This window comes from Enterococcus sp. 1001283B150225_161107_E12 (assembly GCF_015556925.1).
GTDB lineage: Bacteria > Bacillota > Bacilli > Lactobacillales > Enterococcaceae > Enterococcus_B > Enterococcus_B mundtii.
Window position 1 is genome coordinate 1 of sequence record NZ_JADNNI010000003.1, and the last position, 115343, is coordinate 115343.

The 115343-nt window shown below is 38.9% G+C and carries 112 protein-coding genes, 3 tRNA genes and 1 pseudogene (1 of these 116 running past the window's edge); 100 read left to right on the top strand and 16 right to left on the bottom strand.

Annotation, left to right across the window (positions count from 1 at the left end):
* A pseudogene (locus I2F89_RS15740) lies at positions 1-354 on the bottom strand (hypothetical protein); the annotation flags it as partial.
* Positions 355-435: 81 nt separating this feature from the next.
* Positions 436-1248 (bottom strand): lipoate--protein ligase family protein, encoded by an 813-nt coding sequence (locus tag I2F89_RS03115; protein WP_086334984.1) that lies wholly within the window; start codon positions 1246-1248, stop codon positions 436-438.
* A gap of 207 nt (positions 1249-1455) precedes the next feature.
* Between I2F89_RS03115 and I2F89_RS03120 the strand changes: the two genes are divergently transcribed.
* From I2F89_RS03120 to I2F89_RS03135, 4 genes are all read left to right on the top strand, one after another.
* Complete coding sequence (locus tag I2F89_RS03120) at positions 1456-1887, top strand: DUF1934 domain-containing protein (protein WP_071866725.1); 432 nt, start codon at positions 1456-1458, stop codon at positions 1885-1887.
* Between the two features lie 75 nt (positions 1888-1962).
* Positions 1963-2577 carry a DNA-directed RNA polymerase subunit delta gene (gene rpoE, locus I2F89_RS03125; RefSeq protein WP_071866726.1) on the top strand — a complete coding sequence of 205 codons (615 nt, stop codon included), beginning with the start codon at positions 1963-1965 and terminating at the stop codon, positions 2575-2577.
* 283 nt (positions 2578-2860) lie between these two features.
* Positions 2861-3259 carry a hypothetical protein gene (locus I2F89_RS03130; RefSeq protein ID WP_081367424.1) on the top strand — a complete coding sequence of 133 codons (399 nt, stop codon included), beginning with the start codon at positions 2861-2863 and terminating at the stop codon, positions 3257-3259.
* A gap of 304 nt (positions 3260-3563) precedes the next feature.
* A complete protein-coding gene (locus tag I2F89_RS03135; protein WP_195513471.1) occupies positions 3564-4193 on the top strand; it encodes a hypothetical protein in 630 nt (209 codons plus the stop codon).
* Between the two features lie 108 nt (positions 4194-4301).
* Here I2F89_RS03135 and I2F89_RS03140 read toward each other — a convergent pair.
* Positions 4302-4373: transfer RNA gene (locus I2F89_RS03140), tRNA-Arg, on the bottom strand.
* 59 nt (positions 4374-4432) lie between these two features.
* Here I2F89_RS03140 and rpoN point away from each other — a divergent pair.
* From rpoN to I2F89_RS03185, 9 genes are all read left to right on the top strand, one after another.
* On the top strand, positions 4433-5761 hold the full coding sequence (gene rpoN / locus I2F89_RS03145; RefSeq protein ID WP_142433277.1) for an RNA polymerase factor sigma-54: 1329 nt from the start codon (positions 4433-4435) through the stop codon (positions 5759-5761).
* A gap of 152 nt (positions 5762-5913) precedes the next feature.
* Positions 5914-7005, top strand: coding sequence for a sugar-binding transcriptional regulator (locus I2F89_RS03150; protein ID WP_171844984.1), 1092 nt, complete (start codon positions 5914-5916; stop codon positions 7003-7005).
* Positions 7006-7045: 40 nt separating this feature from the next.
* Complete coding sequence (gene gap, locus I2F89_RS03155) at positions 7046-8047, top strand: type I glyceraldehyde-3-phosphate dehydrogenase (RefSeq protein ID WP_010734862.1); 1002 nt, start codon at positions 7046-7048, stop codon at positions 8045-8047.
* A gap of 105 nt (positions 8048-8152) precedes the next feature.
* A complete protein-coding gene (locus I2F89_RS03160; protein WP_115358060.1) occupies positions 8153-9343 on the top strand; it encodes a phosphoglycerate kinase in 1191 nt (396 codons plus the stop codon).
* A gap of 94 nt (positions 9344-9437) precedes the next feature.
* The gene (gene tpiA, locus I2F89_RS03165; protein ID WP_019723102.1) at positions 9438-10193 is read left to right on the top strand and encodes a triose-phosphate isomerase; all 756 of its coding nucleotides are present in this window, start codon (positions 9438-9440) and stop codon (positions 10191-10193) included.
* Between the two features lie 116 nt (positions 10194-10309).
* Positions 10310-11608, top strand: a complete 1299-nt coding sequence (gene eno / locus I2F89_RS03170; protein ID WP_010734865.1) for a phosphopyruvate hydratase — start codon at positions 10310-10312, stop codon at positions 11606-11608.
* A gap of 802 nt (positions 11609-12410) precedes the next feature.
* Entirely contained in the window at positions 12411-12905 is a 495-nt protein-coding gene (locus I2F89_RS03175; protein ID WP_074799575.1) for a hypothetical protein, read from the top strand.
* Positions 12906-13447: 542 nt separating this feature from the next.
* Positions 13448-14911, top strand: a complete 1464-nt coding sequence (locus tag I2F89_RS03180; RefSeq protein ID WP_161641854.1) for a helix-turn-helix domain-containing protein — start codon at positions 13448-13450, stop codon at positions 14909-14911.
* 206 nt (positions 14912-15117) lie between these two features.
* Positions 15118-16185: a WxL protein peptidoglycan domain-containing protein gene (locus tag I2F89_RS03185; RefSeq protein WP_195513473.1), complete on the top strand. Its 1068-nt coding sequence runs from the start codon at positions 15118-15120 to the stop codon at positions 16183-16185.
* Between the two features lie 46 nt (positions 16186-16231).
* On the opposite strand, the gene I2F89_RS03190 is transcribed toward I2F89_RS03185, so the two are convergent.
* Positions 16232-16639, bottom strand: coding sequence for a hypothetical protein (locus I2F89_RS03190; protein ID WP_071866731.1), 408 nt, complete (start codon positions 16637-16639; stop codon positions 16232-16234).
* Positions 16640-16848: 209 nt separating this feature from the next.
* Complete coding sequence (locus tag I2F89_RS03195) at positions 16849-17025, bottom strand: hypothetical protein (RefSeq protein WP_169823217.1); 177 nt, start codon at positions 17023-17025, stop codon at positions 16849-16851.
* 443 nt (positions 17026-17468) lie between these two features.
* Between I2F89_RS03195 and I2F89_RS03200 the strand changes: the two genes are divergently transcribed.
* From I2F89_RS03200 to I2F89_RS03235, 8 genes are all read left to right on the top strand, one after another.
* Positions 17469-18371: a PBECR4 domain-containing protein gene (locus tag I2F89_RS03200; RefSeq protein WP_195513475.1), complete on the top strand. Its 903-nt coding sequence runs from the start codon at positions 17469-17471 to the stop codon at positions 18369-18371.
* A gap of 478 nt (positions 18372-18849) precedes the next feature.
* Positions 18850-19173 carry a hypothetical protein gene (locus I2F89_RS03205; RefSeq protein ID WP_115358055.1) on the top strand — a complete coding sequence of 108 codons (324 nt, stop codon included), beginning with the start codon at positions 18850-18852 and terminating at the stop codon, positions 19171-19173.
* 149 nt (positions 19174-19322) lie between these two features.
* The gene (locus I2F89_RS03210) at positions 19323-19715 is read left to right on the top strand and encodes a hypothetical protein (protein ID WP_229078039.1); all 393 of its coding nucleotides are present in this window, start codon (positions 19323-19325) and stop codon (positions 19713-19715) included.
* Positions 19716-20050: 335 nt separating this feature from the next.
* Positions 20051-20368: a hypothetical protein gene (locus I2F89_RS03215; protein ID WP_019723972.1), complete on the top strand. Its 318-nt coding sequence runs from the start codon at positions 20051-20053 to the stop codon at positions 20366-20368.
* A complete protein-coding gene (locus tag I2F89_RS03220; RefSeq protein ID WP_195513479.1) occupies positions 20361-21935 on the top strand; it encodes a cutinase family protein in 1575 nt (524 codons plus the stop codon). Before I2F89_RS03215 ends, I2F89_RS03220 begins: the two co-directional genes overlap by 8 nt.
* Positions 21936-21948: 13 nt before the next feature.
* Positions 21949-22242, top strand: a complete 294-nt coding sequence (locus I2F89_RS03225) for a hypothetical protein (RefSeq protein WP_074799568.1) — start codon at positions 21949-21951, stop codon at positions 22240-22242.
* A 3-nt stretch (positions 22243-22245) separates the two neighbouring features.
* Positions 22246-22572 (top strand): hypothetical protein, encoded by a 327-nt coding sequence (locus I2F89_RS03230; protein ID WP_074799567.1) that lies wholly within the window; start codon positions 22246-22248, stop codon positions 22570-22572.
* Between the two features lie 99 nt (positions 22573-22671).
* On the top strand, positions 22672-23292 hold the full coding sequence (locus tag I2F89_RS03235) for a sugar O-acetyltransferase (protein ID WP_010734876.1): 621 nt from the start codon (positions 22672-22674) through the stop codon (positions 23290-23292).
* Positions 23293-23456: 164 nt separating this feature from the next.
* On the opposite strand, the gene I2F89_RS03240 is transcribed toward I2F89_RS03235, so the two are convergent.
* Both I2F89_RS03240 and I2F89_RS03245 read right to left on the bottom strand, forming a co-directional pair.
* Complete coding sequence (locus I2F89_RS03240; protein WP_074799566.1) at positions 23457-24035, bottom strand: ECF transporter S component; 579 nt, start codon at positions 24033-24035, stop codon at positions 23457-23459.
* A gap of 6 nt (positions 24036-24041) precedes the next feature.
* Positions 24042-25016: a nucleoside hydrolase gene (locus I2F89_RS03245; RefSeq protein WP_074799565.1), complete on the bottom strand. Its 975-nt coding sequence runs from the start codon at positions 25014-25016 to the stop codon at positions 24042-24044.
* Between the two features lie 359 nt (positions 25017-25375).
* Here I2F89_RS03245 and I2F89_RS03250 point away from each other — a divergent pair, with 359 nt between their 5' ends.
* The 24 genes from I2F89_RS03250 to I2F89_RS03365 all read left to right on the top strand — a co-directional run bounded on the left by I2F89_RS03250 (position 25376) and on the right by I2F89_RS03365 (position 42866).
* Entirely contained in the window at positions 25376-26341 is a 966-nt protein-coding gene (locus I2F89_RS03250; RefSeq protein WP_177187660.1) for an alpha/beta hydrolase, read from the top strand.
* 90 nt (positions 26342-26431) lie between these two features.
* Positions 26432-26707 carry a GNAT family N-acetyltransferase gene (locus I2F89_RS03255; RefSeq protein WP_019724263.1) on the top strand — a complete coding sequence of 92 codons (276 nt, stop codon included), beginning with the start codon at positions 26432-26434 and terminating at the stop codon, positions 26705-26707.
* Between the two features lie 200 nt (positions 26708-26907).
* Positions 26908-27144: a preprotein translocase subunit SecG gene (secG, locus tag I2F89_RS03260; RefSeq protein WP_010734881.1), complete on the top strand. Its 237-nt coding sequence runs from the start codon at positions 26908-26910 to the stop codon at positions 27142-27144.
* 202 nt (positions 27145-27346) lie between these two features.
* Positions 27347-28093, top strand: coding sequence for an alpha/beta hydrolase (locus I2F89_RS03265; protein WP_086334968.1), 747 nt, complete (start codon positions 27347-27349; stop codon positions 28091-28093).
* A 2-nt stretch (positions 28094-28095) separates the two neighbouring features.
* Positions 28096-30459, top strand: a complete 2364-nt coding sequence (rnr, locus tag I2F89_RS03270) for a ribonuclease R (RefSeq protein WP_195513482.1) — start codon at positions 28096-28098, stop codon at positions 30457-30459.
* A gap of 33 nt (positions 30460-30492) precedes the next feature.
* A complete protein-coding gene (gene smpB / locus I2F89_RS03275; protein WP_071866745.1) occupies positions 30493-30957 on the top strand; it encodes an SsrA-binding protein SmpB in 465 nt (154 codons plus the stop codon).
* A gap of 301 nt (positions 30958-31258) precedes the next feature.
* The gene (gene atpB / locus I2F89_RS03280; protein WP_010734885.1) at positions 31259-31978 is read left to right on the top strand and encodes a F0F1 ATP synthase subunit A; all 720 of its coding nucleotides are present in this window, start codon (positions 31259-31261) and stop codon (positions 31976-31978) included.
* Between the two features lie 49 nt (positions 31979-32027).
* On the top strand, positions 32028-32243 hold the full coding sequence (gene atpE, locus I2F89_RS03285; RefSeq protein WP_010734886.1) for an ATP synthase F0 subunit C: 216 nt from the start codon (positions 32028-32030) through the stop codon (positions 32241-32243).
* Between the two features lie 91 nt (positions 32244-32334).
* Positions 32335-32859, top strand: coding sequence for a F0F1 ATP synthase subunit B (gene atpF, locus I2F89_RS03290; RefSeq protein WP_010734887.1), 525 nt, complete (start codon positions 32335-32337; stop codon positions 32857-32859).
* Positions 32846-33388, top strand: coding sequence for an ATP synthase F1 subunit delta (gene atpH, locus I2F89_RS03295; RefSeq protein WP_086334967.1), 543 nt, complete (start codon positions 32846-32848; stop codon positions 33386-33388). Before atpF ends, atpH begins: the two co-directional genes overlap by 14 nt.
* A gap of 22 nt (positions 33389-33410) precedes the next feature.
* Entirely contained in the window at positions 33411-34967 is a 1557-nt protein-coding gene (gene atpA / locus I2F89_RS03300; RefSeq protein ID WP_010734889.1) for a F0F1 ATP synthase subunit alpha, read from the top strand.
* A 13-nt stretch (positions 34968-34980) separates the two neighbouring features.
* Positions 34981-35883 (top strand): F0F1 ATP synthase subunit gamma, encoded by a 903-nt coding sequence (locus I2F89_RS03305; protein WP_010734890.1) that lies wholly within the window; start codon positions 34981-34983, stop codon positions 35881-35883.
* Positions 35884-35905: 22 nt separating this feature from the next.
* Positions 35906-37312, top strand: coding sequence for a F0F1 ATP synthase subunit beta (gene atpD / locus I2F89_RS03310; protein ID WP_010734891.1), 1407 nt, complete (start codon positions 35906-35908; stop codon positions 37310-37312).
* A gap of 13 nt (positions 37313-37325) precedes the next feature.
* Entirely contained in the window at positions 37326-37748 is a 423-nt protein-coding gene (locus tag I2F89_RS03315) for a F0F1 ATP synthase subunit epsilon (RefSeq protein ID WP_010734892.1), read from the top strand.
* A 536-nt stretch (positions 37749-38284) separates the two neighbouring features.
* Positions 38285-38515 carry a DUF1146 family protein gene (locus I2F89_RS03320; RefSeq protein ID WP_029594144.1) on the top strand — a complete coding sequence of 77 codons (231 nt, stop codon included), beginning with the start codon at positions 38285-38287 and terminating at the stop codon, positions 38513-38515.
* A gap of 95 nt (positions 38516-38610) precedes the next feature.
* Complete coding sequence (murA, locus tag I2F89_RS03325; RefSeq protein WP_010734894.1) at positions 38611-39912, top strand: UDP-N-acetylglucosamine 1-carboxyvinyltransferase; 1302 nt, start codon at positions 38611-38613, stop codon at positions 39910-39912.
* A 14-nt stretch (positions 39913-39926) separates the two neighbouring features.
* The gene (locus I2F89_RS03330) at positions 39927-40103 is read left to right on the top strand and encodes a DNA-directed RNA polymerase subunit beta (protein ID WP_161641869.1); all 177 of its coding nucleotides are present in this window, start codon (positions 39927-39929) and stop codon (positions 40101-40103) included.
* Between the two features lie 213 nt (positions 40104-40316).
* Positions 40317-40592, top strand: a complete 276-nt coding sequence (yidD, locus tag I2F89_RS03335) for a membrane protein insertion efficiency factor YidD (RefSeq protein WP_071866746.1) — start codon at positions 40317-40319, stop codon at positions 40590-40592.
* A 32-nt stretch (positions 40593-40624) separates the two neighbouring features.
* Positions 40625-41074, top strand: a complete 450-nt coding sequence (locus tag I2F89_RS03340) for a GNAT family N-acetyltransferase (protein ID WP_071866747.1) — start codon at positions 40625-40627, stop codon at positions 41072-41074.
* Between the two features lie 65 nt (positions 41075-41139).
* Complete coding sequence (locus I2F89_RS03345) at positions 41140-42024, top strand: ROK family protein (protein WP_071866748.1); 885 nt, start codon at positions 41140-41142, stop codon at positions 42022-42024.
* 74 nt (positions 42025-42098) lie between these two features.
* Complete coding sequence (locus tag I2F89_RS03350; RefSeq protein ID WP_071866749.1) at positions 42099-42332, top strand: DUF2969 domain-containing protein; 234 nt, start codon at positions 42099-42101, stop codon at positions 42330-42332.
* A gap of 87 nt (positions 42333-42419) precedes the next feature.
* A tRNA-Tyr gene (locus tag I2F89_RS03355) sits at positions 42420-42500 on the top strand.
* Positions 42501-42506: 6 nt separating this feature from the next.
* A tRNA-Gln gene (locus I2F89_RS03360) sits at positions 42507-42578 on the top strand.
* Positions 42579-42695: 117 nt separating this feature from the next.
* Positions 42696-42866 (top strand): hypothetical protein, encoded by a 171-nt coding sequence (locus I2F89_RS03365; protein ID WP_010734900.1) that lies wholly within the window; start codon positions 42696-42698, stop codon positions 42864-42866.
* A gap of 52 nt (positions 42867-42918) precedes the next feature.
* Here I2F89_RS03365 and I2F89_RS03370 read toward each other — a convergent pair whose 3' ends face one another.
* On the bottom strand, positions 42919-43527 hold the full coding sequence (locus I2F89_RS03370; RefSeq protein ID WP_081355916.1) for a TetR/AcrR family transcriptional regulator: 609 nt from the start codon (positions 43525-43527) through the stop codon (positions 42919-42921).
* A gap of 173 nt (positions 43528-43700) precedes the next feature.
* Here I2F89_RS03370 and I2F89_RS03375 point away from each other — a divergent pair, with 173 nt between their 5' ends.
* Both I2F89_RS03375 and I2F89_RS03380 read left to right on the top strand, forming a co-directional pair.
* Positions 43701-47930: a 2-hydroxyacyl-CoA dehydratase gene (locus I2F89_RS03375; RefSeq protein WP_195513484.1), complete on the top strand. Its 4230-nt coding sequence runs from the start codon at positions 43701-43703 to the stop codon at positions 47928-47930.
* A 238-nt stretch (positions 47931-48168) separates the two neighbouring features.
* Positions 48169-48876 carry a GntR family transcriptional regulator gene (locus tag I2F89_RS03380; protein WP_010734905.1) on the top strand — a complete coding sequence of 236 codons (708 nt, stop codon included), beginning with the start codon at positions 48169-48171 and terminating at the stop codon, positions 48874-48876.
* 83 nt (positions 48877-48959) lie between these two features.
* Here the strand turns inward: I2F89_RS03380 and I2F89_RS03385 are convergent, their stop codons facing one another.
* Positions 48960-49604: a YigZ family protein gene (locus I2F89_RS03385; RefSeq protein ID WP_071866783.1), complete on the bottom strand. Its 645-nt coding sequence runs from the start codon at positions 49602-49604 to the stop codon at positions 48960-48962.
* A 131-nt stretch (positions 49605-49735) separates the two neighbouring features.
* Here I2F89_RS03385 and I2F89_RS03390 point away from each other — a divergent pair, with 131 nt between their 5' ends.
* The 27 genes from I2F89_RS03390 (at position 49736) to I2F89_RS03520 (ending at position 76313) form a co-directional block, all read left to right on the top strand.
* Positions 49736-50026, top strand: coding sequence for a DUF7662 domain-containing protein (locus tag I2F89_RS03390; protein WP_010734907.1), 291 nt, complete (start codon positions 49736-49738; stop codon positions 50024-50026).
* Between the two features lie 263 nt (positions 50027-50289).
* Positions 50290-51615, top strand: a complete 1326-nt coding sequence (locus I2F89_RS03395) for a DEAD/DEAH box helicase (protein WP_195513486.1) — start codon at positions 50290-50292, stop codon at positions 51613-51615.
* Positions 51596-52297: a ComF family protein gene (locus tag I2F89_RS03400; RefSeq protein ID WP_071866754.1), complete on the top strand. Its 702-nt coding sequence runs from the start codon at positions 51596-51598 to the stop codon at positions 52295-52297. Before I2F89_RS03395 ends, I2F89_RS03400 begins: the two co-directional genes overlap by 20 nt.
* Before the next feature lie 136 nt (positions 52298-52433).
* Positions 52434-52985 (top strand): ribosome hibernation-promoting factor, HPF/YfiA family, encoded by a 552-nt coding sequence (gene hpf / locus I2F89_RS03405; protein WP_010734910.1) that lies wholly within the window; start codon positions 52434-52436, stop codon positions 52983-52985.
* 216 nt (positions 52986-53201) lie between these two features.
* A complete protein-coding gene (gene secA, locus I2F89_RS03410) occupies positions 53202-55736 on the top strand; it encodes a preprotein translocase subunit SecA (protein ID WP_086334961.1) in 2535 nt (844 codons plus the stop codon).
* A 386-nt stretch (positions 55737-56122) separates the two neighbouring features.
* Positions 56123-57221 (top strand): peptide chain release factor 2 gene (prfB, locus tag I2F89_RS03415; protein WP_181880069.1). Its coding sequence is split into 2 segments (ribosomal slippage): positions 56123-56194 and positions 56196-57221, totalling 1098 coding nucleotides; the frame shifts between segments, so codons are not numbered across the junction.
* A 110-nt stretch (positions 57222-57331) separates the two neighbouring features.
* On the top strand, positions 57332-58018 hold the full coding sequence (gene ftsE / locus I2F89_RS03420) for a cell division ATP-binding protein FtsE (protein WP_071866757.1): 687 nt from the start codon (positions 57332-57334) through the stop codon (positions 58016-58018).
* Positions 58011-58895, top strand: a complete 885-nt coding sequence (gene ftsX / locus I2F89_RS03425) for a permease-like cell division protein FtsX (protein ID WP_303393833.1) — start codon at positions 58011-58013, stop codon at positions 58893-58895. The genes ftsE and ftsX overlap by 8 nt, the downstream gene beginning before the upstream one ends.
* Before the next feature lie 224 nt (positions 58896-59119).
* The gene (gene cls / locus I2F89_RS03430; RefSeq protein ID WP_195513488.1) at positions 59120-60568 is read left to right on the top strand and encodes a cardiolipin synthase; all 1449 of its coding nucleotides are present in this window, start codon (positions 59120-59122) and stop codon (positions 60566-60568) included.
* Positions 60569-60915: 347 nt separating this feature from the next.
* Positions 60916-61770, top strand: coding sequence for a phosphate ABC transporter substrate-binding protein PstS (locus I2F89_RS03435; protein WP_071866760.1), 855 nt, complete (start codon positions 60916-60918; stop codon positions 61768-61770).
* 115 nt (positions 61771-61885) lie between these two features.
* Positions 61886-62806 (top strand): phosphate ABC transporter permease subunit PstC, encoded by a 921-nt coding sequence (gene pstC / locus I2F89_RS03440; RefSeq protein ID WP_034687410.1) that lies wholly within the window; start codon positions 61886-61888, stop codon positions 62804-62806.
* The gene (gene pstA / locus I2F89_RS03445) at positions 62806-63690 is read left to right on the top strand and encodes a phosphate ABC transporter permease PstA (protein WP_071866761.1); all 885 of its coding nucleotides are present in this window, start codon (positions 62806-62808) and stop codon (positions 63688-63690) included. Before pstC ends, pstA begins: the two co-directional genes overlap by 1 nt.
* 14 nt (positions 63691-63704) lie before the next feature.
* Positions 63705-64511 (top strand): phosphate ABC transporter ATP-binding protein PstB, encoded by an 807-nt coding sequence (gene pstB, locus I2F89_RS03450; protein WP_074799553.1) that lies wholly within the window; start codon positions 63705-63707, stop codon positions 64509-64511.
* 15 nt (positions 64512-64526) lie between these two features.
* Positions 64527-65285 carry a phosphate ABC transporter ATP-binding protein PstB gene (gene pstB / locus I2F89_RS03455; RefSeq protein ID WP_010734920.1) on the top strand — a complete coding sequence of 253 codons (759 nt, stop codon included), beginning with the start codon at positions 64527-64529 and terminating at the stop codon, positions 65283-65285.
* Positions 65286-65297: 12 nt separating this feature from the next.
* Entirely contained in the window at positions 65298-65984 is a 687-nt protein-coding gene (gene phoU, locus I2F89_RS03460) for a phosphate signaling complex protein PhoU (protein WP_074799552.1), read from the top strand.
* A 344-nt stretch (positions 65985-66328) separates the two neighbouring features.
* Positions 66329-67375 (top strand): YibE/F family protein, encoded by a 1047-nt coding sequence (locus I2F89_RS03465; protein WP_195513491.1) that lies wholly within the window; start codon positions 66329-66331, stop codon positions 67373-67375.
* Entirely contained in the window at positions 67375-68133 is a 759-nt protein-coding gene (locus I2F89_RS03470) for a YibE/F family protein (protein WP_086334956.1), read from the top strand. Before I2F89_RS03465 ends, I2F89_RS03470 begins: the two co-directional genes overlap by 1 nt.
* A gap of 111 nt (positions 68134-68244) precedes the next feature.
* Entirely contained in the window at positions 68245-69816 is a 1572-nt protein-coding gene (gene liaX, locus I2F89_RS03475) for a daptomycin-sensing surface protein LiaX (RefSeq protein WP_071866765.1), read from the top strand.
* Between the two features lie 153 nt (positions 69817-69969).
* On the top strand, positions 69970-70275 hold the full coding sequence (locus tag I2F89_RS03480; RefSeq protein ID WP_010734926.1) for a PspC domain-containing protein: 306 nt from the start codon (positions 69970-69972) through the stop codon (positions 70273-70275).
* The gene (locus tag I2F89_RS03485; RefSeq protein ID WP_010734927.1) at positions 70275-70631 is read left to right on the top strand and encodes a phage holin family protein; all 357 of its coding nucleotides are present in this window, start codon (positions 70275-70277) and stop codon (positions 70629-70631) included. Before I2F89_RS03480 ends, I2F89_RS03485 begins: the two co-directional genes overlap by 1 nt.
* A gap of 229 nt (positions 70632-70860) precedes the next feature.
* Positions 70861-71799 carry an HPr(Ser) kinase/phosphatase gene (gene hprK, locus I2F89_RS03490; protein ID WP_010734928.1) on the top strand — a complete coding sequence of 313 codons (939 nt, stop codon included), beginning with the start codon at positions 70861-70863 and terminating at the stop codon, positions 71797-71799.
* 14 nt (positions 71800-71813) lie between these two features.
* Entirely contained in the window at positions 71814-72644 is an 831-nt protein-coding gene (gene lgt / locus I2F89_RS03495) for a prolipoprotein diacylglyceryl transferase (RefSeq protein WP_086334954.1), read from the top strand.
* Between the two features lie 43 nt (positions 72645-72687).
* The gene (locus I2F89_RS03500; RefSeq protein WP_086334953.1) at positions 72688-73701 is read left to right on the top strand and encodes an NAD(P)H-dependent glycerol-3-phosphate dehydrogenase; all 1014 of its coding nucleotides are present in this window, start codon (positions 72688-72690) and stop codon (positions 73699-73701) included.
* A gap of 22 nt (positions 73702-73723) precedes the next feature.
* Complete coding sequence (gene galU / locus I2F89_RS03505) at positions 73724-74656, top strand: UTP--glucose-1-phosphate uridylyltransferase GalU (RefSeq protein WP_010734931.1); 933 nt, start codon at positions 73724-73726, stop codon at positions 74654-74656.
* A 124-nt stretch (positions 74657-74780) separates the two neighbouring features.
* On the top strand, positions 74781-75224 hold the full coding sequence (locus I2F89_RS03510; protein ID WP_071866768.1) for a DUF948 domain-containing protein: 444 nt from the start codon (positions 74781-74783) through the stop codon (positions 75222-75224).
* A 2-nt stretch (positions 75225-75226) separates the two neighbouring features.
* Positions 75227-75790 (top strand): YtxH domain-containing protein, encoded by a 564-nt coding sequence (locus I2F89_RS03515; RefSeq protein WP_195513492.1) that lies wholly within the window; start codon positions 75227-75229, stop codon positions 75788-75790.
* Positions 75791-75884: 94 nt separating this feature from the next.
* On the top strand, positions 75885-76313 hold the full coding sequence (locus I2F89_RS03520; RefSeq protein ID WP_071866769.1) for a GNAT family N-acetyltransferase: 429 nt from the start codon (positions 75885-75887) through the stop codon (positions 76311-76313).
* Between the two features lie 356 nt (positions 76314-76669).
* On the opposite strand, the gene I2F89_RS03525 is transcribed toward I2F89_RS03520, so the two are convergent.
* Positions 76670-77773 carry an aminopeptidase P family protein gene (locus tag I2F89_RS03525; protein WP_195513589.1) on the bottom strand — a complete coding sequence of 368 codons (1104 nt, stop codon included), beginning with the start codon at positions 77771-77773 and terminating at the stop codon, positions 76670-76672.
* Positions 77774-77986: 213 nt separating this feature from the next.
* On the opposite strand from I2F89_RS03525, the gene ccpA reads away from it, so the two are divergent.
* Positions 77987-78988, top strand: coding sequence for a catabolite control protein A (gene ccpA, locus I2F89_RS03530; protein WP_023520019.1), 1002 nt, complete (start codon positions 77987-77989; stop codon positions 78986-78988).
* A 223-nt stretch (positions 78989-79211) separates the two neighbouring features.
* Here the strand turns inward: ccpA and I2F89_RS03535 are convergent, their stop codons facing one another.
* Positions 79212-81557, bottom strand: coding sequence for a transglycosylase domain-containing protein (locus I2F89_RS03535; protein WP_074799543.1), 2346 nt, complete (start codon positions 81555-81557; stop codon positions 79212-79214).
* Positions 81558-81818: 261 nt separating this feature from the next.
* Between I2F89_RS03535 and I2F89_RS03540 the strand changes: the two genes are divergently transcribed.
* The gene (locus I2F89_RS03540; RefSeq protein ID WP_019723118.1) at positions 81819-82718 is read left to right on the top strand and encodes a deoxyribonuclease IV; all 900 of its coding nucleotides are present in this window, start codon (positions 81819-81821) and stop codon (positions 82716-82718) included.
* Positions 82719-82824: 106 nt separating this feature from the next.
* Here the strand turns inward: I2F89_RS03540 and I2F89_RS03545 are convergent, their stop codons facing one another.
* A complete protein-coding gene (locus tag I2F89_RS03545) occupies positions 82825-84387 on the bottom strand; it encodes an Nramp family divalent metal transporter (protein ID WP_023520012.1) in 1563 nt (520 codons plus the stop codon).
* A 244-nt stretch (positions 84388-84631) separates the two neighbouring features.
* Between I2F89_RS03545 and I2F89_RS03550 the strand changes: the two genes are divergently transcribed.
* The 5 genes from I2F89_RS03550 to I2F89_RS03570 all read left to right on the top strand — a co-directional run bounded on the left by I2F89_RS03550 (position 84632) and on the right by I2F89_RS03570 (position 91881).
* Positions 84632-84856: a YneF family protein gene (locus I2F89_RS03550; protein WP_010734944.1), complete on the top strand. Its 225-nt coding sequence runs from the start codon at positions 84632-84634 to the stop codon at positions 84854-84856.
* 214 nt (positions 84857-85070) lie between these two features.
* Positions 85071-86822 (top strand): ABC transporter ATP-binding protein, encoded by a 1752-nt coding sequence (locus tag I2F89_RS03555; RefSeq protein ID WP_071866770.1) that lies wholly within the window; start codon positions 85071-85073, stop codon positions 86820-86822.
* Positions 86822-88600: an ABC transporter ATP-binding protein gene (locus I2F89_RS03560; protein ID WP_071866771.1), complete on the top strand. Its 1779-nt coding sequence runs from the start codon at positions 86822-86824 to the stop codon at positions 88598-88600. The genes I2F89_RS03555 and I2F89_RS03560 overlap by 1 nt, the downstream gene beginning before the upstream one ends.
* A gap of 446 nt (positions 88601-89046) precedes the next feature.
* Positions 89047-89904 (top strand): BglG family transcription antiterminator LicT, encoded by an 858-nt coding sequence (licT, locus tag I2F89_RS03565; RefSeq protein WP_019723114.1) that lies wholly within the window; start codon positions 89047-89049, stop codon positions 89902-89904.
* Positions 89905-89994: 90 nt separating this feature from the next.
* Positions 89995-91881: a beta-glucoside-specific PTS transporter subunit IIABC gene (locus I2F89_RS03570; RefSeq protein WP_071866772.1), complete on the top strand. Its 1887-nt coding sequence runs from the start codon at positions 89995-89997 to the stop codon at positions 91879-91881.
* A 246-nt stretch (positions 91882-92127) separates the two neighbouring features.
* Here I2F89_RS03570 and I2F89_RS03575 read toward each other — a convergent pair whose 3' ends face one another.
* Positions 92128-93033 carry a MurR/RpiR family transcriptional regulator gene (locus tag I2F89_RS03575; RefSeq protein WP_195513494.1) on the bottom strand — a complete coding sequence of 302 codons (906 nt, stop codon included), beginning with the start codon at positions 93031-93033 and terminating at the stop codon, positions 92128-92130.
* A gap of 305 nt (positions 93034-93338) precedes the next feature.
* Here I2F89_RS03575 and I2F89_RS03580 point away from each other — a divergent pair, with 305 nt between their 5' ends.
* The 5 genes from I2F89_RS03580 (at position 93339) to I2F89_RS03600 (ending at position 99475) form a co-directional block, all read left to right on the top strand.
* Entirely contained in the window at positions 93339-94739 is a 1401-nt protein-coding gene (locus tag I2F89_RS03580; protein WP_074799540.1) for a 6-phospho-beta-glucosidase, read from the top strand.
* 5 nt (positions 94740-94744) lie between these two features.
* Positions 94745-96178: a 6-phospho-beta-glucosidase gene (locus I2F89_RS03585; RefSeq protein WP_019724140.1), complete on the top strand. Its 1434-nt coding sequence runs from the start codon at positions 94745-94747 to the stop codon at positions 96176-96178.
* A gap of 143 nt (positions 96179-96321) precedes the next feature.
* Positions 96322-97257: a thioredoxin-disulfide reductase gene (gene trxB / locus I2F89_RS03590; RefSeq protein WP_074799539.1), complete on the top strand. Its 936-nt coding sequence runs from the start codon at positions 96322-96324 to the stop codon at positions 97255-97257.
* A 125-nt stretch (positions 97258-97382) separates the two neighbouring features.
* Positions 97383-99110: a phospho-sugar mutase gene (locus tag I2F89_RS03595; RefSeq protein ID WP_195513496.1), complete on the top strand. Its 1728-nt coding sequence runs from the start codon at positions 97383-97385 to the stop codon at positions 99108-99110.
* A 65-nt stretch (positions 99111-99175) separates the two neighbouring features.
* The gene (locus I2F89_RS03600; protein WP_065095735.1) at positions 99176-99475 is read left to right on the top strand and encodes an ArsR/SmtB family transcription factor; all 300 of its coding nucleotides are present in this window, start codon (positions 99176-99178) and stop codon (positions 99473-99475) included.
* Between the two features lie 83 nt (positions 99476-99558).
* Here the strand turns inward: I2F89_RS03600 and I2F89_RS03605 are convergent, their stop codons facing one another.
* Positions 99559-100416 (bottom strand): pyruvate, water dikinase regulatory protein, encoded by an 858-nt coding sequence (locus I2F89_RS03605; RefSeq protein WP_010734955.1) that lies wholly within the window; start codon positions 100414-100416, stop codon positions 99559-99561.
* Positions 100417-100507: 91 nt separating this feature from the next.
* Between I2F89_RS03605 and I2F89_RS03610 the strand changes: the two genes are divergently transcribed.
* From I2F89_RS03610 to glyS, 11 genes are all read left to right on the top strand, one after another.
* Positions 100508-100936, top strand: a complete 429-nt coding sequence (locus I2F89_RS03610; protein WP_010734956.1) for a Fur family transcriptional regulator — start codon at positions 100508-100510, stop codon at positions 100934-100936.
* A 164-nt stretch (positions 100937-101100) separates the two neighbouring features.
* Positions 101101-101277, top strand: a complete 177-nt coding sequence (gene rpsU, locus I2F89_RS03615) for a 30S ribosomal protein S21 (protein WP_002356740.1) — start codon at positions 101101-101103, stop codon at positions 101275-101277.
* Positions 101278-101303: 26 nt separating this feature from the next.
* Positions 101304-101750: a GatB/YqeY domain-containing protein gene (locus tag I2F89_RS03620; RefSeq protein WP_010734957.1), complete on the top strand. Its 447-nt coding sequence runs from the start codon at positions 101304-101306 to the stop codon at positions 101748-101750.
* A 333-nt stretch (positions 101751-102083) separates the two neighbouring features.
* Complete coding sequence (locus tag I2F89_RS03625) at positions 102084-103055, top strand: PhoH family protein (RefSeq protein WP_010734958.1); 972 nt, start codon at positions 102084-102086, stop codon at positions 103053-103055.
* A 21-nt stretch (positions 103056-103076) separates the two neighbouring features.
* Complete coding sequence (locus I2F89_RS03630; protein ID WP_074799537.1) at positions 103077-105266, top strand: HD family phosphohydrolase; 2190 nt, start codon at positions 103077-103079, stop codon at positions 105264-105266.
* Positions 105267-105286: 20 nt separating this feature from the next.
* On the top strand, positions 105287-105763 hold the full coding sequence (ybeY, locus tag I2F89_RS03635) for an rRNA maturation RNase YbeY (RefSeq protein WP_010734960.1): 477 nt from the start codon (positions 105287-105289) through the stop codon (positions 105761-105763).
* A complete protein-coding gene (locus I2F89_RS03640; RefSeq protein WP_029594236.1) occupies positions 105747-106154 on the top strand; it encodes a diacylglycerol kinase family protein in 408 nt (135 codons plus the stop codon). The genes ybeY and I2F89_RS03640 overlap by 17 nt, the downstream gene beginning before the upstream one ends.
* Positions 106155-106167: 13 nt before the next feature.
* The gene (era, locus tag I2F89_RS03645) at positions 106168-107067 is read left to right on the top strand and encodes a GTPase Era (protein ID WP_010734962.1); all 900 of its coding nucleotides are present in this window, start codon (positions 106168-106170) and stop codon (positions 107065-107067) included.
* A gap of 283 nt (positions 107068-107350) precedes the next feature.
* Positions 107351-108154 carry a DNA repair protein RecO gene (gene recO, locus I2F89_RS03650; RefSeq protein ID WP_086334945.1) on the top strand — a complete coding sequence of 268 codons (804 nt, stop codon included), beginning with the start codon at positions 107351-107353 and terminating at the stop codon, positions 108152-108154.
* 375 nt (positions 108155-108529) lie between these two features.
* Entirely contained in the window at positions 108530-109447 is a 918-nt protein-coding gene (glyQ, locus tag I2F89_RS03655) for a glycine--tRNA ligase subunit alpha (protein WP_010734964.1), read from the top strand.
* A 1-nt stretch (position 109448) separates the two neighbouring features.
* Positions 109449-111518, top strand: coding sequence for a glycine--tRNA ligase subunit beta (gene glyS / locus I2F89_RS03660; RefSeq protein WP_071866778.1), 2070 nt, complete (start codon positions 109449-109451; stop codon positions 111516-111518).
* Between the two features lie 60 nt (positions 111519-111578).
* Here the strand turns inward: glyS and yidC are convergent, their stop codons facing one another.
* Together yidC and I2F89_RS03670 are read right to left on the bottom strand one after the other, a co-directional pair.
* On the bottom strand, positions 111579-112517 hold the full coding sequence (gene yidC, locus I2F89_RS03665) for a membrane protein insertase YidC (RefSeq protein ID WP_019723692.1): 939 nt from the start codon (positions 112515-112517) through the stop codon (positions 111579-111581).
* A gap of 218 nt (positions 112518-112735) precedes the next feature.
* Positions 112736-113011, bottom strand: coding sequence for an acylphosphatase (locus I2F89_RS03670; protein ID WP_034687338.1), 276 nt, complete (start codon positions 113009-113011; stop codon positions 112736-112738).
* Positions 113012-113119: 108 nt separating this feature from the next.
* Here I2F89_RS03670 and I2F89_RS03675 point away from each other — a divergent pair, with 108 nt between their 5' ends.
* From I2F89_RS03675 to I2F89_RS03685, 3 genes are all read left to right on the top strand, one after another.
* Positions 113120-113881: a TrmH family RNA methyltransferase gene (locus tag I2F89_RS03675; protein WP_071866779.1), complete on the top strand. Its 762-nt coding sequence runs from the start codon at positions 113120-113122 to the stop codon at positions 113879-113881.
* A 123-nt stretch (positions 113882-114004) separates the two neighbouring features.
* Positions 114005-114508 (top strand): HD domain-containing protein, encoded by a 504-nt coding sequence (locus tag I2F89_RS03680; protein WP_071866780.1) that lies wholly within the window; start codon positions 114005-114007, stop codon positions 114506-114508.
* A 281-nt stretch (positions 114509-114789) separates the two neighbouring features.
* Positions 114790-115343: the 5' portion of a FusB/FusC family EF-G-binding protein gene (locus tag I2F89_RS03685; RefSeq protein ID WP_195513498.1), read on the top strand. It continues 103 nt past the right edge of the window; the window shows 554 of its 657 coding nt (coding positions 1-554); its start codon is at positions 114790-114792; its stop codon lies beyond the right edge, outside the window.

The following is a 115343-nucleotide window of genomic DNA, read 5'->3' on the forward strand; positions in this document are numbered from 1 at the left end:
GTAGTTCCATAAATACGGAAACTAAAAACGTGAATGATTGAAATTAAATCTTCAACTAATTCCTGTTGTGGCTATAAATCTAGGTTATTCCATAAAATAATCGTTGGAGTGAACTTTGAGCATGATTTCTTAAAAACTCCACTTGATTGTTCAAGTCATCTTTTTGTCCGACACTAGACAATTGAGCGTAAGCAATGTTCTTTTTGCCACTTGTTTTATCGCCTTTGATGTAAGTTAAATTATACTATCTTCGAATTTTTGGTGTCCGATGTACTTTGAACGTGCCATCGTTAGCCAACGTTGTAGCGTTCGCACAGAAAAACCTAATCTTTTTGCTATATTCTTTAGGTTCATCGGGATTTCTCATCTCATGGAAACCATTGCACGTATAACTACTTTTATATATATTTGTGTGTAAAAATCACTGATGTTTAGTTAGTCCTTTAGTGCATTTCGTTGAGTCATACGTTCAATTTGTCCGTGCCATTCATTTGGAGAAACATTCGCTTCTTGCCAAATGTCAGACCCCATAGAAATACTTGTTGGATAAGATGTAGTGAACGCTTGGATAAATGAATCTTTTACTTGAGCAACGGTCAACGGTGTATCGAATAACTTTTCTAGTGTCGCCATGCTTGTGGGTGTCACCGCAGGATAGCCGTTTGTACCGAATTGTTCTTTCAATGCTTGTTGATAAAATTGCCGCATCAGTTCGCCTCGTTTTTCTTGATCCCCGTTCACGCTCAGATACATCATCACAGAGATTCCATTTTTGATCCGACGTTGGGCGATTCCGGCAAATTTTTTGCCATTGATACTGAGATCGTAGGTACCAGGACAATAAGAATCTTTGATTTCATAGGCTTCTATTTTGTCTGCATAAACAGGAAAAGCCTGACGTGTCAGAGCGAGCATCTTTTCATATCCTTGATCGATCGAGATTTTGTTCTCATCTTCTTGTGGGAAGATCAACGAGATATTCAAAATCCCTTGGTCTGAAACGATCCCAAGCCCACCGGCATTGCGAATCACCGGTGCAAATCCCGCATCTTGGATGACTTTGATCCCTTCAGATAAAAAAGGGGTTCGGGTATCCTTCATACCGAGGATGATCGTCTGTTCATATTGCCAAAAATGTAGAAAAGTTTGTTGATTTTTTTTGGCATACTCTGTTAAAATATCCGTTAAAGCAAACGGAGAAAAATCATTTGTTTGGTAGACTTCTTGATCCAAAATGATGGACGTCATGCACTCAACTCCTATTTAAATCTGCTTGAGCAGTGATTGTCACAACCTCAACTCATTCTAATATACAGGAGTATCACTCCTTCTTTCTTCATTATACTCCAAAATAAGAAAGAAGAGATGAAAAAAGTTATCTGTTCTCTATACCTGTCGGTTGACAAATCAGTGGAAAGTGGGAACAATGTAGCTATGAGAAAAGGAGAATGTCAAATGGAACGATCTGGATTACCGATTTCGATACAATTACGTACAAAAGTGAAACAACAAGGAGAGCAACAAGATTTTTATTTTGATCTGAAAGGACAGATGGTCAAAATTGGCGATACCTTATACATACGCTATAAAGAGATCCAAGAAGGACAAGAAGAAATTCCTGTCACAATCAAGATCATGCCAGATGGTCACGTGCAATTGATCCGTGCTGGTGAAATGCGTATGCGTCTAAAATTTGCCTATCGGGAGCGTCTAGAAACCCATTACCGCACGCCTTATGGAATGATCCAAGTCGACACATTCACAAAAGAACTACATGTTAGTCTAAAAGATCGTCCAACGGCTGGCAAAGTCATGATCGATTACGATTTGTTCATGGGTGTCGAAAAAATAGGCGAATATGAGATGGTCTTAGATTTTACTGCATAAATAGCAAAGAAACGTTTGATTTTTTACCTGTGATTTTGTATGATAAGGAGTAGACTGTGAAAGGACGTGTCCTGATTGGAAATTAGTGTATTTGAAGGTGCAAACAAAAACGAATTATCAATGATCGAAGTCGCACACGCGATCTTAGAGCAGCGTGGTGATGTGATGGACTTTTCTGATTTAGCAAATGAGATTCAAACATATCTTGGCAAATCAGATAGTGACATTCGTGATTCACTCGCACAATTTTATACTGACTTAAATATCGACGGTAGCTTTATTTCATTAGGCGACAATCGTTGGGGCTTGCGTTCATGGTATGCCATCGATTCGATCGATGAAGAAGTCAACCATGGAATCGACGAAGAAGACGAGGATACACCACGTCGTCGTAAACGCAAAAAAGTCAATGCCTTTATCAATGATGACGAAGATGCCATCGATTATAACGATGATGACCCAGAAGATACTGATCTGTCTGACGAAGACGATGATGATCTTTTTGAAGATGAAGATGACGATGATGAAGAAATCGCTGCATACAATTCAGACTTACAAGAAATTGGTGCAGATACTGGAGACGACGAAGAAGAAATCCCAGGAAACATCGAAGAAGATCTAAGCATTATCGAAGACGATGACGAAGAAGAAGACGAAGAATTTGAAGACGAAGATTTCCCAGAAGAATAAGTAAGAGAAATCACATAGAACTGCAAGTTACTTGTAAAAGTAGCCTTGCAGTTTTTTTTGTCTTCGAACAAAAGAAAAAAGTTCTAGAGAGTAAGGCAGAACGTCAACTAGAAAACCAAAAGTGTTTCTCCTTAAGGACGAAGGCATATTTTTGTGGCTTATAGAAATGCTTCAGAGAAAAGCATTAGGGATGTCAGCGAATCTTTTTTCATTTGTTCTAAAAAAGAGTATGATGAAAGTGAAACTGAGACATGACAATCAAATATAAAAGGAGACGATCGATATGTTAGATGATCAATTAAAATGTCCCAATTGTCAGACCAAATTCTATTATAATGAAGTACGTCACATTGTGAAGCATCGAGAAAAAGAAATGCCGATCCGCTGTCCTGAATGCAATGAAGTAGTCGAACGGAAACTCTCTCATGGCTATTTCGTGTCATACAAAGAAACAGATTTTTCAAAGTTGGATCAGGAAGTGGAGGAAACACCGAAGCAATACAAGAGCTTGAAAACCGGTGCGGTGATCAGTGCAGATGAATACCGGGAAATGATTGAACGTCATGATTTATCTTTAAACGGACCAATGAGTTCGGAATTGATGGGCGGTATGAACTATTTTATTGAAAATGAAGCATTGAATAACGAAGAAAGTTACGAAGATTATGTTCCTTATGATTGATAAAAAAATGAAAAAGAATGGGACTTGAGTCCTCTTACACCACCTAAAATCGAATAAACGGCGGAAACAGAAGTAAACTCTTCGAAAAATAAGACGCCATCCACCAAAATTTGAAAAATAATTTTCGTGGATGGCGCCTTAATTTTTGAGGCTAAACACTACTGTAGTGACTTCTTGAGGAAACAGGTTATAGAATCAAGTTTGAAAATAAAAAACGGTTGTTTTTTATAAAAACTCTTTGCTTCATTGGCTATTTCCGATTATGATTATAGACAGAAGAATAACAAATAAATAGGAGTAATCAATGAAAAAGTCAATACGAATAAAAGTAATCGGTTTTCTTGTGATTTTATTTGGGGTGTTTCTCTTAGTCCATTCATCACCAAAAGATCAAACCTCTTTAAATCTTTCAACGAAAAATGAAGAAAATACATATCGCACCATGTCCAGTAAGTTGGACTTTCAGCAACTGCTTCGTGTCATTTCGAGAGAATATCAACTAACCGAAGAAGAAGCTAAAAAACAGCTCGGCTATACTGAGCAAATGGTGCAAGGCGCAATACATAATGGGGCAATCTACCGTATCTTTTCTCAAAACATAACAGTCAATAGAGTATACCAACCAACTTTATTGCTATACTGTGAAACGAGTGAAAGTGGAAATTTCCGAGCAATCAAGTCGATTTTATCCGTTCAGTTGAAATCCGCTGATCAAGGATTGGAAAAACATTTTACAGGGGATGTATTTGCTTATTTAGAGGACCCTAACCGAATATTTTATCTCATCAATGGTGATTTTTATGATCAAAAAACAGCCACTTTAAGAAACGGTTTAACGCTTCGTCAAGGGGATGGTGTGACAGAGCGCTATAATCATGGACCTTTAACGAATCATTTCTACTATAGTTACATTGAAGATCGGTTTACTTTTTAAAATTCCATGAAAAAATCAAAAAAAGCAGTTTTCCTAGATAGGAAAACCGCTTTTTTTCTTAGAAATTTGAAAGCAAAATCTTCACAAATATGCTAAGATAACAATAGACGCGTCCTGAGGGAATCGAACCCCCGTCTCAAGAACCGGAATCTTACGTGATATCCACTACACTAAGGACGCAAGCACTGCAACAATTGTATCGAAATCAAAAATAAATTACAAGGGGAATGGACAAAAAAATGAAATTTGAACAAAATTTTTCACAAAAACAACAACAAACACAAAAACTTGCCATGACACAACAGCTCCAACAGTCCATCCAAGTCTTGCAGTATAACAGCGAAGAGCTACTGGCTTTTGTTGAAAATCAGGCGTTGGAAAACCCCTTAGTAGAAGTGATCGAACCGGATTGGCAACCCGATTACCAAAAACGTAATGCCAGTTATGAGGGAGAAGAGACGAGCTACTTGAATCAAATTCCTGATACAACAGGCTCACTTTTTGAATCATTGATCGAACAAGTCCATTTGAATTACCGAGATACTTTCTTACGTAAATTGATTTTATATTTGATCGAATATATCGACCTGAATGGTTTTTTGACTATTTCTTTAGAAGACGCCATCCAACAAACGAATGCGACGCCGATCCAAATGCTTGACGCATTGACACTGATCCAGCAGTTAGAGCCAGCAGGTGTAGGGGCGCGAAGTTTACAAGAATGTTTGATGTTACAAACTGAAAGAGACGACTATGCGCCCGAATTGGCTTACATCGTCTTGGAAGAATGGTTTGATCAATTAGTCGAACGCAAATGGAAAGAGATCGCCCAACATTTTGCGATTCCATTAAGCGACGTACAACGAATCTTTGATTATATCCAAACCCTTAGCCCAAGTCCTGGACGAGTCTTTGACAATAGTAGCGGTTTGTATATCATCCCCGATGTCAAAGTTGTCGTAACAGGTGAAGAAGTCCAAGTCATCTCAAATCGAGGCAACCAGCCGAATGTACGTTTTCAAGAAGCTTATTTTCAACAGATGCAAAAAAAAGCAGATAAAGAGACTCAAGCCTATTTGAAAGAACGAAAACAAGAATTTGAATGGCTGCAAAAAACGATTTTGCAACGTGGTGATACGATCATGCGCGTGGCGCAAATCATTGTTTCTCGGCAAAAAGAATTCTTTACAAATGTCGCACGACCGATCCGCCCATTGACCTTAAAAGAAGTCGCAGAAGAAATCGACGTCCACGAATCAACGGTCAGTCGAGCAGTCAATGGCAAGTATCTTGAAACCGATTTTGGTGTCTTCGAATTGAAAAAGTTCTTTACGACGAGACTCCAACCTACAAATGCAGAGAGTACTGAAGATCTATCAGCAGATACCGCAAAGAAAAAAGTCCAAGAACTAGTAGATGCGGAAGATAAAAGCAAACCATTATCTGATCAAAAATTAGTAGAACTACTGAAAAATGACAAAATTTCGATTTCTCGACGAACAGTTGCCAAATATCGTGACTTGTTAGGAATCCCTAGTTCATCGAAAAGAAAACGGTATGATAAATAATTGAATGGAAGACTGGAAGAATCTTAAACATTTTTCTAGTCTTTTTTTGTTGATAAATACGGACAAAACTGTTAGACTATGTCATGTGAGGTTGAGATTTTCCTAGTAGAAAACGTGCAAGTTGGAAAGTCCGATTTATTTTTTTAGATCACATGGGTCGTTTTGAGTCTACATTGGACGAAAAATGTCCAACTAAGGAGATCGCTATGTTAGATGAATTGAAACTGATTGAAGCTGTTGCGCCAGACATCATGGATGTTTTGCAAGAACGCTATAAGATTTTGCGCAATATTTACTGGATGCAGCCAATTGGTCGTCGTAGTTTATCGGAAAGCATGGGCATGACCGAACGTGTCTTACGAACAGAAACGGATCTGCTCAAACAACTTGAACTGATCAACGCCTCTAAAAGTGGTATGACGCTGACGAAAAAAGGAGAGGAAGTCTATCAAAGCCTCGAAGGTTTTATGGACCAACTTTTAGGAATGCATCAGATTGAAATGAAACTATCTGAGTATTTTGGAAACCAGCGCTGTATCGTTGTTTCTGGAAACAGTGAACAACAACCAAAAGTAGCAGATGCTTTTGGCGAAGCCTTAGACGAGTCACTGAATCTACTACTTCCGGAAGGCGATAATATCATCGCAGTCATGGGAGGAACGACGATGGCGATCGTTGCAGAGCAACTGACTAGCTTAGAAAATAGCAAGCGCCATAACTTGTTTGTTCCTGCGCGAGGTGGGATCGGCGAGGCGATTACTGTACAAGCGAACTCAGTCAGTGCTAGAATGGCTACAAAGGCAAATGGAAAACACCGAGCATTATATGTGCCGGAACAATTAAGCTTGGCTACTTACAATTCATTACTCAATGAGCCGTCTATACAAGAAGTTTTAAACTTGATAAGTCAGGCGAATTGTGTTATTCATAGTATTGGACGGGCGTTGCATATGGCAGCGCGACGAAAGATGAATGAAGAAGAATTGCTGATGTTGAAACAAGCCAATGCCGTTGCGGAATCTTTTGGCTATTTCTTCAATGAAAAAGGAGAAGTCGTTTATAAAGTCCCACGAATCGGCATCGAATTAAAAGACTTAGCTAAGGTCCCGATCATTCTTGCAGTTGCAGGGGGGAAAGCCAAAGCCAAAGCAATTCGAGCGTATATGAATAATGCACCAAAACAAACGTGGCTCATCACAGATGAAGCCGCTGCTAATGAGATTTTAAAAGGGGTATCCCTTTAAAATAAATATTTTTTTGATTTTCATAAGGAGGAAATCTTAAATGACAGTTAAAGTAGGTATTAATGGTTTTGGACGTATTGGACGTCTAGCGTTCCGTCGTATCCAAGATGTAGATGGAATCGAAGTAGTAGCAATCAACGATTTGACAGATGCTAAAATGTTGGCACACTTGTTAAAATACGATACAACTCAAGGACGTTTCAACGGAACAGTTGAAGTTCACGAAGGTTCATTCAACGTAAACGGAAAAGAAGTTAAAGTATTAGCTAACCGTAACCCTGAAGAATTACCTTGGGGCGAACTAGGCGTAGACATCGTTCTAGAATGTACTGGTTTCTTCACTTCAAAATCAGCTGCTGAAAAACATTTAACAGCTGGTGCTAAACGTGTTGTTATCTCAGCTCCTGGTGGAGACGATGTACCAACAATCGTTTACAACACAAACCATGAAACATTAACTGGTAAAGAAACAGTTATCTCTGGTGCTTCATGTACAACTAACTGTTTAGCTCCTATGGCTAAAACATTGAACGACAAATTTGGTGTTGTTGAAGGATTAATGACAACTATCCACGCTTACACAGGTGACCAAATGACTCTTGACGGACCTCATCCTAAAGGTGACTTCCGCCGTGCACGCGCTGCTGCTGCAAACATCGTTCCTAACTCAACAGGTGCTGCTAAAGCAATCGGTTTAGTAATCCCTGAATTGAACGGTAAATTAGACGGAGCTGCTCAACGTGTACCAATCGCAACTGGTTCATTAACAGAATTAGTTACAGTTCTTGATAAAAACGTAACAGTTGATGAAGTAAATGCTGCAATGGAAGAAGCAGCTAACGAATCTTACGGTTACAACACAGACGAAATCGTTTCTTCAGATATCGTTGGTATGACTTACGGTTCATTATTTGATGCTACTCAAACAAAAGTAATGACTGTTGGCGACAAACAATTAGTTAAAACTGTTGCTTGGTACGACAACGAAATGTCATACACTGCACAATTAGTACGTACTTTAGAATACTTCGCTAACTTATAAGATAAATCGTACAAGTGTAACCTATATCCATGTACACTTAAAAGCGGGGAAGCAATCGCGCTTCTCCGCTTTTTTTGATAAGATGTTTATTTAGGAGGAAATCAAATGGCTAAGAAAACAGTCAAAGATATTGATTTAAAAGATAAAAAAGTCCTTGTCCGTGTTGACTTCAACGTTCCTTTGAAAGACGGCGTCATCACTGATGATACACGTATCAAAGCTGCGTTACCAACAATCAATTATGTGTTGGAGCAAGGCGGAAAAGCGATTCTTTTCTCTCACCTTGGACGTGTGAAAACAGAAGAAGACAAAGAAGGAAAATCTTTGGCACCAGTTGCAAAACGTTTAGGCGAATTGCTAGGTAAAGAAGTAACTTTCGTTCCTGAAACTCGTGGCTCAGAATTAGAAACAGCAATTGCTGACATGAAAGACGGAGACGTAGTTGTTTTTGAAAACACTCGTTTTGAAGACATCGACGGCAAAAAAGAAAGCAAAAATGATACTGAATTAGGTAAATACTGGGCTTCTTTAGGTGATGTATTTGTCAATGATGCGTTTGGTACAGCTCACCGTGCGCATGCTTCAAACGTAGGGATTGCTTCAACAGGTATCCCAACAGTTGCTGGATTCTTGATGGATAAAGAAATCAAGTTCATCGGCGAAGCTGTTGAAGAACCTAAACGTCCGATGATCGCGATCTTAGGTGGAGCGAAAGTTTCAGATAAAATCGGTGTCATCGAAAACTTGATTCCTAAAGCAGACAAAATCTTGATCGGCGGCGGAATGACTTATACATTCTACGAAGCAAAAGGCATCAAGATCGGTAACTCTTTAGTTGAAGCAGATAAAGTAGCTTTAGCAAAAGAATTGATCGAAAAAGCTGGTGACAAATTAGTTTTACCAATTGACAATGTTTGTGCCCCTGAATTTTCAAATGATGTAGAAACACAAGTCATCGAAGGAGATATTCCTGAAGGCTTGATGGCATTAGACATCGGCCCTGCTTCAGTTGAATTATTTGCTGATACATTGCAAGGTGCGAAAACAGTTGTATGGAACGGACCAATGGGTGTATTCGAAATGAGTAACTTCGCTAAAGGTACGATCGGTGTTTGTGAAGCAATCGCTAACCTTGAAGATGCAACAACGATCATCGGTGGCGGTGACTCTGCTGCTGCTGCGGAACAATTAGGTTTTGCAGACAAATTCACTCACATCTCAACAGGTGGCGGTGCAAGCTTAGAGTTGCTTGAAGGGAAAGAATTACCTGGACTAGCTGCAATCAACGACAAATAAGCATAAAATCAACGAATAAATAAAATGGTGAGAGGATCATCTACAGATTGCTCAAATCTGTAGTCCTCTTACATTCTGAATAGGAGTGCATATCATGCGTAAACCAATTATCGCTGGTAACTGGAAAATGAACAAAACTGCATCTGAAGCAAAAGATTTTGCAGAAGCAGTAAAAAACAAGATCCCTTCAAATGATAAAGTAGATTCAGTGATTGGATCTCCTGCATTATTCTTACAAGAATTAATGGCTTCAGCTGAAGGTACAGAATTGAAAATCGCTGCACAAAACTCTTACTGGGAAAACTCAGGTGCTTTCACTGGTGAAACATCACCTGCAGCTTTAGCTGATCTAGGTGTACAATATGTGATCATCGGTCACTCTGAGCGTCGTGAATACTTCCACGAAACTGACGAAGATATCAACAAAAAAGCGAAAGCAATCTTCGCAAACGGTATGATCCCAATTCTTTGCTGTGGTGAGTCATTAGAAACATATGAAGCAGGCAAAACAGCTGAGTGGATCGAAGGACAAATCACTGCTGGTCTTGAAGGCTTAACAGAAGGTCAAGTAAGTAATCTAGTTATTGCTTACGAACCAATCTGGGCAATCGGTACAGGTAAATCAGCAGATGCTGAAATCGCTGACGAAATCTGTGGCGTGGTACGTCAAACAGTTGAAAAACTTTACGGCAAAGAAGTATCAGAAGCAGTTCGTATCCAATACGGTGGTTCTGTAAAACCTGAGAACATTGCTGAATATATGGCAAAAGAAAATGTGGATGGCGCATTAGTTGGTGGAGCTAGTTTAGAAGCGGATTCATTCTTAGCATTACTTGATGCTGTAAAATAATTATTGAAAATTTGTGAAAAATGCAAGAAATGTTTGCACAAAGACACAAAATTAACTAAAATCGTATATGAGGGAAATCCCTTAGGAAAAAACCAAACTCAAAGGAGAGACAAAACATGTCAATTATTACTGATGTTTACGCTCGCGAGATTCTAGACTCACGCGGTAACCCAACAATCGAAGTAGAAGTATACACAGAAAGCGGTGCTTTCGGCCGTGGAATGGTTCCTTCAGGTGCTTCAACTGGTGAATACGAAGCAGTTGAATTACGTGACGGAGACAAATCTCGTTATGGCGGTAAAGGTGTAATCAAAGCTGTTGACAACGTAAACAACATCATTGCTGAAGCAATCATTGGCTACGATGTACGTGACCAAATGGCTATCGACAAAGCAATGATCGCTTTAGACGGAACTCCTAACAAAGGTAAATTAGGTGCGAACGCTATTCTTGGTGTTTCAATCGCTGTTGCTCGTGCAGCTGCTGACTACCTAGAAGTACCTTTATACCACTACCTAGGCGGATTCAACACAAAAGTATTACCAACTCCAATGATGAACATCATCAACGGTGGATCACATGCGGATAACTCAATTGACTTCCAAGAATTCATGATCATGCCTGTTGGCGCGCCAACATTCAAAGAAGCACTACGTATGGGTGCGGAAGTATTCCATGCATTAGCTGCAATCTTGAAATCTCGTGGATTAGCAACTTCAGTTGGTGACGAAGGTGGATTCGCTCCTAACCTTGGTTCAAACGAAGAAGGTTTCGAAGTAATCATCGAAGCAATCGAAAAAGCTGGCTATGTTCCTGGTAAAGACGTTGTTCTTGCAATGGACGCTGCTTCTTCAGAATTCTACGACAAAGAAAAAGGTGTTTACGTATTAGCTGATTCAGGCGAAGGCGAAAAAACAACTGATGAAATGATCAAATTCTACGAAGAATTAGTATCTAAATACCCAATCATCTCTATTGAAGATGGATTAGACGAAAACGACTGGGATGGATTCAAGAAATTGACAGAAGTTCTAGGCGACAAAGTTCAATTAGTGGGTGACGACTTGTTCGTAACAAACACTGAAAAACTTGCTGAAGGTATCGAAAAAGGAATTGCTAACTCAATCCTTATCAAAGTTAACCAAATCGGTACTTTGACAGAAACTTTCGAAGCAATCGAAATGGCTAAAGAAGCTGGTTACACTGCAGTAGTTTCTCACCGTTCTGGTGAAACAGAAGATTCAACAATCTCTGATATCGCAGTTGCAACAAACGCTGGCCAAATCAAAACAGGTTCTCTATCACGTACTGACCGTGTTGCGAAATACAACCAATTATTACGTATCGAAGACCAACTTGGTGAAGTTGCAGAGTACAAAGGTTTGAAATCTTTCTACAACTTAAAAAACAAATAATTAAATGAATGTAAAAATGCCCTTCTTATGTCAATGACATGAGAAGGGTATTTTTTTAGGCAGACGATTAGTCAGAAAAAAATATTTTTAGTATTTAAACGAATGAATGATAGGAACAAATCATAGATTCACAAGACTATAAATAAAGATCATCCTTCCCCATATTTTGTTAAGCACAGAATCGATGAATTAGCTTTAACCAAGCTGTTCTTTATTCAACACGTCTTTATCATGGATGATGAAAACGAGACGATTAAGAACAAGAATGTACCTCCTAGAAACTTGAAGATCGACAACTATGTGGGCTTTCTTTTTATTATATAGTGTGTTATAGTCTATTGATTATCTAAACGACGAACGATTCTGAAGAATTTCTTCTTTATCATCTGCTTCTCTTACTTCCTCAACCTAGCCACTAACTCTTTTGACGTCATCATCATATGTTGCCATATAAAAAAAACTGCATAGTGTCCGGTTCCAATATAAATAAGTTGATTTTTGCTAAATGTAAGAGAATAAGTTCTCGTGGAAATTTCTTTGATAACCGAACACGGATTTGTTCGAAATAGCACGCCTAAAAGGTCTAATGACTCTGATCAAAGGACATATAGGTAGCTTTTATAGAAGTAAGGAGTGATCCTAGTTCATCTCTCCTGACAAGTTTCTATCATGTAGCAAAGAACATTGTGAAAGATTATCCTGTTTTTAAAAAAAGAGTTCAATGTTCGGATAAACCCTACGAGGGAATTTAATGTAAACTGATTTTGTGAAAAAAATATTAAATTCCGGAGGCTATCCAACAATGAAAAAAAAGGTATCCACAACAGTTCTGCTATCAACTTTGTTGTTAGTAGGTAGTAATCCACGCTTAGTAAACGCATCCGAGGTAACCAGTGAAAAACAAATCCCTATTGAAGTCGAAGATGGAAAACTAGATATCACTTTCAATGAAGGAACAACGAACAAAGTCGATTTTAAATTGTCTGATTTTGACTTAAACTCAGATATGCGTAAACAAACGAAGGTCTTGAAAGCGACAGCTACAGTAAATAATACAAAATCTAAAGATGTTTTTGTGAATATTTTTGCAAAACTTGACCAATATGGAAATGGACTAGACATTCAACCGTCAAACCCACATCTTCAAGCACAACAGGTAATGCGAATGAGTTCCGTACAGATCGAAAAAGATTTCGATGTCATTTTAGATGCAAATGATTACGTATGGAGATCAAATAGAGATGATAGCGCCAAAATCATCTTGACAGCACAAGAAGTAAATAATCCTTGGGAATAATACCTCCCGATTAAAAAATAGTTATTTTCAGTTGTGAAAGGCTTGCCAGATAAAAAGAGTTAAGTGTACGAAGATTGACAGAATATGATGGATCATAATATAGAATACGTAGATCTATCCATCTGTCCTATAGAATATTCAAAGAAGAAATGCTGATCCAATCAATGAAAACTACTCTTGTTGATTGCCTGGTCAGTGTTCCTTCTTTTATTCTTTCGTGTAGTTGTAAGCTTCTGCTATAGCTAGTTGGTCCATCAGGTTAATAAGTCTAGTAACGCAAATAGACAAAATTTTATTCAATGGAATTTATTAGAAATAAGTGAAAGTGTTTAGATAATAATTTAGTAGAAAGACAAATATACATGATCAAAGCTTCACTACCTTAGTAATTAAGTCAAAATGTACAGGCAAGACTAATACAACAGCCATGCGAGTGAACTAGGAGACATCGATAGAGTTCACTGAAAATAAAAAATAAAACATTCTGACTAAATGAATTCTTCTTAGTATAGAATCCTCTAAAATGAAGGTTGGTAGAAGAAATGGAATATATAATGGATACGTTCAGTAGCCGTTACTTAACAAAAAAACAAAACGAGATGTTGCAACTGTTTACGGTTCTAGTGACAGAAAAATATTTGTCATTAAATAAATTAAGTGAGCGATTGAACCTAACGATGTATCAAACGAAAATATTACTGGTTGAACTCGAAGAAAACTTCGAACAATTGAATTTCACATTTTCATCTTTCTTTTTACTAGAAAAGGGGACGATTGGTTTAGTCGAAGGCTTTAATCAGGAACTGTTGCTTCAAGTATTTGTTAATTTGAAAAAAAAGTTTTTTAATGAATCACCTTATTTCCAATTATTGATCTATCTCTTGAAACACCGAAAAACTCGGGTAGTCGATATTTCCGAAAAGTTGATGTTTAGTAAGTCTTATAGCTACAAATTGATCAGCCGACTGAAAGATATCTTTCATTATCAAAAAATACCAATAACTATTAATAGTAATTTTGAATCCATTTCTTTGGAAGGTAATGAGATGTCTATCAGAACGTACCATTACTTAGTACAAATCATGGCCTATAATGTTTTCGCTGATAGCCAAACAAGAGTGAATATTGAACTAGTAGGTGGACAGTATGAGAGGTTGAAAACGACGAAAGTAAAGCATGACATTCTATTCTCGATACTTGAAAATGCTGTGTCACGTGGGTATATCATACAAGATTTGGACAAAACAGCGACAGAACTATTCGCTGATATGAAAGAACTGTATGAAGAGGACTCGCTAACAAAGTTGATACCAACGCGAAACATAGAAGATAGAGAAAAAGAAGTTGCATTCTTTTATTTTTGTAGACAACTTCTCATCCCTGAAACGACAAGCAGACAAGACAAGATAGTCTTAGGCAAAAAATTCAAAGAACATAGAAATAATGAAATTGTTGATTTTTCTATGAATGTCGTCGAAATATTATCAGAAAAATATAAGATAAATTCTGATGTGGAACATGTGATTTTATATGAAAGTGTCATCAATAGTTGGGCATACAAAAATATTTACTTCGAGAATTTAAAGGGAGTGGCTAATCAAAATAGTCCAAATAGTAGAATCCATGAAGTGAAGCAGCTACTATTGGAAATAGTCAAAAACAGGAATTTTCAAGTTGGTGATAGTCAAATATTTGCGAACAAGTTAGCACATATTCTTTCGTATTATTTGCCTATACAAAACAATGAAAGAGTGACAATTGCTATTTCGATGTTGCATCATCCGGAATATGTACCAGTTATCGAAAGTAAATTACTAACGATATTTAATAAAAAAATCATTCATTTCACTTCTGACTTAACTGATGCAGATATTTTGGTGTCTGATGGGATTGTGTACCACGAAGAGTCCCAAGATTTTGCTTTTTTTAGAGACATTCACAATAAGGATCATTGGGACAATTTAAACGCAATTGTCCAAGCAAGAATTATCTTAAAGTTAGAGTAATAAATTTAATAAATATAAATAATAAAAAAATTTCGAAGGAAACTTATTCTTTTCAATTTGATCAGGGAAAAGTGAAACATTCTGATGAATCAAAATACAAAGTATGATGATAGGATAAATACTGTTGTAAAAAAGAGGAATAAGAATGATCAAGAACAAAATATAGAGATTCAAGATACTTGATAGGTAAATGAATAGGAGAAATAATGACAAAAAATAGCCAAGCCAAAAAATACAAGTTAGTTGACTTCTGTTCGCTTATTTTCGTTTTATTGATGGGATGTTTTTTTTACATACAACCAGTAGAGGCATCCGAGGAAGATACTGCATCGATCCTAGTGGATGTGCAACCCAAAGAATATGAGATCAGAGATAGCTATCTGCAGTATACTCCAGAACTTAATAAGAACTATGAGTTCACTGCTACGATTACAAATATAGGTGACAAGGACTTAGATGTTACTGTCTATCCATCGGTTGCTATATCAACGATGGGAAGTGTCACTTATGTTGAAAATACAGAAAATCTTTTAGATGAAAAGTATGACTTTAGTAAATACGTGAAGATAACTAATGCTGATGGCGAACTAGAAGACGGGAAAATCAAAGTTGAAGCGAAACAAAGTGAAACGATAGCAATTTTGATCAATGTGACTGAGGAACTTGATGGAGAAGTTTTAGGTGGGGTGAATTTCTCTCAAACATTAAGTGAAGAAAGTCATGAAGATGCTGTAGATATCGTTCATGTCTATGAGAAAGTAATTCTATTTCATCTCAAGATGGATGAACTAGAGGCTGAAAAAGAACAAACTTATGATGAGTTTGAGTTTGTGAGCTCACAGGATGCGATAAGGCTTGATTACTATATAGCCAATAATGATCCTACAGTAACTTTTGCGGAAAGCGGCTCATACAAAGTAATCAATCCAAACGGGGATATCATTTCTGAAGGAGAAATTGAAGAAAGCTCAATTGCATTGACTCCAATGACTAAAACAAAGCTAAATCTACCGTTAGTTAGTGATGCAGAATTGATGTTTGGGGAATATCAGTTTATCCTAACTGTTGATGGCAAAGAAAAAGTAACTAAATTTAATTATACAAAAGAAGAGCTGGCAGGGTTGATAGAGGAAACAGGTGGTTCAAACAAGATTATCGTCAATCAAGGCAGTAATATCTGGGTGATCGGTTTGTTGCTTGTTTTTTCTGCTCTGTTGATCATCACAAGTGTAATACTTTATATTAAATATAAGAAAACGAGAATCGACAGCTAAGGCTTCGATTCTCGTTTTTCATTTCAGCCAGATGATCTTTGAAAAATTATGTGGTTTCTTTATTAGGTAAAAGTCCGAATGTATGAATGATTAACAATGTCAGGAAAGAAATTCCAGTACCAACAAAGCCAAAACACATATCAATAAGATCAGGTGTGTTTATGAACCCTAAGACAGTTTCACAGAGCGCATTTACTACGAGTAAGAGTAAAGAAAAGATGACTACATAATTGAATTTTACACCCATCAATAACCAAAAATATGGAATCAAACCTAAAATCAAACTAATTGAAAAGTTTGAGATATGAAGATAAAAATCAGGATAGATAGAGGTGAAAATCGTAACATTCCAATACTTTGATAAATACATGAATGAGCCAATAGCAATCACCACAAGATATAAAATAGAAGTCCATAACTTGGGTAAAAATTTAAAAGCGAGTTGGTTTTTCATGATAGGTCACCTCCGAATGATGTTTGAGTAATGAATATAGTGAGTTTTAATATGTATACACAGGCTTTTTATTGTTAAAAAAGAGGTGGTCAACTTCATTATAGCCTATTTACTTTATTATGTAATACATCAAACAGTAAAGGACACATCCATATCAAAAAAGACAATACCAAGACATGTCTGGTATCGTCCACAAAACAAACAATGCTTTATTCTTTTTGATTTTCCCAAATAAACAGAGGCTCTTCTGACCGATCATAATACTTTGGGTTTAATTTGATATCTCCATTGGCGTTGTTTTTCTGAACGACCGATAATAGCATCGGACTAAAACCTAAAATTGATAGAACAATAGAACCAACTACTAGTCTTGTTTTTCTTAGCATAATTATCCTCCCCAAGTAGAATGGGTTAACGCAAGTTTTACTAACTACAGGAGAATAATATTTAGTTGATTGTAGTTTGTCAAATTATTGATATATGTGCTGATTGAAAATGATAAAGTAAAAGCATTGATCTAGGTTCATATTTATTTAGTATTTGTTTTAAGGTAAATTATAGCATCATATTTATTCGGTTTAGTATGGACGTACCCGACTAATATTACAACTCATTTGTAGAGGCGATTAAATTGTGGTATTATATTTTTGAAAGAAGTCGAGAATTCATGGGCTTGATTGGAATTCTTGAAGAATGTATTTTCTTGCCTGAAAGGGTATCAGTTATCTGACGTGATGAAAGAGCCATTCATCAAAATCTTACTTTCAAAGTCAATGGGTGCTGACTTAAATGTAATCCTTATTTTGTAGCGAAGGTAATCTTGTTACGAATGAATGAAGTGTTTACTTACGATATCACGTATTTAAACATAGGCTTAGGAGAAGCCTTGATACAAAGTTATCAAAAACAAGCACCCTTAAAAGAGAACTGGAAAAGCGAATGTGCAGTCTGCATGTTCGCTTTTTTTACTAATTACAAATTAAATAGAAAAGAAAGAGAGGTTACAATGGAATATTCAAAAAAATTTGTGAAAACCTATCAATTATCTAAGTTATTCACCGAGAGTAATGAATTTCATTTGTTTTGCCAGACAATGATTTCTTTACTTACAGTTTTTCAAGAGGAATTTGTACATCGAAAAATAGATTACTTTTTTAAAGCGGGAGCAAAAGAGAGACAGCAAAAAATCTCTTTATGCGTACCTAAAGAAAGTATTATGCATTTATTTGGAATTAATTATTATGCATTGAACGAGAGACATACTGTACATTTATATAATCAGCCCAGTTTTGCTTTAAATTTTTATCGTGATTTTGAATCGAATAAACTGGACTTTTCAAAATGCTGGGTTGAAAGTTTAGCTAAAGTAAAAGATAAAATGTCAGTTCTTAAATATATCAAAGACATTAAAACTGACAATGTTAGAGTTGGAAAATATGGAATACTTAGAACTATACCCATGACCAACACATTAAGTATACATAAAATATTTTTGGGACTAGGACTATATCATGATAATCCTGAATTTTCAGTACCTCGCACTTGTCTTAATTTAAAAAAAGATAATGAAGCACAAAATAATACCTCCTTTAGAAATGTATATAGATGTTCAAAAATCATTGAGTACGAAAGATTACCCAATGGAGAATGGAAGAAAATAAGGCATGATGACTATTCAAAGTATCTCCAAGCGGAAAGGTCATTGAGAAAGAAAAAGAAAAAAAGAAAATAACTCTTTAATCAAAAGACTCATAAACTTATTTATTATTTTTGACTATCTTGCTATTTAGGTAGAAGCAAGATAACCGTTTCAGTATACATATTTTTCAAATAAAATTAACTAGAAAATGAAGCCAAGACTGTATCAGTCTCTGACTTCATTTTTTTATAGTTATTTATTGATATATGACATATTTCGTAGATAATCTGTTGACTCTAAAAATTAAGTAACATAATCTATCTAATCAGGTTTTTATCCAAGGATAGATTATAGTTTGTTATAATGTTTATGAAAGCGTTATAATGGATAGTCAAATAAGGGCATAAATAAAAGTAGCTAACATAGATTGCGTACATATATAGAAAGAGCGATTCGATTTTTGAGGTGAGTGAAAGTAGTGGTTAGGAGAGTAAATAGTGAGAAAAAAATCATTGTGGTTTGAATAATTACGTTTTTAACATTATTGAGTATTTTAGGAATAAGAAACATATTGGAACCTACAGAAAAAGAAAAACATATTACTTTTTTAAAAGCACATGAAAAGGGAATGATGAAGTATATAAAAAGTTATAGTTCTCAAGATGGGAAAATTACATTTGATTGGGAGACAACAGCAGTAAAAACAGATATTTCATTTTCTAAACCTGCATTGATTATTAAGTTTGATATTAGCGACAGTTCAAAATCAGAGTATAACAATTGGGGTTATGTACTTAGGGTAAAAACTGATGTAAAAAAATTAAATAAAATAAGTGAATTGATAGTCTTAAATGATCCTATCTATTCTAATATTCAGGATGACAGAGATGGCTGATTTTGAAGAGAATTTTAATCTATCTGTTGATATAGTGAAATGTGCGCTTGTAGGATGCCCAAAAAGATTTACATATGGATCAATTTAAAAAAGTAATGTACGCAAAAGATCTTATAAATTGAAGGAACAAAGAACGAGGGGATAATCGATTGGGAAAGATAAAATGGTTGATTCCATTAAGTTTAGGTATATTATTCATGCTTGTCGCAACGATAGAAGTGAAGAAGATGAGCAAGCCAACAGAAAGAGAAAAACAAGTAGCTTTTTTAAGGGCACATGAAGCAGAAATGACAGAGTATGTGAAATCTCAAAATGCAAAGATTCAAAGTGTTGAGTATGAATGGGATAGTGTAAGAGTTGATGATATAGGAAATGGGACACCTATGGGCGCTGGAAAATTATTTACCATTAATGGGAGATTCAATGATATCGAAGAGTCAAACTTCATTCTAAGTTTTGGAGTTGATGATAAAAAAATGCCTGAACTTGATACTATAAGACTTTTAAGCTCTTTATATGTAGAGGGGAGAATTTATGAGTAAATTAGAGAATTCTGACAAGATTTCTCTAAAAACAGTAAAAGAATATGAAACAATACGATATCGAAAGTAAAGAAAGATATGAAATGTAAAGCTATGTAAAAATACATATAAAAATGAATCTAGCATAAAAATATTGCTAAAATCAAAAACGCTGTTTTGTAAAAAAAATCCCTGATACACGTGAAAGTATTGATAGAATGCCTGAACATATACAAAAAATCCAAAATTTGGAAGATCGAGGAAGGGGGAATAATCAATTGGGAAAGAAGCGATGGTTGATTTCAGTAAGTATAGGTGTATTATTAGTGCTTTTGATAACGATAGGAGTGAATAGAATGAGCCAACCAACAGAAAAAGAGAACCAAATTGCTTTTTTGAAAGAGCATGAAAGTAAAATGACAGAATATATTAACCAATCTGAAGGTAAAAAAGTAACAGCGATTGATTATGATTGGAACAATGTTAATCAAGTGGTTATCGGAAATGGTCTTCCTAGTGGTGCAGGTAAAAAAATTCAAATTTTTGGATTCGTAAATAATAAGCCAAATATGGATTTCAGGCTTGATATAAAATTAAATAAAAACAATATACCTGATATGTCAACTTTACATTATGGTCAAAAAATAAATTATGAGGGAGAACATCATGTCTGATTTAGAAAATACAAATAATATATATGCTAATTTTGCACAAAGATCTTATACAGGTCGTGAGATTAACTTTCCTTATGAAGAGCTTAGCTTTAGTAAAAAAAAGAAACTAGACAATAATAATTCTGTTAAATTCAATTTCCCAAATGCAAAAGATGCTCATGGAAATGATTTAAGCAAAGTCTACCTCCAACCCGACACCACCGTCAAAACAGTCAAGGAGTTAGGAAACATCCGAGTGCCGAAAGTAAACGGAGGCTATGAAATACAGAGCTATGTAAAAAACACATATAAGCAAGGTCTATTGACGGATGAGAAAGCTGGTTTCAATGCTTATTATGTGACGGATACCCCTAAGCTTTCTATAGAGACCAAACACACTTACTTTGTTACTAGAGGCAGTGATGGTATTTCTTCAAGTAATTTGAATCTTAATGACTGGTGGCATAATAACCAGGCATTTACAACAAAAAATGCTTATATTCCGCAAGCAAAATTAGCAAATCAAGCCATGCACCAGAAGATAACGGAAATGACCACACAAGCACCTCATGCTACAATGTCTGTCACAGGTCATTCTCTGGGAACGATGGTGTCGATTCAGGCTGTGGCGAATCTTCCTGAAAAAGATATTGCGAAAATCGACAAAGTGGTTTTGTTTCAAGGCCCTGATGCACGTGAAAGTATCAATAGAATGTCGGAACAGGCACAAAAAAATATCCAGAAGTTGGAAGAGCATGGGAAAATCGACTATTACGTCAATGCTTTTGATATTGTTTCCATGTTGAATAGAAATAAGTCTGGGGTAGATGAAATCGGGAATGTTCGTTACTTACTACCGAAATCTTTTAACACGACGTTTGATATGGAAGATCAAAACGGTTCTAGCCATGACTTTGGACAGTTTCAAATAAATCCCGATGGTACACTTCAGGAAGCTAATTTGAAGGAACATGGCTACATTTTTGCTGCGGGGATCAAGGTTTCCCATTTGATCGATAAATATTTGACTCGTGTAGTAAAAGAAAAACCAGAAGGTGGGTTATCTTTTACCGAAGTTATAAAACTATTGCTATCTGGAGAATATAAAGATTTCGAAAAAGAATATGCCAAGATTATTGCAGAGGCAAAAGTTGCTAGTGAATGGAACGAGACGGTCAACGAATTACATAAAAGAATTTCTAATGCTTCAGGTTCTAAAAAAATCACTTTACAATCGGAGTTAGTTCAATCGATCATCCGAAAGGCAAAAAATATAGGCGAAGAGTACGAGATCATCTTTAAAAATGCACAAAAAGAATCTGAAGATGAGATTACGGCAATATCAAAAGAACTATTGGCTGGTGCGGGAGCAATCAAAAACTATTTGACTTATTGGGAAGTACAAGAGATGGTTTCACCATATGAAATAAATAATTTATGGGATAGCGGGCAAGCCGCATTAAATACGAATCAAGTGAAACAATATAAAGAGAAGCTGGAGGAGTTTAGTAATAAACTGGCGGTAGTAGCAAATCATCTTACAGAGTATGACAGACAAGCAGGAAATAATTTGTTCAAAAACAAGTGAAAGGAGTTTATCCATGGAAGATAGAGAATTACAAGAATTTCTTGAAAGACTTGGACAAGAACAAAAGGAACGGGAACGAGTAGCCATACAAGCACTGATCCTTGCAAAGGAAAGTCGCATCGCTCAGGCCAAGTTAACTTCGATCGAATCCCTAAAAGAGATCTCAGAAGGAATGTATCAACAAACAAATAATGGCTTACCGTCTACTTTAAAAGGTGCTTTAGAAGGGGAAAGTGCCGTTGCAGCAGAAGAGTATGTCAAACAAATGAAACAACCAACATTGGTCACACCTGTGAAAAGGGGGTAAAGAATGGGGACAGTAGAGAAACAACGTAAACTACAAGATTTAGAGGCGCAATTCTATCAAAACAAACGTCAGATACACGGTCAACAAGAAGAAATCGATCATCAGTTAGTAAACTTTAGGAAAGAAACAGGTCAATTGGTACAAAAAATCATGTATTTGACGAAGAATGATCATTGGGATAACCGACAATTCTTTCATCAAATGGAGGCAATAGATCGTAAACTGATCCATACGGCTCAAAACTATGCACGACAATTAGAAGAAAAAGAGCAAGAATTAACAAGATCCTATCGAAAAGAGATAGAGCGAATTCACGAAACCAATTACTAGAAAAAAAGTGTCACGATCTTTCACAAATCTCTCATCCTTATAGAAAATAGACTCTCTGTTATAATACATGTAAGCAAATAAGATAATAGGGGGAGAAAGATGAGCGAAGATGATGTGAAACAGATAACTAATACAGGATTACCATACGATGATATGGACTCTAAAGTAGTACACGCACGAAATCATGCGTTGAGACAATGCAGGAGATACAATTTTCTCGTGAATTCAGAAAATCATTATAAATACCCCATTTTGCGGGCGCTATTCGCTTCAATGGGTGAGAATGTCTATATCGAGTCGAATTTTCAATGTGAGTTTGGTTTCAACATTTCTATAGGAAATAATGTTTATTTGAACCATGATATGATCATTCTTGATTGTCATGAGGTGACGATCGGAAATGATGTTTACGTAGGGCCGAGGGTTGGTTTGTATGCAGCCAATCATGCAGAAGATCCATTTGAACGTGCTGATCATGTCGTTTATGCGAAGCCGATCCATATTGGCGATAAAGTTTGGTTAGGAGCGGGAGTCCATGTTCTTCAAGGGGTGACGATTGGTGCAAATAGCATCATTGGGGCAGGAAGTGTCGTAACAAAAGATATACCAGAAAATGTGATCGCGGCAGGGAATCCGTGTAAAGTGATCCGACCGATTACGTATAAAGATCGAGAAAAAAATATTAAAGTCCAGGATAGTGCCTTGTTGATGGAACGATAGCATGCTGGCTTTAGGAAAGTTTCTTTCAGTCAAACAAGAGACAAAAACTTTTGGATAAAAAACAATACCCGAACGATGGATCAGTTCCTTCTCATAGAGATGAGAGAAACTGATTCGACGTTCGGGTTTTTGCATTTAGTGATTAGCTATAGTACAAATATTCATCAACGATTTCTTGTCTTTGCCACTACTTGGTTTGGTAATTTCAACACAACGAGCGAAACGACAAGGACCGATAGCAGTCGATCTAAGTAATCTGTCGCTGCTTGAACAATCGTGACACTCGCTGCTTGGTTTAGTCCTAATCCGTAAAGAAGTTGGACAATGGCACTTGAACCTGATGAAGTGATACCGCCAAATAATTGGATCGTGATGATCGATGACAGTATGGTTCCAGGAGCTGAAAGGACAAACGTCCATGCCAATAATGAAAGTCTACTCTTCAAACCTTGGGCCTGTAATTTCTGTGGTAAAATCAACCCCGCTAATAACCCAGTGATGATTTGTATCGGGGAATAATACAAAGAGAACATATCCATCGTCACGCCACTAAGTAAGCTACTACTTAATCCTGTCAAAACCCCAGGAATTGGTCCGAGTAAAGCTCCTGCAAAAATCGTACCGATCGAATCAAGATAAATCGGTAAACGGAGCCATAAAGCAATCGTTCCACCGAGAAAGTTGATTCCGATACTTAGTGCCATGATTGTGATCATTCTTGTCGTGATTTTCTTTTGTGTCATCTTTTTTCATCCTATCTTTAATCTTTCCAGATCATTTTTTATCAATTCTTCTTGTGCATGTAAAAGAACGGCTAAAAACTTCCGGAAAAAAAGAGAGGTGTCTACATCTGTCATGATTAGACTGTTTGGTTTTTTCTGCCAAAAATCATAACGATCAACCAAGGTTTGTCCGCGGCTGATGCCTTGTGTTTCAACAGCAGTATAGCTAGTGAATCCTTGGCATAGTTGTTCATCGATGAAATACGCAACTGCCAAAGGGTCATTGATGACACAACCTAGGACGCGTTCTTGTTGCCAATGAAAGTCAAAGTAAAAGCGTGTGATTGCTTTTAAATAATTGCCTTCTTCGGGCGCGAGTTGGCAACAATATTCTAGGATCGTTGGTGTAAAGACGATTTCTCGTGTCACGTCTAAACCAACCATCTCAATCATTTGACCAAGATGTTCAAATACATAAGCTGCGGCATCAGGGTCACACCAGTAATTGTATTCTGCTACAGGTGAACAATTGCCGTGGCTTTTATACGTGCCACCCATCGAAACAAATCGATCCATGTGTTTGTCTATTTGTGGATTCTTTTGTAAAGCAGAAGCGATATTTGTTAGTGGCCCTAACGCGATCAGTGAAGTATCTTTTTGTTCAGCAAAATAACTCGCTAAAAAATCAACAGCGTGGATCGTTTCGGCTTGTTTGTCTGTTACTAATGGGAAGTTCGTTTCCCCTAGACCGTCCATGCCATGAGTATCTTGAGCGCTGATAAATGGCGTGTTGAGTGGTGTTGCAGAACCTTGATAGACAGGGATGTCTAAACGGTCACAACGTTCCAAACAACGGATCACATTTTCAGTTCCCAAATGTACGGGGACGTTTCCACAAACGGTGGTGATTGCGACAACTTCGATTTCTGGTGATTTTAATGCAAACAATAGCGCTAATGTATCATCGATACCGGGATCGCAATCAATAATAACTTTTCGCATTATTTCCAATCTCCTTTCTTTAGAGACACTTAGTTTTTTATCCTGGGAAGTTTCCGAACCAGTCCAAGGGGTCAACCCTTGATTCCAATGCACGGCATTAGTATACTTATTTTTATGAAGAATGTAAATGTTATGCAAACAATTCATTATCTCTTATGAGTGTTAGAAGTAGGAAAAAAAGATCGTTTGTAAGGAATAAGGTCTTTAAAATTACAGCAGATCAATGGTTCACTGTCTGTCTCTTTGATAGAACGTGGTACAATAGAAATGAACGTTGAAATACGTAGGAGAAAGATAGATCACCATTTAGCATACTTGAATTTTTGTTTCAATCACCAAGTAGAAAGTGTGGGATGCAAGTGATTGTTTTTTATAGTTTATTAATTATGTTATTAATGATCGGTAGTTATCATTTTATTGCTTATCTGTACGCAAAGAAGTTGATCAAAACTGGATTACAACGTGGTTATGCTTGGTATGAAGAAACAGGCCATCAACTCATGGACCCTGCCTCTTTGACGACAGTCGAAGAACAACGCCAACGTTTAGAAGATCTAGCAGAAGATTTTTGGCAACAAGGAGAACCCATAACGACCAAAAGTCAAGAGGGGTTAAAATTGAAGGGTAGAATGTTCTCTACTTATTCGAACAAAGGTAAATGGGTAGTCTGTGTCCATGACTATCGCAGCACAGGGAAAAAAGACATGTCTTATATCGGGAAAAAGTATGCAGAAAAAGGCTTCAATGTCTTGATCCCTGATTTGCGTGCTCATGGGGAAAGTGAAGGGGAGATCATTGGGATGGGGTGGTTGGATCGGTTAGATTTGATACTCTGGATCAATGAGATCTTGCAACGAGAGCCAGAGGCTAAGATCATCTTACATGGAGGCTCAATGGGTGCTTCTACGATCATGATGGCTAGTGGAGAGAAGTTGCCGAGTGCTGTCAAAGGATTGATTCTTGATAGCGGCTTTGTATCCGTTTATTCAGAATTTCGTTATATGTTAAGCAAATTGACGGTTTTTCCAAAAAAAATCATTATGCGACATGCGAATCGTTACGCGCAAAAATATGCAGGTTATTCTTTGAAACAGGCATCAGCAACGAGACAGTTAGGGAGCAATCATTTACCCGTTCTGATCATCCATGGTGAACATGATCATTTTGTCCCGATGGAAGCAGCTTATACGATCCAAAATGCCACGGCAGGAGATAAAGCTTTACTGCTAGTGCCTGGAGCAGAACATTTAGAAGCAGTAAGTAAAGATCCAGAGACCTACTGGACAGTGATTTTTTCATTCATTAAGCAAAGAGTGGGTCTATAAGTACAAATGATTGTTTGAAAAAAATAGGACTGGTAAAATCAAATTGAATAAAGAAACTGTTCGTTATTTTAGGGTTGGGAGAGTGAAATGATGGAAATCAAAGAAGAAAAGAATCGCTTAGTGTTATTGGACGATGAACAAAACGAAATAGGAGAAATGACGTGGTCGGATGCTGGTCCTGATATTATGATCATTGATCATACATTTGTTGATCCTGCATTTCGTGGACAGAAATTAGCAGAAAAATTGGTTGCTACAGGAGTGGAAGTAGCCAGACGTACTGGCAGAAAAGTGATTCCGTTATGTCCCTACGCAAAAGCGGAGTTTGAGAGAAAAGCTGAATATCATGATGTTTGGCGTAAATAAGCGCCAATGGTTATCAAATAAGCATTGATTATAGACGAGGATACAGGGGTATCGTTTGTCACAGAACCTGCAAAAAAATCGATGTGAAAAAGCCAAGAAATGTTCTTTAAAACATCGGCCATCTTATGAAACACTGTTGTCACAAGACGTGTTATGTGATAAAGTTAGAAGGACGATATTTTGAGAAAGGAGGCTGTTTGATGTATAATATTATTTTAGGGATCGTCATTGTCATCTCGATTATGATGGTCATTGCGATCATGATGCAACCAAGCAAACAAAATAGTGCAGCAAGTGCATTTACAGGTGGCGCAGATCAATTATTCGGAAAGCAAAAAGCACGTGGATTTGAAGCAGTAATGCAACGCTCGACAGCTGTTATGGGCGCTGTATGGATGATTCTGTTATTCGTACTTGCATTTTTATCTTCTAAATAAATCGTTCGAAACCAATGATCAGAAGTGATCATTTGCTTCATTTAGATTTTGAGGATACACGGATGGTTCATCGATTGTTCAAAAAAATAGAAGGTCTGGGAAACGAAATGCTCCCAGACCTTTTTTGTTGAATAGAAAAAGAACCGTTATATAAGAAGGTATTTGCTAACTATGGTAAAATAAGGCTAATGAGGTGAATAAAATGAAAAGTCTACCACAACCTATTTATGAAAAACATGGGAAGCGTGCAATCCTCTTACTGCATGCGTATTCAGGTAGTCCAAATGATGTACGGATGTTAGCCCGTTTTTTAGAGAAATCAAACTATTCGGTCTATGCCCCAATGTTTACAGGACATGGCACGCTTGCTCCAAATGAGATCTTAGAACAGGACGCTGAGACGTGGTGGCAAGACACGAAACAAGCGATCCAGTTTCTCTACGATGAGGGATTTTCTGACATCGCCGTATTAGGATTATCGATGGGCGGGATTTTTGCAGTCCGAGCATTATCAGAATTTCCGATGATAGGAGGCGGATTTTTTTGTTCGCCAATTTCTCCAGTAGAAAATCATGTGCCGGAGAATTTTGAGAATTATGTACGCCAGGTCTTGAAAATTGCCGGTGAATCGGAGTCGATGATCGAACAAAAAGTCGAAAGCTTTCGGCCACGAGTACAGCAACAATTAACAGATATTCAAGAACAAGCAGCAATAACAGAAAGTAAGTTATCAGATATCCAAAAACCAGTATTCATGGCTCAAGCGGGTCAAGATGAAATGATTGATCCTTATGGTGTCTACGAGACAGCAAAAAAACTTGCGCATACTGACATTTCCTTACACTGGTATCCAGAAAGTAAGCATGTGATCACAGTAGGAATAGCAAGAAAAGTGTTTGAAAAGGATGTATTGGATTTTCTAGAGAACTTACCTTGGAATGAGGAATAATAATGACAAAAGAAACATTAAAAGAAAAAATCATTTTCTTTATTGAAAGCAGTCGTAAGAAAAGTTTTTCGATGGAAGAAATCGCTGAAGGTCTTGGCTTTCAAAAAAGCGAAGATTTTAAATTACTAGTGCAAACCATCGCACAGATGGAAAGAGAACAAAGTATCGTATTTACCAAAAAAGGAAAAATCAAACTGCCACTTCAACCCATTTTGATTGAAGGAACGTTCCGCGCAAATGAGCGAGGATTTGGGTTTGTTACGATCGATCCTGAAGAAGATGATGTGTATATCCCCAAAGAAGCGACTGGCTATGCGATGGACGGGGATACTGTTGCAATCGATATCGTCAAAACGGCGGATGCCTTTTCGGATCGTGGAGCCGAAGGAAAGGTCGTTGAGATTCGTCAACGCGCAACCACACAAATTGCCGGAGAGTTCATCGCCTATACAGAAGATGAAATGGCAGAAACGGATCTTTATGGAGTAGTCATTCCAAAAGATAAAAAAATGAATCAATTCAAAGTGTACGCCGCAGCAGAAGGCGTTCGTCCAGTAGACGGAAGTATCGTGCTGATCGAATTGACCCATTATCCAGAAAAAAGCTATGCAACGAGTTTAGAAGGAATCATCAAACAAGTCATTGGTCATAAGAATGATCCTGGCATGGATATTTTATCGATTGTCGTAGCCAATGGGATACCGACCAAGTTTCCGGATGATGTATTAAGCGAAGCAGATGCTGTACCGGATAGTATCAGCGACAAAGATTTGATTGGTCGCAGGGATCTACGTGACCAGTTGATCGTGACGATCGATGGCGAAGATGCCAAAGATTTAGATGATGCAGTCACAGTTAGAAAGTTAGATAATGGAAATTACTTTTTAGGCGTCCACATTGCCGATGTTTCATACTATGTGACAGAAGGTAGCCAATTAGATCGTGAAGCCTATGAGCGGGGAACAAGTGTGTATTTGACTGATCGTGTGATTCCGATGATCCCGCAACGTTTATCAAATGGGATTTGTTCGTTGAATCCTAAAGTTCCTCGGTTAACAATGAGTTGTGAAATGGAGATCGACCCAACAGGGAAAATCATTTCTCATGAGATTTTTCCAAGTGTGATCCAAACAACAGAGCGAATGACTTACACAGCAGTCAATCAGATCTTAGAAGAGCAAGATGAAGAAACTATGGCTCGCTATGACTCATTGGTTCCTATGTTTCAAGCGATGGGTGAGTTGCATGAGATCTTAGAGACGATGCGTATTCGTCGTGGTGCGATCTCTTTTGAAGATCGTGAAGCCAAAATCATGGTTGATCCAGAAGGTCACCCTCAAGATATCCTCTTGCGGAGTCGTGGTGTAGGAGAACGTTTGATCGAATCCTTTATGTTGGCAGCCAATGAAACGGTGGCAGAACATTATTCACGTGCGAATTTCCCTTTTATTTATCGTATCCATGAGCAACCAAAAGAAGAGAAAATGCAACGCTTCTTTGATTTTGCATCTGCTTTAGGGATTTTAGTCAAAGGAACGAAGGGCACGATCACACCTAAGGACTTACAAAAAGTGATCGAAGATGTTGAAGAAAAACCGGAGTCAGCAGTGATCAATACCATGTTGTTAAGAAGTATGCAACAAGCGCGTTATTCTGAGGATAATTTTGGCCATTACGGATTAGCAGCAGAGTACTATACACATTTCACGTCACCGATCCGTCGTTATCCAGACTTGATCGTGCATCGTTTAATTCGTTCATATGGTCAAGATCCAAGTGAAAGCAGTCAGACGCATTGGGAAAATGCACTGCCTGATATTGCCGATCATAGCTCGAAAATGGAGCGACGTGCAGTTGAAACAGAACGTGAAGTGGACTCAATGAAGAAAGCCGAGTTTATGATGGATAAAGTGGGAGAAGAATTTGATGGGATCATCAGCTCTGTGGTGAAATTCGGGTTATTCATCGAACTGCCAAATACAGTAGAAGGTTTGATCCATATCAATGAATTGAAACAAGATTACTTCCACTACATTGAAAACCATCTAGCGCTCGTTGGTGAGCGGACAGGATTAACATTCAAGATCGGACAAAAAGTACGAGTGAAAGTAGTCAAGGCTGATCCTACTGAGCGAGCAGTTGATTTCGAATTAGTCTCCGCAGAGGAATTGGCACCGCTGGAAGCGCCAAAAGGAAGAAGAAAAGAAGCAAATAGAGGTTCTTCAAAACATTCAAATGGACGGCAAACGGACAAGAAAAAACGTCCGAAAAAAGCCGATAGTAAATATGGTCCAAAAAAAGAAAATGGGAAAAAAGGGAAAAAACCTTTTTACAAAGGCGTCACCAAGAAGAAAAAGAAAAAATAAATAAAAAATGGAAATGAATTGGGGGAATGTCCAATGCCAAAAGGCGAGGGAAAACTGATTGCGCAAAATAAAAAAGCTCGCCATGATTATTCGATCATCGACACAATGGAAGCAGGAATGGTTTTACAAGGTACAGAGATCAAATCTATTCGCAATAGTCGTATCAACTTAAAAGATGGATTTGTTCGTGTGAGAAACGGCGAAGCTTTTTTGCATAATGTCCATGTCAGCCCTTATGAACAAGGGAATATCTTTAATCATGATCCACTAAGAACTAGAAAGTTGTTATTGCATAAAAAGCAAATTGCGCGTTTATTGAATGAAACAAAAAATACCGGAATCACGATTGTTCCTTTGAAAGTCTATATCCGAAATGGCTATGCGAAAGTCTTGATCGGATTGGCCAAAGGGAAAAAATCGTATGATAAGCGAGAAGATCTGAAGCGAAAAGATGTGGATCGACAAATTGATCGTACATTAAAAAATTTCTCTAGATAATTTCATTATCCTTTTTCGCATATTCGGTGCTTTTAGATTTACTTAATGATAAAATTTGTTAGCATTTAATCTGATGAAACATGATTATCACAGGTTTTTTCTGAGTTTCCAGGCATCATATCATCCATGTTTTTGCTGATTTTTAGACTGAAATAAAAAAGTGTCTAATTTTCATGAAAATCCTTTGAAATTTCTATTTCGTGGTGGTATGATACCGTTTGGTTAGAAACCGATAAAGAAAAACCAGATACACACATGAAATTGATTTTATGTGAAATTCGGGGAAAAGAGGTGAAATGGATTGGATGAACGCTCGCTAACGTTCCACATTGGACCGGTTTGGTTTGATGGGACTGTTTGTTTGATGGTGTTGTTAACTTGTTTGATCGTTTTCTTTTTAGTTTACTTCTTTACAAGAAATCTAAAGATGAAGCCAACTGGAAAGCAAAATGCACTTGAATGGGTCATTGATTTTACACGAGGGATCGTTACAGATAATGTGCCTAGAAAAGAATTGAATAATTTTCATTTATTGGCATTTACCTTGTTTCTCTTCGTTTTTGTTGCGAACAATATCGGTTTAGTTACAAAAATCGTCTTACCTAGCGAAACGACACTTTGGAAAAGTCCGACAGCAGACCCGTTTGTAACTTTAACATTGGCATTTATTATGATCACACTTACTCATCTATTCGGGGTGAAGAAGCTCGGTTTCAAAGGTTACTTTGTCAACTCGTTCCTAAAACCTTATAGTTTTATGTTTCCAATGAAGGTGATCGAAGAGTTCACAAACTTGTTAACACTTGCTTTACGTCTTTATGGGAATATTTATGCGGGAGAAGTATTGCTAACTTTAATCGCAAAAATGATGACAAGTTTAGGCTGGTTCTCATTGCCTTTAGCAATTCCGTTAGAGATGGTTTGGATCGCGTTCTCATTATTTATCGGAAGCATCCAAGCATTTGTCTTTGTCACTTTATCAATGGTATATATGAGTCACAAAATCGAAGTAGAAGAGTAAAACAACTAGATTTAATTACTATTTAAACTATTTTAGGAGGAAGTAAATTATGAATTATATCGCAGCAGCAATCGCAATCTTAGGGGCAGCTATCGGAGCTGGTTACGGTAATGGTCAAGTAATTTCTAAAACAATCGAATCAATGGCACGCCAACCTGAAATGTCAGGTCAATTACGTACAACGATGTTTATTGGGGTAGCCTTAGTCGAAGCCGTTCCTATTCTAGGTGTTGTTATCGCCTTGATCCTAGTTTTTGGTGTGTAATAAAAATGCTCAGGTTGCGCGATAGTCAAAAAAGCTATCTTAAATACGCAATCTAAGAAAACTGGATTCTCAGAGAAAGGAAGGCTAACCTATGCTGAATCAATTGGCAATTGCAGAAGTTGGCAATCCGATGTTAGGTAATATCATCGTTGTCAGCGGCTCATTTTTGATATTAATGGTCCTATTAAAACACTTTGCGTGGGGACCGATCAGCGATATTTTGAAAAAACGTGAAGATAAGATCGCCAATGATTTAGATTCTGCAGAACAATCTCGCATCAAATCAGCAAAATTAGAACAAGAACGTGAGCAACAATTGTTGGCTTCTCGCTCTGATGCTGCGGATATCATCAAACATGCGAAAGAAAGTGGAGAATTAAGCCGCCAAAATATTTTGAAGGAGACGCAAGAAGAAGTTGCTCGTCTAAAAAGTAAAGCCCAATCGGATATCACGATGGAACGTGATACGGCATTGAACTCAGTGAAAGACGATGTAGCTGAACTTTCTCTTCAAATCGCGGAAAAAATCTTGAATAAAGAATTATCTCCAGAAATGCACGAATCTTTAATCAATCAATATATCGAAGGTCTAGGTTCGTCAAATGAAACTAGATAAATATACAGTAGGTAGACGTTACGGAAAAGCATTATTTGAACTGGCGATCGATTCAAATAATACAGAAGAAATTTACCAAGAACTTCTTAGTCTACGTAAAATCTATGCGGATGTTCCTGAATTAGGGAGTATCCTTAGTGATGTTCGGTTGGAACCGCATGAAAAGCGATTGATCATGGACAAATTAGTCAGTGGTTATCAAGGAATCGTAAAAAACTTTTTAGAAGTCGTGTTCATGTACAATCGGATGAACGATCTACCTTTGATGATCGACGAATATGAACATCGTTACAATGAAAATAATGGTTTGTTACTAGGAAGTGTGACTACAGCAGTCCCACTTTCAGCGGAACAATTGACTAGACTTGAAGAAAATGTCGCTAAAACAATGAACTATCAAACGGTCGAATTGAAGCAACAAGTTGATTCTAGGATCATTGGTGGGGCAATTGTAGAAGCAGATCATCAAGTGATCGACGGAAGCATTCGGACGCAGTTGGAAAAATTGCGTAATCAATTAAATAGATAGTACAAAGAGGTAGGTGAATCGAATGGCTATCAAAGCAGAAGAAATTAGTGCCTTGATTAAAGAACAAATTGAACATTATGAAAACGTGCTTTCAGTCGAAGAAATCGGTACAGTCACTTATGTTGGTGACGGAATCGCACGTGCGCATGGACTTGAAAATGCCATGAGTGGTGAACTACTTGAATTTTCGAACGGTTCATATGGTATGGCACAAAACTTGGAATCAAATGATGTCGGAATCATTATCTTAGGAGATTTTGAATCCATTCGTGAAGGGGATAAAGTAAAACGCACAGGAAAGATCATGGAAGTACCTGTAGGGGACGCAATGATCGGACGTGTCGTCAATCCATTAGGACAACCCATTGACGGGCTAGGAGAAATCGTGACGGACAAAACACGTCCAGTTGAAGCGATGGCACCTGGTGTTATGCAACGTAAATCAGTCAACGAACCAATGCAAACAGGGTTGAAAGCGATCGATGCGTTAGTACCGATCGGACGTGGACAACGTGAATTAGTTATCGGTGACCGTAAAACAGGGAAAACATCGATTGCAATCGATACGATCATCAACCAAAAAGGTCAAGATATGATTTGTATCTATGTAGCCATTGGACAAAAAGATTCAACGGTACGTACACAAGTAGAAACATTGAAAAAATATGGCGCAATGGATTATACGATCGTAGTCAATGCGGGAGCCTCTCAACCTGCACCATTGCTATACATCGCACCTTATGCTGGAACAGCTATGGGTGAAGAATTCATGTATAACGGCAAACATGTATTGATCATTTTTGATGATCTATCTAAACAAGCTGTTGCCTATCGTGAGCTTTCTTTATTACTTCGTCGCCCACCAGGCCGCGAAGCCTATCCAGGGGATGTTTTCTACTTGCACTCACGTTTGTTAGAACGTGCAGCAAAATTAAGTGATGATCTAGGTGGAGGGTCAATGACTGCTTTACCATTTGTTGAAACACAAGCTGGGGATATCTCTGCTTATATTCCAACAAACGTCATTTCGATCACTGATGGACAAATCTTCTTAGAAAGTGATTTGTTCTATGCGGGAACTCGTCCAGCCGTAGATGCAGGGTTATCAGTTTCTCGTGTTGGTGGTTCAGCACAGATCAAAGCAATGAAAAAAGTTGCCGGAACATTGCGTCTAGACTTAGCAAGTTACCGTGAATTAGAAGCATTTACCCAATTTGGTTCTGATTTAGATGCGGCGACACAAGCGAAATTGAATCGTGGTCGTCGTACAGTAGAAATCTTGAAGCAAAAATTACATGCACCTCTTGCAGTGGAAAAACAAGTAGTCATCTTATATGCATTGACACACGGTTACTTAGACAGTATCCCTGTAGATAGCATCTTAGATTTTGAACATGAGTTATTTGAATATCTTGAGACAAATCATGCAGATCTCTTTGAAACGATCCGTACAACGAAAGATCTTCCTGAAGAAGAAGCGTTGAACCAAGCAATTCAAGAGTACAAAGATATCTTTATGGCAACAAAAGGAAATAATTCTTCAACAGAAGACAAATTGAAATCCATTCAAAATGCATAGTGAGGTGAGATGAATGGGCGCTTCATTAAATGAAATCAAGACACGAATCGCGTCAACGAAAAAAACGAGCCAAATCACTCGTGCCATGCAAATGGTCTCAGCCTCTAAATTGACAAAATCTGAAGCTTCTTCACAGAAGTTCCAGATTTATGCCAATAAGGTGAGAGAAATCGTTACGCATCTAACAGCAACACAATTAACTGACATTGCTTCGGCTAATCCAAGAGGGGATGTCAATTATAATAGTATGCTGATCAGTCGACCAGTTAAAAAAACCGGTTATATCGTGATCACAGCTGATGGTGGGTTAGTCGGTGGCTACAATAGTTCCATATTGAAACAGACCATGTCCATCTTGGAAGAAGACCATCAATCACCAGATGAATATGTCATGATCGCCATTGGTGGTACCGGAGCGGATTTCTTTAAAGCTCGTGACATCAACTTAGCGTATGAACTGCGCAATTTGTCTGATCAACCTAGCTTTGATGAAGTTCGTAAAATCGTGAACATGGCAACGACCATGTATCAAAATGAAGTATTTGACGAATTGTATGTATGTTATAACCATCATATCAATTCATTGACTAGTCAATTTCGTGTAGAAAAAATGTTACCTATTTCAGATTTAGATCCGGGAGAAGCGAAAAGCTTTGAGCAAGAATATATTTTTGAACCTTCAAAAGAAGAAATCTTGACTCAACTGTTGCCGCAATATGCCGAAAGTTTGATTTATGGTGCGATCGTCGATGCGAAAACGGCAGAACATGCCGCGGGAATGACTGCAATGAAAACCGCAACAGATAATGCTGCGAACATCATCGATGATCTGACGGTTTCTTATAACCGTGCAAGACAAGGGGCGATCACCCAAGAAATTACCGAAATTGTTGCCGGAGCATCGGCACTAGAATAGCAAGGAGATTGGAGGAAAAAAGATGAGTTCAGGCAAGATTGTTCAAGTAATCGGTCCCGTTGTCGACGTGGAATTTTCTTTAGACCAATCCTTACCAGATATCAACAACGCATTAGTTGTTTATAAAAATGATGAGCAAAAATCAAAAGTTGTTCTTGAAGCAGCATTAGAATTAGGTGACGGTGTGATCCGTACGATCGCAATGGAATCGACGGATGGACTACAACGTGGAATGGAAGTCATCGACACAAGCAAAGCGATCTCTGTACCAGTTGGAACAGAAACATTAGGTCGTGTGTTCAACGTGTTAGGTGAAACAATCGATTTGGAAGCACCATTTCCAGAGGATGCCCAAAGAAGCGAGATCCACAAGAAAGCACCAAATTTTGATGAATTAAGCACAAGTACAGAGATTCTTGAAACTGGGATCAAAGTCATTGACTTATTAGCACCTTATTTAAAAGGTGGGAAAGTTGGATTGTTTGGGGGTGCCGGTGTTGGTAAAACCGTACTGATCCAAGAATTGATCCATAATATCGCCCAAGAACATGGGGGAATCTCAGTGTTTACCGGTGTAGGGGAACGTACCCGTGAAGGAAACGATCTGTATTACGAAATGAAAGATTCAGGCGTAATCGAAAAAACAGCGATGGTGTTTGGACAAATGAATGAGCCACCAGGTGCTCGTATGCGTGTCGCACTAACTGGATTAACGATTGCGGAATATTTCCGTGATGTCGAAGGACAAGACGTGCTCTTATTTATTGATAATATTTTCCGTTTCACCCAAGCAGGTTCAGAAGTATCTGCCTTACTAGGACGTATGCCATCAGCGGTTGGTTATCAACCAACCTTAGCGACTGAAATGGGACAACTCCAAGAACGGATCACTTCAACGAAAAAAGGTTCGATCACTTCGATCCAAGCAATCTACGTGCCAGCGGATGACTATACTGACCCAGCGCCAGCAACGACATTTGCCCATTTAGATGCAACGACAAACTTGGAACGTAAATTGACCGAACAAGGGATCTATCCAGCCGTTGACCCACTTGCTTCTTCATCAAGTGCGTTATCTCCTGAAATCGTAGGAGAAGAACACTACAAAGTAGCGACTGAAGTACAACACGTATTACAACGTTACCGTGAATTGCAAGACATCATCGCTATTTTAGGGATGGATGAATTATCAGATCAAGAAAAAATATTGGTTTCACGCGCTCGTCGAATCCAATTCTTCTTATCACAAAACTTCAATGTAGCGGAACAATTCACAGGTCTTCCAGGTTCTTACGTACCAGTTGAAGAAACTGTCAAAGGCTTCCGTGAGATTCTTGAAGGTAAATACGACGACCTTCCTGAAGAAGCATTCCGCAGTGTCGGCCGAATCGAAGACGTTGTCGAAAAAGCGAAAAAACTAGGCTACTAGAAAGGGGTGCCCCATGGATCAATATTTAACTGTTAATGTGGTTACTCCCGATGGTTTAGTTTATGATCACCATGCGGCAATCGTTGTTGCACGAACTACTGCTGGCGAACTTGGTATTTTACCACAGCATGCACCCATCATCGTGCCTTTAACAATCGATGAAGTTCGTGTGAAGCGGACAGATTCAGATACACACGTTGACTGGATCGCTGTGAACGGCGGCATCATGGAAGTTCGCGATAACTTAGTTTCAATTGTCGCAGATAGTGCGGAACGTGAACGAGATATCGACGTCACTCGAGCAGAACGTGCAAAACAACGTGCTGAACGCCAAATCGAAGAAGCCAAACAAAAAGAAGATAAGAATGAACTGAAACGGGCAACTGTTGCGTTACACCGAGCAGTGAACCGTATCAATGTATCAAAACATAAGTGATTACTATAATTAACAAGTAATTGAATTATGGAGGGAGAACCACTCCCAAAAGAAGAGATCAGGACAAACACTTATGGGTGCTAATGCAGCCACGTGTGTTTCCTGATCTCTTTTTTTTATAAACGGTCAACAGTGATGATACGGTAGGTCATCGAATAAACGGTGTTCCAGAAGCAACAATTCAGTGCTGATCGCTTCTGTCACAACCTCTGTCAGAATAACCAAGTGAAGCTAAAATGAGATTCTTCAACTAAGCGTACCCTTTAACGTATACGGTCACAGATTTAGTATACTATGTTAAAACGTTTGAGATTTTTTCCGTTAACGAAGCGTCTCTTCATTAATATTCATTCGATGTCAGAATAAAAATTATTTTTTTAGTGGAAAGAAATGATATTTTTCATCCATTTTTCAGAGTTTGTCAAGAAAATTACAGAGATTTATCATTTTTACAACCAATAATTTCTACTTTTATAAAATTTATGGTATCATCAGTGTGTTAGTTATCAAAAACATTTGTTAGAAAGGGCGTAATGATGCAAGTATATGGTATTGATGCAATCATTCGGATCGTTAGTCATTTGGCATTTATTTACTTAGCCTTTTGGTCTTTGCGTTCTTTACGCGTTGACGCTTTTTTTCGTTCAATGCATACGACACAAATTAGAATGGCAATTGTCCTTTTTTCAATTTTTTTAGGGTATACAGCGAGCAGTTTTTTCTTAGAGATCATTGCGCTATGTCGAAATCTTTTCGTCAGCCTATAATTTTAAAAAAAGGTACTATTTTAAAACAAGAAGTGATATAATAAAAAAGATTTTGAGCGAATGTATACTCAACGGATTTTTTTGGGGGGAACAACATGGAAGAGATCATCGTAAAAGGTGGCAATCAATTAAAAGGAACAGTAAAGATCGAAGGAGCAAAGAATGCGGTATTGCCGATTTTAGCCGCAAGTTTATTGGCTGAAGAAGGAACAACCGTTTTAGATAATGTGCCAATTCTTTCTGACGTGTTCACTATGAATCAAGTGATCCGTCATTTGAACGTAGATGTAGCGTTTGATGAAGAGAATAATCGTGTGACACTTGATGCATCGAGAGAATTAGAAATTGAAGCACCTTATGAATACGTAAGCCAAATGCGTGCGTCAATCGTTGTGATGGGACCATTATTGGCTAGAAATGGTCATGCAAAAGTTGCAATGCCTGGTGGATGTGCGATTGGAAAACGTCCGATCGATTTACACCTAAAAGGTTTTCAAGCCTTGGGTGCAAAAATCATTCAAAAGAATGGTTATATCGAAGCAATCGCCGATCAACTGATCGGAAATACGATCTATTTAGATTTTCCAAGTGTTGGTGCGACACAAAACATCATGATGGCTGCTGTCAAAGCAAAAGGCACGACGATCATTGAAAACGTCGCACGTGAACCTGAAATCGTTGATTTAGCGAATATCTTAAATAAAATGGGTGCGAATGTTTATGGCGCTGGTACAGAAACGATGCGTATCGAAGGCGTTGATCATTTGCATGCAGTCAACCATTCAATCGTCCAAGACCGTATCGAAGCCGGTACTTTCATGGTAGCAGCAGCGATGACTGAAGGCAATCTATTGATCGCTGATGCGATTTCTGAGCATAATCGTCCATTGATCTCTAAATTGATCGAAATGGGTGCAACGATCACTGAAGAAGACGGTGGCGTTCGTGTCATCGGACCAAAACATATTTTACCAACAGATGTAAAAACGATGCCACATCCTGGTTTCCCAACGGATATGCAAGCACAAATGACTGCTATCCAGTTGGTTGCAGAAGGTACAAGTGTTGTGACTGAAACAGTCTTTGAGAACCGTTTCCAACATCTTGAAGAAATGCGCAGAATGAATGCACATGTAAAAATCGATGGCAACATTGCAATCATGGATGGTAATCACGAATTACAAGGTGCTGAAGTCTATGCAACAGATCTAAGAGCAGCAGCAGCGCTCGTATTAGCTGGTTTGAAAGCAAATGGAATCACACGCGTTCGTAACCTAAAATATTTAGATCGTGGCTATTATAATTTCCATATTAAATTGCAACAATTAGGTGCAGATGTGGAACGTGTAAATGTAGAAGAAACACCAGTCGAAAAAACACCACAAACAATCGCTTAAGGATGTGACGAGAGATGACGAGTCCACGCTATATTTTGATAAGTTTGGTAAAAATTTTAGCTGTCATTTTACTTGTACTCCTATTATTCATCATTGGAACAATGATCGGATATGGTTTGATTGGCGGTGGAAGTCCATTCAAGGTCTTTCAACTGAGCTTATGGTTGCATATCTTCGATTTCTTTAGTTAAGTGTGTACACTAGGTAACAGATAAGAGAAGAAGAGGTTGTGGCAAAAGCGTACAGCTCCGAGAAATAAGCGCCAAAATCCGAAAATAGCTTTTCATATTTTTGGGTTTTGGCGCTTATTTCTGTAGGAGTTGCTTTTAGAACACCGTTTATCCGGTTATAGGGGATGGTAAGTGGATGTATGACCAATCCTTTTTTTATATGGAGATGAAAACATGAAAAAATTTTTGATTTATTTAGTTCGCGGATACCAGCGATTTATTTCACCTGCGTTCCCACCAAGTTGTCGGTATTATCCAACTTGTTCCAATTACATGATCCAAGCCATCCAAGTACATGGTGCGCTCAAAGGAACCCTAATGGGAACAGCACGCATCTTTCGTTGCCATCCATTTGTGAAAGGCGGTATCGATTATGTGCCTCGTCACTTTCGTTTGACGCGTAATAAAGAAGATCAATCGATGCCAGACTATAAAAAATACAAAAAATAGAGTCATTGATTTTTATCAGATAGGAGAAAGCGATGTTTCAACAATTGAACAAAAGTGACTTACCATGGGCGTTATTATTAGAAGCCGATCCTGATAAAGACAAAGTGATCGCTTATGTGACCAATGGCGATGGGTTTATCTGGAAAGAGCATGATGAAGTGATCGGTGTGCTTGTTTATGTAATCAGAGAAACGGAATGTGAGATCATGAATGTTTCTGTTGCTGCTGCACATCAAGGAAGAGGAATCGGTGGCAAGCTGATTGATCATGCACTTGAAGAGTTGAGCAAAGAATGCAAACAACCAACAAAAATATTGATCCGTACAGGAAGTATTACGAATCCAGCGTTACATCTTTATCAGAAAAAAGGCTTTAAAGAAGTATCGAGAGAAAAGGATTACTTTATCAATAATTACGCAGAACCAATCTATGAAGAGGGGATACTTCTTAGAGATCAAGTAACCTTAGCCAAAGAATTATAGGATGGAACGAAAGCGTTTTATAATAAAAATATTGTTGAAAAACTATTGAGGAGGAACAAATAATTATGGGGATTTTAGCATTCGATTTTGGCGGTTCAGCTGTCAAATATGGTTATTGGGAACTAGAAACACTAACACATAAAGGTCAGTTCACAACACCAGCTACATGGATAGAAATGAAAGCGCAATTATCATCGGTATTCCAACAATTATCACAAGAAGTAGCAATCAATGGGGTTGCTTTTAGTGCACCAGGTGTTGTGAATAGCCAACGACAAGTGATTGAAGGCATCAGCGCGATTCCTTATATCCATGGGTTTGATATTTATACTGAATTAGAGGAATTGTTTGGTCTGCCAGTCGCTATGGAAAATGATGCGAATTGCGCGGGAATGGCTGAGTTTTATGAAGGTGCTGCTCGTGGCTATCAAAATGTTGCTTTTGTAGTGATTGGTACAGGCGTGGGTGGTGCGATGTTCACTAATGGTGAATTGAATAAAGGCGCTCATCTTTATGGCGGAGAATTTGGCTTGATGTTTCTTAATGGGGAGCATACATTTAGTACATTAGGAACGGCAGTCCAAATGGCGTGGCGATACTGTGAACGCAAAGGATTAGATAAAAATACCTTTAGTGGAAAAGAAGTCTTTGAATTAGCAGAAAATGGCGATCCTCTCGCACAAGAAGAAGTTGAATCTTTTTATGATTATTTAACAAAAGGGTTATTTAGTATTCAATTTTCATTTGATCCAGAAGTGATCGTATTGGGTGGTGGAATTTCTGCAAAAGAGGGATTACTGACAGAAATCAATCAACGGATGAAAAAATTGACGAGTCATTTTGGGTTGAATGATTTTGATCCATTGATCACCTTGTGTGAGTATCGCAATGATGCGAACCTGATAGGGGCAGCCGCAAATTACCTAGCGCAACAAGAAGCAGGAAAATAAATTATCAAATAGAAGACACACAGTGAATGTTTTCTACCGTTAAATGTGATAAACTATTGAGGAGGTGGGAAATAATGTCAAAAAAGAATAAAGATATTGAAGTGCGTACCGAAGAGATCAAAAAAACGATCAAAGGGAACACATATGATGTAACGCAGTTATTTATTGGTAAAAAAATGATCGGTGAAATTTTAGCGTATGGACCAAAAGAATTTGAGATTTTCTTGGGAGAAGAAGACTTTGGCAAAGAAAAAAGTCTTGAAAATGCGATAGAAACAGTGATTCGTCATTGGAATTTACACGAATAAAAAAATATCAAAAAAATTTTCAATAAAGGGTTGCAATCACTTGGAAAATTAGGTATTATAACTAAGTCAGGTTGATACAAACCTTTCGGAGGAGTAGCGAAGTGGCTAAACGCGACGGACTGTAAATCCGTTCCTTAGGGTTCAGTGGTTCGAATCCACTCTCCTCCATTTCATTGGGGTATAGCCAAGCGGTAAGGCAAGGGACTTTGACTCCCTCATGCGTTGGTTCGAATCCAGCTACCCCAGTTCCTAGAGTGATCAGTTGAAGATCACTCTTTTTTTTGTGTAAAACACCTTGTTTCTTGCTGATTTTGCTATTATAGGCTAGAGTAGATATAAGAAGAAAAAAAGGAGGCGGCACAAATGAAGTGGAAACAAAAAGTAGATGAAACAGCAGAAAAAATTTACGATATGATCAAATCGGAGAAGTACAATGTAGAGATCCATGTACCGAAAAAATCAGAAAAATTTGTCCAAATCAAAGCGAAACGTCCAACGAATCATACTAAAAAATGGTTGTCTAAAAATCGTTAAGAATAACAAAAGCTCTGAAGTTCACATAATCTTGTGTTCTTCAGAGCTTTTGTTATTTTTCAATCTCGATCCCTAAGACGGTCAAGTGACCATTTCCCACTAATTTGATGACTAAAGTAGCTAATTGCTTTGGTGTCATCTCGGTATCGCTGGTGACCCACCAATGTAAAGTACCGGTAAAAATGGCGGTTATGTATTCTGTGATAAAATCGATAGGTACTTCTAGTTCGTTCTCTGTGATTTTTAGACGATCAAAAATAGTTGCGTATTTTTCAGATAAGAAAATTTTCAATTTTTTCCTGAAAAATTCGATCGAAGTGCCGTCCAAAGTCGTAATAAATATAGCTTTGTTCTCAGCAACCAATTGGTAAATTTGAGTTAAGGCACGGTTGACCCGTTTCAGCTTCAATTTATTACCTTCCATCAAGGGTTCCAAATCTAAGATCGAGGTAAATGTCTGGATAGCAATATGGAATAAATGCTCATAAAGATCTTGTTTGTCTTTGAAATGAGCATAAAAGGTCGCACGATTGATCATTGCTTCATCGGCGATTTCTTGGATCGTGATTCGCTCCATACTTTTTGTTTCTAGTAAACGTAAGAACGCTTCAATAATCATTTTGTTGGTACGTTTCACTCGAAGATCGTTTTTCTTCATCATAAAAATCTCCTTACTTTTGGTCGACAAATCGCTCACGATTGTTGTTTATCTCACAAACTGACAATTATTGCTTATTGCAATCGCTCTAAATCGTTTTAGAATAGATATATGTAGTATAACAGACGCTTTGTTCAATGTTCAACAAAGCGTCTTTTTAAGAAGGTGGCGAGACGATGAAAATGTACGGAGGTATCGATGTAGGTTCAACGACAGTCAAATTAGTGATTCTTGATAACCATGGCGAAACTCTTTTTGCTAAATACGAACGACATTATGCAGATATCAGAAAAGCAACCATCAACATATTAGAAGAAGCCAAAACAACTTTACAAGATCAGGCGATTGCTTTTGCAATCACTGGGTCTGGCGGGATGGGATTAGCGGAACATCTACAATTGCCTTTTATCCAAGAAGTGATTGCATGTACAAAAACGATCGAAGAAAGGATTCCCGAAACAGATGTAGCGATTGAATTAGGAGGAGAAGATGCCAAAATCACCTTTTTTGGTTCTTCTTTAGAACAACGAATGAACGGTAGCTGCGCGGGAGGGACAGGCGCATTTATTGATCAGATGGCAGCACTATTGAAAACCGATGCAAATGGGTTGAATGAACTAGCCAAAGCGTATCAACAGCTTTATCCAATTGCCTCTCGCTGTGGTGTATTCGCTAAAACGGATGTACAACCACTGATCAACGAAGGAGCGGCGAAAGCCGATATTGCTGCTAGTATTTTTCAAGCCGTCGTCAATCAAACGATCGCTGGTTTAGCAGCAGGAAGAAAGATCAAAGGAAAGGTCGCCTTTTTAGGTGGCCCACTTTACTTTATGTCCGAATTGCGCCAACGCTTTATTGAAACCCTTGGCTTATCGACAGAAGAAGTGGTTTTTCCAGAAAATCCGCAACTATTCGTGGCATTAGGGGCAGCTTATCACGCAAAAGCTTCAAAGGAAAAGACACTAGGTGAATTAATCCAGAAATTGGAAAGCCAAGAACAAGAGTTGCTTCATCATTCTCGTTCTTTAGCGCCACTTTTTCAGAACGATCAAGAGTTAGCTGATTTTCGCAGCCGACACGAAAAAGCGAAGGTGCAAGAATGCGCTCTAGCTACCCATCAGGGGGTGGCTTTTCTAGGTATTGATGCTGGTTCAACGACGACGAAAGTCACCTTGATCAATCAATCAGGAGAGCTATTATTCTCATTTTATGGAAACAATGAAGGACAGCCTTTAGAAACAACCATCAACGTATTGAAAAATATGTATCAGCAAATGCCCAAAGACTGCTTTATCGGTAAAGCGGTAGTGACTGGCTATGGTGAAGCGTTGATCAAGAGTGCGTTGAAAATCGATATTGGCGAAGTCGAAACGATGGCGCATTATAAAGCAGCAAATTTTTTTCAACCAGGTGTCGATTTTATTTTAGACATCGGTGGACAAGACATGAAGGCAATGACGATCAAGGACGGCGCATTGTCCTCGATCCAATTGAACGAAGCCTGTTCTTCAGGCTGTGGCTCGTTTATCGAGACGTTTGCCAAGTCATTAGGTTATGAAATCCAAGATTTTGCGGTTGCTGCTATTTCAGCCAAGAACCCTGTGGACTTAGGTTCCAGGTGTACGGTCTTCATGAATTCAAAGGTCAAGCAAGTCCAAAAAGAAGGTGCTTCTGTTGGAGACATCTCGGCTGGTTTATCTTATTCTGTGATCAAAAATGCGATCTACAAAGTAATCAAAATCAGAAAACCAGAAGATCTAGGCAATAAGATCGTGTGTCAAGGTGGAACCTTTTACAACGATGCAGTCTTGCGAGCATTTGAAAAAATCAGTGGAAGAGAAGTTGTTCGTCCTTCTATCTCAGGATTGATGGGTGCATATGGCGCTTCTTTGATTGCTCTGGAAGAATATCAAAAAGGGGAAATAAGTGAACTACTCTCCTTCGAAGAATTGTCTCAGCTGACGACAGAAAAAGAACTGACGCACTGTGGGTTGTGTGAGAACAATTGCCTGTTGACGGTCACTTTATTTTCTGATGGTCGGAAACTGATTTCTGGTAATCGTTGTGAACGTGGGGCGCAGATCAAAATCAAAAAAGCCGATAAGAAAATCAATTTAGTGGCTGAAAAATCTCGGCAATTATTCCGTTACCGCTCATTACGAAAAACAGAAGCTGTCAACGGTGAAATCGGTATTCCAAGAGTATTGAATATGTATGAAAACTTTCCACTTTGGCAGACTTTCTTTCGTTCTTTAGGTTTTCGAGTAGTCTTATCCCCTCGATCGAGTAAGGAAATCTACGAACAAGGGATCGACACGATTTCAAGTGATACCGTCTGTTATCCAGCGAAGCTGGTGCATGGCCATATCCAATCACTGATCGATGCTGGTGTTTCCTGCATTTTTTATCCTGGCGTGATCTTTGAGCAGAAAGAGAATAACCAAGCGGACAATCATTTTAATTGTCCCATCGTTCAAAGTTATCCAGATGTCATTAAAAACAATGTTGATGCGATTCGGGAAGGACGGATCGATTACCGTCAGCCGTTTTTGAATCTAGCGAACGAAGCATCAGTGGCAAAGACGTTACACCAAACATTTTCTGACTATGGGTTTTCAGAAGATCAAATAAAAGAAGCTTTACACCAAGGATATGAAGCATTAGCTGATTTTAAAAAAGAGATCCAACAAAAAGGAGAAGAAACCTTAAGGATGCTACATCAGAATAATGAACGTGGCATCGTCCTTGCAGGTCGACCTTACCATCTAGATCCGGAAATCAACCATGGGATTGCAGAATTGATCACACAAGAAGGCTTCCATGTCTTGACAGAAGATAGCATCGCTCATCTAGGAGATGTGGGGCAATTACGAGTAGTGAATCAATGGGTCTATCAATCAAGATTATATGCTGCTGCCCGAGTCGTCGCAAAATCTAAGGAGTTAGAACTAGTTCAATTAAACTCTTTCGGGTGTGGTATCGATGCGGTGACAACTGATCAAGTGGAAGAAATCATGGCGCAATATGGCAAGTTATACACTGTACTAAAAATCGATGAAGGCGCAAATTTAGGTGCTATCAGGATACGCTTGCGCTCATTAAAAGCGGCAGTCAATGCACGAACCAAACAACAATTTCGCCCAACGAAACAATTTCATACACCAGATAAAATCACCTTTACCAAAGAAATGAAGAAAACACATACCTTGTTATTGCCAATGTTGAGTCCTATCCATCAATCTGGTTTAGTTGATGTTGCTTTAAAAGCCTCAGGATATCAAGTTGTTTGTTTGCCAAGAAACAGTGGAAGTGCCATTGATGTCGGGTTAAAGTACGTCAATAATGACGCGTGTTATCCAGCAATCATCTCGATCGGGCAAATAGTCGAGGCATTGGAAAGTGGCACATATGACTTAAATCATACCAGTGTGATGATGACCCAAACGGGAGGTGGATGCCGAGCGACTAATTATATCCCACTGCTTCGAAAGGCGCTTGATGAAGCTGGCTTCCCACAGATACCCGTAGTTTCTGTGTCTTTCGGCAATCAAGGGGTAGAATCTTCTCCTGGTTTTACGTTCACATTGCCATTATTGAAACGTTTAGCGGTTGCTTTTTTATATGGTGATCTTTTTGAACGGGTCATTTACCGTACTCGACCATATGAGATAGAAAAAGGCGCGATTGATGAAATGCACCATCAATGGCTTGAACGAGTGGAACGCAATGTCAAAAATGGTTCTTTGACAAACTTCAACCGAAATATGGCGAAAATCATCCATGATTTTGACACGGTTCCGCTAACGAATCAAAGGAAACCTAAAGTAGGAATTGTTGGAGAGATTCTAGTCAAGTATTCACCTACGGCCAATAATGATATCGTCCGATTATTAGAAGAAGAAGGCGCTGAAGTCGTTGTTCCTGATATCATGGGGTTTATGAATTATTCGATATACAACCAAATCTGGAAATATGAACACTTAGGTCATTCAAAAAAAAGTAAATGGGTCGCACAATTTCTTATCCGCTTGATTGAATATGTTGTAAAGCCAATGGATAAAGCGTTAAGGAAATCACAACGTTTTGATGGAATAACACCAATTCATCAATTAGCAGATGAAGCAAGCCAGATTTTATCAATTGGCAATCAGACCGGTGAAGGTTGGTTTTTAACCGGTGAGATGATTGAATTGTTAGAGAATGATGTCCCTAATATCGTGTGCATGCAACCATTTGGCTGTCTACCAAATCATGTCGTTGGAAAAGGGGTATTCAAAGAGCTGCGTCATCGTTACCCAAAAGCCAACATTACTGCAATCGATTATGATCCAGGTGCTTCCGTAGTCAATCAATTGAATCGCATCCGTTTGATGATGGCAACGGCCATGAAAACATTGAATCCATAATTTGTCGGTTGAGTTTAGCAAGAAAGCCTTTTTGATTTTATCATTTACGAGTAAGAATAGGCATACTTGTTACTTTAAGTACTCATTGAACAGGAGCTAAGATAAAAAAATTTCTTTCTAAAGGTTATTGTGTCGGAGGGTGAGGCAATGGAATGAACAGCATGGTGGGCTCTTTTTTGTTGAGAATTAGGTATATACCAGTTATAATAAAATAGAAATGAAAGGACGGGTAGATGTTATGTCGAATCAATTACCGGTATATATACAAATTCACGATCAAATCAAAAGTGAAATCGAGCAAGGCGTCTGGAAAATCGGAGATCGTCTTCCTTCAGAAAGAGAATTAGCCATCAAGTTCAATGTTAGTCGAATGACTTTAAGACAAGCGATCCAAAACCTAGCCGACGAAGGAATCCTTGAAAGAAAAATTGGATCAGGTACCTACGTGGCACGAGAAAAGGTCCAAGAAAAAATGTCTGGTGCAACCAGTTTTACCGAAATCATGGAATCACAAAATCGTGTGCCATCCAGTCGAACGATTTCTTATTTTCTCACGTCACCGAGTTCGAGTGAAATGGAGAAATTGCAACTAAAAAAAGATGATACCATCTTACGAATGGAACGTATTCGTTTTGCTGATGATATCCCTATTTGTTTTGAGATTGCGAGTATTCCGCAAAAAATCATCGACGGATACAGCAAAGCAGAAATTACGGAGTCACTGTATCGAACACTCGAAGAAAAAAGAGGGAACAAGATCGGTGCGGCGAAACAAACAATTTCAGCAGTCTTAGCTTCAGAAAAAATTGCTGAATATTTAGAGGTCAAGCGAGGAGATGCCGTTTTACGTTTAAGACAGATTTCTTACTTTGAAGATGGCACGCCATTTGAATACGTACGTACCCAATATGTCGGCGACCGTTTTGAGTTTTATTTAGAAAGATGATCGTTCATATTGAATAAAAAGACCAGAGAATAGTCATCGGCATAACTGCCTCCTATTCTTTGGTCTTTTCGATATGATCCGGCTTAGTCTCTTGTTTGAATGAGTTGTTCATAATAAGAAACAGCTCCTTCAGTAAATGTCACTTGACCGCTCAAAAGTTCAATGATAGCTTCTTGGAACGCAGTGACCTCTTTTTCATTGATCATGCAAACAACGATGACTTTTTCTGTATAGCGGATTTCTTTCACATTCACCTGCTGAAGTGCCAAGAAGTTTTCTATTTTTCCTAGTTGGGGATAGGCAATATGAATCGATAGTTCTTGTTGTAATGTCCCTTCAACAATGCCGATTTCTTGTAATGCGTGGGAAACCGAATGCGCATATGCACGAATCAAGCCACCTGCACCTAACTTGATCCCGCCGAAATAACGAGTCACAACAGCAGCCACATTGATCAGTTCATTTTTTTTGATGACTTCTAACATCGGTACACCGGCAGTTCCACTTGGTTCACCATCATCACTGCTTCGTTGGATCTCATTTTTTTCACCAATCACGAACGCACTGCAATTATGATTGGCTTTCCAATGTTCTTTTTTCGTTTCTTGGATAAATTGTTTTGCTTCTGCTTCTGTTTCTACTCGTTTCAGTGAGCAGATAAAACGTGATTTTTTTATTTCAAGCTCACTTTGACCATTTTCTTTGATCGTGTAATAACGTTCTAACATCTGTTTCACTACTTTCATTGTTTGTTCTCGTCTCTTTTCAAGTATAGAGAATTTTTTTCTGCATGACAATTATGTTAATAGTTGCTTAACGAAGGGAATATGGGATAATAAAGAAAAGTGAGGTGCGTAACATGAAAGAACGAGTCAAAAAGTATGATGCCATCACTCATTATTTAAAGACAAATGGTGGCTCTCAAATCACGCTGACATTTACTCAAATCGATGAGTTGCTTTTTCCAAGTAGTGCCTTGCCCCGTTCTGCACGAGAAAGTACTGATTGGTGGGCGAACGACTATAAACATCCTGAAAAAGGCGCCTATGGCTGGATCAATGCTGGCTATGAAGTAGTGGTCATCAATTTAGAAAAAGAATTTATCGTATTCAATCAATTAGTCAAATCCAGTTGGTTGTTTGACGAATAACTATTTTTCTAGCTGTTGATCCAATCTCTCGATTCAAGTCCAATTTTAGGTCTAGCTACATATATCAGTATGATCTGAGTCCGAAAGTTTCTGTTAAAGAAATGGTCCGCGGATTCAGTTTCATACTTTTTTTGTTTTCCATTGAAATCATCGCGTTCGTTCGTCCGCTGATTAGCTGATTTTCTAATTGGATCAATCCGATTGATTCTGCATGAAGGATTTCTTTTTTTGCGTATCTATTTTGCGAAGGGAGAGAAGTACACATGCACGCGGAAGATTTTTTTGGCAGACGATTATTAACTAGAGAAGTATATGGAAACGAACATTCTTATAAAAAATTGAACTATGAAGTGGTCGATGCAGTCACAGTAAAAAAGAAGCAGCTTTATTGCAATCGTTGCAGTCAAACGACCCCTTTGAAATCAGTAATGCTCAATGCGTCTACCTACTACTGTCCCCACTGTCTGTTTTTGGGGCGTTGCGATACCCTGCAACAGCTCTACTTATTCGAACAACCAAATGGAAAGAAGCGTCATGTAAATCACTATTGGGAAGGTCAATTAACAACACTACAACAGCAAATTTCAGATGATCTATGTGAACGATCGGGTGAGCATTTGGTTTGGGCAGTTACAGGCTCAGGCAAGACAGAGATGCTTTACGCCAGTATCCACGCTACCTTAGCTAAAGGTGGGAGAGTTGCTATCGCCTCACCAAGGATCGATGTTTGTCAGGAATTATACCTACGACTTAGCCAGGTCTTCCCAGAAGAAACGATCCGCTTGCTTCATGGGAAATCAGAAGGACCTGATCGCTATGGTTCTTTAGTGATTTGTACAACGCATCAGTTGTATCGTTTTTACCGAGCATTTGCTCTTTTAGTAGTAGATGAAGTGGATGCTTTTCCATTTGTGGGGGATCAAGGGTTAGCTTATGCAGTGGCAACCGCGCTACAAAGAAATGGCCAACTGATATATTTAAGTGCGACACCCGATGACCAGTTATTGAAAAAAAGCCGAACAGCTTTGAGTGTTCATCAGTTGGCTTTACGCTTTCATCAGCGATTATTGCCAGAACCGAAACTGCTTTTTTGGGATCAGTGGGCAAATCGCTGTTTGCACCCAAAAAAGAATCAACGATTGTGTCGCTTGATCCAAGAGCTAGTCAAAGAAAACCATGTGCTATTGTTTTGCCCGAGTATCTCTTTAATGGAGCAATTGGAGAAACAATTAAAAAAACAATTGCCTTGTCGTATGACATCCGCCTCTTCAAAAGATGAAGCACGTAGTAGCAAAGTCCAAAATATGAGAGAGCAACACTACGATGTGTTTTTGACCACGATGATCTTAGAGCGTGGGGTGACTTTTGAACGGATCTCAGTCATTGTTTTAGGCGCCGACCATCCGGTATTCAGCAAATCATCACTGGTCCAAATTGCTGGACGTGCCGATCGAAAGGGAGGATTCACGAATAGTCAGGTCTATTTTTTCTATGAAGAAAAGACGCGTGCTATCGTAAAAGCGTGTAAAGAAATCAAACAAATGAATAAAAAAGGAAAAGAGCAACGAGATGAAATGCGTATATTGTAAGAAAATATTTAGCAGAAATATAACAATCGGTGAATTGCTTGGACTGAAAAAAGTAGCGAGATGTTGCCAGGAATGTCAATTCTTATTTCAACGAATACGACAGAAGAGTCGCCACCAGTGTGAAGGCTGCCAAAAAGTATTGAATAAACAGGCGATTGATCAACATGACTATTGCCGAGATTGCTTGAATTGGCAGGCACGTTACCCTGACTATCGTTTTTGTCATCGTGCGTTCTTCCGCTACGATCAAGCGTTCCGTACTTGGCTCAAACAATATAAATTCATGGGGGATATCCTGTTGGCACATACATTTAGCGTAGAGTTGCAAGAATTGCGAAAACAATACAAGTCATTTGTTTTTTGTCCGATTCCATTGTCTACAGAAAGGATCAACGAAAGAGGATTTAACCAAGTGAGTGAACTATTGAGAGCTGCTGGGCTTCCTTTTCAAGAATTGCTGATCAGAGAAAAACACCATATACCACAATCCAAGAAAACAAGAGTGCAACGTTTGATTACGACCCAACCATTTGTTTATCAGCCATCTACACCTACAATCAAAGGGGAAAATATCTTGCTGATCGATGATGTTTATACGACTGGCCAAACGATGTTCCATGCAGCGTCCTGCCTTTTGGCGCAGTCACCCAATAAAGTACAGACGTTCTCACTTGCTAGATAAGCTTTTTGTAGAAACAGTAGTAAAATGACAGCGATTTAGTTTGCAAATGCTTACGAGTTCGATATAATAGAAGTAAGAAGAGGGAAAGAGTGGTCCTTCTCCTTCTTGATTGTGGTAGATGAAAGGGGTAGTTTTTATGTTTAGATATAATGTACGCGGCGAAAATATCGAAGTAACTGAAGCGATTCGTGACTACGTAGAGAAAAAAGTAGGAAAATTAGAACGTTATTTCAGCGATGCTCCCGATGCTACGGCGCATGTGAATTTAAAAGTTTATACTGAAAAAACAGCAAAAGTGGAAGTTACGATTCCATTACCTTATCTCGTATTACGTGCCGAAGAAACTTCACCTGATCTATATGCAAGTATTGATTTGGTTGTTGATAAATTGGAACGTCAAATCCGCAAATTCAAAACAAAAATCAATCGTAAATCTCGCGAAACTGGTTTGAATACAGCAAATGCGGCGGTTATGTTCAATAATGAAGACGAAGAAGAAAATGAGTCTGAATTAGATATCGTTCGTACAAAACGCTTGTCATTGAAACCAATGGACAGCGAAGAAGCTGTTTTACAAATGAATATGTTAGGCCATAACTTTTTCATCTTTGAAGATGCAGAAACGAATGGTACAAGCATTGTTTACCGTCGTAAAGATGGCAAATATGGATTGATCGAAACTGATTGATAAATAACGAAATAATAACATGAAAAAAACTTGCAGTGGTCTCGAATGACTACTGCAAGCTTTTTTTTCGGATTGGATAGATAAAAAGAATATGAAATAATTATGAAGATATCACTTTAATTGACTTAAGTTATTTCATTTATCCACAACTAATGATAAAATAAGAAACAGAGTCTACATAGTTTGGATATTATATAAAAGGAGATTAAACAACGCATGGCCAATTTTATTCGTTCGATTATCGAAAATGATAAGAAAGAACTAAAACGTTTAGAAAGTATTGTAAAGAAAATCGAAGCTCATGCTGATGATATGGCAGCATTAACAGATGAACAATTACAAGCAAAGACAACCGAATTTAAGGAAAGATATAAAAAAGGGGAAACATTAGATCAACTTTTACCAGAAGCTTTCGCAGTCGTTCGTGAAGCAGCAAAACGCGTATTAGGGTTGTACCCTTACCCTGTGCAGTTGATGGGGGGGATCGTCCTTCATGATGGAAATATTCCAGAGATGCGTACCGGTGAAGGGAAAACCTTGACTGCTACGATGCCTGTTTATTTAAATGCTTTGACAGGAGAAGGCGTTCACGTAGTTACTGTCAATGAATACTTGTCTACTCGTGACTCCAATGAGATGGGTGAGTTATACAACTTCTTAGGTTTGACAGTTGGTTTGAATATCAATTCAAAATCAGCAGATGAAAAACGTGAAGCCTACAATTGTGACATTACGTATAGTACAAACAACGAGCTAGGGTTTGACTATTTGAGAGACAACATGGTCGTTTATCGTCATCAAATGGTACAACGTCCATTGAACTATGCGATCGTCGATGAAGTCGATTCGATCTTGATCGATGAAGCAAGAACGCCATTGATCATTTCTGGACAAGCAGAAAAGTCAACTGCGTTATATACGCGTGCTGATAACTTTGTCAAACGATTGAAAGAAGAAGAAGATTATAAAATCGATGTTCAATCAAAAACGATCAGCTTGACTGAAGCTGGAATTGAAAAAGCGGAAGAAACTTTCGGTTTAGATAACTTATATGATATCGAAAATTCTGCTTTAACGCATCATATCGATCAATCATTACGCGCAAACTATATCATGATTTTAGATATCGACTATGTGGTCCAAGATGGAAAAGTAATGATCGTTGACCAATTTACTGGTCGTATCATGGATGGACGCCGTTATTCTGATGGTTTGCACCAAGCGATTGAAGCCAAAGAAGGCGTGGAGATCGAAGATGAAACAAAAACGATGGCATCGATCACATTCCAAAACTATTTCCGTATGTACAAGAAATTATCTGGTATGACAGGGACAGCGAAGACAGAAGAAGAAGAGTTTAGAGAAATCTACAATATCCAAGTCATTCAAATCCCTACAAATCGTCCGGTCATTCGTGATGATCGTCCAGATTTGTTATATCCGACATTGACAAGCAAGTTCAATGCAGTCGTTCAAGATATCAAAGATCGTTACCGTAAAGGACAACCTGTTCTTGTAGGTACCGTCGCTGTTGAAACGTCTGAATTGCTTTCTGATTTATTGAACCGAGAACGCGTCCCTCATGAAGTATTAAATGCCAAAAACCACTTTAAAGAAGCCGAGATCATCATGAATGCTGGTCAAAAAGGAGCAGTTACGATTGCAACGAACATGGCTGGTCGTGGTACGGATATCAAGTTAGGTCTAGGTGTTCGTGAGTTGGGTGGATTAGCTGTTATTGGTACAGAACGTCACGAATCAAGACGTATCGATAACCAGTTACGTGGACGTGCAGGTCGTCAAGGAGATCCAGGGATGTCACAATTCTACTTGTCTCTTGAAGATGACTTGATGAAACGATTCGGTTCAGAACGAATCAAAGCTTTCTTGGAACGCATGAAGATCGGTGAAGAGGATGCAGTGATCCAAAGTAAGATGTTGTCGAAACAAGTTGAATCAGCGCAAAAACGTGTAGAAGGAAACAACTACGACACACGTAAAAACGTTCTTCAATACGATGATGTGATGCGTGAACAACGTGAAGTCATCTATAAACAACGTCAAGACGTGATCATGGAAGAAACAAGTCTATCTGAACCATTGATGAATATGGTCAAACGAACAATCAGTCGAGTAGTGGATGCCCACACGCAACTTGAGAAAGAAAACTGGAATCTTGAAGGAATCGTCGACTTTGCTGGTAGTACACTTGTCCATGAAGACAGTATTTCAATGGCTGATCTAGAAGGCAAGACACCACAACAAATCAAAGATTTCTTAAATGAAAAAGCACAAGAAATCTTTAATACGAAAGCTTCACAATTAAATGGTCCTGAGCAATTGCTTGAGTTTGAAAAAGTCGTGATCTTACGTGTTGTCGATTCAAAATGGACAGACCACATCGATGCAATGGATCAATTACGTCAATCGATCGGACTACGTGCCTACGGACAAAACAATCCGCTTGTCGAATACCAAACAGAAGGCTACAAAATGTTTGAAGACATGATTGGTGCAATCGAATACGAAGTAACACGTATCTTTATGAAAGCGGAGATCCGTCAAAACGTCCAACGTGAACAAGTGTCTCAAGGGCAACCTGTTCAACCAACAGAAGGTGGCGCGAAAGAAAACAGCCGATTGAATGTGAAATCACAGCCTGTCAGTGTAAATAAAGTTGGACGTAATGACCCATGTCCATGTGGCAGTGGTAAAAAATTCAAAAATTGTCATGGCAAGAATGAGATGTAATCTTTCCTATTGAAAGAAATCGTTCATACCGAGCAATGAGACTTGATAAATTCAGAAAAGGAACTCACTTCATATGAGAGTGCTCGTTCCTTTTCACAAACTAAAATAGATGGGAATCTTAACGAAACATTTTTTTGTTTTATGACTTCCCTGAGGTCAAGAAGTTCTGAGCCTCAAGAAATAAGGTGGAATCCGCAAAAATTGTTCGTTGAATTTTTGTGGATTCCACCTTATTTCCGAAGAGGTTCCTTTTGGCACATATACGACTACCATTAAGATCAGAATGAAAAGGGAAAGGAGCGACCATGTCGCATCTTATTCTTTCTGTTCGTTCAAGATTCTGGTAGACTAAACAATGAAGATTAGACAGAAAGAAGGAAATCGAAATGGAAATTTCTGAAATTCGAAACCTCCTAACCGAAATGCAAGAGAAAGTCACAAGTTTTAGGGGGTCTCTTTGACTTAGATCAGCTGGAAGAAGATATTGCTGAAGCAGAAGCAAAAATGGCTGAACCAGGTTTTTGGGATGACAGTGAAGCTGCACAAAAAGTGATCAATGAAAATAATGCAAACAAAGAAACCTATGATCAGTTCAATGAACTCGCACAAGAGCTAGAAGAACTAGAATTGATGGTGGAAATGTTACAAGAAGAGCCAGATGCGCAAATGCAAGAAGAAGCACAAGAGCGAATCAGTGCTTTAGCTGAAAAAATGACAACTTACGAATTAGCTATGTTACTAGATGGACCTTATGACCGCAATAACGCCATTGTTGAGCTGCATCCAGGTGCAGGGGGAACAGAATCTCAGGATTGGGGAAGTATGTTGTTACGAATGTACACACGCTGGTCAGAACAACACAATTACCAAGTGGAAATGTTAGATTACCAAGCCGGTGATGAAGCTGGCATCAAAAGTGTGACATTATTGATCAAAGGACATAATGCCTATGGTTATTTGAAATCAGAAAAAGGCGTACATCGCCTTGTTCGGATCTCGCCATTTGATTCGGCGAAACGCCGACATACGTCATTTTGTTCAGTCGATGTCATGCCAGAATTAGATGACATGATCGATATCGAGGTCAATCCTGATGATTTGAAGATCGACACTTACCGAGCAAGTGGAGCGGGTGGACAGCATATCAATAAAACAGAGTCTGCTGTACGGATCACGCATTTGCCAACAGGAACAGTCGTTGCCAGTCAGGCACAACGCTCACAATTAAAAAACCGTGAACAAGCGATGGGGATGCTGAAAGCGAAACTTTATCAATTGGAAGTTGAAAAGAAAGAACAAGAAGCAGCAGCACTACGTGGAGAACAAATGGAAATTGGCTGGGGCTCACAAATCCGTTCTTATGTTTTCCATCCTTATTCGATGGTCAAAGATCATCGGACCAATGTAGAAACAGGAAATGTCCAAGCAGTGATGGATGGCGAGTTAGACCCATTCATCGATGGCTATTTAAAAATGCACATGTAGCTTACTCACGATTAATAGTAAATTGAAATAAAATTGTAAGATTTCGAAAGCAAGCTGAAACATTCCCATGCTATAATGACTAAAGACTGAAAAGATATGGAGAGAACGCCATGATTGAAATGAAGGATGTAATGAAGAAGTACTCAAATGGTACCACAGCTATCCGAAATCTCTCGATCGTCATTGACCAAGGAGAGTTTGTCTATGTAGTAGGACCATCTGGTGCTGGTAAATCTACATTCATCAAGTTGATGTACCGAGAAGAAAAAGCAACGAAGGGCACGCTGAACGTTGCTGGCCATGATCTGATAGATATCAAGGATCGTGAAGTACCTTATTTACGTAGAGAAATCGGAGTAGTTTTCCAAGACTATAAATTGTTACCTCGAAAAACAGTATATGAAAATGTCGCGTATGCGATGCAAGTCATCGGCAGAAAACCTCGTGACATAAAAAAACGTGTCATGGAAGTTTTAGATTTAGTCGGCTTGAAACATAAAGTACGTGTTTTCCCAAGTGAATTGTCAGGTGGGGAACAACAACGTGTTTCGATTGCTCGGGCAATTGTGAATACACCAAAAGTATTGATTGCAGATGAACCGACAGGAAACTTAGACCCGGAAAACTCATGGGAAATCATGAAGTTGTTGGATCGAATCAATGCCCAAGGAACGACTGTTGTTATGGCTACACATAATAGTACGATCGTTAATACAATTCGTCACCGCGTAATCGCCATTGAAAATGGCCGGATTATTCGTGACCAAGCGGAAGGGGAATATGGATACGATGATTAGAACCTTTTTCCGCCATTTATTAGAAAGTATCAAAAGTTTAAAACGTAACGGTTGGATGACTGTCGCGTCAATCAGTGCAGTAACGATCACATTGACATTAGTTGGAGTATTTATGGCAATCATCATGAATGCGACTAAATTAGCTGAAGACATCGAAGGTAACGTGGATGTTTCTGTGTTCGTTGATATCGGAACGAATGAGAAAGATATGGAAACGCTCGAAAAGGAATTGAATGAGCTTGAGCATGTCAATAAAGTTGAATTTTCAAGTAAAGACCAAGAATTAAAGAAAATCCAGGATCAAATGGGTGATTCTTGGAGTTTATTTGAAGGAGACGGTAATCCGTTATACGATGTGTATGTTGTAACAACGACACAACCTTCTTATACAAAAGAAGTTTCTGAAGAAGCTGCGAAGTTAAAAAATGTTTTCCGTTCGGATTATGGTGGTACTTCGTCTGACCGAATCTTTAATATTGCTGCGGCAGTGCGTACATGGGGATTAGCAGCAGCTGCCTTGTTATTGTTTGTCGCGATGTTCTTGATCTCAAATACGATTCGTATCACGATCATTTCACGGCAAAGAGAGATCCAGATCATGCGTTTAGTTGGTGCCAAGAATGGCTATATCCGTTGGCCTTTCTTCCTTGAAGGTGGTTGGATCGGTTTGATCGGAGCCATTATTCCTGTATTGATCCTCACTTTTGGGTATCAGGAAGTATACAGATTGCTCAATCCAACCTTGTTGCGCTCAAATTATTCATTGATACAGCCACAGGATATCGTTTGGAAAATTGACGCATTGATGGCCGGTATTGGTATCATTATTGGTTCATTAGGTTCGATTATTTCAATGAGAAGATTTTTGAAATTTTAAACAAAGATATAAAGCAGACCAGTGGGAGCGATCCTGCTGGTTTTTTTTATAAAATTTTTTTTATACGTAAAATCTATTTTATAGAAAAATATACTTACTCTATCCTGTCTATCTATAGTATTCTAAGAAAGTCGGTTTTTCTGATAGACAAATCAGTGGTTTTTCTTTACTTTAAAAAACAACTTCGCTATCCTAAGGAGGATAGCCGGATAAGAGGTGAGGCAATGGGTATTATTTTTGACAATTTTTCGACGATCTTACTACTTACGAATACATTATTATCTTTAGTGATCGTTTTTACCGAAAGAAAAGAAACTGCTCAAACTTGGGCATGGTTACTTGTACTGACTTTTATCCCGATCCTAGGGTTTTTCCTTTACATTTTCTTTGGACGTGGGATTTCAAAAGATAAGATTTTTGATTTGAAGATCCAAGGAAAGATCGGTAAGAACTTAGAAATCGAAGAGGATCGACAGGCATTGATGCGGGGATTATATCCACATCCTCCGACTGGGCAAGTGGATGTCAAACAGTTGATTTATATGTTAACTGTTGGAGAAAGCACACTGTATACCACAAGCAATGACGTTACGCTGTTCACCGATGGAAGAGAAAAATTTGATCGTTTGATCGAGGACATTGAACAGGCAACTGATCATATCCATCTACAATATTATATTTATCGTAGCGATAGCTTAGGGATCGAGGTATGCCAAGCATTGACTTCTGCTGTCCGCAGAGGGGTGCAAGTAAGAGTTTTACTGGATGCATGGGGATCGACGGAAGTTTCAACCAAATTTTTCCATGAGTTAAAAGAAGCTGGTGGAGAAGTTGCTTTCTTTTTTCCGCTTTTTGTTCCTTATCTGAACCCGCGAATCAATTATCGAAATCATCGAAAGATCGTAGTAATCGATGGGAAAATTGGTTATACGGGTGGATTCAATGTGGGAAATGAGTATTTGGGTCTCGTGCAAAAATTTGGTTATTGGCGAGATAATCATTTGCGTATCTATGGTGAAGGAGTCTATGCGTTACAAAATCGCTTCTTGATGGATTGGAATTCTCAACATACAAAAGAAGTAAACTATGCGGCGCGCTTTTTCCCAAGTATTGCATCAACTGGTGAGATTGCCTTACAGGTCGTGACGAGTGGACCTGATTCAGAACATGAACAAATCAAAATGACGTACCTTAAAATGATCTCATTGGCTAAGCGGGAGATTTTGATCCAAACGCCTTATTATATTCCAGATGAATCAATCCATGAAGCGTTGAAATTGGCATTGTTATCCGGTGTAAAGGTCCATTTGCAGATCCCAAATAAACCAGATCATCCATTAGTCTATTGGGCAACGTATTCTTTTGCCGCTGAATTGATCGAATATGGTGCTGTCATTGAAACATATGAGAATGGATTCATCCATGCGAAAACAATGATCATCGATAGCGGGATCGTTTCTGTAGGTTCAGCAAATATCGACGTTCGTTCTTTCCGGTTAGATTTTGAGGTCAATACACTGATCTATGACGAACGGATCGCTACCCAAGTGCGAGGGGCATTTTTTGAAGATTCAAAGGTTTCTGATCGTTTGACAAAAGAACGTTACGAGGCTCGGGGCTGGATGATCAAGCTAAAAGAAGGATTGGCTCGACTTGTTTCGCCACTCTTGTAAAAAACTGAACAAAAAAGGACATGAAATACACTCATAAGAGCAGACTTTCATGTCCTTTTCTATCGGGGCCATTTCTGTAGTTTTATTACAAGAAATGGAGAAAGCGTCTCGCAAGAGCGGGAATTAACTTTTGGGGTATTTCTTGTTTTTTGGGGAAAGCAAGAAATAAGTTAATGCTTGCTTGATACAGAGACACATTTCAATGCCAGTATAGCATAGAAAAATTTATTGAGATAGTATTTTTTTTAATTAAATTAAATTATTTGTTATTTAATAAAATCAATTGATTTTCAAGTAATAGTGAAAATGTTAAAATGGAAATACTTTAGGATTGAAGGAGATTTCTAATGAAAAAATTACGATTAATAATACCAATGATAGCACTATTTATAACAATGTCTGGGTGTTCAAACCTGGTCGACCAAGGAGAATCGATCACAGCGGTGGGATCATCCGCTTTACAACCTTTAGTTGAAACGGTTGCTGAGACATATCAATCAGAAAATCCCGGCAAATTTGTTAATGTACAAGGTGGCGGAAGTGGTACTGGTTTATCGCAAGTCCAATCAGGCGCTGTTGAGATTGGTAATTCCGATTTGTTCGCAGAGGAGAAATCAGGGATCGATGCGTCCGCACTGATCGACCATCGAGTAGCAGTAGTGGGCATCACACCAATTGTCAATAAAGAGGTCGGCATCGAAAACATTTCGATGGAAGATTTGAAAAAAGTATTTACTGGTGAACTGACGAACTGGAAACAACTAGGTGGAAAAGATCAGCCAATCGTGATCTTGAACCGTGCAGCAGGTAGTGGAACGAGAGCTACTTTTGAAAAATGGGTCTTAGACGGTGAAACAGCGATTCGTTCCCAGGAGCAAGATTCTAGTGGAATGGTCCGTCAAATCGTTGCTGATACGCCAGGAGCAATCAGCTATGTCGCATTCTCTTACGTATCAAAAGATGTGGATACACTGAAAATCGACGGAGTTGAGCCAACAGACGAGAATGTCACAACGAATGATTGGACGATTTGGGCATATGAGCATATGTATACGCGAAAAGACACAAGTCAATTAACGAAAGACTTTTTAGCCTATATCTTATCAGATGAAGTGCAAAAAAATATTGTCGGTGATTTAGGCTATATTCCAGTGTCGAGTATGAAAGTTGAACGCGATTGGGAAGGTAATGTGGTGAATTAACCATCTTTACACAAAATTTACAAAGTTAGCAAAAAATTTACATGTTATTAAAATCAAATTGATATTCGCTTAGTAGACTGTATAGGTATGTTAAAGGACCAAGGAGGAATCATCTGTGGAAGATGTAAAAAAAGCACTAGTAACTAAATCCAAGCGCTCGAAAATGGAACAACGTGGAAAGTTTATCAGCTTTTTATGTATTGCATTGATTGTAGTGGTTGTTTTAGCAATATTTTATTTTGTTGCCAGCAAAGGGTTAGCGACCTTTTTTGTTGATAAAATCAATGTTTTTGATTTCTTATTTGGAACAAATTGGAATCCGAGCGCACTCGGACCTGATGGAAAACCAATGGTAGGAGCCCTACCAATGATCGCGGGTTCGTTTATCGTTACTTTTTTATCTGCGATCATTGCAACACCTTTTGCCATCGGAGCAGCTGTGTTCATGACAGAAATCTCTCCGAAAAACGGAACAAAGATTTTACAACCGGTCATTGAACTGCTTGTAGGTATTCCTTCAGTTGTTTATGGTTTTATCGGTCTATCCGTCATCGTTCCATTCATTCGTGGCATTTTTGGCGGAACTGGTTTTGGTATTTTAGCCGGAACATTTGTGTTGTTCGTAATGATCTTACCAACGGTTACGACGATGACAGTCGATGCGTTAAAAGCCGTACCAAGACACTATCGTGAAGCTTCCCTTGCGTTGGGCGCAACGAGATGGCAAACCACATATAAAGTAGTCTTACGTGCAGCAATTCCTGGGATCTTGACAGCTATCGTCTTTGGGATGGCTCGTGCCTTTGGTGAAGCCTTAGCGATCCAAATGGTTATCGGTAATGCGGCATTGATGCCAACAAGCTTTACCACTCCAGCTGCAACGCTGACATCGATCTTGACGATGGGTATCGGTAATACGATCATGGGTACCGTTGAAAACAACGTGTTATGGTCTTTAGCCTTGATCCTACTCTTGATGTCATTATTCTTTAATATCGTTATCCGCTTGATTGGTAAGAAGGGAGAATTGAAATAATGAATGCAAAACGTTCTGATAAAATAGCAACAGGTGTCTTATATGTGATTTCAGGCATCATCGTCCTGATCCTCGCTGCGTTGCTTCTTTATATTTTAGTTCGCGGTATCCCGCATATCTCATGGTCATTCTTGACTGAACCATCAAAAGCGTATCAAGAAGGTGGCGGGATCGGTATCCAATTATTCAACTCCATCTATTTACTGATCATCACGATGATCATCAGTTTTCCGATTTCACTCGGTGCAGGGATCTATTTATCTGAATATGCAGGGAAGAACTGGTTGACAGATGTGATCCGCACATCCATCGAGATTCTTAGCTCATTGCCTTCTGTTGTTGTCGGTTTATTTGGATTCTTGGTTTTCGTTATCCAATTCCAATATGGGTTCTCGATCATTTCAGGTGCGTTGGCATTGACAGTATTCAACTTGCCTTTATTGACTCGTACGGTCGAGGAATCTTTACAAGCTGTCCATTATACCCAACGTGAAGCTGGTTTAGCTCTAGGATTGTCTCGCTGGGAAACAGTGCTTCGTGTCGTCGTTCCAGAAGCGACACCAGGTATTTTGACAGGGGTCATCTTGAGTTCTGGTCGTATTTTCGGTGAGGCCGCAGCGTTGATCTATACCGCTGGTCAAAGTGCGCCAGCCTTAGATTTTACTAACTGGAATCCATTTAGCATTTCAAGCCCGATCGGTATCTTCCGACAAGCTGAAACACTAGCTGTCCACATTTGGAAAATCAATACAGAAGGAACAATGCCCGATGGTGTTTCCGTTTCAGCAGGAGCTTCTGCAGTATTGATCATCGCTGTGTTACTATTCAACTTTGGTGCTCGAGCAATTGGGAAACGTCTGCACCGTAAAATGACTTCAGCTTAAGGAGAAGAAGCAGAATGAAAGAATATAATATGAATGAAACCAACATCATCAAAATGGGCGCTGAAAAAGATATCGCGCTACATACAGATGATTTGCATGTATGGTATGGCGATAACGAAGCCATTAAAGGTGTCAATCTTGAATTTGAAAAGAATAAAATCACTGCATTGATCGGACCATCAGGGTGTGGGAAATCCACTTATCTACGTTCATTGAATCGAATGAACGATGGGATCGCAAACACGAAGATCACTGGAAAGATCATGTATAAAGATGTGGATGTCAATGCACCACAAATCGATGTTTATGAAATGCGTAAACGAATCGGTATGGTGTTCCAACGTCCGAATCCTTTTAGTAAATCGATCTATGACAATATTACGTTTGCCTTGAAACAGCATGGTGAGAAAAACAAACAAAAACTAGATGAGATCGTCGAAACTAGTTTGAAGCAAGCGGCATTATGGGATCAAGTCAAAGATAGTTTGAATAAAAGTGCTTTGGCGTTATCAGGTGGACAACAGCAACGTCTTTGCATCGCTCGCGCAATCGCGATGAAACCAGATATTTTATTGCTTGATGAACCAGCGAGTGCGTTAGACCCGATTTCAACTGGGACTGTCGAAGAAACGTTAGTCAACTTAAAAGAAGATTATACGATTATTATTGTGACTCACAATATGCAACAAGCTGCCCGAATCAGTGATTACACTGCGTTCTTCTATCTTGGAAATGTGATCGAGTATGACAAGACGAATAAGATATTTACTAGACCTAAGATTCAGGCAACTGAAGATTATGTGTCCGGTCATTTTGGTTAAGACGGAGGACTTGCTATGACAAAAGAAATTATTTCATCAAAAGATCTTCATCTGTATTATGGGGAAAAAGAAGCCTTGAAAGGCATTGATCTAAGTTTCAATAAAGGCGAGATCACTGCGATGATCGGACCATCTGGTTGTGGGAAATCTACTTATTTACGTTCATTGAATCGTATGAATGATTTGATCCCTGGTGTAACGATCACTGGTAGTGTCGTATACAAAGGCAATGATATTTACAGTCCTAAAACAGATATCGTTGGACTGCGTAAAGAAATCGGTATGGTGTTCCAACAACCAAATCCTTTTCCATTTTCAATCTATGAAAATGTCATTTATGGGTTGAAAATCAAAGGTGAAAAAGACAAAAAAGTGTTAGACCAAGTAGTAGAAGAAAGCTTGAAAGCAGCATCTGTTTGGGAAGATGTCAAAGATAAATTGCATAAAAGTGCGTTGTCTTTATCAGGGGGACAACAACAGCGAGTGTGTATCGCCCGCGTGCTAGCTGTCAATCCAGAAATTATTTTATTAGATGAGCCTACTAGTGCCTTAGATCCAGTCTCTACTGGTAAAATAGAAAGTATGTTATTAGAGTTAAGAGAACGTTATACGATGATCATCGTGACTCACAATATGTCACAAGCATCCCGTATCTCAGACAAAACAGCTTTCTTCTTAGATGGCAATTTGATCGAGTTTAACAATACGAAAAAAATATTTATGAATCCAGATAAAAAAGAAACGGAAGATTATATCTCAGGACGATTTGGATAAGGAGGAAAGAGGATGTTACGAACACAATTTGAAGAAGAATTATTGAACCTTCATAATCAATTTTACGAAATGGGCATGATGGTTAGTAATGCGGTGCATAAATCAGTGCGCTCTTATACAAAACACGACAAAGTTCTTGCAAAAGAAGTAATTGAAAATGACATTATGATCAATGATATGGAAACACGATTAGAGAAAAAAAGTTTTGAAATGATTGCTTTGCAACAACCGGTGACAACTGATCTACGAACGATCATCACAGTCATGAAAGCAAGTTCAGATTTAGAGCGTATGGCCGACCACGCAGTTTCTATCGCTAAATCAACGATTCGTCTTAAGGGAGAAACAAGAATTCCTGAAATCGAAAAAGAAATCTCTGATATGTCTGATTATGTCAAAAAAATGGTAGATAATGTCTTAGTCGCTTACGTTAAAACAGATGAAAAGGACGCACGTACGATTGCAAATATGGATCATCGTGTCAATGAATCCTTCAATCGGATCTACAATGCAACGATCAAAAATATGCAATCAAATCCCGAAACTGTCATCAGTGGAACAGACTATGTCAACGTAGCAAGTTATTTAGAGCGGATCGGTGATTACGTAACAAATATCTGTGAATGGATCGTGTATCTAGCTACAGGTAAAATCACTGAGTTGAACACAAATCATAACGAAGAGACTAATCAAAGATAAAAATCATTCGCTGATTTTTGTCAAATGCTGATCAGTATTTCTGAGAAATAAGCGCCAACTTCCGAAAAGAGAGATATATTTTTGGAAGTTGGCTTTTTTATTAATATAGAAGACAATTATTCGAGATTTGGCGATGATTAATTGTTTGTTGTTATCCATTCCATCAATTTTAAGGATCAGGTACATTAGACATCCTGTTACTTCTAAAAATGAATAAACGGTGTTCAAGAAGCAACACTTCGGACATAAGGCAAAAAAATCAAAAATGAAAAAGCCATTTTCGATTTTTCTGCCTTCTGCCTTAGTGCTGATCGCTTCTTTCGCAACCTCAGAAAGGAAGGCGTATGCAGAAAAAAAATCGATTATTGATCAAATGTTTGATTCTTTGTAGTTGTTTTGTGGCCGCATGGGTAATCCAACATGCCACTGAATGGTACGAAGACCCAATCATGCAAGTACAGCAAGTATCGCTAGAAAATGAACAACAAGTAATCAAAGGAGAATTGATGAATACGCAAGCGAAAGGAACAGAACTGACTCTGTTTATTCCGCACCAAGAAAATCAGATCGAACATGCAAAAGCTAAGACGAATCAACTTTATCTCGTACGTAAAATTGGAGATGAGTGGCAGATACTCAGCAAAAAAAATGACGGCTGGTTATTCCTTTTTACCAGTTTATTTATCTGTTCACTCTTATTCGTAGGCGGAAAAGCAGGCGTATTCACTTTGATCAGTGTAGGACTCAATCTCTTGTTATTGATTTTACTTCTTCAGGGTTTCACGCAGACTCAAGGGATATCATTGGTGATGACGAGCATCCTTTTTGTCTTTCTAGGAACGATCATTTGCGTTCTTGCCTTAGATGGTTGGCAACAAGGTGGACTGATAAAAATCGTCGCAACGATGACGAGTGTAGGTGTAGCTTTTCTAATTTGTTTGTTCGCAATGGATTATTTGAACGATCGAGGATTACGGTATGAGGAAATGAGTTACTTGACTCGACCGTATCGTTCCGTTTTTTTAGCTAGTTTATTAGTAGGGATGACTGGTGGTGTGTTGGATACAGTTGTCACAGTCACGACTACTTTAGATGAGTTGGTGAGTAAACAACCAAAAATAACGGTGAAACGATTGTGGCAGTCTGGTCAAATGGTGGGACAAGATGTAATTGGCTCCATGACGAATATCTTACTATTCGTATACGTCAGTGGGACGATCCCGATGTTACTTGTATACTTTAACAATGGTTGGCCCTTGAGAGATGCAATTGAGTTGCACCTCTCGTTGGAATTGCTACGTGTGATCAGCGGAAGTCTAGGTATTGTCCTTTCAATTCCCATTACACTTTTCTGCTATTTAGGCCATTTGAAGTATCGGAGGGCGATTTGATGAATGTACTTTTGCTCTTAGCGCTTCTCTTAGTGCTATTGATTTTACTGGTTGGTGGGAAAAATGGGTTTTATACGATCTTAGGGCTGTTCATTAACGTCCTATTGTTTTTCCTTCTATTGCTCCTGTATCATTTTCGTTTGCCAATATTACCAAGTGCCATCGTGATTTTTTTGTTGATCACCAGTGTCACATTGTTTTTTGTTAATGGCTACAATCTTAAAATGAAAGCAGCTTTTCTTAGTGTATTACTTTTTTTAGTGGTTTTCTTAGTGGTGACTCCGTTTCTTTCTGAATTAGCGATCCAAGGGTTTACAAGGATTGAATTAGATGAGCTGACAGGGTTCGATTTGCACGTACCCTTGGATTTTTTCGCATTGACACGAGCAATTTTATTGATCAGTGTGAGTGGAGCCGTGTTAGACGCAAGTGTATCTATCGCTAGTGCGACCTATGAAGTATACGCCACAGATCCATTACAAAGCTATCGTGAATTAATAAAATCGAGTATACGGATCGGTAGAAAAATTTTAGCTACAACCGTAACGACCTTGGTTTTTGCTTTTATGGGAAATTGTTTAGCCCTGATATTATGGTTTATTGATCTAGAGTTGTCTTTTGGCCAGTTGATCAACGAAAAAACTTTCGTTTTGGAGTATGTGACTGTAGTGGTCACGACAAGTGCAGCGATCCTTGTTTTACCGATAACATCAGTCATTTCTTCAATTTTATTCACTCGACAGAAAAAATCATCCTAAGAATGAGAGAAAGTTACAACTTAAGTCCTATGACTTTTTCTTCAAATCATTGCATAATGTGTATGTAAGGAAAAGCTTGCAAACAATTTTTGCTATAAGGAGGCAATTTCCATGAAAGAAAGAGAACGTATTTTAGAATTAGTTAAAAAAGGCATCCTTTCAACTGAAGAAGGTTTAGACCTATTGGAGAGTATGGCAACTGAAAAAGATGAAAAGCAAATCGCAAAAGAGGCAGATCGTGTACATGCTGATCGTAAAGAAAAAGATCAAGCAAGCCGTTTGATCGATGAACTTGAAAATGGTCAAGCTGAACGTGAAGCAGTAGAACCAGATCCGAGACAAAAAGAACAAGAAGACAAAGAGAATCTAGAAAAAATCTTAGATGAATTGGCGACTGAAGCGAACAAAACTTCTGCGCATTTAGATGAGGTCAACGCAAAACTTTTTGAAAATAAAATTGCACGCAATGAAAAACAGGAAACATTGATGCAATTGAATACAAAAGAAGAGTTGGATCAACTAACAGAAGAAGAATTGACACAACGTCAACAATTGGAGCAAGAAGTCAAAGAACTTGAAGAAGCTGGAGATCTCTTATCTGAAGAACGGATCAAGCTTGAAGCTGAATTAAAAGATATCCGTAAAAACCAATGGTCTGAGAAAAAAGACACCTTTGCTGAGAAATTTGACTTGCCAGAAGATTGGAAAGAACAAGCAAATGACACATTGAACCAAGTCGGCGAAAAAATGACTGAAGCTGGAAGTCAACTAGGTAAATTCTTAAAGAAAACCTTCCAAAATGTTTCTGTCACAGTGAATGACAATATGGAATGGAAAGATGTCAGCTTGCGAGTACCTGGCATCGCTACAACTAAATTTGAACACGAATTTTACTATAGCGCACCACAAGCAAGTATTATCGACATCAAAGCGGCAAATGGGAATGTAACCTTGAAAACTTGGGATAGCGAAGACGTAAAAGTCGAAGCGAAAATCAAGCTTTATGGAAAAATGGGTGCAGAGCCTTATGAAGCATTTGCTGAACGCAGCCAGATCGAAGTCAATGAAGAACATATTTCTTTCCAAATCCCGAACAAACGTGTACGTGCCGATTTAGTCTTCTACTTACCAAAACGCACGTATGACCATACAGCAATCAAATTACTCAATGGTAATATTGTAGTTGAAGACTTAGATGTAAAAGATATTTACATGAAATCAACAAACGGCAATATCTTGGTTGACCAAATGGCTGCAACGATGCTTGAGATTGGTGGAGTCAACGGGAATATCGATGTCCGTAATGGAGATATTTTAGATTCAATCATTGAAACAGTCAACGGTACAGTTACTTTTGGCGCAACACCAGAAAACTTAGCGATTTCATTAGTCAATGGGGATGTTCGTCTGACAGTGAAAGAAGATCGTTTGAAGAAAATCGAAGCAAGCTCAGTCAATGGTAACGTAAAAGTTGCATTGCCAACAACCATCGGTATGGACGGTCATGCAAAAACAAGTTTAGGTAGTATCAATAGCCGCCTGTCTGATTATGAAGTGATCCGTGAAAAGAAAGAGCGCACGAATCAAATGTTAGAATTCCGTCGCGTTTCTGAAAATGAAATGGCGAAAATCGAATTGTCTACTACAACAGGTAGTATCTATTTAAAAGATACAGATAAATAATTTTTTCGCTTCGACCTTCTGAAAGAAGAAGGCGAAGCGAAAATCATACTTATAAGAAACAAACAATAGGTTTATTATTCCAATAAATCTTCCGGAGTAAGATTGTTTTAGCATCTTTCTTCCATTAAAATAGGAGAACAGAGGTGAAAGAAAATGAAAAAAAAGTTGACAAAATCAAATAAAAATATTGTATTGACTGGTACTTTAGCCGGGATTGCTGAATATCTTGGGATTGATCCAACAGTTGTTCGTGTCATTTACGTCTTCTTGAGTTTAGTTGCATTCGGAAGCCCAATTATTTTATACATTCTGTTGGCTTTACTTGTGCCTTCAGGAAAGAATAATCAACGTCGTTATGGACATGACAACGACTATTATCAAAAAAACAACTACAGAGAACAAACGAATAAACGAAAAGAGGCAGAGAAAATCAACGATGACGAATGGAGTGACTTTTAATGTCTTATCTTCAACGTATTGTTGTTAGTACGCTGACGTTTATCTCTCTGGCAGTTATTTTTCCAAATATGATATTTGTGAATAGTATTTGGACCGCAGTTGTGGCGAGTTTTGTTCTTTCTGTGCTGAATCTATTAGTCAAGCCATTCATTATGTTTTTATCGATCCCCTTTACCTTGTTGACGTTTGGATTATTCACTTTTGTGATCAACGCATTGATTTTACAAATGACCTCCTTCTTTGTCGGAGCAGCTAATTTTAGCTTTTCATCATTTGGATCAGCTATAATGATTGCAGTGATCATGTCATTCGTAAATATCATCGTTAGCAATCGTAATATGAACAGGAATCGTTAGAAAACAATGCAAAGGACAATAAAGCACAATCAAATAAGTGGAAAGAGGAAGTGGCAATTGTCGCTTCCTCTTCTTATTTCTAAAGAAATGATAGCGATTTCTTGATCGGTGCTTGCCATAAAAAACGAGTGTAATGAAAAGGATATCCCTTGTTTTTTTTATTGGTAGTACTTTTATCGATAGAATGATAAAATAAAAGAGAACAGTTTAATAGAAATGAGGTATACGAATGGCAGAAATGGTAAAAGTTAGCCAATTAGTAGAAAAACTATCATTAGAAATCGTCACTGGTGACGAACAAAGTTTAAATCGTGTCATCGTAACTGGTGATATCTCCAGACCTGGACTGGAATTGACCGGTTATTTTAATTATTATTCTCATGATCGACTACAATTATTTGGAAGCAAAGAAATCAGCTTCGCAGAGCGGATGATGCCAGAAGAGCGTTTGATGATCATGCGTCGTTTATGCAGTGAAGACATGCCAGCCTTTATCATCTCTAGAGGTTTAGCTGCACCGGAAGAAATGATTCAAGCTGCGAATGAACATGGCATGGCTGTCTTGAGGTCGCCGATCTCAACCTCACGTTTACTTGGTGAATTATCGAGTTATTTAGATGGACGATTAGCACCTAGGACAAGTGTTCACGGCGTCTTAGTCGATGTCTATGGATTAGGTGTCTTGATCCAAGGAGATAGTGGAATCGGTAAAAGTGAAACAGCATTAGAACTGATCAAAAGAGGCCACCGATTGATTGCAGATGATCGAGTGGATGTATATCAACAAGATGAGCTAACCGTTATTGGTGAACCACCGAAAATCCTTGAACATCTGATTGAGATTCGCGGAATCGGGATCATTGATGTGATGAATCTTTTTGGTGCCAGTGCAGTCAGAGGATCGATGCAAGTCCAATTAGCTGTCTACTTAGAAGCTTGGGCAAAAGAGAAAAAATACGATCGCTTAGGATCTGAAGACACTTCTGTTGAAATTGCGGAAGTAGGTATTCCGCAAATCAAAATACCTGTGAAAACTGGACGAAATGTCGCGATCATCATTGAAGTTGCTGCGATGAATTTCCGTGCGAAAACGATGGGATTCGATGCAACGAAGACATTTGAAGAAAGATTGAGCCGTTTGATCGAAGAAAATTCAAACGGACAATAGCTAGGAGTGAAAGTATGATTGCACAAATCAATCGGGTCGCTTTTGACCTTTTAGGCGTTCCTATTTACTGGTACGCATTGATCATTGTTTCAGGCATTATCATCGCCATGTGGTTAAGTAGTCGAGAAGCAGTAAGAGTAGGAATGAAAGCAGAAGACGTCACTGACTTTATGTTATGGGGATTACCGCTATCGATCATTGGCGCACGCTTGTATTACATCTTGTTCGATTTACCACAGTATATTGCAAATCCGATCCAAATATTCAATATCCGTTCAGGCGGACTAGCGATTTATGGTGGTCTGATTGCAGGAGGTATCACATTATATTTTTACACGAAATATCACTTCATTGATGTCTGGACGTTCTTGGACATTGCTGCACCTAGTGTTTTATTAGCACAAGCAATTGGGCGCTGGGGAAATTTCATGAACCATGAAGCATTTGGACCAGATACAACAAGGAGTTTCTTAGAAAGTCTATATTTACCGAATTTTATTATTGATAATATGTATATCGATGGGATCTATCGACAGCCAACTTTCCTTTATGAATCGGTGTGGAGCCTTATTGGCGTGATCATCCTCTTATCACTACGGAAAAAAACGCATCTTTTGAAAAAAGGGGAAATCGCACTGATTTACTTGATATGGTATAGTTTTGGTCGTTTCTTCATCGAAGGAATGAGAACGGATAGTCTTTACCTTTTAGATACGATCCGTGTGTCACAGCTTTTATCTGCTGTGCTATTCATTGGAGCAATCGTTCTATTCATCTGGCGTCGGAAAAAAGGCAACTTACCAGATTACGACCGATCTTTAGGAAAAAATCAATTCATTATCTAAAGTCCAAGTCGAAAAAAATGAAAAAATTTGCAGGAGTGGTAAAATGAAATATAGGGTAGCGGTTTTAGGTGCTGGCTCGTGGGGAACAGCATTAGCACAAGTGCTTGCTGAAAATGGTCATGACGTTCGACTCTGGAGTCACCGTGCTTCACAGGTTAATGAAATCAACCAAAAGCATACCAATGAGCGTTATTTACCAAAACACCAATTACCCAAAACGATCATCGCATATTCGGACATGGCGAAGGCTGTTTCTGATGTAGATGCTGTTTTGTTCGTAGTACCGACTAAGGCGATTCGTTCTGTATGTCAAGAACTCGTTGAGGTCTTGCAAACAAAACCAGTGATCATCCATGCAAGTAAAGGCTTAGAACAAGGAACACACAAGCGGATCTCAGAAGTCCTAGCAGAAGAGATTCCAGCAGAAAAGAGACAAGCAATCGCTGTTTTATCGGGCCCAAGTCATGCAGAAGAAGTGGCTCGTCACGATATTACGACGATCACTGCTGCGAGTACAGAGGCAGATGCTGCTAAATTTGTTCAAACACTATTTTTGAATCATTATTTCCGAATCTATACGAATCCTGATGTCATTGGGGTTGAAATGGGTGCTGCTTTAAAAAACATTATTGCAATCGGTGCAGGTGCAATCCATGGCTTAGGCTTTGGGGATAATGCAAAGGCAGCTATCATGACAAGAGGATTAGCAGAAATCAGCCGTTTAGGTGTTGCTATGGGAGCAAACCCGTTGACCTTCATCGGACTGAGCGGTGTCGGTGATTTGATTGTCACTTGTACAAGTATCCACTCGAGAAATTGGCGTACCGGTAATCTGCTTGGACAAGGCCATGAATTAAGCGAAGTCTTAAATAATATGGGCATGGTCGTGGAAGGTGTCCAGACGACACGTGCCGCTAAAGAGTTAGCTGAGACCATGGGGATCGAGATGCCGATCACTCAAACAATTTATGAAGTGCTATATGAGCACAAGAACATAAATGAAGCAGCGACAGAGATCATGTTGCGCGATGGTAAAAAAGAGAATGAATTTCACTAACATTTTTAAGGGAGAGAAAAAAATGAAAGTAAAAAAAGCAGTGATTCCAGCAGCAGGTTTAGGAACAAGATTTTTACCTGCAACAAAAGCGATGGCAAAAGAAATGTTGCCGATCGTTGATAAACCAACGATTCAATTTATCGTAGAAGAAGCGTTAAAATCAGGGATTGAAGACATTTTGATCGTGACAGGGAAAGCAAAACGCCCAATTGAAGATCACTTTGACTCAAATATCGAATTAGAAACGAACTTAGGCGAAAAAGGAAAAACTGAATTACTGAAATTAGTAGAAGAAACAACGGATGTAAACCTTCATTTTATTCGTCAATCACATCCTAAAGGGTTAGGACACGCGGTTTTACAAGCAAGAGCATTTATCGGCAATGAACCGTTTGTTGTCATGTTAGGCGATGACATCATGGAAGATGAAATCCCATTGACACAACAACTGATCGACGATTATGAGCGTACACATGCTTCAACGATCGCCGTGATGCAAGTTCCACATAAAGATACATCTAAATATGGAATCATCAATCCAGGGGAAGAATTAGAAGACGGCTTATTCAATGTCAAAGATTTTGTTGAAAAACCTGAACCAAGCAAAGCACCAAGTGATTTAGCAATTATTGGACGCTATTTATTGACACCCGAGATCTTTGATGTCTTAGCAGAGCAAAAACCAGGTGCAGGTAATGAGATCCAATTGACCGATGCAATCGATACATTGAATAAGACACAACGCGTATTCGCACGTAAATTTACGGGTAAACGTTACGATGTCGGCGACAAATTTGGTTTTATGAAAACAAGTATCGAATATGGATTGACGCATCCAGAAGTGGGTGGCCCATTAAGAGAATATATTCTATCATTAGGCAAGTCTTTAGCAGCAGAGACGCCTTCATCTTTCAATCAATCAACAGAAACTTCTGAACCAACTAACAAAAAGTAAACAAGCGAGATGCTTCAGCTGCTGATCAAAATGTAGGTAGTTGAAGCTTTTTGCTATTTTTTATTTGTTTAAAAAATATGAAAATGCTATCCTTATAGCAAGAAGAGGAGAAGGAGGCTTGATTATGACAGTTGGAGAAATTGCTGGCTTGATTGCAGCAATTGCTTTTGCAATACTTGTGGTCTTTCTAGTACGTGTATTGATTCGATTAGCAAAAACGATTGAAAAAGCAGAACAAACAGTAACAGAAGCAAACACAACGATTGAAGTCGTTACAAAAGATGTTGATCTTTTATCGAGACAAGTCGAAGGCTTGTTAGTGAAAAGCAACGAATTATTGAATGATATCAACGGAAAAGTAGCAACGATCGATCCTTTATTTACAGCTGTCGCTGATTTGAGCGAGAGTGTATCAGAATTGAATTCTTCAAGCAAACACATCGTTACAAAAGTTGGTGGCATCGGTAAAACAACAGCAAAAGCAACTGTTGCCAGCAAAGTCGGTGGGACTGCAGTGAAATTCTTTAAACATAAAAAAACAACAACAGATACGACAGGAGGAAAATAATCATGGCAAAAAAAGGTGGATTTTTACTAGGTGCAGTGATTGGTGGTACAGCCGCAGCAGTGGCAGCATTACTACTTGCACCAAAATCAGGCAAAGAATTACGTGATGAACTAGCAGCACAAGCGGATGATTTTCTAGATATGGCTTCTGATTATACAGAGATGGCAAAAGAAAAATCAACTGAATTGACAAGTATCGCAAAAGACAAAGCACATGATCTTTCACAACAAGCAGGCGATTTAGCTGGTAATGTCAAACAAACAGTCTCAGACGCAATAGCTGATGCAGGAGATGAATCAGAAGATATTTTAGTGACATTGAAAGAACAATCAGCTGATTTATCTGATCGTTTCAAAAAATCTGCTGCTGATTTAGGCGACACAGCAGCAGCTGCGAAAGAAGACATCATGATCGACATCAAAGATACAGCAGACCAAGCAGGTAGCACTGTAAAAGAAGGCATCGACGAGGCAAAACCAGTTGCTGAAGATGCAAAAATCTTGTCTGAAATGGCAAAAGAAGATGCAGCTACTGCGAAAGAAGATCTAAAAGATACATTTAAATAAGCAACACTAAAAAGTGAGCAAGAAAAGGCACGATCAGGAAACAACCTGATTCGTGTCCTTTTTTCTCTAATCTTACGAGGAGAGGATAGTGTAAATGATTGAGATCAAGAAAAGCGATTCCGAAGAAACAGAAAAGAAAATCATTGGTCTGCTGAACGAACAATATATGCAATCATTTTCTACAAATGAACACTTAACAACTCAAACCATTTCAATCAGTGCATCTAAGGATGAGAAGTGGATCGGTGGCGCAGTGGCATCTTTATTTGGAAATACCTTGCATCTATCATTGCTCGGCGTAGATCAATCGTACCGTCACGAAGGCATCGGATCGCGATTAATAGAAGCGGTTCAACAAACAGCATTGGAAAATCAGTGCTTATATATGACCGTCAATACGCAAGACTATCAAGCTCGAAAATTCTATGAAAGACATGGTTTTGAAGTATTTGCTTCGGTGGAAAACATGCCTTTTGTTGGGACGACTAAATTCTATTTGAAGAAGCAATTAACAAATGAATAGGTATCGACAACTAACTGATGCCAGAGAAGCAACTCAAAAAATAAGCGATAACCCGAAAATAGTTCTCTACTTTGGGGTTATCGCTTATTTACAGGTCAAAACGCTTCTTTCACAATCTCGATAAATGGTGTTCAAGAAGCTGACCTTCAACATTAAGCTGAGAAATCAAAAAATATGGAAAGCTATTTTCTGATTTCCCAGCTTACTGCTCAGGTCAAAACACTTCTTTCACAACCTAGATAAACGGTGTTCGAAAGCCAGCTCCTTCAATATTAAGTCAAAACTTGAAAAAATATGAGAAGCTATTTTCCCAAGTTCTGCCTTAATACTCGGAGCAGAACGGCTTTCTCACAACCTTACTCCACCACTAATAATTCTTTTGGTGTTGTTGTAAATGGGATACAACCGTCACTTGTGACATAGACGCAATCTTCGATTCTTACGCCAACTTGATCAGGGATATAAATACCTGGTTCTAATGAGAAGCACATGCCTTCTTCGATCACTAGATCATTGCCTGCAACTAGTGAGGGATATTCATGGACCGTCGTACCAATACCATGACCTAGACGATGATTGAAGTATTCGCCGTAGCCATAGCTTTCAATGACGTTACGTGCGACTTGATCAAGTTCAGCGGCTGTGACGCCTGGACGAACAGCTTCTTGGGCTGCCAATTGGGCTTCAAGAGTGATCTGGTAGATTTTCTCTTGAAATTCGGTTGGTTTTTTGTAGGCAACTGTTCGTGTCGCATCACTACAATAGCCATCCCATACGACGCCTAGATCGAACAAGACAAGTTCATTTGGTTGGATCGTGGTACTTCCAGGTGTTCCATGAGGGCTTGCTGCATTTGTCCCCGCTAAAACTAGCGTGTCAAAAGACATTTGAGATACCCCTTGTTTTTTTAGTTGATATTCGATTTCAGCAATAATCGCTTGTTCCGTTACGCCTTCTTTGATGGAGCGAAAACCGATCTCAAAAGCTACATCTGCCCATTTCCCTGCCGCAATCAGTTGCTCTTTTTCTTTTGTTGTTTTGATCAATTGCAGACGTTGGATGACCGGAGTCAGGTCAGCAAATCGGACACTGCTTGTCATTTGTTGCGATAACGCGTCAAAGCGATCAACCGTCAACGCATTTTTTTCGATCCCAATCGTTTTTATTTGTGGATAACGGGTGCGGATCTCTTGCCCGATCAATAGCCAAGGATCTTCACTATCAAGATAACCTCGGACATCATAGGCCCAAGAACTATTTTGTGCATCTTCTACTTCTAACGCTGGTGTAAACAAGAAAGGATCTTGATCAAGTGGAAGAAATAGAGCTAGTACACGTTCGTGGGGTTCACTTTCATAACCAGCAAAATAGGCGATATGACCTGGATCACTGATATAAGCAAGGTCGATTTCTTTTTGAGCCATCCATTGGCGTAATTCATTGATTTTTTCAAGATTCATTTGGACATCCTTCTTTCGCATTTATGGCATGTTTCGATAATTCATTGTACCACTCTTGTAAAAAAAGACCAATTGACTAAAAGTGAAAAAGGTGATTTTTTTCATGAAAACGCTAGTAAAACGGTTGCAATTTCTGTCAATCTTTGATATCCTGTTTTAGAAATGTAAATCGTATTTTCAGAAAAGATATAAAAACAGAATAGGAGAACAACGATGGAAAAACAAACTATCACTATTTATGACGTAGCGAGAGAGGCAAATGTTTCGATGGCTACTGTTTCACGTGTTGTCAATGGGAATCCAAATGTAAAACCAGCTACAAGAAAAAAAGTATTGGAAGTCATTGACCGCTTAGATTATCGCCCAAATGCTGTAGCTCGTGGTCTTGCAAGTAAAAAAACAACGACGGTTGGGGTCATCATCCCAGATGTCAGCAATATGTTCTTTGCTTCATTAGCACGTGGGATCGATGATGTGGCAACGATGTACAAATATAATATCATTTTGGCAAATTCAGACGGAAATGACCAAAAAGAAGTCAACGTACTGAACAATCTTTTAGCCAAACAAGTTGACGGTGTGATTTTCATGGGGCATCATATCACAGATGAGATCCGTGGCGAATTCTCACGTTCAAAAACTCCAGTTGTCTTAGCTGGTTCGATCGATCCAGACGAACAAGTAGGAAGTGTCAACATCGACTATACTTCAGCGACAAAAGATGCAGTGACTAAATTAGCTAAAAACGGCAATAAAAAAATTGCCTTTGTGAGTGGCGCATTGATTGACCCGATCAATGGCCAAAACCGTTTGAAAGGCTACAAAGAAGCGTTGAAAGAAAACGGACTGACTTATAGCGAAGGTTTGATCTTTGAATCAAGCTATAATTTTAGAGATGGCTTATCATTAGTAGAACGTATCCACAATAGTGGAGCAACTGCTGTTTATGTAACGGATGATGAACTAGCAATCGGTATTTTAGATGGCTTGATTGACCGTGGTGTCAAAGTACCAGAAGAATTTGAGATCATCACAAGCAACAACTCTTTATTGACTGAAGTTGCTCGCCCACGCTTGACAAGTATTACGCAACCATTATATGACTTAGGTGCGGTATCAATGCGTCTATTGACAAAAATGATGAACAAAGAAGAAGTAGAAGAAAAAACAATCATCTTACCATATGGAATTGAAGAAAAAGGTTCAACGAAATAAATCGATTGGGAGAAACATCAAGCGATTGATCGAATAAAACGATAACTAAAAGTAGCTGAAATGACAAAGAATAGTCGTTTTAGCTACTTTTTTGTGGAAATAGCAGGGTCAATGCTTCACCAAAGACAAGTAAAAACGTATAAAAAATGAGCCTGATCTTGATATCATTTATCAAGACCAGACTCATTTTTTTGAAAAAGAATAGTGGACTCAGATTGTTTTATTAATCGTCGTCTTTGTCATCCTCTTTGTTCTGGGGATTCTCACGTTCGAATGTTCCGACAGTGTTCCAGTAATCTTTATAATTTTCATCTGTTCCACCTACACCAAATTTAAAGGTGCTTTTCTCAGGACCATTTTTTGCCCAAAGAGACTCGACAGTTTTGCTAGGTGTATTGATCGATCTTCGGTCAACGGTCACTTTTCCAGGTAATTGTCCTGTAAAGGCAGAAACGTCTTCTTTCTTCACATCAGAAGCAAGTGTGAATTTCTGATCGGTACCAAAAATCGTTGGGTTTACTTGATACACTTGATTGATCAAGTTGGCTAAATATTTGGATGAACGCAATCTTGCTTGGGCATCCATTCCGGTATTATCATCGTGTCCTGCCCAACTACTGATCGTGACAGATGGTGTAGAGACAACCAACCATGAATCTCGGTAATCATTCGTTGAACCAGTTTTACCGATCCAGTCTGCTTGGCCTAAGCTACCATTGAGACTAGTGATATCATCTTTGAATGGTGTGGTGATTTTTTCATTGATAACGCTACGCAACATATCATTGACGATCGAAGCTGCGGCTTCGGAAAAGACACGCACTGGTTTAACTTCGTGTTGATAAATAACATTTCCATCATTATCAGTGATCGCATCAATGATATATGCTTGCTGGAATTCGCCATTATTTGCTAATGCCTGGAAGCCATTGGTTTGTTGAAGAGTAGTGACATCGACTGTTCCCAGTGGTGCCGATTCAACGCCCCAGTTGGCATTCGCGGGATAGTTCATTTTTGCTAGATATGTCTCATAGGCGTATTGTTTTGATCCGCCATTGTTCAAAACATCTTGATATAAATGGTAAGCAGGGATATTGTTCGACCATTCCAATGATTCACGAATCGTTTGGAAAGTATTTGAGCCTTTATTCGTCGCATTGACGATGTCTTCACCGGCATTTGCGCCTTCTTGCCAAGTGGTTGCATAGTCAGAAACACGTGATTCTGAACCAACTAAGCCCATATCGATCGCTGGGCCATAAACCAACATCGGCTTGATCGATGAACCGGCTTGTCTTTGAGTATCAAAGGCATGATTATTTTGGTTCAGCGCATAATTACGACCACCGACAAATCCATAAACTCGCCCGGTTTTATTATCCATCAGAACATTACCGGTCTCAACAGGCGTGCCTTTCCCGTCATCAAGTAAGTAACCATAATTGGCAACACCTGCTTGCATCGCATCATAGATGCCTTTATCGATCGTTGAATGAATCGTGTAGCCTTGATTTTGGATCGTTTGTTCTGCACGTTGATAGTAGGCATTGTAGACGTCTGTATCGGATAGATCTGCGTTATCTTTTTCTCCCAATTGTCTAGCAATGATATCGGTCGCGGCATTCATGACTGTGTAATATAAGAAGTCACGGTCAGTTTGTTCTGCCACTTGTTGACCTAAGAAATCTTTTGTTAAGTCATAGGCTTTTGCTTCTTCATATTGTTCTTTTGTGATTTGGTGTTCACGATACATGCTAAATAGCACGATGTCTTTTCTTTCTAAGCCGGCAGTAAGGTCTTCTTTCAATGCACCTGTATTGGTATAAGGGCTATAGGTGATCGGACTTTGTGGCAAACCTGCGATAAATGCCGCTTGTGGTAAGGATAAATCGCTCGCATTGACACCGAAGATCCCTTGCGCAGCTTCTTGGACACCGGCAATATTTTGGCCTTTATTGTTTCTTCCGAAAGGCGAAACATTTAAATAAGTGGAGATGATTTCGTCTTTGGTAAAATGTTTCTCGACTTGAGCAGCTAATAAAATCTCATTTGCTTTACGCTTAAAGGTTGTTTCATCGGTCAAAATCTGTTGCTTGACTAACTGCTGTGTCAGCGTTGATCCTCCAGATGAGCCGATCCCAGTTGCTTCAGAGAAAAGTGCTCGGATCACCGCTTTAGGAACATAGCCTTTATGTTCTTCAAAATATTCATCTTCTGTGCTGATGATCGCAGATTTTAAATAAGGTGACATTTGATCTGAAGGTACAGTAGTCCGCATCAAATCAGTTTGGATCGTCGAGATCTCTGTATTATCGGCATAAACAAGTTTGGATGTTTCGGTTATATTGCCTAACTCAGATTGTAACTCAGATTTGGAAGGTAGCTTTGTATCTTCAACTAGATACGCAAAATAGCCGGCACCGACTCCCACACCTAATGCAGCGAATAGAATGATAAGAACCATGATAAAAACGGTTAATGATTGAAAAACGCGAAAAATGACCTTAGGAACAAACCACTTTTCTTTTGTTCGTCGTGCTTGTTTTCTTCGTGTATTATTACGTGGCAAAGGTTTCACCTCAACTAATGGTTTTATTTCGCTAATTATAGCAAATAATAGAACAAAAAAACAGACATGGCTTTTTTTGTGTCTTTTTTGACCTTTGGTTTGGAGAAAACATTAAAAATTCCTCTAGTTATTTTGTATCTGTTCGGATCATTGGACAGATTTCAAACTTTTCTTTCAAATCCGTTTCAGTTAAGATAAAAGGAGAGTGAACAAATCCATTCACTGAGTGACTAGCCGAGAAGGCTTTATAGGAGGAGTACGATGTTATTAGGTTCACATGTCAGTATGAGCGGTAAAAAGATGTTACTAGGTGCAGCAGAAGAAGCAGCCAGCTATGGTGCTTCTACCTTTATGATCTATACGGGCGCACCACAAAATACCCGTAGAAAACCAATTGAAGAAATGAATATTGAAGCTGGAAAACAATATATGGAAGAAAATGGACTGAAAAATATAGTGGTCCATGCACCGTATATCATTAATTTAGGAAATACAACGAAACCAGAGATGTTTCCTTTTGCTGTGCAGTTTTTAAGAGAAGAAATCGTTCGAGCGGAAGCATTAGGAGCAACTCAGATCACATTGCATCCAGGCGCACATGTCGGTGCTGGAGCAGAGGCAGGGATCGCAAGGATCATTGAAGGGCTAAATGAAGTCTTGACGAAAGAACAGACCGCACAAATCGCCTTAGAGACAATGGCAGGAAAAGGTACAGAGATCGGCAGAACGTTCGAAGAGTTGGCACAGATCATTGATGGGGTGACATTGAATGAAAAGCTATCAGTCACCTTTGACACGTGCCACACGAACGATGCCGGCTATGATGTAGCGAATGATTTTTATGGCGTGATTGAAACGTTTGATAAAGTGATTGGTTTAGATCGCTTAAAAGTACTACACATCAATGATTCCAAAAATCCACAAGGTTCACATAAAGACCGCCACGCCAATATCGGCTTTGGTACGATCGGTTTTGATGCATTGAATAAAATCGTCCATGAACCAATGTTCAAAGATGTTTCAAAGATTCTTGAAACACCATATGTCGGAAAAGATAAAAAATTGGCTTATGCCCCTTATGGGAAAGAAATCGCGATGTTCAAAGCTGAAACCTTTGATCCAGAAGTATTTCCAGAATTATTAGTAGATGTAGAAGCCTGAATAATCTGTAAAGGTTATTAGATAAAGAAAAAAGCCTAGATCACAAAAATATGTAAAAATATTTTTTGTTCATCTAAGCTTTTTTTGTTTAGTTTAAAACCTTTGATCAAGACAACTCTTGTAAACGTTGTTCATAGCGTTTATTTCCCTTATAAAGATCAACGATCGTCCAAGCGAGTAAGGCGAGAACTGCAACGATGATGATGTAAGCGATCCGATCAGCAAGGGCGATTGACGCAGTGGAAGCTTGATCACCAAAGAAAGCTTCGATTTGTCCTGGGAGTCCGCGCAAGTTTAAATACGTCAAACTGATGACAGAAAACCAACCAAGTATTTTGACAATCAGTGAATTTTTGAAACGGGCGCCCATTTCTGCTTGACTGTTGGTCATCATCAATAAAGGAATCATTGAAAAAGGTAAGGCAAAAGCTAAGAATACTTGGGACTCATTCATTAGATTGTTCAGCGCTGTATGTTCTTCGATCGTACCTTTGGAGCTAGTGAACAAGACACAAAGTAGTACTGGAATGACGGACAATAGTCGAGTGACTAAACGGCGTAACCAGATCGGCATGCGCATATGGATAAAGCCTTCCATAATGACTTGTCCAGTCAATGTACCGGTAATCGTTGAATTTTGACCAGAAGCAAGCAGTGCTACTGCAAATAAGGTTGATAAAATGCCTGATTTTGCTACGGCGATCAAGACGCCGTTACTCATCGCAGATGGATCGGAAAGTGCTTCATACAAACCAAAGAAAGAGGGATCTTGAACTGCACCAGTTTTAAAGACGGCAACCCCCATGATCAAAAGAAGTGCATTGACAACGAAAGCCATCGTTAATTGGATATTGGAATCCCATGTCGAGAAACGAACCGCTCTTGCAATATCTTCTGGATCTTTTCGATCGATCTCGCGGGTTTGAGAAACAGCAGAGTGCAAATAGAGATTATGGGGCATCACAGTTGCACCAATGATCCCTAAAGCTCCAGTCAATGGGGTCTCTCCGCCGATTTTTGGTTCTTCAGCAAATGTTTGGCTATTAGGGATAAAGCCTTTGAATAGACTACTCCAGTCAGGATTTGAAAGCGCCACTTGGTAGACAAAGACAAATAGGATAACGAAAATCAAACAGACGACTAACGCTTCGATTTTACGAAAACCGATCTTTGTCAAAAGAAGTAAAACAAATACATCCAAGACAGTAATAAAGACAGCTATTGCCAAAGGAATATCAAATAATAAATATAGAGCGATCGCTGCACCAATGACTTCAGCGATGTCTGTGGCCATGATCGCTAATTCGGTCAAGATCCAAAGAATGACACCTAACGTTTTACTCGTACGAGCACGAATCGCCTGTGCCAGATCCATTTGGCTGACGATCCCAAGTTTGGCAGCCATATATTGTAGTAACATAGCAATCAAGCTGGACATCAGAATAACTGACATCAATAAGTATTGGAAATTTTGCCCACCGGTGATCGATGTTGACCAATTACCTGGGTCCATATAGCCGACTGCTACGAGTGCACCAGGTCCGGAATAGGCTAGTAAGGTGCGAAAGAAACTTTTTCCTTTTGGTACTTTGACCGTACCGTTTACTTCTGAAAGGGATAACCCATTAGTGTGTTCAATCCATTTATGTTTATTCTCGTGATTATTCAAATGAAAACCACCCTTCTATTTCTTTTCGAATTCATTCTACACCCAGAGACGAAAAAATAAAAGAAAAAAATTCGGCTAACCTAAAAATTAAATGTGGCTTACTTTCTAAATGGGTGTATTTGTATAATCATGAAATAAAAATGCCTTTTTTTACATATTATTAAGAAAACGCCTTTCTTTTTTTTGTAAGTTTTAGTAAAATGAATCATTGAGAGCAATTAGGAAAAGGAAAGGAGAGATTTACATGGTATCAAACGGAATCGTTGTACTTATTGCAGTTATTGCATTGTTAATCGGCGCAGTCGGTGGATTCTTTCTTGCGCGTAAATATATGAAAGATTACTTAGAAAAAAATCCTCCCGTTAATGAGGAAATGTTAAGATCAATGATGATGTCTATGGGGCAAAAACCATCTGAAAAGAAAATTCGTCAGATGATGCAACAGATGAAGAACCAAGGGAAGAAGTAGGTTCTTATTCGACAACATCAAAAAGCGGGCTGATTGATTTCAGCTCGCTTTTTTCTTTTTCTCCATTTGAGAAAAGCGCATTCATGCCGATCAACGATTATTTTTTATAAATGGTATGACGATCATATTTTTTCGATTGTGATCAACGATATCTGAGGATACAATTCAACCTCGGAAATAAAGGAAATTTTTAGGAGTTAGAAGGAGGAAATATATGTCGATTTTCAGAAAATTGGGTTGGTTTTTTAAACAAGAGAAAAAGCACTATTTGATTGGCGTATTTTCTTTGTTCGCGGTGGCATTAGTGCAGTTGATCCCACCTAAAGTCATCGGGATCATTATCGATGAAATCGCCGATCAAAACATCTCAATGCAAATCATTGCATTGTGGATAGGCGTATTGATCATTGCGGCCTTTTTGCAATATCTTTTTCGCTATATTTGGCGAATGAACATTTGGGGCAGTGCAGCTAGGCTTGAAAAAGAATTACGCCAGCGTCTATTTGCTCATTTTACGCGAATGGATAGTTTGTTCTATCAAAAATACCGGACGGGTGATTTGATGGCTCATGCAACGAATGATTTGAACGCCATCCAAAATGTAGCTGGTGCAGGAATTTTAACATTTGCAGATTCAGTGATCACTGGAGGCACGACGATCATTGCGATGGTTCTATTCATTGATTGGCGCTTGACATTGATTGCATTGATCCCATTGCCATTATTAGCAGTTACTTCAAGGATCTTAGGCTCAAAATTACATGATGCGTTTCGTGATTCACAAGAAGCCTTTTCAAGTATCAACGATAAAACGCAAGAAAGTATCACAGGTATCAAAGTCATCAAAACATTTGGTCAAGAAAAACAAGACTTGGAAGATTTCCAAGAAAAGATCGATGATGCCATTGAGAAAAATAAGCGAGTAAACTTTTTAGATGCGCTTTTTGATCCATTCATCACATTGATCATTGGCTTGTCATATGTGGCAACCATTATTTTAGGTGGACGTTATGTCTTGGATGGTACGATCTCAATTGGACAGATGGTTTCCTTTATCAGTTATATCGGCATGCTTGTCTGGCCAATGTTTGCGATTGGACGTCTGTTCAATGTACTAGAGAGAGGGAATGCTTCGTATGATCGTGTCAATGAACTATTGCATGAGAAAACACATATCGTCGAAAAAGTAGGAGCAGAAATGACACCAGCAAAAGGTGAGTTGAATGTGGCAATCACACAATTTACCTATCCAGACGATGAACAGCCAGCGTTAGAACACATCAAATTTGCGATCAATGAAGGTGATACGTTAGGTATCGTTGGTAAAACAGGTGCCGGTAAGACGACGATCATCAAATTATTGATGCGTGAGTATGACCATTATCAAGGAGAAATCCAATTTGGCGGACGAACGATCAGAGACTACTCACTAGATGCCTTGTTGCGCTCGATTGGTTATGTGCCACAAGATCATTTCTTGTTTTCAATGACGATCCTAGATAATATTCGCTTCTCCAATCCACAGAAATCACCAGAAGAAGTGGAAGAAGCAGCGGAATTGGCGTATATCAACAAAGAAATCAAAGGACTGCCAGAAGGGTACCAGACAATGGTCGGTGAACGTGGGGTCTCCCTTTCTGGTGGACAGAAGCAACGGTTGTCGATTGCTCGTGCATTGATCCAAAGTCCCGAATTATTGATTTTGGATGACGCATTATCCGCTGTTGATGCTAAGACAGAAGAAGCTATCTTACGGAACCTTAAAGCAGAACGGAAAAACAAAACCACGATCATTGCTGCCCATCGTTTAAGTAGTGTCATGCACGCCAATGAAATCATCGTCATCGATCATGGTCGGATCATTGAACGTGGCACACATCAAGAGTTGTTAGCTCTTGGTGGTTGGTACGAACAAATGTGGCAGAAACAACAATTAGAAGCAAAAATTGAAGGAGGTGGCGAATAATGGAAGATCAATATCAGTCGGAATGGTCAAAATCCATGACCTATAAAGAACAAGCTTCGATCATTAAACGGTTGATGCAATTTGCTAAACCCTTTCGCTCGACATTCATCATTGCGATTTTATTTGCTTTAGTATTATCAGTCATCAATGTGCTATTGCCAAGGATCATCCAAACATTCATGGATGAGCATCTAGCGAAGCAGTCAGCAACGACACAAGTCATCCTTTTCTTTGCAGGGCTTTATCTATTTGGAGTCATCATCAAAAGTATCATCTGGTTTTTCCAATGGTATCTCTATTCGATGGCGTCATTGAAGACCTACCAACATATCCGTGTAAAGTTGTTTGAGAAACTGCATACACTAGGAATGCGGTACTTTGACCAAACGCCAGCTGGATCAACTGTTTCTCGTGTGACCAATGACACAGAAACACTGTTTGAATTTTGGTATGTCTTTCTGATGGTTTTAACAGGAATTTTTGCCGTGATTTCTTCATTTATTGCGATGTTTCAAATCAATCAAAAAATCGCGCTATGGTGTCTGATCTTTTTACCGATTTTAGGAGTAGTGATCTGGTATTATCAAAAATTCAGTTCAAGGATCTATCGAAATATGCGTGAACGCTTGAGTCAATTGAACACAAAATTAAATGAATCGATTTCTGGGATGCGGATCATCCAACAATTTCGTCAAGAATCGCGTTTAGCAAAAGAATTTGAGGAAGTCAATGAAGAGTATCTAGCGACTCGCTATGCCATGATCAAGACAAATTCGATTCTTTTGAGTCCAATCATCAGTTTTTTATATGCTTTAGCAATTGCCTTGACTTTGACGTTGTTCGGACTCGACGCGTTACATTCACCAGTTGAAGTCGGTTTGATCTTTGCCTTCACCACCTATGTTCAAGGATTCTTTAATCCGATGTCACAAATGATGGACTTCTTGAGTGTCTTTACGGATGGAACAGTCGCAGGTAGCCGTATCTTGAAAATCATGGATACGGAAGAATATGCACCACAGCAAAAGGAATCAGCGGATCGGACGATCACTGCTGGAAAAATCGAATTTCGCAATGTCAGCTTCTCTTATGATGGAAAAAACAATGTATTGAACAATATTTCATTTGTTGCTAATCCAGGAGAAACTGTCGCATTAGTCGGACATACAGGAAGTGGAAAAAGTTCGATCATCAATGTGTTGATGCGTTTTTATGAGTTTTATGAAGGACAGATCTTGATTGATGATCACGACATTCGTGAGTATCCAATTGCTGAATTACGCAATAAAATGGGCCTAGTGTTACAGGATGCGTTCTTATTTTACGGGGATATCGCTGGAAACATCCGAATGATGAATCCTGAGATCACAGATGAACAAATACGTGAAGCCGCTGAGTTTGTCCAAGCGAATCAGTTCATCGAAGACTTACCGAAAGGGTATCATTCAAAAGTGATTGAAAGAGGGGCAAGCTATTCGAGTGGGCAACGCCAATTGATCACGTTTGCTCGAACAATTGTAACGGATCCTAAAATCTTAGTTCTGGATGAAGCAACGGCGAATATCGACACAGAAACAGAAGTGTTGATCCAAGAAGGACTTGCGAAGATGCGTCAAGGTCGGACAACGATTGCTATTGCTCATCGTCTGTCGACGATCCGCGATGCAGAGTTGATCCTCGTATTAGATAAAGGACATATCGTTGAGCGAGGCAACCATGAAACACTATTAGCCGAAGAAGGGCTATACGCAGATATGTACAAATTACAAAGTGAGTAACAGGGAAGAATAAAGGTATCTGTTTTTGAAACACTTGTATCGTAAACCGTGATAAAAATAGTTAGCCTCAACTCATAAGTCTTGAATCCCCAAAAACGTGCCAACTTTTGGGGATCAAGGCTTATTTTTTATGACTTGATTGCCAGCAGTGTGATTCAAATCAAAAAAGTCCATCGGCTATTCTTACTATCCGGTTAATGGCTGTTCTGGGGGAGGGGTAGTTTCCATGTTAACGTGAAAGAATTTTTTTTAGAAATATAGGAATAATACAAAAGAAAGCGTTGACATTTTAAAATTGTTTCGCTACTATGAAGAAAAGAACATACTGTTGGATAGTGATTGCATCACGCAAGCTAAACCTAATCAGTCACCATGAATCGATTCCATGGCTGACTTTTTGGGTTTTTTTGTTTTTTTAGGAGTGACAATCATAGAAAGGGGATATTATGCGGATTGAAAAAATTCTAAATAATAATGTCGTTGTCACAAGGGACAAATTAAATCGAGAAATGATCGTTATGGGAAAAGGATTAGCATTCAAAAAAAAGATTGGTGATGCTATTTTAGAAGCGGGTGTGGATAAAGAATTTCATTTGACAGATGATCGACTGTCGAGGCATTTTCAAAAATTAGCGGAGGATATCCCGATGGAATACCTCGAACTCTCCTACGAGATCATCGAGTATACGAAAGAAAAGTTAGATGTGACATTGAATGAATCCATTTATATTTCATTGACCGATCATTTATACAATGCGATTAAACGTTATAAAACCGGCGTTGGATTACCTAATGTTTTATTATATGATATCAAGCAATTATTTCCGAGAGAATACCAAATAGGTAAAAAAACGATTGAAAGAGTCCATCATAAATATGGATTTGATTTATCCGAAAATGAAGCTGGATTCATTGCCCTTCATTTAGTCAATGCACAATCAGAACAAGATAGTATGAACAATATGTACCAGTTTACGAAAACCATTCAGGATATTTTGAATATCGTTCGCTATTATTATCAAACACCCTTTGATGAAGAATCGATTTATTTTTTCCGATTTGTCACGCATCTTCGTTTTTTTCTCAGCCGTGTGATGAACACGTCCCTTACCCAAGAAGGTGAGGTCGAGGAAGAACTGATCCAGATGATCCAGCGAAAATACCAAACGGCTTCTGGCTGCGTGGACAAAATCGCTTTATTCTTACAGGAAACATTTAATTATCATATGTCAGACGATGAAATTGTCTACTTAACGATCCATCTGGCTCGTTTGGCAGATAATAATCATTTAAAAAATCACTAAAAGGAGGGCCGTGGGTTCAACGAATGAGTACCAAAGGATAGTGACATTGAGTTGGCTAAACCTTCAATCAAACAATTGGAGGAAAAGAACATGGGAAAATACCAAGATTTAGCAAAAGAAATCGTGAAATATGTTGGCGGAAAAGAAAATATCAGTAGTTTGACGCACTGTGTGACTCGCTTGCGTTTTCGGCTAAAAGACGAAAGTAAAGCAGATGACGAGACATTGAAGAATATGGATGGTGTCGTGACCGTCATGAAAAGCGGTGGGCAATACCAAGTAGTCATTGGTAATCATGTACCAGACGTATATGCAGATGTATTAAGTGTAGCAGGGATCTCAGAAGATGCGGAATTAGCCCCTGCGAAAGGCAATATATTTAATCGTTTGATCGATATTTTAAGTGGTTGTTTCCAGCCTTTCTTAGGAGCTTTAGCAGCTGCCGGGATGGTCAAAGGATTGAATGCATTATTTATCTTTTTAGGATTCTATGAGCAGACTTCCGGAACTTATATCATGTTAAATGGGATCGGTGATTCGATCTTTTATTTCATGCCAGTTATTTTAGGGTATACAGCAGCTAAAAAATTCAAATTGAATCCAATGGTCGGCATCGTCATCGGTGCAGCCCTTGTCTATCCGACCGTACAAGGACCGGCATTACAAAGTGGCTTTGAAGCAGCCAATCAAGGTGCTGCAGCGCCGCTTAGCCTTTTAGGATTGCCCGCGTATGAAAGTTTCTTGGGTATTCCCTGGGTAGGAGCTTCTTATACATCAAGTGTCATTCCTGTCATCTTTATCATTGCTTTTGCCGGACAAGTGCAAAAATTTGCGAAGAAGATCGTTCCAACAGTTGTCCAAACATTTGTTGTTCCTTTTATGGTCTTATTGATTGCTCTACCGATCGGCTTTTTGGCGATTGGCCCAATCGTTAGCTTGTTAACAGAGTGGTTGAGTGCAGGTTTCCAAGCATTGATGGATTTTTCACCAGCATTATATGGTGGGGTCCTAGGTTTCTTCTGGCAAGTATTAGTTATCTTCGGTCTACATTGGAGTATCATTCCTTTGGCGATCATGCAGCTGGCACAAAATGGCTCAAGTCAAATGCTGGTAGGTGTTTTTGGGGCAAGTTTTGCACAAACTGCCGTTGTGTTAGCGATGTACTTCAAGTTTAAAGACAAGAAAATGAAAGCCTTATGTATGCCTGCCTTTATCTCAGGAATCTTTGGCGTAACAGAACCAGCCATCTATGGAATCACTTTACCTAAAAAGACCCCGTTCATTTATTCAATGATTGGTGGCTCGCTCTCTGGTATCTATTTGATGATGAGTGGTACGACAGGTTATACAATGGGTGGACTGGGCATCTTCGGAGTGGTGAACTTCATTAGTGGTAGCGATGCAAGTGGCATGTACAATGCCTTTATCGGTATTGCAATTGCAGCAACGATTGGTTTTACTTTGACTTTCTTGTTATGGAAAGATACGGAAGAAGTAGTACCTGAGAAAAAAGAAAGTAAAATCAAAGAAATCGTCAAAACACCGATCCAAGGCGGTATTGCATCTTTAAGCGAAGCAAAAGACCAAGCATTTGCTAAAGGCGCGTTAGGAAGAGGAATCTTGATCTATCCAGAAAAAGGGGAAGTTGTTGCACCATTCGATGGGACAGTGATGACGCTATTTCCTTCAAAACATGCGATCGGTTTAGTTTCTGAAAGTGGATTGGAACTGTTGATCCATGTTGGTTTAGACACTGTACAATTGCAAGGGAAACATTTTGAATCTTTTGTGAAACAAGGGGATAAAGTGAAACAAGGAGACGTCTTATTGCGATTTGATATCAATGCGATCGAAAGTGAAGGCTATAGCGTAGAAACCCCTGTCATTATTACCAATTCAGCAGATTACCTGGATATCGTCGAGAATCAATCGAAGATCGTGACGAATGGGGATGAGTTGATCACAGCGTTGACTTGATGAGTTTAAATCCTTTAAAATCAAGGTTTTAGAAAGTTAGCTTGGTGTTAAAGAGCATTTTTCCACAGGAGGATGTTTCTAAGTACCTGATTCCAAAAAAAGTCGTAACATCCGAGAATCTCCTCTCATATTTTGGATGTTACGGCTTATTTTCTTAGAAGTTCAGCTATTTAATTAGAGAGTGAATTTCAAGGAGCAACTTTGTTCTGAACGAATCTTTCTGATCGTTCCCGCTATAAAAGTAGACTAATCGCCATCTTCGATTGCATCGGTAAATAGTTCTTCTTTCATAATGGATGAACTGATCTGTCGTGTATCGACTTTTTGACCGACTTCGATCAAATAATCGAGGTTCTCACGATACTGTTCAGCAAAGACACAACTATATAAAACATCCAACAAATAGGAGATCGACGTATTGATCGTGAAACTACTGATTTTTGAGTACAATCGTTCACGTGTTGTCAGGCGTAATACCACATCGCTCGCTGTGGACAAACTGGACTCACCGATGCTCGTCAACGATAAAATCGGCACATTTTTTTCTTTCAAAATTTCAGCAGTCCGAAGCATCATCTGATTTTCTCCCGTATAGGAGATCAAGATTGCACAGTTTTCAGGCTGACAATTGTAGGCATCGTAATAAGACTCACCAGAAGTTGGCACAATGGTCACTTCTTGTTTGATCCGATTCATTTTCAATTTGAAGGATTGAGCGATCAAGGTGTTGGTGTCACTCGAAAATAATACGATTTTATTGGCTCGCAGCAGAAGTTGTTTTGCTTGTTGGAGATCGTCGTGCATCAACAAGGATAACGTATCTTGGATCGTCATACGTTCAAGTGCCGCAATCCGATTAGCGATCGTCATGATGCCTTCATTTTCGGAAAAAGGGAGATTGGCGTCCACTTCTTGAAAGTTGCCTTGCAGATATTCTGTTTCAGCGATGAACGCATCTCTAAAATCCACCCATCCATGAAACCCCATTTTTTTGGCGATCCGAATCAAAGTAGAAGGATGGACATAGCAAGTTGCTGCAATTTGTTGAATCGTTCGATCGGCCAGAGTTGTTTCATTGGCTTGGAGAAAACGGATGACTTCGCTTTCTGAAGGTGAAAAGTTGATTTGTTTAAGCTTTTCCTTTAATAGCATAATTTGATCCTCTTTTTTACGTTTTTAGTTAAAAATATGTAAAATAATTGTAAACGGTATTATTAAGTGTGTCAATGGAACAAATAAAAGAGAAGTAATTCCTTTACTCGCTAATTTTGATTAAAAAATTAGGCTTTATTTAGTTTTTTTCATTATTTTTCTTTTCGTTATGCGCAATAAATTTACAAAAAATCACAAGAATATCGATCATTTTGTAAATGATTATTCAAAGTAATCAAAAAGTATTGTGACTTTTATTTACAAAAATGATAATAGAGTTGTAAAAAAGACGAAGGAGTGAGTGTATGAATCAAGGAATCAAGATCGCGACAATTGGTGGCGGAAGTAGTTATACACCGGAATTAATGGAAGGTTTTATCAAACGTTACGATGAATTGCCGATTCGTGAAATCTGGTTAGTCGATATCGAAGCTGGGCGTGAAAAACTAGCGATCGTCAGTGAAATGGCCCAACGGATGTGGGATGCTTCTCCATATGACGTGAAAATCTATGCGACCTTGGATCGTGAGGAAGCATTGAAAGATGCGGACTTTGTCACTACACAATTTCGGGTCGGTCAATTGGATGCTCGTGTAAAAGATGAACGTATCCCTGCTTATTACGGTATGTTGGGGCAAGAAACCAATGGTGCTGGTGGGATGTTCAAGGCGTTTCGGACGATCCCAGTCATCTTAGCAGTAGTTGAAGATATGAAACGCCTTTGTCCGAACGCTTGGTTGATCAATTTTGCTAATCCAAGCGGTATGGTGACTGAAGCAGTCGTTCGTTATGGGAAATGGGACAAAGTGATTGGATTGTGCAATGTTCCCGTAATGGCAATGATGACAGAGCCAGTCATGATCAGTGAAAAGAAAGAAGAGTTGATTTATAAATTTGCTGGGCTGAACCATTTCCATTGGCACAAAGTAGCGGATGCAAAAGGAAATGATCGTACCGAAGATTTGATCGAACAACTTTATGCGGAAGATAATGGGTTGCCAAAAAATATATTCGATGTGCCATTCTTTAGAGAACAACTCGATCAAATGAACATGATTCCTTGTGGCTATCATCGCTATTACTATCGTGAAGAAGAAATGTTGGAGCATGCGTTGGAAGAATACCGCACGATCGGAACGCGAGCACAACAAGTCAAACAAACAGAAGCGGAATTGTTTGAGCTATACAAAGATCCGCAACTCGATCATAAACCAGAACAATTACAACAACGAGGCGGTGCCTATTATTCGGATGCTGCGTGTGAAACGATTGCTTCGATCTATGGCAATAAAGAAACTCAAATCGTTGTCTCAACGAAAAACAATGGGGCAGTGCCTGATTTACCAGCAGACTGTGTCGTTGAAGTAACAGCGTATGTAGGCGCGCAAGGAGCAAGAAGTGTTGCTTTTGGTTCATTACCTACAGCAGAACGTGGCTGGTTACAAGTGATGAAAAATATGGAGTTGTTGACGATCGAAGCAGCTGTCACAGGTGATTATGGGACAGCGTTACAAGCATTTACGATCAATCCATTAGTTCGTTCTGGTAAAACAGCGAAACGCATGATGGATGAATTATTTATTGCTCATCAAGAGTATTTACCACAATTTAAAGAAGCCATCGATCGCTTAACAGCAGAAGGCATCGAAGTGCAAGATGAATTAGCAAGAGAATTGTCAGAAAAACGTGTAGTGGAAGGAGTATAACAACGATGGGATTTAGAAAAGACTTTTTATGGGGTGGCGCAACAGCTGCCAATCAATGTGAAGGTGGATACGATGAAGGAGGGCGCGGCTTAGCCAATGTAGATGTCGTGCCGATTGGTCCAGATCGTTTTCCAGTGATTACCGGTCAACAAAAAATGTTTGAGTTTGATGACGAACATTTTTATCCAGCAAAAGAAGCCATCGATATGTACCATCACTATAAAGAAGATATTGCCTTATTCGCAGAAATGGGCTTTAAAACCTACCGTCTATCGATTGCCTGGAGCCGTATTTTTCCATTAGGTGATGAGAAAGAGCCAAACGAAGAAGGATTGAAATTCTATGAAGATGTCTTTAAAGAATGTCAAAAGTATGGGATCGAACCCTTAGTAACGATTACTCATTTTGACTGCCCAATGCATTTAGTCAAAGAATACGGGGCATGGCGTTCGCGTGAATTAGTCGGATTTTATGAAAATCTTTGTCACGTGATCTTTAACCGCTATAAAGGATTAGTAAAATACTGGTTGACCTTTAATGAAATCAACATGATTTTACATGCACCGTTCATGGGTGCTGGCTTGTATTTTGAAGAAGGCGACAATGTAGAGCAAGTCAAATATCAAGCAGCTCATCACGAGTTACTAGCGAGTGCGATTGCCACAAAAATCGCGCATGAAGTCGACCCTGAGAATAAAGTCGGCTGTATGTTAGCTGCGGGGGCTTATTATCCTTATTCATGTAAACCAGAAGATGTCTGGGCTTCACGCCAAGCAGACCGCGAAAACTACTTCTTTATCGATGTGCAGTCAAGAGGAGAATACCCAGCATATGCGCTAAAAGAAATGGAACGTCAAGGCATCGAGATCAAAATGGAACCAGGAGACTTAGAATTATTGAAACAACATACCGTTGATTTTATTTCATTCTCTTATTATTCTTCTCGTGTTTCAACAACCGATCCAAAATTATTAGAACAAACCGCAGGAAATATCTTTGAATCAACGAAAAACCCTTATTTAGAAGCAAGTGAATGGGGCTGGCAAATTGATCCATTAGGTTTACGGGTAACCTTGAATGATATTTATGATCGTTATCAAAAACCATTGTTTATTGTCGAAAATGGGTTGGGCGCGGTAGATACTCCGGATGAGAATGGCTATGTGGAAGATGACTATCGCATTTCATATCTTGCTTCACACATCCAAGCGATGAAAGATGCAGTCGAATTAGATGGTGTTGATCTTTTAGGTTATACGACTTGGGGATGTATCGATCTGGTTTCTGCTGGAACTGGTGAAATGAAGAAACGCTATGGTTTTATCTATGTTGATCGTGACAATGAAGGCAATGGTACATTGAAACGGACAAAGAAAAAATCATTTGATTGGTATAAACAAGTGATTGCTTCGAATGGTGAAAATCTAGCGAACAAATAGGATAGAATAAGAATGTCTATTGTTTTTGTCTATCGATTTCGAGTATAATATATCTATTCGAAACTCGTAGGCAGAACAATAGACTTTTTGTGTGATTGGCTGTAAAGTAGGCTTACTTGATTTTAAAACGGAGGAATCTACATATGTATGATGTAATCGTAATTGGCGCAGGGCCTGCTGGTATGACCGCTGCTCTATATGCTTCAAGATCAAACTTATCAGTAGCGATGATCGAACAAGGGGCACCTGGCGGGCAAATGAACAATACCGCAGAAGTAGAAAATTATCCTGGATTTGATTCGATCATGGGTCCAGACCTTGCGTATAAAATGTATGAAGGTGTTTCACGATTTGGAACTGAAAATGTCTATGGTATCGTCCAAGATATCAAAGATCATGGCAACTATAAAGAAGTCATCTGTGAAGACAAAAGTTACGAAGCGAAAACAGTCATCATTGCAACTGGTTGTATCCATCGTAAACTAGGGGTACCAGGCGAAGAAGAATATGCTGGACGTGGTGTTTCTTACTGCGCGGTTTGTGACGGTGCATTTTTCCGTAACAAACGCTTAGTCGTGATCGGTGGTGGCGATTCTGCGGTAGAAGAAGCTGTGTATTTGACACAATTTGCTTCAGAAGTCGTTATCGTTCATCGTCGTGATGAATTAAGAGCGCAAAAAATCATCCAAGATCGCGCATTTGCGAACGAAAAAATCTCATTTGTTTGGGATACGATCACTGATGAGATCATCGGAAATGATATGGTCGTTACTGGTGTCAAAGGGCACAACGCAAAAACAGGGGAAGCAATCGAATTAGCAGCTGACGGTGTGTTCATCTATGTTGGACTAGATCCGTTGACTGAACCTTTCCGCAAATCTGGGATCACAAATGATGCTGGCTGGATTCCAACAGATCAAGACATGCGTACGAACATGCCTGGTGTATTTGCCATTGGCGATGTACGAGAAAAAGATCTACGCCAAATCACTACAGCAGTAGGCGATGGCGGGATTGCTGGACAACAAGTATATAAATACTTGGAAGCTTTAGAAGAAACGCCAAACGCTCAAGGATAACTAATGATGTGGAAAGCGAAAAGGACGATGATGAATGTCATTGTCCTTTTTCTTATGCTTTGCTATCTAAAAAGAGAATGCTATACTTAGAAAGGAACATATTTTTAGAAAGAGGTGTCAGCTTCATGTCTTGGAAACAAGTTTACGAGCAATGGGCAACTGAAGAATCATTAGAAGAAAATTTAAAAAAACAATTAAAAAAATTAAGTGAAAATCCTGAAAAATTAGAAGATGCGTTCTACGCACCTTTGGAATTTGGTACAGCAGGAATGCGCGGGATCTTAGGGCCTGGAATTAATCGAATGAACATCTATACTGTACGTCAAGCAACAGAAGGGCTTGCACAATTTATGGATGAACAAGGAGCAGAAACAAAAAAACGTGGGGTAGCGATTGCTTATGATTCACGTCATCAATCGCCAGAATTTGCGATGGAAGCGGCAAAAACTTTAGCGCAACATGGTATTCCATCTTTTGTCTTTGAAAGCTTACGACCAACCCCAGAGCTTTCATTTGCGGTTCGTCATCTTAACGCATTCGCTGGGATCATGGTTACAGCTTCTCATAATCCAGCGGCATATAATGGCTATAAAGTCTATGGCGAAGATGGTGGACAAATGCCACCTGCTGATGCAGACGCATTGACAAAATATGTACGAAACATCAGCAATCCACTAAAAGTAGAAGTTTTAGCAGAAGAACAAGCAAAAAATAGTGATTTGATCACGATCATCGGCGAAGAAATCGACCAAGCGTACTTGGAAGAAATCAAAGCAGTGACGATCAATCATGAATTAGTAGAAACATTAGGGAAAGAATTGAAGCTAGTCTTCACGCCGTTACACGGAACAGGTAAAATGTTAGGTGAGCGTGCGTTGACTCAAGCGGGATTTGAACAATTTGTCTTGGTTCCTGAGCAAGCAGTCGCTGACCCAGACTTCACCACAGTCAAATCACCAAATCCAGAAGAACACTCTGCTTTTGAATACGCAATCCGTTTAGGCGAAAAAGAAGGCGCAGATCTATTGATTGCTACTGATCCAGATGCCGATCGTCTAGGTGCAGCTGTACGCTTGCCAGACGGTTCATACAAAGTATTGACTGGAAATCAAATTGGCGCTTTGCTTGTCCAATATATCCTGGAAGCTCACAAAGAAAAAGGAACACTGCCAGAAAATGCGGCGGTCTTGAAATCAATCGTTTCAAGTGAACTACCGACAGCAATCGCTAGACATTATGGTGTAGAAATGATGAACGTCTTGACTGGCTTCAAATTTATTGCTGAAAAAATCCAACAATTTGAAGAAACCAAGGCGCATACATTCATGTTTGGTTTTGAAGAAAGCTACGGTTATTTAGTCAAACCATTCGTTCGCGATAAAGACGCGATTCAAGCACTATTATTATTAGCAGAAGTTGCTGCATTTTATAAAAAACAAGATAAGACCCTTTATGATGGGTTACAATCGATTTTTGAAACGTATGGCTATTATGCAGAAAAAACAATTTCAGTCACAATGAGTGGTCAAGAAGGTTCAGCGAAAATTGCTTCACTGATGGAGAAATTCAGAAAAGATGCACCAACTGAATTTGCCGGAGAAAAAGTTTTACAAACAGAAGATTTCAAGGCACTGACAAAAACAGATGCTCAAGGAAATGTAGAAAAACTAACGACTCCACCTTCAGATGTATTGAAATATACACTAGAAGAAGACGGTTGGATCGCGATCCGTCCTTCTGGAACGGAACCAAAAATCAAATTTTATATTGGTGTCAAAGGTGATTCAAACGAAGCAGCACAAGAAAAAATTGCTGCACTTGAAGCTAGCATCAAATCAATGACAGAAGAATAAACAGTTGAGACTGACGAAAAAAGTGGTACACTTTAGTAGTCAGTCTTTTTTTGGAGGTGAATCGTTTGTCGGGGAATCAAAACATTAAAGTAGAAAAAGTGAGTCAATTATTCAAGGTATTAAGTGATCCGACACGTTTGAATATTTTACTTTATTTAAAAGATGGTGAAAAAAATGTGACGTCGATCAGTCAATCTGTTCAAATGGAACAATCGGCTGTGTCTCATCAATTACGCTTGTTACGTGAAAACCATGTGGTGAAATCACGACGTGAAGGAAAAACGATCCTTTACAGTTTGGATGACTTTCATGTATTAGATATTTTAGAACAAACGATCAAACATGTAGAGCATCAAAAGAACTAACTAAAGTCATTAAAAAATGGATTTGAAAGACGCTGATGCGCCGATCAAACCCTTTTTTTATTATTTAAAAAGATAAGAGATTTCTACTTTTCTTCCGAAGTTTCTGTGCCGTAATAGCTATGGTCTTCCAGCTCTAACTCATTCAAGATCAATGAAGCTGTTTCTTCAATAGAAAGAGAAGCAACATTGATGACGACACACCCTAATTTTTCATAAAGTTCATTGGCAAATTCCAATTCTGCACGAATTTTTTCGATATCGGAGTACGCAGTATCTGGATTCAGGCCATATGAACGCATGCGTTCTTTACGAATGTTATTTAAAATATCAGGGTTATTTGTTAATCCAACAATCTTCTTCGGATCAATTTCCCACAACTGTTTAGGGATATGAGCTTGAGGTATCAGTGGGAGATTCGCTACTTTTAAATTTTTATTGGCTAAAAACAAACTTAACGGCGTTTTAGAAGTTCTGGAAACACCAAGTAAGACAACATCGGCTTCCAAAAAACCTCGAGGATCTTTTCCGTCGTCATATTTCACCGCAAACTCCATCGCTTTGATCCGTTTAAAATAATTTTCATTCAATAAGTGAAGTGCCCCTGGTTGACGTGTCGGTTTGATACCAGTCAAGCGCTCGATTTCTGCAATTGGGGGGGTCAATACATCAAAGCTGTATAATTTGTTTTTTTGACAAAATTCATTTGTTAAATCCACCAATTCTTGGTTGATCAATGTATGGAGAACTAATGCTTGTTCTGACAATGCATCATTTAGTGCGCGTTGCAACGTCTCTGGATCAGTCACAAATGTTCGTCGAAATAAACTAAATTCGATGGATGGATATTGCGCCATTGTGGCTTGGGCTAATTTTGTCGCTGTTTCACCTGCAGAGTCGGAAATGACAAAAAAGGTGACGACTTCATTTGATTCGGCAGTCATAAATAAAAAACCTCGCTTGCTTTTTTTTTAGGTTTATTATACCATACTCGAGTGTACATACTTCGTAATCATTTTGATTTGGGGGATAATGATGAATAAACAAACATTGATTGAACAATCTTTAGAAACATTGAAAAATAACGGGTTCAAATACACGAAAAAGCGAGAAGCATTACTCGCATATTTAATCAAACGAAATCGTTACGTCTCTGCAAAAGAAGTCTTTGACTATATGAGTCAGGAATTTAAAGGAGTCAGCTATGATACGATCTATCGTAATTTACATGACTTTTCAGAGTTAGATCTTTTGGAAGAAACGGATCTAAATGGAGAAATGAAATTCCGTTTTCATTGTTGTCAAGGCGAGATTGGCCACCATCACCACTTTATATGTACCGTTTGTGGGACGACAAAAGAAATCCATATGTGTCCAATGAATTATTTTGAAGAACAACTCAGTGGGTGTACCATTGAAGGGCATCGCTTCGAGATATTTGGTCGCTGTGAGAGCTGTCAATAATAATTTTTAATAAAATAACAGGTGATTATTTAAAAAAATCATAAGATTCTCTTGACGGTCAAAACTGCTTTAGCTATAATGTTTATAGAACAGTCTTGTTTCTTGAGATTAACATTTCAATAACAATTACGGTTACTTTTTAAGCTCGGAGGGAGGGAATTAATATGTCAAAAACAGTCGTTCGCAAAAACGAATCACTTGACGATGCTCTTCGTCGCTTCAAACGTTCCGTGTCAAAAGCGGGTACTTTACAAGAATCTCGTAAACGTGAATTCTACGAAAAACCAAGTGTAAAGCGTAAGAAAAAATCTGAAGCAGCTAGAAAACGCAAAAAATTCTAGTTCTTTGATGAATTGGAGTTGGTAGTGTGTCACTACTAAGTAGATTGAACGATGACATGAAGACAGCGATGAAAGCTAAAGATAAAGAATCTTTACAGGTGATTCGTATGATCAAGTCATCTATACAAAACGAGCAAATTAAAGAAGGTCACGACTTGACAGAAGAAGAAGAACTAACAGTGTTGTCTCGCGAAATGAAACAACGCCGTGATTCTTTGCATGAATTCGAGGAAGCTGGACGTGACGATTTAGCTGAAAAAGTGAAAAGTGAAATTGTGATAGTCGAAAAGTATATGCCAGAGCAACTTTCTGAAGAAGAAATTCGACAACTTGTTCAAGATGCGATCACGCAAACAGGTGCTTCATCTGCAAAAGAATTTGGTAAAGTCATGGGAGTAATCATGCCTAAAGTCAAAGGAAAAGCTGATGGAAATCAAGTAAATGCTATCGTAAAAGAACTATTGCAGTCTTAATCTTAGCAAACGAAACTACGGACGCGAAAGTGTCCGTAGTTTTTTTGTGTTCATTAAAAGAATAGTTTTTTGATCAATATTTTTTTGTTTAAAAACATTTGTTGTTACTTGGCAAAAGATTCATAGATTAACATAAATTGGGCAACTGATGTTCAAAGTCAGGTATCTCTGCTAGTTACTAAATGATTAGGTTGTTTTAATTGAAGAACGTTTTGTCTCAGTAATCCAAATTAAAACTTTTTTCTCAAGCTGTCTCATTTTATTCGCTATATAGTTTTTCATGATTATGGTAGAATAGGTAAGAACGATTTGAAATAAAGGAGATGTCTATTTTTGACAGAAGCGTCTAGTTCTTTGGATATTAGATTAACAGCAACTGATGATATCAGTATGCTTTTAGGGTCACATGATAAACATATCAAACTGATCGAAGAAACAACTGAAACAACGATCCACACAAGAGGTGAAGTGATCCAGATCATCGGGGAAGAAACCGATATTTCTTTGGCTGCTTCCGTGATCCGAACGTTACAAGAATTGATCAAACGAGGGATCCATATCAGTATGCCTGATGTGGTCACTGCCTTGAAAATGGCTCAAAAAGGGACATTGGACTATTTTGTTGAGATGTATGAACAAGAGATCGTCAAAGATCGCAATGGCAAACCGATCCGTGTCAAAAATAGCGGACAAAAAAAATACGTCGATTCTGTCGCCAAACATGATGTGGTCTTTGGTGTAGGACCAGCTGGTACTGGGAAAACATTTTTGGCTGTCGTATTAGCGATTGCTGCCTTAAAAAAAGGTGAAGTCCAAAAAATCATCTTGACTCGCCCAGCCGTCGAAGCAGGTGAAAATCTTGGATTCTTACCTGGAGATCTGAAGGAAAAAGTCGATCCATATTTACGGCCAGTTTATGATGCTCTGTATCAAATTTTTGGGTTAGATCATACCAATCGTTTGATGGAGCGAGGGATCATCGAGATTGCACCACTTGCCTATATGCGGGGTAGAACGTTAGATGATGCCTTTGTGATTTTGGATGAGGCGCAGAATACCACAGTTGCCCAAATGAAAATGTTTTTGACTCGGCTTGGCTATCAGTCAAAAATGATCGTCAATGGGGACACGAGCCAAATCGATTTGCCAAAAGGCACGATGAGTGGATTGATCCATGCAGAACGAACACTGAAACAAATCAAAAAAATCGATTTTGTGAATTTTGAAGCGAGTGATGTTGTTCGTCACCCTGTCGTGGCAGAAATCATCAAAGCTTATGAAAAAGCGGATCTTCATCAAGAATAGCTTTTTTAGGAGGATTACCACATGTTGAACAAAATATTGCAGCAGCTTCAAGCGAAATTAGGGAAAGCTGCAGCACCTTTTCTCTTATTGCTTTTCTTTCTTTTAATGTGTGGGATCACGTTTAGCAGCGTGAAGCAAAAGCCCAATGATTTTAGAGAGGGACAAGTAGCGGAAGAAAGTATCCGTGCCAATAAAACGATTGAGAACACGGAAGAAACCGAACAAAAAAGGAAATTAGCAGCTGAAGCTGTAACACCTGAGTACACCTACCAAAGTGACCTAGCTTCGGAACAAGATCGTCGGATCAATCAACTGTTTGTTTTGATCAGTCGTGCGAATGACACGATCGACAAACAATATGAAGAAAAAGTCAGTAAGGCAAAAGAAGATGAAAATGTACCAAAGCCAACAGTAGAAGAACGGATAGCTGCATTGAAACGAATATTCGAAAGTTCAAATGCGGATGATGTCGCGTTCTACCAAAAATTACCAAATAGTTTTTACTCAACGATCATGAATATGTCAGAAAGTGAAATTACGACGGTTCGTGATGAAAGCTTGAAATTGATTGATGAACAAATGAGTAAGCAAGTTCGAGAAAGTGATTTAGATAATTTTAAACAAGAAGCAAATGATAAGATCCAGTATTTGAATGTTTCGGCAGAACAACAAGAAATGATCCGCTATTTAGTCGATCAGGGCATTGTTGTGAATGATGTGTTAAATGAGAAACGAACAGAAGAATTGAAGCAAGAGGCACGTGACTCCATCCAACCCGTCATGATTTTCCAAGGGGAGATTATTGTTCGTGAAGGAAATCAAATCGATGCAGCGGCTATGAAAAAATTAGAATTGTTAGGTTTGACGAGTCAATCTACTTCGATTTTTCCTCTGGTAGCAATGATTTTAGCGGTGTTGTTACAAATTGGTGTGTTGTTCTACAATTCACTACAGTATAAAGATCTTTTCAAACGAACAGAGTATATACTTTTCTACGTAACAGCAATGTCCATCAGTATTTTATTGATGAAATTTTTCCAAGTCTTTCAAACAGAACAAGCGACTTACATTCCGTTACTTTACCCAGCAGCGTTTGTACCGCTAGTCTTGAACTTTTTCGTGAATCGAAGAGCGGGTATCATGGCTGCGTTGTTCCAAGCAGTTTCAGCGCTATTCATTTTTTACAATTCGATTGGTACGAATTTTTTGACTGTGATTTTGGTCTCGTACCTATTTGCCGGCTTTTTAGCAGCAATTTTAAAACGACAACGTATTTCAGAACAATGGTTTCCAGCAATCATGTGGGTCGTTGTCTTTCCATTATTGATGGATGTCGTTTTAGTGGTTTATCAAGGCATGAGCTTTAGTGATGGCACCACTTGGTTGACACTTGTATGTGGCTTCATGGGCGCATTTCTGTCGTATTTACTGACGATTGGTCTGCACCCTTATATTGAGCTATTAGTGAATGATGACAGTGTGATCGTTCTAAATGAATTGAGTAATCCAAACCATCCATTATTGAAGCAATTGCTAGAAGAAGCACCGGGAACGTATCATCATAGTATGATGGTTGCGAATCTGAGTGCGAATGCAGTTGCTGAGATCGGTGGACGTTCGTTGTTGACACGTGTGGCTTGTTATTACCATGACATCGGCAAAATCAAACATGCCAGCTTTTTCGTGGAGAACTTACCTTCTGGTGCGGAAAATCCCCATAACTTTTTACTTCCTGAAGATAGTAAACAAATTATTTTTGGGCATGTGACTGACGGTGCGAAGATTTTAGAAGAGTACGATATGCCAAAAATGGTAATCGATATTTGTAAGCAACATCATGGGACGACTTTGATGCGTTATTTCTATATCAAAGCAAAAGAACGTAATCCAGAAGTAACAGAAGAACAATTCCGTTACCCTGGCCCTAGACCGCAAACACGGGAAGCTGGGATCGTCAATATTGCGGATAGTTGCGAAGCCGCTGTGCGAGCGATGGATCATCCAACCAGTGAAAAAATCGAAGCTTTTGTGCATAATTTGATTGAAGAACGGATTTCTGATGGTCAGCTTGATGATAGTGGATTGACACTCAAAGAAATCCGCAAAGTTGAAAAATCTCTTGTTAGTGGATTGAGCAGTACCTTCCACTCTAGGATCAAATACCCTAAGATGAAGTCTGAAGCAGAAAAAATGAAACAAGAAAAAGAATAGCAAAAAGGAAGCGATGACTAATGGATATTACATTTATCGATGAAACAAACACTGTATCTGAAACGAAAATCAAAGAAATTGAAGAATTGCTTCAATTTGCAGCAAAAAAACTTTCTTTATCAGATGAGACGGAAATGTCGGTGACCTTCATGGATAATCCGTCTATCCAAGAAATCAATCGTACGTACCGTGGCAAAGACGCACCAACAGATGTGATCAGTTTTGCGTTAGAAGATGAAGGTGAAGACGAGATCCCAGTGATTTTTGAAGAGGACGATGAGCCAATGCCTCGTGTATTGGGAGATATCATGATCTCAATCGATCGGGCAAAAGAACAAGCTGAAGAATATGGTCACTCCTATGATCGCGAACTAGGCTTCTTAGCCGTCCATGGATTTTTACACATCAACGGCTACGACCATATGACACCTGAAGATGAAGCGGAAATGTTTGGCTTACAGAAAGAGATTTTAGATGCTTATGGACTTAAAAGATAAAAGAGAAGAACAAAAAGTAGATAAAAACAAACATTTTTTGATGTCAGTGGAGTTTGCTTTACAAGGAGTCAAAACCGTTTTTGATGAAGAACGAAATATGAAGAAACATGTGGCTCTTGGGATCATTGCTCTGATCATGGGTTTCATCTTTCAATTGGATCGAATGGAGTGGCTATGGTTGCTCCTTTCAGTCTTTCTCGTATGGATCGTCGAAATCATGAACACTGTGTTTGAGAATGTAGTGGATATGTTCACAGACTTCCATTTTCATCCCATTGGAAAAAAAATCAAAGATATGGCAGCTGGGGCAGTGTTATTGACTGCTTGCTTTGCTGTGATCGTTGGGATCATCTTATTTGGTCCAAAAATCTATCAACTGTTTTTTAATTAAAAGGAGAGTAATTATGTCAGAACATAAATCTGGATTTGTAGCAATCGTCGGACGACCAAATGTTGGTAAATCGACGTTGCTCAATCGGATCGTTGGTCAAAAAATCGCGATCATGAGTGATAAAGCGCAAACGACAAGAAATAAGATCCAAGGAGTATATACGACTCCTGAAGCACAATTGATCTTTATTGATACACCAGGAATCCATAAACCCAAACATCGTTTAGGCGATTTTATGGTAGAAACAGCTTATAGTGCTTTACGTGAAGTTGATGCGGTATTGTTCATGATCAGCGCCGATCAAAAAAGAGGAAAAGGCGACGATTTCATCATCGAACGATTAAAAAATGTCCAATCACCGGTATATTTAGTGATCAATAAGATCGACAAAGTCCATCCAGATGAGTTGTTAGGGATCATTGAAGATTATTCCTCACAAATGGAGTTTGCCCAAGTTGTGCCGATTTCTGCGACAGAAGGAAACAATGTCGAACGTTTGATGGAGGTCTTAGTGGATGAAATGCCTGAAGGCCCACAATATTTCCCAGACGATCAAGTCACTGACCATCCGGAATATTTTATCGTTTCTGAATTGATCCGAGAAAAAGTCTTGTTTTTGACACGAGATGAAGTACCCCATTCAGTCGCAGTAGTCATCGATACGATGAAACGTAATGAGAACAATAAAATCCATATCCAAGCCACGATCATCGTGGAGCGTGATAGTCAAAAAGGAATCATTATCGGTAAGGGCGGTAAGATGCTGAAAGACATTGGAACAAAAGCAAGAAGAGACATTGAGAATCTACTAGGGGACAAAGTCTTTCTAGAGCTCTGGGTCAAAGTCCAAAAAGACTGGCGAGACAAACGAGTCTATTTACAAGACTTTGGTTATCGTCAAGACGAGTATTAAACAAGGTTGTGAGAAAAGTGCTATGATCTGAGCAGTAAGCTGGGAAATCAGAAAATAGCTTTTCATATTTTTTGATTTTTCAGCTTAATGTTGAGGGTCAGCTTTTCGAACACCGGTTATCCAGTTATAGAAGTTAGAGGACAACTAAGTCATGGAAGCAATTAAGAGTCTGGAATAAAAGTAATAGTTACTTTTGTCTCGACTTCACGGATGCTCGCATGACTTTTTCCTTCTTTTCAATTTAAAAAAAGCAATCTACGTTAAAGTCAGAGGAGGGGTGACGATGAGTCAGCTTGCAGAATCAAAAGGAATCATCCTTTCTAGTCGCAACTACAAGGAAAAAGATAAATTAGTCAAGATATTTACAGAATCGGCAGGAAAAATGATGTTTTATGTCAAGGGGATCCATCGTCAAAATCAACCGATTGCACCCGCATTGTTGCCTTTTACGGAAGCAATTTATATTGGTCATTTTCATAATGAAGGCTTGTCCTTTGTTAACAGTGTAAAAGATGTCCACTCGTTTCGTAAGATACAAGAAGATATTTTTCTTAGCGGTTACGGGACTTATTTGTTGAACTTAGTGGATGCGGCGATCGAGGATCGGCAATATGATCCGAATCTATTTCAATTCACACACCAAGCATTGCAACGCATGGATCAAGGAGATGACCCAGAGATCATTACGAATATTTTTGAGATCCAATTATTGCAACGTTTCGGGATCTCGCCAGTCTGGACCCACTGTGCAGTGTGTGGAAAGACGCAAGGAAAATTTGATTATTCATCCAAATATGGTGGCGTCTTATGTGAAAATCACTGGGAGTTAGATCATCATCGGTATCACGCGGACCCACGTGCAGTTCACTTCGTACGGCTCTTCTCAGCAATCTCGTATGATCGCATCAGTGGGATCGACCTCAAAGAAGAAACGAAACAAAAGATTCGCCAATTGATTGATCTGTTATATGAAGAATACGTGGGCATCCATTTGAAAAGTAAAAAGTTTATTGATCAAATGAAAAGTTGGGAACATATCATGAAACCGACCGATGAGGCAACGAAGGAAAATCCTGCAGATGAATGAAAAATTGTTTGAAACAATGGATTTTTTTCAAAAATATTTGACAAAGTACTGGGTTAACGTCTATTATAAAGCCTAGATAGTAACTATTGTTTTTTCAATAGACGAATGTCATTTATGAAGGATATTCAATATTCACATACGTACGATGATCAAGATCAGTAGAAAATCAAGTGGCACAAGCGAGTTCGGGAGAGTGTGAGCCGAATGCTAACGGTTTTTGAAGAGGCACTTGTGAGTACGATCAACGAAGCTGCCGAGTCGCTCGGAAGTAGGGTGGAACCGCGAAGATATTCGTCCCTATGTTTGTTTACGCAAACATAGGGACTTTTTTTGTTACTATTTTTGATTCTTGGTTAAGATGAAAGGGGTAATTATATGAGTAAGAAGCAAACAGTTCAAGAAATGATTTTGACATTACAAAAATTTTGGTCATCGAACGGTTGTATGCTGATGCAAGCATACGATACAGAAAAAGGGGCAGGTACAATGAGTCCTTACACATTTTTGCGAGCAATCGGTCCAGAACCTTGGAATGCCGCTTACGTTGAGCCATCACGTCGACCAGCTGATGGTCGTTATGGTGAGAATCCTAACCGGTTATATCAACACCATCAATTCCAAGTGGTGATGAAGCCATCACCAGAAAATATCCAAGAACTTTACCTGGAAAGCTTGCGTTTGTTAGGGATCGATCCGTTGGAACATGATATCCGCTTTGTTGAGGACAACTGGGAAAACCCTTCGATGGGGTGTGCCGGTGTTGGTTGGGAAGTCTGGTTAGATGGCATGGAAATCACGCAATTTACGTACTTCCAACAAGTCGGCGGTTTGCCATGTAAACCAGTCACTTCAGAAATCACTTATGGGTTAGAACGTCTAGCTTCTTATATCCAAGAAGTGGAAAGTGTGTATGATCTTGAATGGTCAGCAGGTGTCAAATATGGCGAGATCTTCAAACAGCCTGAATACGAACACTCAAAATATTCATTTGAAGTGAGTGATCAAGAATTATTATTAAGTAATTTTGATCGCTTTGAAAAAGAAGCGAAACGTTGTATTGAAGAAAATCTGGTCCATCCAGCATATGATTACATTTTAAAATGTAGTCACACCTTCAATTTATTAGATGCTCGTGGTGCAGTATCTGTGACTGAACGTGCTGGCTACTTGGCTCGCATTCGTAACATGGCGAAATCTGTGGCGAAAATCTTTGTTGCAGAACGTGAAAAACTTGGATTCCCATTGCTGAATAATCAATCAGAAAATCCAACGACTGTTAAGGAAGGTGAATAAGATGGCAAAGGACTTATTATTAGAAATTGGCTTGGAAGAAATGCCAGCGCATGTGGTGACACCAAGCATGAAGCAATTAGAAGAAAAAACAGCAGCGTTTTTAACGGACAATCAATTGACTTACGATGCAATCGAAACATTCTCGACTCCGAGACGTTTGGCGATCAAAGTAACAAATGTGCCGGAACGTCAGGCTGACAGTGAAGAAGAAGTGAAAGGTCCAGCGAAAAAAATCGCATTAGATGCTGAAGGCAACTGGTCTAAAGCAGCTCAGGGATTTGTTCGTGGGCAAGGATTGACGACAGACGATATCACCTTCCGAGAAATCAAAGGTGTGGAATATGTTTATGTGACGAAATATACTCAAGGCAAACCGGCGATCGAAGTCTTGACAGGATTGATCGATGTGATTAAAAGCATGACATTCCCTGTGACAATGCACTGGTCTTCCTTTGACTTTGAATACATTCGCCCGATTCATTGGATCGTGGCACTATTTGGGGAAGAAGTGATCCCGTTTGAATTTTTAGATGTGAAAACTGGACGTGCTTCTCGTGGGCATCGTTTCTTAGGTGAAGATGTGACATTTGCTCATCCAGCGGAATATGAAGAAAAGCTATCTGAGCAATTTGTAGTTGCTTCGCCACAAAAAAGAAGAGCAATGATCATGGAACAAGCGACTCAATTATCAACAAAAAATGATTGGCACATCGATTTTGATGAAGATCTACTTGAAGAAGTCAATAATCTAGTCGAGTATCCAACTGTTTTTGCTGGTGATTTTGAAGAAAAATATCTGTCTGTACCGGAAGAAGTACTCGTGACTTCCATGAAGGAACACCAACGTTATTTTGATGTGCGAAATGCCGAAGGACAACTCTTACCACATTTCATCGCTGTACGAAATGGCGATCGTGTGAAGCTAGATAACGTTATTCGTGGGAACCAAAAAGTACTGACTGCGCGTTTAGAAGATGCGGAATTCTTTTACAATGAAGACAAAAAATTCCCCATCGAACATTATGTCAATAAGTTGAAATCAGTGACTTTCCATGAAAAGATCGGTAGCATATATGAAAAAATGCAACGTGTGCAAGTGATTGCATCTGTTATCGGTAAATCTGTCGGTTTATCAGGCGAAGAACTAGCTGCATTACAACGTGCCGGCGAAATCTATAAGTTTGACCTAGTGACGAACATGGTTGGAGAATTCCCAGAACTTCAAGGAATCATGGGTGAAAAATATGCGTTGTTGCATGGAGAAGATCCAGCAGTTGCGACAGCGATCCGTGAACATTATTTACCGATCGCCAGTGAAGGTGAATTGCCAGAAACAACGATTGGTGCAGTCTTGGCTATTGCCGATAAATTAGACAGTATTTTCTCTTTCTTCACTGTAGGAATGGTGCCAAGTGGTTCAAACGACCCTTACGCATTACGCCGACAAGCATATGGGATCGTTCGGATCATTGAAGCAAAACAATGGGCTTTCCCATTGGCACAATTACAACAAGAAGTGAATGCGGCAATCAATGAAAATCAAGAGCGTTTCGGGTTAGCTTTCGTTCAAGGAAGTGATGTGATCGACTTTATCAAAGGTCGTTTACGCCAACGATTGATGACAAAAGCCATTCGCCACGATGTGATCGATGCTGTCTTGAATGCGAAGGAAAGTAATTTGACAACCGTTTTTGCAGCTGCACGTCTATTGAAAGAACGTTTGCAAGATGAAAACTTCAAACCATCGATGGAAGCTTTGACGCGTGTGATGAACCTAGCGAAAAAAGCCGAAGAAACAACGAATGAAATTGATCCAAGCTTATTTGAAAATGAAGCAGAGCAAGCATTGTACGAAGCAGTTGAGAAAGTGAAAGCTCAGTTTGCGGAACGTACACTTAAAGAGAACTATGAGCAATTAGTCAGCTTAAGACCAGTTATCGATCAGTATTTTGATCAAACGATGGTCATGGTCGAAGATGAAGCTGTCCGTAACAACCGTTTAGCACAGTTGCAACAAATTGCTGACATGGCATTAAGTATTGCTAGTCTGGATCAAATCATTACAAAATAAGACGGATCAAGTGAAAGCTTGAAACAAAAAAAGGTTTGGGATGCGAACATCCCAAACCTTTTATTTTTTACGTTGCTGTTTACCGGCATTTCGACCGTTAGCATTTTTCTTGGTTGCTTGTGTATTGATTTTTTTCGTTGTTTTCGTCGTTTCTTCAGGTGTCACATCTTTGCGAGGTGTCACGACTTGTTTCGGTGGATTTTGTTTCAATTCTTCTGCGACCTGTGCTTTTAAGCGTGGCTTCATGATCACATTGGTGATGAATGTTTGTAGACAACTAAAGATACCACCGACTACCCAGTAAAGGGTCACTCCCGCAGGAGCACTGATCGACATGAAGACGATCATCGCAGGTGAAACGATCAACATGGTGCGCATCGTTTTTTTCTGTTCTTCAGGAATACCGATCGTTGAGATATACCCTTGGATAAGGTAAGCAATCCCGGCAATCGCAACTAAGACCAAACTTGGATTCCCTAAATCGATCCCATAAAAAGTCGATTCACGGATACCCTCTGTATAGCGAGCAGTGAAGTACAGTGCTGAGAAGATCGGCATTTGGATCAATAAAGGTAAACAACCGATTCCGCCAGTCATACTTAACCCATTTTCGCGATACACTTGTTGCATCTCCGCTTGCGCAGCCATTTGTTCTTCACGGGTCGTTGCCGCTTTTAGTTTTTCTTGGGCGGCACTGACTTGAGGTTTCAATGCTTGCATTTTTTCAGATTGGATCATTGTCTTTTTCGATTGACTGATTCCTAAAGGTAAAATGATGATTCGCACGATCACAGTCATCAAGATAACAGCCCAACCGTATGACCAGTTGAAATTCTGCACAAGATATGTAATCGCTTGTCCCATAGGATGTACTAATACGCGATAGACGATCCCAGATGTATCAGGGTTTCCTTCAGAGTCCATTCTGACACAACCAGATAAGAAAAGTAAGAGTGTTACAAGACCAGAACCTAGTAACCAATTTTTCCATTTATTCATAAAATACTTCCTCTTTTAAAATTTTTACACAAGCTTAACTATACTAAAAATATAAGAATAATTCAATGAACTTCATAGAAAATTCAAATAATTCCCCTAAGTTTAGCCAATCATGTGAGGGACAGGGAAGACCAGTAAAAGAACAGACAATTGAAAAAATCATCTGTCAGTAGACGGCAACAACGACTTTCTTCATATGTGCGTTCAAGAAGAGAAATTTAGCCAATTACATCAAATTTCTTTCGTTCTTCCATCATCGGATGTTCTTGTAAGTCGACATATTGGACACGACCACTGGGACTAGGTGATTGCTTGACTTCTTTGATGAACTGATCGATGGTTTCCTCCTCACCAGCGGCTTCGATCGTCACCGAACCATCTTCTTCGTTTTTAACTGTTCCTGTCACGCCTAATTGATCAGCTACTATTTTTGTCATATAACGAAAACCTACACCTTGGACACGCCCTTGAACATTCATTTTAACTTTTTTCATTTGAAGCACCACTCTTTCCTCTATTTGATAAATTTATGATAACGATTTTTTATAAAACTAACAAGCCCAACGATTGATTCCATGCTATAATGAAGTGAGGTGGAAAACGTGAAAAAAATTCAATCAGCAAAAAATCCTAGAATCAAAGAAATAAAAAAATTACATAAAAAGAAGCACCGCGAAGAAGGACAGGAGTACCTGCTTGAAGGGTTTCACTTGATCGAAGAAGCTGTGAATGCCAAAGTCATACCTAAAGAAATCTTTCTGACTGAAAGAGGCTGGTCAGAATGGGGGACATGGGTCGAACAACACACATTGGATTGCTTTTTAGTCACGGATGAGGTGATGGCGGTGATCTCTGATCTACCAACACCACAAGGAATCGTGGCAGTGATGCCGCTAGAAGTTAGCCAGGTGTCAATAGATACAGGAGGCTGGTTGCTTTTAGACAATGTTCAAGATCCTGGAAATGTCGGAACGATGATCCGAACAGCAGATGCGTTTGGTTTAGCAGGTGTGATCTTAGGGAAAGGTTCAGCTGATATTTATAGCACCAAAGTTTTAAGAAGTATGCAGGGAAGCAATTACCATTTACCAGTTATCTCACAAGAGTTAGACGCGCTCATTCCTGAATTGAAAGAAAAAGGATTTGCGATATACGGAACAGAACTCAATGAAGAAGCTGTTTCTCTTCCAACCGTCGTACCAACAAAAAATTATGTGATCATTATGGGAAATGAAGGGCAAGGTGTGCGGTCAGAGTTATTAGCACTAACTGATAAAAACATCTATATCCCAATGAATGGTCATGCTGAATCATTGAATGTCGGTGTAGCTACGGGCATATTGTTGTATCATCTTTCTTCTTGATTAAGGAACTATTAAGCTTTTTGGATTTTTAAACAACCTCACTAGAATATTCCGAACATGAATGATATACTATGTACAATTTCAACGATAAATGAAATTCAAAAAGGTGGCAGATCGAAAATTATGACAGAAAAATGGCGTGAAGACGAAGAATACATGTCTTATATCGAAGATCTATTAGAAACAGAAGCAGTACAAAAATTAGCTGATTATATCCAACATGTACATTCGACAAGATTGGAACACTCGATCAGTGTTTCTTATCATAGTTACAAATTAGCAAAAAAATGGGGGGGAGATGCAAGAGCTACTGCACGTGCAGGACTTTTACATGACCTATTCTATTATGACTGGCGTACAACAAAATTTGATGAAGGCACACATGCGTATGTGCATCCTAGGATCGCTGTGAAAAATGCAGAAAAGATTACTGAACTTTCTGATTTAGAGCGTGACATCATCTTGAAACATATGTGGGGGGCAACGATCGCTCCACCAAAATACAAAGAAAGCTATATTGTGACATTTGTTGACAAGTATTGTGCAGTGAAAGAAGCGGCGCAACCAGTAACGGATACAATGAAACAAAAATGGCAACGATATTTTGGAAAAGAACAGTCGATCTAACTATTTGACCAGCCGAACGAAAACAGTCGAAGGTCCCGATCATGGGAAACCTTTGACTGTTTTTTTGTGGGAAAGTAGTTGACGAAACAAGTTTTATAAGGTTAACTCTTTATTAGGTGAATGTACATAGATGAAAAAAAGCATAAAGGGGGTGATGATAAGATGCCATACGTATCTTATTTAGCAGAGTTCAAGGACTTCAGTTATTAAGCTTACTTTGTTGAAGGACTCTTTTTTCTTCAAAGTAGCTACTTTTGAAAGAAGAAAGGACTCAAAAAATCATGGAAACAACAATCAAAACGTATCAATATTTCTTTATCAAACGAGAAATCGAGCAACTGTTAAATGTCTATCATTCAGTGAATGATAAAAAAACTGTCGCAACTGTTCAAGCATTAGCCACAGAACGAATCAACGAGGTAGTAGAAAATGATCCTAATGTAATCGCCTTACTTGAACCATTTGTGAAGCAAATCATGGACACAAACTTGAAAAAAGAAAAAGCGACAGAATTGCTCGAACGTTTAAAAGAACATGTTGCGCCATTCAAGCAACCATCAAAAATCCAAGTGGAAAAAATATTCCGAAAAGTGAAAAAGCTGAAACACCCAGATTGGCAAACATTGGATCTTAAAGAGCATACTTATGTGGGCTGGAATGATCCAGGAACACAGAAGAAATATCTGCTTTATTATGCAGATGAGCGGCTACAAGGTGTCCATGGCACACTTTCTCCGACGATCATCAAAGGAGTATGCGCGATTTGCCATAAGACTTCGAGTGTTTCGATGTTTCTTTCTACGACAAAATCAGGATCAGATGGCACGTATACTAA

Coding starts and splice junctions, on each gene's coding strand:
- I2F89_RS03115 (WP_086334984.1), bottom strand. CDS start 1,248: ATGACGTCCATCATTTTGGATCAAGAAGTCTACCAAACAAATGATTTT.
- I2F89_RS03120 (WP_071866725.1), top strand. CDS start 1,456: ATGGAACGATCTGGATTACCGATTTCGATACAATTACGTACAAAAGTG.
- I2F89_RS03130 (WP_081367424.1), top strand. CDS start 2,861: ATGTTAGATGATCAATTAAAATGTCCCAATTGTCAGACCAAATTCTAT.
- I2F89_RS03135 (WP_195513471.1), top strand. CDS start 3,564: ATGAAAAAGTCAATACGAATAAAAGTAATCGGTTTTCTTGTGATTTTA.
- rpoN (WP_142433277.1), top strand. CDS start 4,433: ATGAAATTTGAACAAAATTTTTCACAAAAACAACAACAAACACAAAAA.
- I2F89_RS03150 (WP_171844984.1), top strand. CDS start 5,914: ATGGGTCGTTTTGAGTCTACATTGGACGAAAAATGTCCAACTAAGGAG.
- gap (WP_010734862.1), top strand. CDS start 7,046: ATGACAGTTAAAGTAGGTATTAATGGTTTTGGACGTATTGGACGTCTA.
- I2F89_RS03160 (WP_115358060.1), top strand. CDS start 8,153: ATGGCTAAGAAAACAGTCAAAGATATTGATTTAAAAGATAAAAAAGTC.
- tpiA (WP_019723102.1), top strand. CDS start 9,438: ATGCGTAAACCAATTATCGCTGGTAACTGGAAAATGAACAAAACTGCA.
- eno (WP_010734865.1), top strand. CDS start 10,310: ATGTCAATTATTACTGATGTTTACGCTCGCGAGATTCTAGACTCACGC.
- I2F89_RS03175 (WP_074799575.1), top strand. CDS start 12,411: ATGAAAAAAAAGGTATCCACAACAGTTCTGCTATCAACTTTGTTGTTA.
- I2F89_RS03180 (WP_161641854.1), top strand. CDS start 13,448: ATGGAATATATAATGGATACGTTCAGTAGCCGTTACTTAACAAAAAAA.
- I2F89_RS03185 (WP_195513473.1), top strand. CDS start 15,118: ATGACAAAAAATAGCCAAGCCAAAAAATACAAGTTAGTTGACTTCTGT.
- I2F89_RS03190 (WP_071866731.1), bottom strand. CDS start 16,639: ATGAAAAACCAACTCGCTTTTAAATTTTTACCCAAGTTATGGACTTCT.
- I2F89_RS03195 (WP_169823217.1), bottom strand. CDS start 17,025: ATGCTAAGAAAAACAAGACTAGTAGTTGGTTCTATTGTTCTATCAATT.
- I2F89_RS03200 (WP_195513475.1), top strand. CDS start 17,469: ATGAATGAAGTGTTTACTTACGATATCACGTATTTAAACATAGGCTTA.
- I2F89_RS03215 (WP_019723972.1), top strand. CDS start 20,051: ATGAGCCAACCAACAGAAAAAGAGAACCAAATTGCTTTTTTGAAAGAG.
- I2F89_RS03220 (WP_195513479.1), top strand. CDS start 20,361: ATGTCTGATTTAGAAAATACAAATAATATATATGCTAATTTTGCACAA.
- I2F89_RS03225 (WP_074799568.1), top strand. CDS start 21,949: ATGGAAGATAGAGAATTACAAGAATTTCTTGAAAGACTTGGACAAGAA.
- I2F89_RS03230 (WP_074799567.1), top strand. CDS start 22,246: ATGGGGACAGTAGAGAAACAACGTAAACTACAAGATTTAGAGGCGCAA.
- I2F89_RS03235 (WP_010734876.1), top strand. CDS start 22,672: ATGAGCGAAGATGATGTGAAACAGATAACTAATACAGGATTACCATAC.
- I2F89_RS03240 (WP_074799566.1), bottom strand. CDS start 24,035: ATGACACAAAAGAAAATCACGACAAGAATGATCACAATCATGGCACTA.
- I2F89_RS03245 (WP_074799565.1), bottom strand. CDS start 25,016: ATGCGAAAAGTTATTATTGATTGCGATCCCGGTATCGATGATACATTA.
- I2F89_RS03255 (WP_019724263.1), top strand. CDS start 26,432: ATGGAAATCAAAGAAGAAAAGAATCGCTTAGTGTTATTGGACGATGAA.
- secG (WP_010734881.1), top strand. CDS start 26,908: ATGTATAATATTATTTTAGGGATCGTCATTGTCATCTCGATTATGATG.
- I2F89_RS03265 (WP_086334968.1), top strand. CDS start 27,347: ATGAAAAGTCTACCACAACCTATTTATGAAAAACATGGGAAGCGTGCA.
- rnr (WP_195513482.1), top strand. CDS start 28,096: ATGACAAAAGAAACATTAAAAGAAAAAATCATTTTCTTTATTGAAAGC.
- smpB (WP_071866745.1), top strand. CDS start 30,493: ATGCCAAAAGGCGAGGGAAAACTGATTGCGCAAAATAAAAAAGCTCGC.
- atpE (WP_010734886.1), top strand. CDS start 32,028: ATGAATTATATCGCAGCAGCAATCGCAATCTTAGGGGCAGCTATCGGA.
- atpF (WP_010734887.1), top strand. CDS start 32,335: ATGCTGAATCAATTGGCAATTGCAGAAGTTGGCAATCCGATGTTAGGT.
- atpH (WP_086334967.1), top strand. CDS start 32,846: ATGAAACTAGATAAATATACAGTAGGTAGACGTTACGGAAAAGCATTA.
- atpA (WP_010734889.1), top strand. CDS start 33,411: ATGGCTATCAAAGCAGAAGAAATTAGTGCCTTGATTAAAGAACAAATT.
- I2F89_RS03305 (WP_010734890.1), top strand. CDS start 34,981: ATGGGCGCTTCATTAAATGAAATCAAGACACGAATCGCGTCAACGAAA.
- atpD (WP_010734891.1), top strand. CDS start 35,906: ATGAGTTCAGGCAAGATTGTTCAAGTAATCGGTCCCGTTGTCGACGTG.
- I2F89_RS03315 (WP_010734892.1), top strand. CDS start 37,326: ATGGATCAATATTTAACTGTTAATGTGGTTACTCCCGATGGTTTAGTT.
- I2F89_RS03320 (WP_029594144.1), top strand. CDS start 38,285: ATGCAAGTATATGGTATTGATGCAATCATTCGGATCGTTAGTCATTTG.
- murA (WP_010734894.1), top strand. CDS start 38,611: ATGGAAGAGATCATCGTAAAAGGTGGCAATCAATTAAAAGGAACAGTA.
- I2F89_RS03330 (WP_161641869.1), top strand. CDS start 39,927: ATGACGAGTCCACGCTATATTTTGATAAGTTTGGTAAAAATTTTAGCT.
- yidD (WP_071866746.1), top strand. CDS start 40,317: ATGAAAAAATTTTTGATTTATTTAGTTCGCGGATACCAGCGATTTATT.
- I2F89_RS03340 (WP_071866747.1), top strand. CDS start 40,625: ATGTTTCAACAATTGAACAAAAGTGACTTACCATGGGCGTTATTATTA.
- I2F89_RS03345 (WP_071866748.1), top strand. CDS start 41,140: ATGGGGATTTTAGCATTCGATTTTGGCGGTTCAGCTGTCAAATATGGT.
- I2F89_RS03350 (WP_071866749.1), top strand. CDS start 42,099: ATGTCAAAAAAGAATAAAGATATTGAAGTGCGTACCGAAGAGATCAAA.
- I2F89_RS03365 (WP_010734900.1), top strand. CDS start 42,696: ATGAAGTGGAAACAAAAAGTAGATGAAACAGCAGAAAAAATTTACGAT.
- I2F89_RS03370 (WP_081355916.1), bottom strand. CDS start 43,527: ATGATGAAGAAAAACGATCTTCGAGTGAAACGTACCAACAAAATGATT.
- I2F89_RS03375 (WP_195513484.1), top strand. CDS start 43,701: ATGAAAATGTACGGAGGTATCGATGTAGGTTCAACGACAGTCAAATTA.
- I2F89_RS03380 (WP_010734905.1), top strand. CDS start 48,169: ATGTCGAATCAATTACCGGTATATATACAAATTCACGATCAAATCAAA.
- I2F89_RS03385 (WP_071866783.1), bottom strand. CDS start 49,604: ATGTTAGAACGTTATTACACGATCAAAGAAAATGGTCAAAGTGAGCTT.
- I2F89_RS03390 (WP_010734907.1), top strand. CDS start 49,736: ATGAAAGAACGAGTCAAAAAGTATGATGCCATCACTCATTATTTAAAG.
- I2F89_RS03395 (WP_195513486.1), top strand. CDS start 50,290: ATGCACGCGGAAGATTTTTTTGGCAGACGATTATTAACTAGAGAAGTA.
- I2F89_RS03400 (WP_071866754.1), top strand. CDS start 51,596: ATGAAATGCGTATATTGTAAGAAAATATTTAGCAGAAATATAACAATC.
- hpf (WP_010734910.1), top strand. CDS start 52,434: ATGTTTAGATATAATGTACGCGGCGAAAATATCGAAGTAACTGAAGCG.
- secA (WP_086334961.1), top strand. CDS start 53,202: ATGGCCAATTTTATTCGTTCGATTATCGAAAATGATAAGAAAGAACTA.
- ftsE (WP_071866757.1), top strand. CDS start 57,332: ATGATTGAAATGAAGGATGTAATGAAGAAGTACTCAAATGGTACCACA.
- ftsX (WP_303393833.1), top strand. CDS start 58,011: ATGATTAGAACCTTTTTCCGCCATTTATTAGAAAGTATCAAAAGTTTA.
- cls (WP_195513488.1), top strand. CDS start 59,120: ATGGGTATTATTTTTGACAATTTTTCGACGATCTTACTACTTACGAAT.
- I2F89_RS03435 (WP_071866760.1), top strand. CDS start 60,916: ATGAAAAAATTACGATTAATAATACCAATGATAGCACTATTTATAACA.
- pstA (WP_071866761.1), top strand. CDS start 62,806: ATGAATGCAAAACGTTCTGATAAAATAGCAACAGGTGTCTTATATGTG.
- pstB (WP_074799553.1), top strand. CDS start 63,705: ATGAAAGAATATAATATGAATGAAACCAACATCATCAAAATGGGCGCT.
- pstB (WP_010734920.1), top strand. CDS start 64,527: ATGACAAAAGAAATTATTTCATCAAAAGATCTTCATCTGTATTATGGG.
- phoU (WP_074799552.1), top strand. CDS start 65,298: ATGTTACGAACACAATTTGAAGAAGAATTATTGAACCTTCATAATCAA.
- I2F89_RS03465 (WP_195513491.1), top strand. CDS start 66,329: ATGCAGAAAAAAAATCGATTATTGATCAAATGTTTGATTCTTTGTAGT.
- I2F89_RS03470 (WP_086334956.1), top strand. CDS start 67,375: ATGAATGTACTTTTGCTCTTAGCGCTTCTCTTAGTGCTATTGATTTTA.
- liaX (WP_071866765.1), top strand. CDS start 68,245: ATGAAAGAAAGAGAACGTATTTTAGAATTAGTTAAAAAAGGCATCCTT.
- I2F89_RS03480 (WP_010734926.1), top strand. CDS start 69,970: ATGAAAAAAAAGTTGACAAAATCAAATAAAAATATTGTATTGACTGGT.
- I2F89_RS03485 (WP_010734927.1), top strand. CDS start 70,275: ATGTCTTATCTTCAACGTATTGTTGTTAGTACGCTGACGTTTATCTCT.
- hprK (WP_010734928.1), top strand. CDS start 70,861: ATGGCAGAAATGGTAAAAGTTAGCCAATTAGTAGAAAAACTATCATTA.
- lgt (WP_086334954.1), top strand. CDS start 71,814: ATGATTGCACAAATCAATCGGGTCGCTTTTGACCTTTTAGGCGTTCCT.
- I2F89_RS03500 (WP_086334953.1), top strand. CDS start 72,688: ATGAAATATAGGGTAGCGGTTTTAGGTGCTGGCTCGTGGGGAACAGCA.
- galU (WP_010734931.1), top strand. CDS start 73,724: ATGAAAGTAAAAAAAGCAGTGATTCCAGCAGCAGGTTTAGGAACAAGA.
- I2F89_RS03510 (WP_071866768.1), top strand. CDS start 74,781: ATGACAGTTGGAGAAATTGCTGGCTTGATTGCAGCAATTGCTTTTGCA.
- I2F89_RS03515 (WP_195513492.1), top strand. CDS start 75,227: ATGGCAAAAAAAGGTGGATTTTTACTAGGTGCAGTGATTGGTGGTACA.
- I2F89_RS03520 (WP_071866769.1), top strand. CDS start 75,885: ATGATTGAGATCAAGAAAAGCGATTCCGAAGAAACAGAAAAGAAAATC.
- I2F89_RS03525 (WP_195513589.1), bottom strand. CDS start 77,773: ATGAATCTTGAAAAAATCAATGAATTACGCCAATGGATGGCTCAAAAA.
- ccpA (WP_023520019.1), top strand. CDS start 77,987: ATGGAAAAACAAACTATCACTATTTATGACGTAGCGAGAGAGGCAAAT.
- I2F89_RS03540 (WP_019723118.1), top strand. CDS start 81,819: ATGTTATTAGGTTCACATGTCAGTATGAGCGGTAAAAAGATGTTACTA.
- I2F89_RS03550 (WP_010734944.1), top strand. CDS start 84,632: ATGGTATCAAACGGAATCGTTGTACTTATTGCAGTTATTGCATTGTTA.
- I2F89_RS03555 (WP_071866770.1), top strand. CDS start 85,071: ATGTCGATTTTCAGAAAATTGGGTTGGTTTTTTAAACAAGAGAAAAAG.
- I2F89_RS03560 (WP_071866771.1), top strand. CDS start 86,822: ATGGAAGATCAATATCAGTCGGAATGGTCAAAATCCATGACCTATAAA.
- licT (WP_019723114.1), top strand. CDS start 89,047: ATGCGGATTGAAAAAATTCTAAATAATAATGTCGTTGTCACAAGGGAC.
- I2F89_RS03570 (WP_071866772.1), top strand. CDS start 89,995: ATGGGAAAATACCAAGATTTAGCAAAAGAAATCGTGAAATATGTTGGC.
- I2F89_RS03575 (WP_195513494.1), bottom strand. CDS start 93,033: ATGCTATTAAAGGAAAAGCTTAAACAAATCAACTTTTCACCTTCAGAA.
- I2F89_RS03580 (WP_074799540.1), top strand. CDS start 93,339: ATGAATCAAGGAATCAAGATCGCGACAATTGGTGGCGGAAGTAGTTAT.
- I2F89_RS03585 (WP_019724140.1), top strand. CDS start 94,745: ATGGGATTTAGAAAAGACTTTTTATGGGGTGGCGCAACAGCTGCCAAT.
- trxB (WP_074799539.1), top strand. CDS start 96,322: ATGTATGATGTAATCGTAATTGGCGCAGGGCCTGCTGGTATGACCGCT.
- I2F89_RS03595 (WP_195513496.1), top strand. CDS start 97,383: ATGTCTTGGAAACAAGTTTACGAGCAATGGGCAACTGAAGAATCATTA.
- I2F89_RS03605 (WP_010734955.1), bottom strand. CDS start 100,416: ATGACTGCCGAATCAAATGAAGTCGTCACCTTTTTTGTCATTTCCGAC.
- I2F89_RS03610 (WP_010734956.1), top strand. CDS start 100,508: ATGAATAAACAAACATTGATTGAACAATCTTTAGAAACATTGAAAAAT.
- rpsU (WP_002356740.1), top strand. CDS start 101,101: ATGTCAAAAACAGTCGTTCGCAAAAACGAATCACTTGACGATGCTCTT.
- I2F89_RS03630 (WP_074799537.1), top strand. CDS start 103,077: ATGTTGAACAAAATATTGCAGCAGCTTCAAGCGAAATTAGGGAAAGCT.
- ybeY (WP_010734960.1), top strand. CDS start 105,287: ATGGATATTACATTTATCGATGAAACAAACACTGTATCTGAAACGAAA.
- I2F89_RS03640 (WP_029594236.1), top strand. CDS start 105,747: ATGGACTTAAAAGATAAAAGAGAAGAACAAAAAGTAGATAAAAACAAA.
- era (WP_010734962.1), top strand. CDS start 106,168: ATGTCAGAACATAAATCTGGATTTGTAGCAATCGTCGGACGACCAAAT.
- recO (WP_086334945.1), top strand. CDS start 107,351: ATGAGTCAGCTTGCAGAATCAAAAGGAATCATCCTTTCTAGTCGCAAC.
- glyQ (WP_010734964.1), top strand. CDS start 108,530: ATGAGTAAGAAGCAAACAGTTCAAGAAATGATTTTGACATTACAAAAA.
- glyS (WP_071866778.1), top strand. CDS start 109,449: ATGGCAAAGGACTTATTATTAGAAATTGGCTTGGAAGAAATGCCAGCG.
- yidC (WP_019723692.1), bottom strand. CDS start 112,517: ATGAATAAATGGAAAAATTGGTTACTAGGTTCTGGTCTTGTAACACTC.
- I2F89_RS03670 (WP_034687338.1), bottom strand. CDS start 113,011: ATGAAAAAAGTTAAAATGAATGTTCAAGGGCGTGTCCAAGGTGTAGGT.
- I2F89_RS03680 (WP_071866780.1), top strand. CDS start 114,005: ATGACAGAAAAATGGCGTGAAGACGAAGAATACATGTCTTATATCGAA.